At 59.0% G+C, this 115,343-nt stretch carries 89 protein-coding genes, 1 tRNA gene and 1 pseudogene; 50 read left to right on the plus strand and 41 right to left on the minus strand.

Annotation, left to right across the window (positions count from 1 at the left end; all coding sequences use genetic code 11):
- The first annotated feature begins 48 nt into the window (after positions 1 to 48).
- Positions 49 to 125, plus strand: a tRNA-Met gene (locus QZ869_RS11410).
- Between the two features lie 200 nt (positions 126 to 325).
- Here the strand turns inward: QZ869_RS11410 and QZ869_RS21790 are convergent.
- Positions 326 to 535 carry a helix-turn-helix transcriptional regulator gene (locus QZ869_RS21790; protein WP_367115330.1) on the minus strand — a complete coding sequence of 70 codons (210 nt, stop codon included), beginning with the start codon at positions 533 to 535 and terminating at the stop codon, positions 326 to 328.
- Positions 507 to 689 carry a hypothetical protein gene (locus QZ869_RS11415; RefSeq protein ID WP_296104665.1) on the minus strand — a complete coding sequence of 61 codons (183 nt, stop codon included), beginning with the start codon at positions 687 to 689 and terminating at the stop codon, positions 507 to 509. The genes QZ869_RS21790 and QZ869_RS11415 overlap by 29 nt, the downstream gene beginning before the upstream one ends.
- 1,017 nt (positions 690 to 1,706) lie before the next feature.
- Between QZ869_RS11415 and QZ869_RS11420 the strand changes: the two genes are divergently transcribed.
- Both QZ869_RS11420 and QZ869_RS11425 read left to right on the plus strand, forming a co-directional pair.
- Positions 1,707 to 2,015: a DUF6634 family protein gene (locus QZ869_RS11420; RefSeq protein ID WP_296104668.1), complete on the plus strand. Its 309-nt coding sequence runs from the start codon at positions 1,707 to 1,709 to the stop codon at positions 2,013 to 2,015.
- The gene (locus QZ869_RS11425) at positions 2,012 to 3,877 is read left to right on the plus strand and encodes an AAA family ATPase (RefSeq protein ID WP_296104670.1); all 1,866 of its coding nucleotides are present in this window, start codon (positions 2,012 to 2,014) and stop codon (positions 3,875 to 3,877) included. The genes QZ869_RS11420 and QZ869_RS11425 overlap by 4 nt, the downstream gene beginning before the upstream one ends.
- Positions 3,878 to 3,892: 15 nt before the next feature.
- Here the strand turns inward: QZ869_RS11425 and QZ869_RS11430 are convergent, their stop codons facing one another.
- On the minus strand, positions 3,893 to 4,261 hold the full coding sequence (locus QZ869_RS11430) for a hypothetical protein (RefSeq protein ID WP_296104671.1): 369 nt from the start codon (positions 4,259 to 4,261) through the stop codon (positions 3,893 to 3,895).
- A 214-nt stretch (positions 4,262 to 4,475) separates the two neighbouring features.
- Here QZ869_RS11430 and QZ869_RS11435 point away from each other — a divergent pair, with 214 nt between their 5' ends.
- From QZ869_RS11435 to QZ869_RS11450, 4 genes are all read left to right on the plus strand, one after another.
- A complete protein-coding gene (locus QZ869_RS11435) occupies positions 4,476 to 5,003 on the plus strand; it encodes a hypothetical protein (RefSeq protein WP_296104673.1) in 528 nt (175 codons plus the stop codon).
- A gap of 581 nt (positions 5,004 to 5,584) precedes the next feature.
- Entirely contained in the window at positions 5,585 to 7,216 is a 1,632-nt protein-coding gene (locus tag QZ869_RS11440) for a Hachiman antiphage defense system protein HamA (protein ID WP_296104674.1), read from the plus strand.
- Position 7,217: 1 nt separating this feature from the next.
- On the plus strand, positions 7,218 to 9,383 hold the full coding sequence (locus QZ869_RS11445) for a DEAD/DEAH box helicase (RefSeq protein ID WP_296104675.1): 2,166 nt from the start codon (positions 7,218 to 7,220) through the stop codon (positions 9,381 to 9,383).
- 626 nt (positions 9,384 to 10,009) lie between these two features.
- Positions 10,010 to 10,189, plus strand: a complete 180-nt coding sequence (locus QZ869_RS11450) for a hypothetical protein (RefSeq protein WP_296104678.1) — start codon at positions 10,010 to 10,012, stop codon at positions 10,187 to 10,189.
- A gap of 118 nt (positions 10,190 to 10,307) precedes the next feature.
- Here the strand turns inward: QZ869_RS11450 and QZ869_RS11455 are convergent, their stop codons facing one another.
- From QZ869_RS11455 to QZ869_RS11485, 7 genes are all read right to left on the minus strand, one after another.
- A complete protein-coding gene (locus QZ869_RS11455; protein WP_296104681.1) occupies positions 10,308 to 11,171 on the minus strand; it encodes a putative phage abortive infection protein in 864 nt (287 codons plus the stop codon).
- A 632-nt stretch (positions 11,172 to 11,803) separates the two neighbouring features.
- Positions 11,804 to 12,886 (minus strand): DUF262 domain-containing protein, encoded by a 1,083-nt coding sequence (locus tag QZ869_RS11460; RefSeq protein WP_296104683.1) that lies wholly within the window; start codon positions 12,884 to 12,886, stop codon positions 11,804 to 11,806.
- Positions 12,883 to 13,629: an FRG domain-containing protein gene (locus QZ869_RS11465; RefSeq protein WP_296104685.1), complete on the minus strand. Its 747-nt coding sequence runs from the start codon at positions 13,627 to 13,629 to the stop codon at positions 12,883 to 12,885. The genes QZ869_RS11460 and QZ869_RS11465 overlap by 4 nt, the downstream gene beginning before the upstream one ends.
- A 119-nt stretch (positions 13,630 to 13,748) precedes the next feature.
- Positions 13,749 to 15,815, minus strand: coding sequence for an AIPR family protein (locus QZ869_RS11470; protein ID WP_296104688.1), 2,067 nt, complete (start codon positions 15,813 to 15,815; stop codon positions 13,749 to 13,751).
- Entirely contained in the window at positions 15,808 to 16,803 is a 996-nt protein-coding gene (locus QZ869_RS11475) for a PD-(D/E)XK motif protein (RefSeq protein ID WP_296104691.1), read from the minus strand. The genes QZ869_RS11470 and QZ869_RS11475 overlap by 8 nt, the downstream gene beginning before the upstream one ends.
- On the minus strand, positions 16,803 to 19,544 hold the full coding sequence (locus QZ869_RS11480; protein WP_296104692.1) for a Z1 domain-containing protein: 2,742 nt from the start codon (positions 19,542 to 19,544) through the stop codon (positions 16,803 to 16,805). Before QZ869_RS11480 ends, QZ869_RS11475 begins: the two co-directional genes overlap by 1 nt.
- Positions 19,541 to 21,061, minus strand: a complete 1,521-nt coding sequence (locus QZ869_RS11485) for an ATP-binding protein (protein ID WP_296104694.1) — start codon at positions 21,059 to 21,061, stop codon at positions 19,541 to 19,543. Before QZ869_RS11485 ends, QZ869_RS11480 begins: the two co-directional genes overlap by 4 nt.
- A 326-nt stretch (positions 21,062 to 21,387) precedes the next feature.
- On the opposite strand from QZ869_RS11485, the gene QZ869_RS11490 reads away from it, so the two are divergent.
- The 4 genes from QZ869_RS11490 to QZ869_RS11505 all read left to right on the plus strand — a co-directional run bounded on the left by QZ869_RS11490 (position 21,388) and on the right by QZ869_RS11505 (position 24,365).
- Positions 21,388 to 22,914: a DNA cytosine methyltransferase gene (locus QZ869_RS11490; RefSeq protein WP_296104697.1), complete on the plus strand. Its 1,527-nt coding sequence runs from the start codon at positions 21,388 to 21,390 to the stop codon at positions 22,912 to 22,914.
- Entirely contained in the window at positions 22,914 to 23,495 is a 582-nt protein-coding gene (locus QZ869_RS11495) for a hypothetical protein (protein ID WP_296104700.1), read from the plus strand. The genes QZ869_RS11490 and QZ869_RS11495 overlap by 1 nt, the downstream gene beginning before the upstream one ends.
- A complete protein-coding gene (locus QZ869_RS11500; RefSeq protein ID WP_296104702.1) occupies positions 23,485 to 23,964 on the plus strand; it encodes a very short patch repair endonuclease in 480 nt (159 codons plus the stop codon). Before QZ869_RS11495 ends, QZ869_RS11500 begins: the two co-directional genes overlap by 11 nt.
- A 158-nt stretch (positions 23,965 to 24,122) precedes the next feature.
- Positions 24,123 to 24,365 carry a helix-turn-helix domain-containing protein gene (locus QZ869_RS11505; protein WP_296104705.1) on the plus strand — a complete coding sequence of 81 codons (243 nt, stop codon included), beginning with the start codon at positions 24,123 to 24,125 and terminating at the stop codon, positions 24,363 to 24,365.
- 62 nt (positions 24,366 to 24,427) lie between these two features.
- On the opposite strand, the gene QZ869_RS11510 is transcribed toward QZ869_RS11505, so the two are convergent.
- The 10 genes from QZ869_RS11510 to QZ869_RS11555 form a co-directional block, all read right to left on the minus strand.
- Positions 24,428 to 25,429 carry a hypothetical protein gene (locus QZ869_RS11510; RefSeq protein WP_296104706.1) on the minus strand — a complete coding sequence of 334 codons (1,002 nt, stop codon included), beginning with the start codon at positions 25,427 to 25,429 and terminating at the stop codon, positions 24,428 to 24,430.
- Positions 25,430 to 25,619: 190 nt separating this feature from the next.
- Positions 25,620 to 26,903: a hypothetical protein gene (locus tag QZ869_RS11515; RefSeq protein WP_296104709.1), complete on the minus strand. Its 1,284-nt coding sequence runs from the start codon at positions 26,901 to 26,903 to the stop codon at positions 25,620 to 25,622.
- A gap of 59 nt (positions 26,904 to 26,962) precedes the next feature.
- Complete coding sequence (locus QZ869_RS11520; protein ID WP_296104711.1) at positions 26,963 to 27,649, minus strand: hypothetical protein; 687 nt, start codon at positions 27,647 to 27,649, stop codon at positions 26,963 to 26,965.
- Between the two features lie 92 nt (positions 27,650 to 27,741).
- Positions 27,742 to 28,341 (minus strand): hypothetical protein, encoded by a 600-nt coding sequence (locus QZ869_RS11525; protein WP_296104714.1) that lies wholly within the window; start codon positions 28,339 to 28,341, stop codon positions 27,742 to 27,744.
- 307 nt (positions 28,342 to 28,648) lie between these two features.
- A complete protein-coding gene (locus QZ869_RS11530) occupies positions 28,649 to 29,980 on the minus strand; it encodes a tyrosine-type recombinase/integrase (protein WP_296104718.1) in 1,332 nt (443 codons plus the stop codon).
- Positions 29,981 to 30,203: 223 nt separating this feature from the next.
- Positions 30,204 to 31,061, minus strand: a complete 858-nt coding sequence (locus QZ869_RS11535; protein WP_296104720.1) for a zinc ribbon domain-containing protein — start codon at positions 31,059 to 31,061, stop codon at positions 30,204 to 30,206.
- Positions 31,051 to 31,860 carry a recombinase family protein gene (locus tag QZ869_RS11540; protein WP_296104722.1) on the minus strand — a complete coding sequence of 270 codons (810 nt, stop codon included), beginning with the start codon at positions 31,858 to 31,860 and terminating at the stop codon, positions 31,051 to 31,053. Before QZ869_RS11540 ends, QZ869_RS11535 begins: the two co-directional genes overlap by 11 nt.
- Before the next feature lie 16 nt (positions 31,861 to 31,876).
- Entirely contained in the window at positions 31,877 to 32,101 is a 225-nt protein-coding gene (locus QZ869_RS11545) for a hypothetical protein (RefSeq protein ID WP_296104725.1), read from the minus strand.
- A gap of 245 nt (positions 32,102 to 32,346) precedes the next feature.
- On the minus strand, positions 32,347 to 32,742 hold the full coding sequence (locus QZ869_RS11550; protein WP_296104727.1) for a hypothetical protein: 396 nt from the start codon (positions 32,740 to 32,742) through the stop codon (positions 32,347 to 32,349).
- A 179-nt stretch (positions 32,743 to 32,921) separates the two neighbouring features.
- Positions 32,922 to 34,151 carry an AAA family ATPase gene (locus QZ869_RS11555; protein WP_296104730.1) on the minus strand — a complete coding sequence of 410 codons (1,230 nt, stop codon included), beginning with the start codon at positions 34,149 to 34,151 and terminating at the stop codon, positions 32,922 to 32,924.
- A 325-nt stretch (positions 34,152 to 34,476) separates the two neighbouring features.
- Here QZ869_RS11555 and QZ869_RS11560 point away from each other — a divergent pair, with 325 nt between their 5' ends.
- From QZ869_RS11560 to QZ869_RS11600, 9 genes and pseudogenes are all read left to right on the plus strand, one after another.
- Positions 34,477 to 35,670 carry a DUF932 domain-containing protein gene (locus QZ869_RS11560; protein WP_296104734.1) on the plus strand — a complete coding sequence of 398 codons (1,194 nt, stop codon included), beginning with the start codon at positions 34,477 to 34,479 and terminating at the stop codon, positions 35,668 to 35,670.
- 127 nt (positions 35,671 to 35,797) lie between these two features.
- A complete protein-coding gene (locus QZ869_RS11565; protein ID WP_296104736.1) occupies positions 35,798 to 36,391 on the plus strand; it encodes a ComF family protein in 594 nt (197 codons plus the stop codon).
- A complete protein-coding gene (locus QZ869_RS11570; RefSeq protein ID WP_296104738.1) occupies positions 36,388 to 37,272 on the plus strand; it encodes an addiction module antidote protein in 885 nt (294 codons plus the stop codon). Before QZ869_RS11565 ends, QZ869_RS11570 begins: the two co-directional genes overlap by 4 nt.
- A gap of 81 nt (positions 37,273 to 37,353) precedes the next feature.
- On the plus strand, positions 37,354 to 39,495 hold the full coding sequence (locus QZ869_RS11575; protein WP_296104740.1) for a ParB/RepB/Spo0J family partition protein: 2,142 nt from the start codon (positions 37,354 to 37,356) through the stop codon (positions 39,493 to 39,495).
- Between the two features lie 133 nt (positions 39,496 to 39,628).
- On the plus strand, positions 39,629 to 39,883 hold the full coding sequence (locus QZ869_RS11580) for a DUF6117 family protein (protein WP_296104743.1): 255 nt from the start codon (positions 39,629 to 39,631) through the stop codon (positions 39,881 to 39,883).
- A 223-nt stretch (positions 39,884 to 40,106) separates the two neighbouring features.
- Positions 40,107 to 44,242, plus strand: a pseudogene (locus tag QZ869_RS11585) (strawberry notch-like NTP hydrolase domain-containing protein); the annotation flags it as partial.
- On the plus strand, positions 44,242 to 45,309 hold the full coding sequence (locus tag QZ869_RS11590) for a toprim domain-containing protein (protein ID WP_296104746.1): 1,068 nt from the start codon (positions 44,242 to 44,244) through the stop codon (positions 45,307 to 45,309). The pseudogene QZ869_RS11585 and the gene QZ869_RS11590, both read left to right, overlap by 1 nt.
- 280 nt (positions 45,310 to 45,589) lie before the next feature.
- Positions 45,590 to 46,516, plus strand: coding sequence for a DUF2493 domain-containing protein (locus QZ869_RS11595; protein ID WP_296104749.1), 927 nt, complete (start codon positions 45,590 to 45,592; stop codon positions 46,514 to 46,516).
- Positions 46,517 to 46,562: 46 nt separating this feature from the next.
- Positions 46,563 to 47,657, plus strand: a complete 1,095-nt coding sequence (locus QZ869_RS11600; RefSeq protein WP_296104752.1) for a DUF3800 domain-containing protein — start codon at positions 46,563 to 46,565, stop codon at positions 47,655 to 47,657.
- A 98-nt stretch (positions 47,658 to 47,755) separates the two neighbouring features.
- On the opposite strand, the gene QZ869_RS11605 is transcribed toward QZ869_RS11600, so the two are convergent.
- A complete protein-coding gene (locus QZ869_RS11605; RefSeq protein ID WP_296104755.1) occupies positions 47,756 to 48,859 on the minus strand; it encodes a DUF3883 domain-containing protein in 1,104 nt (367 codons plus the stop codon).
- Positions 48,860 to 49,485: 626 nt separating this feature from the next.
- Here QZ869_RS11605 and QZ869_RS11610 point away from each other — a divergent pair.
- The 8 genes from QZ869_RS11610 to QZ869_RS11645 all read left to right on the plus strand — a co-directional run bounded on the left by QZ869_RS11610 (position 49,486) and on the right by QZ869_RS11645 (position 55,832).
- The gene (locus QZ869_RS11610) at positions 49,486 to 49,653 is read left to right on the plus strand and encodes a hypothetical protein (RefSeq protein ID WP_296104758.1); all 168 of its coding nucleotides are present in this window, start codon (positions 49,486 to 49,488) and stop codon (positions 49,651 to 49,653) included.
- A gap of 137 nt (positions 49,654 to 49,790) precedes the next feature.
- Positions 49,791 to 50,630 (plus strand): conjugal transfer protein TrbF, encoded by an 840-nt coding sequence (gene trbF / locus QZ869_RS11615; protein ID WP_296104759.1) that lies wholly within the window; start codon positions 49,791 to 49,793, stop codon positions 50,628 to 50,630.
- On the plus strand, positions 50,627 to 51,655 hold the full coding sequence (trbG, locus tag QZ869_RS11620) for a P-type conjugative transfer protein TrbG (RefSeq protein ID WP_296104762.1): 1,029 nt from the start codon (positions 50,627 to 50,629) through the stop codon (positions 51,653 to 51,655). The genes trbF and trbG overlap by 4 nt, the downstream gene beginning before the upstream one ends.
- Complete coding sequence (locus tag QZ869_RS11625; protein ID WP_296104764.1) at positions 51,652 to 52,902, plus strand: TrbI/VirB10 family protein; 1,251 nt, start codon at positions 51,652 to 51,654, stop codon at positions 52,900 to 52,902. Before trbG ends, QZ869_RS11625 begins: the two co-directional genes overlap by 4 nt.
- Entirely contained in the window at positions 52,899 to 53,147 is a 249-nt protein-coding gene (locus QZ869_RS11630) for a DUF2274 domain-containing protein (protein WP_296104768.1), read from the plus strand. The genes QZ869_RS11625 and QZ869_RS11630 overlap by 4 nt, the downstream gene beginning before the upstream one ends.
- Positions 53,144 to 53,698 carry a hypothetical protein gene (locus QZ869_RS11635; protein WP_296104770.1) on the plus strand — a complete coding sequence of 185 codons (555 nt, stop codon included), beginning with the start codon at positions 53,144 to 53,146 and terminating at the stop codon, positions 53,696 to 53,698. The genes QZ869_RS11630 and QZ869_RS11635 overlap by 4 nt, the downstream gene beginning before the upstream one ends.
- Positions 53,695 to 54,627 carry a CsgG/HfaB family protein gene (locus tag QZ869_RS11640; RefSeq protein WP_296104773.1) on the plus strand — a complete coding sequence of 311 codons (933 nt, stop codon included), beginning with the start codon at positions 53,695 to 53,697 and terminating at the stop codon, positions 54,625 to 54,627. Before QZ869_RS11635 ends, QZ869_RS11640 begins: the two co-directional genes overlap by 4 nt.
- A 74-nt stretch (positions 54,628 to 54,701) precedes the next feature.
- Complete coding sequence (locus tag QZ869_RS11645) at positions 54,702 to 55,832, plus strand: hypothetical protein (protein ID WP_296104776.1); 1,131 nt, start codon at positions 54,702 to 54,704, stop codon at positions 55,830 to 55,832.
- Between the two features lie 154 nt (positions 55,833 to 55,986).
- Here the strand turns inward: QZ869_RS11645 and QZ869_RS11650 are convergent, their stop codons facing one another.
- A complete protein-coding gene (locus QZ869_RS11650) occupies positions 55,987 to 57,300 on the minus strand; it encodes a DUF5623 domain-containing protein (RefSeq protein WP_296104778.1) in 1,314 nt (437 codons plus the stop codon).
- 457 nt (positions 57,301 to 57,757) lie between these two features.
- Here QZ869_RS11650 and QZ869_RS11655 point away from each other — a divergent pair, with 457 nt between their 5' ends.
- The 3 genes from QZ869_RS11655 to QZ869_RS11665 are packed head-to-tail and all read left to right on the plus strand — an operon-like array spanning position 57,758 to position 63,214.
- Positions 57,758 to 58,510 carry an ImuA family protein gene (locus QZ869_RS11655; RefSeq protein WP_296104781.1) on the plus strand — a complete coding sequence of 251 codons (753 nt, stop codon included), beginning with the start codon at positions 57,758 to 57,760 and terminating at the stop codon, positions 58,508 to 58,510.
- The gene (locus QZ869_RS11660; RefSeq protein WP_296104784.1) at positions 58,425 to 59,945 is read left to right on the plus strand and encodes a DNA polymerase Y family protein; all 1,521 of its coding nucleotides are present in this window, start codon (positions 58,425 to 58,427) and stop codon (positions 59,943 to 59,945) included. Before QZ869_RS11655 ends, QZ869_RS11660 begins: the two co-directional genes overlap by 86 nt.
- Complete coding sequence (locus QZ869_RS11665) at positions 59,942 to 63,214, plus strand: error-prone DNA polymerase (RefSeq protein WP_296104786.1); 3,273 nt, start codon at positions 59,942 to 59,944, stop codon at positions 63,212 to 63,214. Before QZ869_RS11660 ends, QZ869_RS11665 begins: the two co-directional genes overlap by 4 nt.
- 402 nt (positions 63,215 to 63,616) lie before the next feature.
- On the opposite strand, the gene QZ869_RS11670 is transcribed toward QZ869_RS11665, so the two are convergent.
- From QZ869_RS11670 to QZ869_RS11690, 5 genes are all read right to left on the minus strand, one after another.
- Positions 63,617 to 68,158: a hypothetical protein gene (locus QZ869_RS11670; RefSeq protein ID WP_296104789.1), complete on the minus strand. Its 4,542-nt coding sequence runs from the start codon at positions 68,156 to 68,158 to the stop codon at positions 63,617 to 63,619.
- A gap of 302 nt (positions 68,159 to 68,460) precedes the next feature.
- Positions 68,461 to 70,386 carry a DNA/RNA non-specific endonuclease gene (locus QZ869_RS11675; RefSeq protein WP_296104793.1) on the minus strand — a complete coding sequence of 642 codons (1,926 nt, stop codon included), beginning with the start codon at positions 70,384 to 70,386 and terminating at the stop codon, positions 68,461 to 68,463.
- Positions 70,373 to 73,435 (minus strand): ATP-binding protein, encoded by a 3,063-nt coding sequence (locus tag QZ869_RS11680; RefSeq protein ID WP_296104796.1) that lies wholly within the window; start codon positions 73,433 to 73,435, stop codon positions 70,373 to 70,375. Before QZ869_RS11680 ends, QZ869_RS11675 begins: the two co-directional genes overlap by 14 nt.
- Positions 73,428 to 75,191, minus strand: a complete 1,764-nt coding sequence (locus tag QZ869_RS11685) for a serine protease (protein WP_296104799.1) — start codon at positions 75,189 to 75,191, stop codon at positions 73,428 to 73,430. The genes QZ869_RS11680 and QZ869_RS11685 overlap by 8 nt, the downstream gene beginning before the upstream one ends.
- 166 nt (positions 75,192 to 75,357) lie before the next feature.
- Positions 75,358 to 75,540: a hypothetical protein gene (locus QZ869_RS11690; protein ID WP_296104801.1), complete on the minus strand. Its 183-nt coding sequence runs from the start codon at positions 75,538 to 75,540 to the stop codon at positions 75,358 to 75,360.
- Positions 75,541 to 76,086: 546 nt separating this feature from the next.
- Between QZ869_RS11690 and QZ869_RS11695 the strand changes: the two genes are divergently transcribed.
- The 3 genes from QZ869_RS11695 to QZ869_RS11705 all read left to right on the plus strand — a co-directional run bounded on the left by QZ869_RS11695 (position 76,087) and on the right by QZ869_RS11705 (position 80,296).
- Positions 76,087 to 76,518, plus strand: coding sequence for an AAA family ATPase (locus tag QZ869_RS11695; RefSeq protein ID WP_296104804.1), 432 nt, complete (start codon positions 76,087 to 76,089; stop codon positions 76,516 to 76,518).
- A 102-nt stretch (positions 76,519 to 76,620) separates the two neighbouring features.
- Complete coding sequence (locus QZ869_RS11700) at positions 76,621 to 78,390, plus strand: ATP-dependent endonuclease (protein WP_296104807.1); 1,770 nt, start codon at positions 76,621 to 76,623, stop codon at positions 78,388 to 78,390.
- Positions 78,380 to 80,296, plus strand: coding sequence for a UvrD-helicase domain-containing protein (locus QZ869_RS11705; RefSeq protein WP_296105061.1), 1,917 nt, complete (start codon positions 78,380 to 78,382; stop codon positions 80,294 to 80,296). Before QZ869_RS11700 ends, QZ869_RS11705 begins: the two co-directional genes overlap by 11 nt.
- Before the next feature lie 653 nt (positions 80,297 to 80,949).
- Here the strand turns inward: QZ869_RS11705 and QZ869_RS11710 are convergent.
- Both QZ869_RS11710 and QZ869_RS11715 read right to left on the minus strand, forming a co-directional pair.
- Positions 80,950 to 81,090 carry a hypothetical protein gene (locus tag QZ869_RS11710; protein WP_296104810.1) on the minus strand — a complete coding sequence of 47 codons (141 nt, stop codon included), beginning with the start codon at positions 81,088 to 81,090 and terminating at the stop codon, positions 80,950 to 80,952.
- 503 nt (positions 81,091 to 81,593) lie between these two features.
- Complete coding sequence (locus QZ869_RS11715; protein WP_296104814.1) at positions 81,594 to 82,487, minus strand: LysR family transcriptional regulator; 894 nt, start codon at positions 82,485 to 82,487, stop codon at positions 81,594 to 81,596.
- 120 nt (positions 82,488 to 82,607) lie between these two features.
- On the opposite strand from QZ869_RS11715, the gene QZ869_RS11720 reads away from it, so the two are divergent.
- Together QZ869_RS11720 and QZ869_RS11725 are read left to right on the plus strand one after the other, a co-directional pair.
- A complete protein-coding gene (locus QZ869_RS11720) occupies positions 82,608 to 83,219 on the plus strand; it encodes a glutathione S-transferase family protein (RefSeq protein WP_296104817.1) in 612 nt (203 codons plus the stop codon).
- Between the two features lie 55 nt (positions 83,220 to 83,274).
- Entirely contained in the window at positions 83,275 to 85,329 is a 2,055-nt protein-coding gene (locus tag QZ869_RS11725; protein WP_296104819.1) for a pyridoxamine 5'-phosphate oxidase family protein, read from the plus strand.
- Between the two features lie 67 nt (positions 85,330 to 85,396).
- Here QZ869_RS11725 and QZ869_RS11730 read toward each other — a convergent pair whose 3' ends face one another.
- Together QZ869_RS11730 and QZ869_RS11735 are read right to left on the minus strand one after the other, a co-directional pair.
- A complete protein-coding gene (locus QZ869_RS11730; protein WP_296104821.1) occupies positions 85,397 to 86,272 on the minus strand; it encodes an alpha/beta hydrolase in 876 nt (291 codons plus the stop codon).
- A 117-nt stretch (positions 86,273 to 86,389) separates the two neighbouring features.
- Entirely contained in the window at positions 86,390 to 87,073 is a 684-nt protein-coding gene (locus QZ869_RS11735) for a TetR/AcrR family transcriptional regulator (RefSeq protein ID WP_296104822.1), read from the minus strand.
- Here QZ869_RS11735 and QZ869_RS11740 point away from each other — a divergent pair.
- Both QZ869_RS11740 and QZ869_RS11745 read left to right on the plus strand, forming a co-directional pair.
- Positions 87,063 to 87,506, plus strand: coding sequence for a nuclear transport factor 2 family protein (locus QZ869_RS11740; protein WP_296104825.1), 444 nt, complete (start codon positions 87,063 to 87,065; stop codon positions 87,504 to 87,506). The genes QZ869_RS11735 and QZ869_RS11740 overlap by 11 nt on opposite strands.
- The gene (locus QZ869_RS11745) at positions 87,506 to 88,354 is read left to right on the plus strand and encodes an NmrA family NAD(P)-binding protein (RefSeq protein WP_296104827.1); all 849 of its coding nucleotides are present in this window, start codon (positions 87,506 to 87,508) and stop codon (positions 88,352 to 88,354) included. The genes QZ869_RS11740 and QZ869_RS11745 overlap by 1 nt, the downstream gene beginning before the upstream one ends.
- A gap of 416 nt (positions 88,355 to 88,770) precedes the next feature.
- Here QZ869_RS11745 and QZ869_RS11750 read toward each other — a convergent pair whose 3' ends face one another.
- The gene (locus tag QZ869_RS11750; RefSeq protein WP_296104829.1) at positions 88,771 to 89,211 is read right to left on the minus strand and encodes an RbsD/FucU domain-containing protein; all 441 of its coding nucleotides are present in this window, start codon (positions 89,209 to 89,211) and stop codon (positions 88,771 to 88,773) included.
- 357 nt (positions 89,212 to 89,568) lie between these two features.
- Here QZ869_RS11750 and QZ869_RS11755 point away from each other — a divergent pair, with 357 nt between their 5' ends.
- The 11 genes from QZ869_RS11755 to QZ869_RS11805 all read left to right on the plus strand — a co-directional run bounded on the left by QZ869_RS11755 (position 89,569) and on the right by QZ869_RS11805 (position 102,105).
- Positions 89,569 to 90,630, plus strand: a complete 1,062-nt coding sequence (locus QZ869_RS11755; protein WP_296019073.1) for an ABC transporter ATP-binding protein — start codon at positions 89,569 to 89,571, stop codon at positions 90,628 to 90,630.
- Between the two features lie 59 nt (positions 90,631 to 90,689).
- Positions 90,690 to 92,351, plus strand: coding sequence for an extracellular solute-binding protein (locus QZ869_RS11760; protein WP_296104831.1), 1,662 nt, complete (start codon positions 90,690 to 90,692; stop codon positions 92,349 to 92,351).
- A 100-nt stretch (positions 92,352 to 92,451) separates the two neighbouring features.
- On the plus strand, positions 92,452 to 93,567 hold the full coding sequence (locus tag QZ869_RS11765; protein WP_296104835.1) for a carbohydrate ABC transporter permease: 1,116 nt from the start codon (positions 92,452 to 92,454) through the stop codon (positions 93,565 to 93,567).
- Positions 93,568 to 93,635: 68 nt separating this feature from the next.
- The gene (locus QZ869_RS11770; protein ID WP_363315109.1) at positions 93,636 to 94,496 is read left to right on the plus strand and encodes a carbohydrate ABC transporter permease; all 861 of its coding nucleotides are present in this window, start codon (positions 93,636 to 93,638) and stop codon (positions 94,494 to 94,496) included.
- An 8-nt stretch (positions 94,497 to 94,504) separates the two neighbouring features.
- The gene (rbsK, locus tag QZ869_RS11775) at positions 94,505 to 95,425 is read left to right on the plus strand and encodes a ribokinase (protein WP_296104839.1); all 921 of its coding nucleotides are present in this window, start codon (positions 94,505 to 94,507) and stop codon (positions 95,423 to 95,425) included.
- Between the two features lie 229 nt (positions 95,426 to 95,654).
- Entirely contained in the window at positions 95,655 to 96,626 is a 972-nt protein-coding gene (locus QZ869_RS11780; RefSeq protein ID WP_296019075.1) for a TIM barrel protein, read from the plus strand.
- Between the two features lie 77 nt (positions 96,627 to 96,703).
- Entirely contained in the window at positions 96,704 to 97,768 is a 1,065-nt protein-coding gene (locus QZ869_RS11785) for a substrate-binding domain-containing protein (RefSeq protein ID WP_296104842.1), read from the plus strand.
- 60 nt (positions 97,769 to 97,828) lie between these two features.
- On the plus strand, positions 97,829 to 99,355 hold the full coding sequence (locus tag QZ869_RS11790) for a sugar ABC transporter ATP-binding protein (RefSeq protein ID WP_296105063.1): 1,527 nt from the start codon (positions 97,829 to 97,831) through the stop codon (positions 99,353 to 99,355).
- A 16-nt stretch (positions 99,356 to 99,371) separates the two neighbouring features.
- The gene (locus QZ869_RS11795) at positions 99,372 to 100,349 is read left to right on the plus strand and encodes an ABC transporter permease (protein WP_296104845.1); all 978 of its coding nucleotides are present in this window, start codon (positions 99,372 to 99,374) and stop codon (positions 100,347 to 100,349) included.
- Entirely contained in the window at positions 100,346 to 101,221 is an 876-nt protein-coding gene (locus tag QZ869_RS11800) for a MurR/RpiR family transcriptional regulator (RefSeq protein WP_153312678.1), read from the plus strand. The genes QZ869_RS11795 and QZ869_RS11800 overlap by 4 nt, the downstream gene beginning before the upstream one ends.
- Positions 101,218 to 102,105 carry a ribokinase gene (locus QZ869_RS11805; RefSeq protein ID WP_296104849.1) on the plus strand — a complete coding sequence of 296 codons (888 nt, stop codon included), beginning with the start codon at positions 101,218 to 101,220 and terminating at the stop codon, positions 102,103 to 102,105. Before QZ869_RS11800 ends, QZ869_RS11805 begins: the two co-directional genes overlap by 4 nt.
- A 127-nt stretch (positions 102,106 to 102,232) precedes the next feature.
- Here the strand turns inward: QZ869_RS11805 and QZ869_RS11810 are convergent, their stop codons facing one another.
- The 3 genes from QZ869_RS11810 to QZ869_RS11820 all read right to left on the minus strand — a co-directional run bounded on the left by QZ869_RS11810 (position 102,233) and on the right by QZ869_RS11820 (position 106,857).
- A complete protein-coding gene (locus QZ869_RS11810; protein WP_296104851.1) occupies positions 102,233 to 104,113 on the minus strand; it encodes a diguanylate cyclase in 1,881 nt (626 codons plus the stop codon).
- A gap of 307 nt (positions 104,114 to 104,420) precedes the next feature.
- Positions 104,421 to 105,386, minus strand: a complete 966-nt coding sequence (gene corA, locus QZ869_RS11815; protein WP_296038871.1) for a magnesium/cobalt transporter CorA — start codon at positions 105,384 to 105,386, stop codon at positions 104,421 to 104,423.
- A gap of 388 nt (positions 105,387 to 105,774) precedes the next feature.
- Entirely contained in the window at positions 105,775 to 106,857 is a 1,083-nt protein-coding gene (locus QZ869_RS11820) for a hypothetical protein (protein ID WP_296105065.1), read from the minus strand.
- A 1,108-nt stretch (positions 106,858 to 107,965) separates the two neighbouring features.
- On the opposite strand from QZ869_RS11820, the gene QZ869_RS11825 reads away from it, so the two are divergent.
- Positions 107,966 to 108,979, plus strand: a complete 1,014-nt coding sequence (locus QZ869_RS11825) for a GlxA family transcriptional regulator (protein ID WP_296104854.1) — start codon at positions 107,966 to 107,968, stop codon at positions 108,977 to 108,979.
- A gap of 284 nt (positions 108,980 to 109,263) precedes the next feature.
- Here the strand turns inward: QZ869_RS11825 and QZ869_RS11830 are convergent, their stop codons facing one another.
- The 6 genes from QZ869_RS11830 to QZ869_RS11855 form a co-directional block, all read right to left on the minus strand.
- The gene (locus QZ869_RS11830; RefSeq protein ID WP_296019066.1) at positions 109,264 to 110,130 is read right to left on the minus strand and encodes a sugar phosphate isomerase/epimerase family protein; all 867 of its coding nucleotides are present in this window, start codon (positions 110,128 to 110,130) and stop codon (positions 109,264 to 109,266) included.
- A gap of 81 nt (positions 110,131 to 110,211) precedes the next feature.
- Positions 110,212 to 110,868: a nucleoside triphosphate hydrolase gene (locus QZ869_RS11835; protein WP_296104858.1), complete on the minus strand. Its 657-nt coding sequence runs from the start codon at positions 110,866 to 110,868 to the stop codon at positions 110,212 to 110,214.
- A 45-nt stretch (positions 110,869 to 110,913) separates the two neighbouring features.
- Positions 110,914 to 111,771: a sugar phosphate isomerase/epimerase gene (locus QZ869_RS11840; RefSeq protein ID WP_296104861.1), complete on the minus strand. Its 858-nt coding sequence runs from the start codon at positions 111,769 to 111,771 to the stop codon at positions 110,914 to 110,916.
- A 1-nt stretch (position 111,772) separates the two neighbouring features.
- A complete protein-coding gene (locus QZ869_RS11845) occupies positions 111,773 to 112,768 on the minus strand; it encodes an ABC transporter permease (RefSeq protein ID WP_274101193.1) in 996 nt (331 codons plus the stop codon).
- Positions 112,765 to 113,778 carry an ABC transporter permease gene (locus QZ869_RS11850; protein WP_296038881.1) on the minus strand — a complete coding sequence of 338 codons (1,014 nt, stop codon included), beginning with the start codon at positions 113,776 to 113,778 and terminating at the stop codon, positions 112,765 to 112,767. Before QZ869_RS11850 ends, QZ869_RS11845 begins: the two co-directional genes overlap by 4 nt.
- Positions 113,771 to 115,261, minus strand: a complete 1,491-nt coding sequence (locus QZ869_RS11855; RefSeq protein WP_296104864.1) for a sugar ABC transporter ATP-binding protein — start codon at positions 115,259 to 115,261, stop codon at positions 113,771 to 113,773. The genes QZ869_RS11850 and QZ869_RS11855 overlap by 8 nt, the downstream gene beginning before the upstream one ends.
- Between the last annotated feature and the right edge of the window lie 82 nt (positions 115,262 to 115,343).

Here is a 115,343-nt window from a genome sequence, read left to right on the forward strand (position 1 = left end):
CAAAACCAACCGGAAGAACGTCTTCCAGCCCACCACATTACCAGTTAACGCGGGGTGGAGCAGCCCGGTAGCTCGTCAGGCTCATAACCTGAAGGCCGCAGGTTCAAATCCTGCCCCCGCAACCAAACTTTCCAAACACTTAATACGTTCTCGGCCGTGGAAGACGCTACGTCGCCTTCCACGTGGCAGCCGATTGGGCAGCATTTTGGGCAGCGCGCGTGGATCTCAGGCCTCGCGCGTGCGGGAGGCCCATTGGCCTCCCGCATCGTAAACGCGTCCGTGCCGTCTGCACGGCCTGCCCCTGTCACAGCGACCAACGGCGATCTCAAAGCCGGTCCATCCAATCCTGGACCTCCTGCGTACGCCAGATTAGCTTCCCTCCAGGCAGTCTCCGCGGTTCCGGAAAGATCTTCCTGGCAAGGTAGCGGTAGACGGTCCGCCGCGACAGCGTCGTCAGCCGGCAAACATCTCTGAAGGTGGAGAATGCCGCAGATCCCGGCGTGGAGTTAGCAGTCGTTGTCATTAGCGCCTCCATTCGTGCAGGGAAGCCATTGCTCGATCTCGTGAGTCCACCCGTAGACGATGCGACCGTAACGGAGAGAGGCCTGTGTGAGCTCGATCCGCTGCAGCCCCTCTGCCGATGGCTTCGGCAGGTTGCGGATTTCTGCTAAGTTAGAAAGACATGCCATGCGCAAATCCCTTGGTTTTGAGTTAGCTGGGGTACGTCCTATGCCCGAGGCAAAGCTCCGCAGTCGGCCCCTTGGCATTGCCGGTTCCGTCTCCGATGAGCAGCATCGATGCATGCCGAACTTATTGCACAAAAACTGTGAAATGTCGAGTCGATCGGCATATTTTCTCTTGACAATGGCGTATGCGGGCTAATTGTTGACAAAAAGCCGTTCTATGTAGAAAAAAATATCACATCGCGAATCCATTCCTCGGCGGCCCAGCCGCTTCGTCCGTACGTTGCGTCCACGGCTCAGCGCGCATGCGAGCAAAAGATGTTGACAGTTCCAGCGACGTAACATATTGTTCGTATAGTGAGCGTGGTGATCACGTACGCATCATAATGTCACTGTAATCGTCTCTAAAGCTTTTCACGCCGAGGGAAAAGCGGAAACTTTTTATCACAGCGGAAGCTGTCGAGTCCTTTTGGCGGACGCCGTGCAAATGCACGCGAAATCGAGCGCCGGATGGCGTGCGCAGGACCGCAAAACGGGGCAGATATGCCGTTCGCATACAGGGCATCCAACGGTTGAATCCTGGCGCGTCCCGTGCGGTCGGCTAGGATCCCTTTGTCACAGGAGAAACCTTCCTTGCTGAGCAATCCTCACCCGTCACGCGCCTGCGTGAATGATCGAATCCACGGGAGGCACGTGTTGTCCTCGGCTGATACTGAGTCCGCCATAGGATGTTCGTCGCCGCCCGCAAGGATCAAGGCTCCCCTTACCTGCCTCAGTAGACGCTCCTCACTTTACTCGTATTCGGACCGCTCGCGACCCAGTAGGCCGGCGGGAGCTATCTGGATACCCACTTCGGCGACTCAGGGGGCAAATGACGGTTGTGCGCCGCGTGCCACAGTCGGACTGCGGGGGCAGTCAAGGACCCGATAAGCGTGGCGTCTGAAGGCCCGTCGCCTCTCTCTGAAGCCGAGGGGCCCACGAAGCTTCCTTCGCCGAAGTCTAAACCTTGGAGCGCAGCGAATCATGCAACCGACTCTTGCTCGTCGAATATCCACCCTAAAAAAGCTCGTGGCAGATTTAGAGCGGCTGCAGGCTGGGAGCATCACCGCACCTGACCTCATCTCCGTTCCGGTGCTGAACGACTGGCTGCACACGTTCACCATCGTAAGCTGCCTCAAGGGGTCGATCGAGGGGCACCCGCGCTATCCGGACGGCCACGAGGTTCACACGAGCGAGTTCATCACCCTGCTCGTGGACGACGGTGAATCTTTTGCTCGCACAGCAGATTCCTGGTACAGGCTCGGCTGGGATCGTAAGGCCGACGCGCGATGAAGCATCGGATCGCGGCAGGCGCCTTCAAGGAGCTTCGGAGAAGGCCGGGCGTTATGCTCAGCTACTTTGTCCTTCGACGAAGCCTTCGCGGTACGGTGCAATTTCGTGGCGATGTGCCCGGCATTCTTGTCGTGATCGTGGACAAGGGTTGGGTTAGCCGGTTTCACCGCGCAGGAGAACTTCTTCTTTCTGGACAGCGCCAGGCGTTTTTCAATGCCGAAACTTCCCGGCATCAAGTCGTCAGCATCGAGACGGGTTCCAAAAAGAATGTAGAGCTCGACATCCTCCGGTACTCGGCTCAGACGATCGTGGTCACCGACAGTTTCGACGTGCTTCCCGATAAGGTGAGGATTGCGGCGGACGAGATTCTATATGTCGACAATCCAACGCCTCGACAGATCAACGCGGTACGGAAACTGACTGGCAGGAAGATGATCGCCAACGAAACGGCGAGGCTGCTTGCCAATCAGAACTGGGACATGATCGACGCTCTGCTCTGTCGGGATTCTCTCGACCGGTCGATGCTGGATGCGCCCTCCTCAAGCTCATCGTCCCTAGTACCCCGCCTGGGCGAACTGCCAGGATTCGGGGCGGTGCGATCTTGGGCGTCGGACCTTTCTCGGGATCTGGCAGCTTGGAAGAGGGGAGAACTTGAGTGGTTCAATATCGACCGCGCCGCACTGCTGATTGGTCCGCCCGGCGTAGGAAAGACGATGTGCGCCGGAGCGCTGGCTGCGGAGCTGGACCTTCAGTTCATCGCGACTTCGGCCGGCCAGTGGCAGTCGGCCGGCGGCGGGTACCTCGGCGACATGTTGAAGGCGATGCGCCTCGACTTCGAGAAGGCTTCGAAAACGCGCGGCGGGGCTCTGCTTTTTATCGATGAACTGGACTCAATCGGGAACCGTGCCCATCCGAGCCAGCATGCGTACTATGAAACTCAGGTCGTAAACACGTTTCTCGAGCTCACGAGCCGCGTGGTGCCTGGCGTCGTTCTGCTAGCGGCCACCAACCGTATCGACGACATCGAGCCGGCGATCCTTCGATCGGGTCGCTTCGAGCGTCACATTTCGATCGACTTGCCGACGCCGCAGGAGCGGGCCGATATCCTATCCTACCACCTCAAAGGATTCGACGCTGGCCGTCTCAGACGCTGGACCGATCAACTTCCTGACTTTACTCCGGCTGATCTCGAAAGGATCGGTCGCGCGATCAAGCGCTCCGCGCGTGCGGTCGGGCGGGACGTCGACGACCGCGACGTCGAAGCGGGCATGCCATCGAGGACCCATTTGTCCGAAGCAGAGCTTCGCCGGCTCGCCCTTCACGAATGCGGGCACGCCGTGACTGCTCTCGATTGCGATTTCATCAGGGCGGTAACCATCGAACTTTTCGACGCCGCCATCGAAGACCGAGGCCTACAGTCAGGTGGGCATGCGAAATACGACATGAGGGATTCCGTTGTCCTGACCGAGGAAATCCTTCGGGCACAGATTCGGATAGCTCTGGCAGGTCTCGCCGCCGAAGAGCTCGAACTAGGCACCAAAAGCACAGGAGCCGGCGGCGGCGAGGGCTCGGATCTTCAAACCGCAACGAACACGGCGGCGCTGATGGTCGCTTCGTGGGGCATGGGTAAGGTTCCGCGCCTGTACGCGGAGAGGAAGGTTGTCGAGCGTAACTTTCGGCCCGTCGGTGCGATCTCGAACGAGATTGACGCCATCCTAGTGGCGGAGTGGGACAACGTCAAAGCGCTGCTTCAGCAAGAGCGCGGAAAATTGCTGGAGTTGACGTCCGAGTTGCTGGAAAGAAGAAGGATCACCATCGACGAGCGGGGCAGGTCGGTTCAACGTGGCGAGCAGACCGCGTAATCGCCGTCGCCACCATCATTCACGGCTCCACGTTTCGTCGAGCGTCGCTCTCCCGTTCACCAAGTCGAAACCTTTCTCGAACGCATCCTCGACTGCGTTCCGATAAAGGGCGTCCGAACTCAGTCGCCTCCGAAGTTCTTTCTTTACGTTGTCACGCAGCCTGTACGACGGCCAGCCGACAATGCGTTCCTGCGCCCTCGCGCTCACGGGACCGCAGCAGCAGTCGTCGAACGAACCGATGGTGAGTATGTCGATCAGCGAGCCTAATCGAATCCTTGGGAGCGAGCGTGCTAGTCCAAGCTCCTCTATCAGGTCGGCCCTTCGCTCGCAGACTTCATGAAGGGCGGCAAGCGTGCCGGGATGAAATCGTTTTGCTGCGTTCATGTGGTTTCCTCGTGTGTCGGTTCTCGATGGTCCGAGAACCCGATGGAGGCGTCAATCCGCGACCGCGAAAATCGGCGGTAAATCTGAGAGCGGCGGAGGCGAATCCTGGCAACCACTTCACCTAAACCCGCATCGGCGAAATCTTCGCAAAGTCGATTGACGCCCGGTTCTTGCGGCGCCACGCTGTCTACAGAAATCACCAGGAGACAAGGTTTTGATCCTCTACCACTTCACATCTGCCGCCCATCTTCACGGAATCTCCAAATTTGGCCTGACAGTAGGCGACGTGGTCACCGACATTGGCGCCTTCAGGGGGAAGGTCGGCGTCTGGCTGACGACATCGGAGACTCCTGAGGGCCATGGACTGGAAGGCTGCAGGGTCGACAAGTCCGAGTTCAGGCTGACTGTCGACGTTCCGGAGAACAAGCTGCTTCGAAAATGGAGCGAGTGGGCGCGAGAAAATCTCTCGCCCCGCACGAGGCTTCTGCTCGACACAGGTGATGTCGATCGCTCCGAAGATTTCTTCGTCTACTTCGGTTGGCTGCCCGCAGAACGCATCTTGGAAGTCACCTCGACAAAGACCGGAAAAAAGGAGACTGACTGGGGGCGTGAGCGGCCGGACAGCCATCTTGTGCCAGGGGTTCCGTTCGGAAAGCGATACGAGTGGCAGAAGCGCACCTTTCGTAACGTACACGAGGTGCTGACTCTGATGACAGCACATCCTTCCGGCTTGGCTAACTGACATGAGTATGATCACTTGCTCGGTAAATGTCCCAAAACTGGAGCGTTTGATGGAAGTCGCCGCCGCCAGAAGCTCAGCTTGGCTCGGTGGACGTCGGCGGGCTTGTAGGCGGGATCACGGAGCTGATCGGGCGTGAGGTAGTGATCAAAACGCAGCTCGCGCCGAAGCTGCTCAACATGCGGACGGACTCAAATCAGCTTGAAAGCCGCTCCTCACTCGCGTTTTCACGCCCACGATGCCGTGCAGGATGGCGGGAAAATCACTATTGCCGCCGAGCCCAGGTCTATTTTAACAGGGCGGCGCACTGCACTTGTTGCCGGCGAGTATGTGCGTCTTTCGGTCCGAAATCAGGGCAAGGGATGACCGCGGGGCTGTGGCTGCCGGTCGGCAGGGACGCCGACGCGCCGATTGTTCCAGATACAACGATGTGGAATGCCCCTTCACTCCGCCGCTCGAGCGGTGGAGCGATGATGGCGGCGCTAATGCTTCGCAGCGACCGCTCGCGCTGAAGGAGCCGGTTGTGCGCCTCGCAATTTTCGCTAGAGTATTTGGGTCGAAAAGTTGCATTATAAGATTCGCAAATGCCTCTTCCCCCGTTGATCGGGCCCAACGCTTCGGATGCTGGCGGCGTAGCAGGGCGCCGGGGCTTTCGATTCCAGGACCATGTCGCAGCCCGGTTTTTACTCCAGCTTCTGCATGCGGAAAATCTCGCGCAGGTGGAGTGCGAAACTGGAGACGATATCGCCCTGCGTTGGGACGATGGCACCCATCGGAGCAATGAGTACGTTCAGGTCAAGACGACCGACAGTGACAGCAAATGGTCGCTTGGAGAAATCTGCCAGCGAACGCCGGCCGGCGCGGCGGGCACGTCGTTAGTCGAACGCTCGCTCGGATCGGAAGCCTTTCCTGGCCCCTCGATGTTCCGATTCATCAGCGTTCGTGAGATTCGGCATGAACTCGCTCCCCTCAAAATATCACGGGAAAAGCGCTTCGACAGCAATGAGGCACACGCCCTTGGAGGGCTCGCGCCAAGGATTGCCAAGCGGCTTGCAGGTGCCGTCTCGCCTCAAGGCACGACCGTGGATGAGTGGGTTCACCGTACGCTATGGGAGACGGTCGGCGGGGGAATACAAGCCCTCCGGCTCGAAAACGTAAATGCGTTGCTCCGTCTAGCTGAGGCTGACGGCGAGTGTCTGCTAGTTTCGGCTGCAGCGCAGATCTATGACGAACTCGTCGGTATGGCCGCGGCTGCAGGTGACGCCTCACGAGCGCTGAACCCCACGGCCAAGGTCATCACCAAAAGCGACATAAGTTCCTGGTGGAAGGAAAAGGTGGTGTCCATCAGGCAGCGGAACCAGTCATTCGTGAAGGTGTACCAGTTCGCTACGCCTAGCTTTTTCACCGAGCTGCATCGTATCAACGAGGAGGTGCCGGCCCACTCGATGGCTTCCTACGATGCCGAGTTCGACGGTGGCGCTTGGAGGAAGGACGACCTCTGCGAATACCTCATCGACTGGCTTCCAGAGGTCTCGCTCTCTGCGCGGGTCCTTGCGCAGACTCCCAGGCTGGAGACAAGGAGACAGATCCACAGGGCACTTGAATCTTTCGACAGAAGCCGCTTAGACGAAGAGGCGCTCCTCGCTCAATTGCTCCTGCACGCTATTCTTCGGCACTACAAAGAGAGCGAGCCGCTTACATGCAAGATCTTCAGCGTGAGTGGGAGCCACGCAGACGAAATGAACGCTCACATCGTTTCCAATCCGTCCGGCGATGAGCTTTGGCTCGGTCAGTCCCATATTACTGCTACCCGAGATTTCGCGAGTGTCATCAGCGCGGTCGTGACCGCACTCGGGACGACGCTCGATCGGAGTTTTCTTAAGAAAGAGCGAGAAATTATCTTTCAGTTCCGCGAGCCTCAACACCTTAGGCCCACCAACATCGATCGCATATTTGAACGGCACTCGAAGATCGACGACCTGATAAAGGTTTTAAACTTGCCGGTCCTCGTGGCCTACGACAGCGTTGTGCTGGCTGAGGGGTTCGCCGACGACTACGTGGCGCGGCTTCAAGCTGAAGTGGAGGATAAATACCGCTTGATCAAGGGCCAGTTTTCGGAGGCCTTGAACAAGGTGCGAATCCATGTCTTCCTCGTGCCGGTGCAGGGCGCAGCCACGCTGTTGGAGGAGTTCAAGGTGCGGCTGAGGAGGGTCTGATTTGAACAGGGACGAGTTACGCGAGAGGCTACGAGGGGACTTCGACGGCGAAGAAGCGGGAAAGCTTCTCTCGGCGATAAGCAGGCTGGTGAATGCCCGCGCGACCCACGACGACGGACGGGAACTCGTTATTCGGTGCCTGGACAGGCGCGAGAGGTTTCCAAACGGGCTCTCCCATGTTCTCGATGGACTGGTGCGGTCTGTCGGCCTGCTACCTTATGTGATCGACAGGCGTGCCCAAAGTCTGGAGGACCAGCTTCTCCTCGAGGCTCATCGCATGCCCATCGGCGGTGACAAGAGGGTGTTCCACACGCTTCAGCTCCAAATCTTTAGAGAACTGGTAGCTGGCCGCAATGTGGTGCTCAGCGCCACCACCAGCGTGGGTAAAAGCGCGATCGTCGACGCCGTCATCGCTACCGGAAAGCATCATCATCTAGTTATCATCGTTCCTACGATCGCGCTCATAGATGAAACGCGACGTCGCATAGCCCTCCAGTTCGGCGATCAATACGATGTTGTCACGCATCCGACGCAAACTACGTCGCCCGAACGCGAGACGATCTTCATCCTGACGCAGGAAAGAGCTCTATCACGGACCGATCTAGGCCAGGTCACGTTCTTCGTCATTGATGAATTCTATAAGCTAGACCTACGAGGTGACGACGACAACGAGCGGTCTGTGGATCTCAACCTCTGTTTTCACAAGCTCGCTTCGACGGGCGCGCAGTTCTACCTCATTGGCCCGCATGTGGACGGCGTCGCCGGTCTAGCGTCTTCGTACGAGTATCTTTTTGTGCCCTCGCTGTTTTCGACAGTCGCACTCGACATCGTGCAGTATCGCCTGCCGAGACACGGCGGACAGCGAGAGGAAAAGCTCGTCGAGCTTTGCACGGATCTCCGTTCGCCCACGATCGTCTATTGCCAGTCGCCGCATAGCGCCCAGACAGCCGCGAACGTGCTTCTCGACGCCGCGATTTATAAGCCTACCGCCGAACTGGACGCCGCCGTCGAATGGTTGATGTTCGAATATCCGACGGACTGGATCGTCACTACCGCCTTAAAACACGGCATAGGGATACATCACGGCAATATCCCACGGGCACTGCAGCAGTACGTTCTCCGCGCCTTCGAGAACGGACTTCTCAACGTGCTGATCTGCACATCGACGATGATCGAAGGTGTCAACACCGTTGCCGAGAACGTCATTCTTTTCGACAAGAGGTTAAATACCTCGTCCATCGATCACTTCACATTCCGCAACATCGCTGGGCGGGCTGGCAGAATGAGGCGCTACTTCGTCGGCAAGGTCTTCGTGTTGGAGGAGCCTCCGCCTGAGGACCGGTTTACCGTCGACATCGCGGTCGGAACGCAGCGCCCGGACGCGCCGATGTCGCTTTTGCTGGATCTGGACGACAAGGATTTGACGGAGGTCTCTCTTGAGCGGGTCAGGGAAGTACGAGAAGCCAGCCCGCTCTCTCCAGAAACGTTGAGGCTCAATCGTCACGTTCCGATCGAACGTCAGGAAGCCCTCTATAGGCTCATCACGCGTGACCTGCACCTCTACCACGACATGCTCGGCTGGTCGGGCATGCCACGGCCAGAGCAGCTCCTCGGGGTCTGCGAATTCATATTCAACTACTTCGACACAAACACGCTAAAGGGATATGGCATCTTCTCGGGCATGGCTCTGAAAGCCGAACTGAATAGAATCCAAATGTCGCGGCGGTATCGCGAAGTTGTCGATAACTTCGTTTCACACCGCCGCGCCGAGGCGACGATAAGCGACGGGGTCGAACTCGCTCTCCGCTTTATGAGAAAGTACGTTTCCTACACCTTCCCCAGGCACCTCATGGCGATCTCACACATACAGGCCGACGTTTTTGCAAAAGCAGGGCTGAAGCCAGGCAACTACGGACTTTTCGCCGGCATGTGCGAGAACCTCTTCCTGCCAGCGGGACTGTACGCGCTGGATGAATACGGCGTCGCCCCAGAAACTGCCCGAAAGTTCGGGTCCGGCGATTTCACCACGCTTGATGCCGCGCTGGACTACATTGCGGGGCCCGACCTGCAGACCGCTCAACTTCTCGAGTTCGAGCGCGATATGCTCGAAGAAATACGGTCATCGATGAGGCGCAGGCGCCGTGGCCCCGAGTTGATCGGCGAATGAGCCACGCGGCGAAGGCCATTGAAGGCTACGATCTCACAGTTCTGTGGGAGGAGGTCCAGGTGCTTCGTCATCGCGTCCTTGAAGCATGGGAGCGATCTGCGGCAGAAGTCGAAGTTGGAAACGTTAAGAAGATCGCGAAAAGACTGCGACGTGGACGCCTAGTCGTCAAATGTCCAGGTCACGCCGGACGCTTCGATATAAAATCCGGCGTGCCCCCGTGGCACTCAAGACGTGCCCGACGAAGGTCGACAACGGCGTCGCGCTGATCGATCTCGGATACTGATCCCGTTGTGAGAGGCTTCCACAACTTGTAGAGCTATGGTGCGCATTCATAGGGCGAGCACCTCGCAGGTTGTCTCTGGCACTGGCGGCGATCTACGGACTGGATGAAATCGCATCCGCGGTCACGCATGCGGAACGCGAGGGCAAGCTTATTCTTCGGATGGAGTAGGAGCGCGCGCCGTCTCGTGAGAGGGGCGGCCGCGTTGACGACGCCACTATATAAATCATGTGTAGGGCGGCCATCTAATCCAAAGGGTCCGTGTTTTCATCCTGTTCACCGAGTCGCGAAGGCGGCCGCACTGACGGTGAATGGGGGGTGAACTTGAGAACAAGATCCCGTCGTTATGGGCGGCAGCGACGGCATAAGATATGGTACCGCGAAGCTGAACGTCGCCGAGGGTGCGAAGGTCGTCGCCAGCGGCCGCAAGCGCGGGGCTGGTGAGGCTGCCGCGCGCGAGATCTGCGCCGGCTTCATACAGGTCGACCTCTCGAAGATAGAAGAACTAAGGAGACCTCAGTCATGAGGCCGGGTGGTTCATTCATTTTGTCTGATGTCGCGTTCCCGGATGTTGTTATCGATCGACATCCTGCCGTCGCCAGTGGCACACACTGCTAGCAGTGGGCTGCAGCCTCCCGCTTCACTCAAGCAAACTTAGGCTCTCCTATGTCCAACGGATCGCTATCCAATAGGTCATCGGCAGAGACCTGATCCCTGGCTAGGAACGCTTCGGGTGGATAGAGCAATTCGAGCGTCGAACGCACGAGGCCTGTCGGATAGTACTTGAGTAGCCGGAACTCAATTACAAGGGCATCGAAGTCCTTGGCATGCGCCATAAGCCCGTTGAAGCCCGCTAACCCCACCTCGAACGATGTGAGATGCCCGCGCAGCAGGTTCGCGTATCTGCGCTTCTCCTCGAAAGTGAGGGTCGTGTCCTGCCGAAGGCGCCAAAGGATCGTATAGAGCAACCGGAAATAAGGGCCAAAGGTGGATTCGTAGGGCCGGTGAACCTTAACCACGTAAAGCTCCGCCACCTTTCTGCGATCTTGCCTCGCTTCCCGCTCCAGGGCTCCCAGCCAGTATCGGAACTCGGACATTGCTGCGCGAAATGCCGCCGCGCCCTGTAGCGCTTTGCTCTTAGACGTCGTGGATTTATACATTCTGTACTCGTCGCTCTGGCGGAAGCGGACTTCAGACCGGGCGGCCCGCAACATTCCAAGAAGCTCAAAGTATGTCGTCTCGAATCTTTGCTTGTGAAAGTCGATCTGTTGTCGCCTGATGACTGCCGCTTGCTGGACAAAAGTCGCCACTACCACGGCAAAGCCCACCGCCCCGGTCAGTGCACTGTACGGTCCGAAAGTGTCGCCCCATGCGGCGGCATCCTGAATCGTAGCTCCCGTGTCCATCGACCAAAAAGCTACGTCGATCGAAATCCAACCCCAGACGAGCCAGAAGCCGAACAAAATGACCGACGCCACAATGGCGACGACTATGGTCAGCTTCGTCATGAAAATCTCCAGGAGGCACCGTGCACGATTCGATCATTGTCAACAGTTCGCTGCGAGGGAAGGGGATCCGATCGCGAGGCGGCCGTCGTCAACAGAAACTTTACCCGAACCCGTCTCGGGCGAATGCGGCGCCGACCGGACGAAGACGCTAAAAGCAAGATTGCCTCCAGAGGTTGGCAGGGAGCTATGCCCGGCGCGGAAGATCCGGACGACTAGCTTTCGTCGCACCGGAGCGCTGTGAAAGACCATCCAATTGTTGGCGACGTATTTTTAATCGTCGACAAAAGGCGAACTATCGGATTCTCTCTTGGCGATTTCCCCGGCCGACATTGGAAATCATATTCGCACTAAGGGCTTGCCAGGGAGGTTGTTGACGTAAGCCGGGAGGACTGGTGCGCTTCCGCGGGCGTTAGCCGTCAGGCCGTCGCCCGAATGAAAGAGAGGAGAGCAACGTGATGACCGCTAGATCGAGAACGTGCGGACCGCCCTTAAAGCCAGCGACGTAGTTTTTTATGGACAGAACCGAACGGCGAGGACCGGCGGTGGCGATGTCAAGGGCACCCCCGACGACGTCTAATCCTGGAGGAGAACTGGCAGCCGAAAGCTGCTATCTGGGCTCGCGGAAACTTTGCTCAGATTTTCTCGGTTTTCACGTTAAGAAACTCGCTCAGTATACGGACGCGTTCCTTGATGCTGGAGGCATCGTTGGTGCCTTGTTGATTTAGGCGATCGAACTCCAGCAAATCGAACGACGCGCGTTCATAGTTTTTTGTGGCTGCCTCTCGGTTTTCCGTAAGCTTCTTTCGAAAATTCAGCAGTCTCCGGCGTGTTACCTTGCTCTGCTCACCGTTCCTGATCGCCGCACGAAAGATAAGATAATAGACGACTAAGATGCCCTGTGCGAGGAGCAATTCATCTCCATTTGTGAACTCGGACACCATTTGGTCGAGCACCTGCCTCACATTGGTCTTCAGTTGCTGAACCCGACGTTTCGAGCCGCTGCGGTACTTGCGCGCGAGGCCGTCCAGATAGACTTTCTTTGTATCAATGATCTGCTTCGAGGTCGTGAGGCTTTCCTCGATTAAAAGAAATCGCGCCGATGCCTCTCGATGCTGAAACCGACTATTCTTGAACTTCACCTTCTTTGCGAAGAAAGGGTGCTGCGAGGTTTCGGCAATAGCCTTAACCAGATCTCCGCCGATGGCGTTGCGTTTTTCGGCAGCGTTGAGCGGAACGGCTTCATTCAATCGCGAGAACATATCTTCGATCAAGTCGATGTCGTCGCCCTCGATGGAGACGGTCACGATAGGGAGTACGAACGAGTCGAACTTCACCCGAATTTTCGGATACAGCTTCGCGATATCCTCATAACTTAGACCGCTCAAGTCGACATGAGCATCACGCTGATACTCAAAGTCCTCGCCCAGGGTGAATTCGCCGTCCATGAATCCCCATATCGCCTCGAGGCGTTGCCGGCCGTCGATAACCGAAAACCGAAAGCCGGTTTCCGCTACCTCTTCCGGGTTTAAGGCGTGGAAATATATCTTGGGGAGATCGTAGTCGTTCAAGATCGAATCGATCAGTAGCCGGCGCTTCTCGGGCGTCCAGACGCCGCCCATACGTTGGTAGTCTGGGCTCATGTTGATTTCTGAACGCTCGGAATAGAGCAACATAATCGTGCTGTTCTTAAGTACAGACGTTTCAACATAGCTCATTGCATCATTTCCTTGAGGATCGCGCCGATACTTGCCAGTTCTGGGAACAAGCTGAATCGTGTCATGCCCAGAAGTTTCAACTCGCTGGCAAGTTTCTCGCGTGCGGCGCTCGGTATCATATATTTGGCAACATGAGTGCTGTCGCCGACATCCTCAATCGCGATTTTTTTGTTATGGTGGATTGTGAACGTGCCCATCTGCGCCTGGATACGCGCGTTGTTTCGGGTGGCAATTGTTGCCACGGGGAACAGCTCGATGCGCGTGTTCTGACGCAAGCTCTCAAGAGTGTAGGCCTGCAGTTCGACATCATCGAACGACGGGATGTACTGGCCTTCCACCTTGTCGACGATATTTGCGTTCTGATTGAGCACGGTTGGCCAGAGGCACCACAACGTCGCATCAACGTTCGGTCGAGTTGCCCAATCCTCAACCGCGAAATACATTGAAATCAGGGGGCTCTCACTCCAATCCAAAAGGCGAGTCGGCACCCCGTAATGCTGCATCAGAAACGTCCAGTCGAACTGTGACGCGGGGCGACGATCGGCCAACATCGCGGCACTCTGTCGAAACCGATTAAGCAAAGTTGTCTCCGACGTATCCGACGTCGAACGCATGAATCCGGGCAGTAGCTTCCAGGTTGCGTCGGCGTGTCCTCGGAACCAGATCGTCCCTGGTTGCGCATCGCGATCCTCGCGTATGGCGGCCAGGAAATCGGACACGCTCCCGATCTGCCTTTCGATCATTCCTATCCCCTCACACTTGCAAGCAGACCGCCGAACCAGTTCAAAAGACCCGCCCGTGGCCGAACATAACATCACCGCTATCGGCGCTTATCCAGGGCCGCCGCAATTACCAAAAAAACCTACCGCTGCGCCTCGTCGAAAAGGCCTGCCGCGCGCACTTTCGCAATGCTCTCCAGCCCGTGCTTAGCCTGCTTGATTGACGGACGCCGGCTCCAGTCTCCGGCTGCATAATTAGCTAACGTCATACAGATGCCCGCTAACTTGAAATGCAGGATGCCGCTACGCTGGCCGAGTTCGGCGGTGCTTACCCAAATCGCAGAGGGGACACGCATACACTCTTCGATGCGCTCATAGTCAGCCACATTAAGTTCAGCCCTAGGCTTATGTGCGCCCGCTCCTCTCGCGGGATCAGCCGCATTGGCCAGTTCCCCAGGCAGAGGATCTGTCAGCATCGGCAGGCGATGGCGAACTGCGTTCCAGCAGTCTTCTTTCTTGAACCATTCCGTCGGGTTGCGCGCGCCAACCAGCCCGCGCAGCGCTTCATCGATCTGCGGCGCCCAGTTTTCGATCAATGCTTCAAGTTCGGGCGATAGGGACTGCCGCCGCCAGATCAGGTCAAAATCGATCCTTCCGCCCGTGCGCTCGCCCAATGCGGCCACCAGATAAGCCGTTATGTTCGCGCCATATGCGGGAAATTTCATCGCGCGCGTGAGCCGTTCGGTCGTCCGGTAAACGATCGTAAGCGCAACAAGCCGGCGGAACCACGCGGCGTCCGGCGCCGGAGCGGTCTCATCTTTGCGGCGTTGCATGAACGCCTGAAAGTTCTTCTGACCGCCTAAAGCAACCCGCCAGGGATGGCCGTCCCATGCGGAGAGATAGCGCGCTAAGTCAAGCTTACTCAACCGGCGAGACTTCGGTGTCTGCTCCCGGAACGCTCGCTGTTCGGTCGAACGGTATGAGGCCTTGTGTTCGGCCGCCAGCCAGGAACCCCGCGCTCGCTCATAGAACCAGCGGCCACGCCCGGATTCGAGCCAAGCGTTGTTAGCGAGTGTCTCGATCTCGCGATGGAACGGATCATTGGCTGAGAAATCGGCCTGCTGGACAGTGTTTTGCCGATTAGCTGCCCGTGAGATCGACGAGACGATCCCTTCGAGATCGCCCTCGGTAACATGGATAATCTTGACCGGGACCTCTACCAGATCAAGTCCGACGCCTTCCTTGCGTCGTGCACGATGTAGCGAGGCGACCGTCTGACCACCGTTGACGATTTGTAGGCCACGGAGCCCGGTCAAGAAGATGCCGCCGTTATCACTCTCTAGCCGCACCTCATCTGCGGTAGCCACCACGCCATTGTTGTAGGCAAGGAACATCTCAGGTCGGTCGACCAATGTCCGGCGGAGTTCGGCGTTGACCGATTTTCTCCCCGACAGTCCAAGAAAAGCCCGAACATTCAGTTCTAGCAGGTGTGTGCCGTAACGGTCATAGATACGTGATAGTGCCTCGCCAGGGAACGCAGCCAGATACGCCTCATAGTGACCGGCTCCCGAGGCCACCGGCAAACACGCTATGCGGCGTCCCGCCAGTGCCACTAGGTCGACGTCGATGTCCGCCCGTGTCTGGTTCTCCCCCAGTACGCGATGCAGGCGCACTATGTCGTAGAGTTGAAGCTCAACAGCCTTGCCATGGCTGTCGATGGTCGGCGGCAAAGCACCACTGGCAATACTGTCAGTCAACACGACGATACGGAAGTGATCAATACGTTCGCCAAGCGCAGCGACATTCCGGGCTAGGTCGCCTGCCTCAGTGTTCGACGGCTCTATTCGGTCGGCTAGTCCGCCGATACAGGCCGCCACGTACGTACCCGCACGCTCCGCCGTCTTCAGCAACTCGGCGGCCGGCAAGCGACGGGGCGGCACATCGCCAGAATAATTTGTCGCGAAAAGGGTCAGTTGTCCGGCTTCCTCATCGATAGCATAGCCACTGATGCGGAACGGCAAACGGCCAACCCGACCCTCCTGCGCCAGATCGAAAGCCGCTTCAAAATGTCCGATTTCCTCGAGCTCGTCGATTATTGTCCGCGTGAACAGAGCCTCGGTCGAGGGCAGGCCAACCGCCGGGTCGTCACGAGCCTCCTCGATTTCAGCCGCCAGAGTGCGGGCAAATTCCGCAGTTGCATCCTCAACCATCAGGCCTACCCCCAAGCCGGTTCATTACATCGTTACCATCCGCAATGAAGCCAGCCAGCGCGTGCACCTCGATCTGATAGTTGGCGTCGGCGATACCCGCGGGGACACGCGACCGGCTGAGGCATGGGAAACTCGTGCCCACGATGTAGTGTTCGCTGCCGGAAAAACTGACAGCGATTCTGTGATCGCGAACGGTGCCTGGTTCAAGACCGCGCCGCAGCAGTGCATTGGCAAAAAGTCTGCGCCCGCGATCTGTTGCAAACTGTGCTTCGATCCGTTCGGCTAGCTCGGCCAATGTGAGACCGTCTACTTGCTCTACCAAACGGATGTGAGCGACGTGCAACGATGCTAGTCCGCTGTTGTCTAACTGGTCGAGCGTCGAGACATGGAGTCGTCGCGCCGATCCGAGCGAGGTCTTGACTTCCAGCGCGTGGCCCCGATTCTCGAAGTCGTGTAGGCCATCGTCGGGCGATTTCCAGAAGCTGAGCGCGTTCGGAAAACGAGCAAGCAATTGTTCGAGGACCAGCAATTCTCCAATCAGCCCGATGATTTCCTGGCGGCTAAGACCGCGGGCCTGATCGCGCAAGAATGCTCGCCAAGCGGCCAGACGTGCGAATAGCTCGGGCAGGAGGTTACTCTCACCATCCTTCTCGCTCCGGACCAGCGTCCGCACCACGTCGCCGCAGACCTCCGCAAACAGATCACGGCTCGACGGCTCTTCGAGCGAAAGCACGAGGAGGCCGCCACCCGGATCTGCTGCCCGCGAAAGCCGAAGGCCGGCGGTCTCGAATAAGGTCAGGTCTTCGGAAAGTCCCCGCGGCCGCGCAATCAGGCATGGCGCGCCGTCAGTCTCCCGTAGGGCGACGCTCAGCTCGATACCGTCGGGTTTCGCGAGCCGACGACTGCGGAATAGCCGGTCACCAGAGGACACCGTCGCCAGGGCAGCCCATGCGGCAAGCAGTTCACTAGGCCCCGTCCCGTCATCCATCATGGAGTGCCACGCTGTTGTACGGAATTTTCCAAACGCCACTCGGCCGCCGCAGTCGGCGAACGAGGGAAGCTCACAACAACGCCATACAGAGGCGTGCCCGCTTCCAACTCAGCATTGGCGGGGTCTACCGGATAAAGCAGCAGTAGGCCAGAGCGCGGATCATCCCCACGCACGACTCTTATCTGCGCACCCGAAGGACGGTCCGTCGGCGGCTCACCTTTCACTTCCAGGATCCGGTTTGTCTCCTCGAGCGCGCGGAAATACTGACCGTCGGAAAGGTCGATTGCCTCATCAAGTGGGCTGAGTATCGACTTCGTGATGAAACGGGTGTCAGTTCTGGCGATTGAGGAGCGCCTCACCGAGCGCAGGCTATGTCCGCCAACTGAAACTGGTGCGCCAGTTCCAGCGGGCACGAAGATGGTCCAGTTGGTTAACTCGCCGCGGGCGAGCTGCGTCGAGATGTACGCGCTCATTCGGCGCCCATCAACGTCGGTACTTTCGGAAGGGAATGCCACCGAGCCTAGCAGGGCAGCAATCTTGTGTCCGACCACGCCGCGCCATAGAAGTCCGGAAGCGTTACCGCGACCGCCTGGGCGAGGCGGATCAACCTGCGGCGTGCCAAGCTCTTGCAACAGGCTATCGATTGCCGCAGCATTGAGCGTCACGTTGTCGGTGTCTCGGAATTGCACGGTCTGGATCTTACCCTCGCCGCCATAACTCACTGGCCGCTCGACCGCGTAGCGGCGCTTATTCGCGGCAGTAACGGTCATCACGCTGTGGGTCGCGATGCTAAACCCATAGTCCTTCGGCCGAGCGAGCGTGATCTTCATATGCGCAAGCTGCGCACGAAGGTCCTCGTTGACAGTAGCCAAATGGCGGAACCAAGCTTCCATGTCAGGCGTCGTGTAAAGGCGGCATAGATCGGCATAACCGCGGCGGTAGCCGAACCAGCGGCCCATCTGCAGCAGGCTATCATATTGCCTTGAGATACGCAGAAAATAGCTCGTCGATAGCCCCTCCAGAGTCAGGCCTCTGGACAGTTTATCGCCACCAATCACGATCACCGACAAGCTCTGACCAGCCGCCTCGGCGGCATCGTAGTCGATCCCGGTTCGACTGCGGCCGTTGGCCACAGCCACCTGAATCCGATCGATTTCGTCAGGTAGCCTTGCCACGACGTCGGTCCAGTTGACGCGACGGATGGCACGGCCGAACACGGTAGGCGCAATCGCCACACTCGTTGGCTCGAAGTCATCGACCCACAGTTTCTCGAGCCCAATCAGCTCGACCGAGTCTCCTGCGGCGACAGCGTTGCGGATCACCCTCAACTCCGCCTCTACTTGCGCGTGCACGATGTCATGAACATCCTGAAAGCGCGAGACGTGAACCAGCATTGTCCGATGGGCGTTAACCTGACCGCGTGCGGCGCGCGCTGCGCAGGCGATGATAAAACTGCGCATCGCTCGTGCAAGACTGGGTGGCACACGCGGCTGGCCTTGCCAGACTGGACGGAGTGTCTTGTCATGCGGATCTGGTATCCAGGCTTCTGCGGTCTGATCAAGATGTCGGGTGACTGGTAGACCGCCTGAATCCGCGTCGTCATCACGGCCGAAGACTGCAAGCGGTCCGAAATAGTCGTCTGGAGCGGACAACGAAAGAATGAACGTCGAGGGAAACAGGTCGGGGCCGTAATCCTCGGCTGTCCGCTCGTCGTGGATCATGATGTTGGCAAACGGAGTGGCGGTGTACCCGACATACACGCTGCGGCTAAACGAGCTAAGGAGCTTTCGGATTTCGCCGTTGATCCGCTTGGGATCATAGTCCTCGTCAAAAGTGCCGTCGGGGAGGAAGCCTTGGTCGCCAGTGTCGGGCGACGCTTGATCGGCTTCGTCATCTATCACCAGCAGAGGTGCCTCGCGCGAGGGCGCGGGGAGGCGTGCTATCCAGCGATTAAGGTTCTTCAATACTCCGCCATTCTTCTTTATCACGAAGATGAACGGACGTTCGCCAGGTGCGAAGTTAGAGTTTTGCGCAACTGTTCGGTTGAAGTCACCGTTCAGCTCCGAGGTCGTGAGGCTGTCCACGAGCATAACCGGTCCCGGCAGCATGCCAACCCCGATCGGGCGACGCCCGCCGCTGCCGTTTACCCCTGCCGTATCGAACCCAAGAAAATCCTGATCGAGGCGCAACTGAGTCTGGCGACGCAGGACATTGTGCATACCAGCCAACACGATGATCACCCGGTACCCGACGTCGGCGGCACGATTGATCACGCCGGCGTAGTGAGCCGTTTTGCCCGACTGAACGTTGCCGACAACGAGGCCGCGCCAATCCCACGGTCCCGGTCGTTGCGGATCTTCAATGAGTTCGATGACTTCGGAGGTGCTTTCTTCGAGCACTTCCAAGGCACGCGGCGCCCAGTTGTCCTCGGCAAGCTTTTGTAGGTAACGCTTCAGGTAGTTTCCAGGGCGCCGCTTCTCCCCAATATACCATGGCGTCGGCAACTGATCATTCTGGAGTCGGATCGAAGGTCCTTGGGCCACGACGAATAACGCTTGCAGATCTTGGGTTGCCGCCTCAATTTCTTCGGCACCAACTGCTTGCCCTGTGGTAAGCGTGACGAGTTGCGCGGACGCGGCGACAACCGCACGGATCTCATCTACACTGAGAGTGCGGTCCCCCGCCTTGGGTCCAAGAGCAACGCGGGCGGTATTAGCAAGCTGTGTGACAGGATTCATTGATCACTTTTCCCCAGAAGCTCTAGCACCGCCGATCGCAGCGCGCGTGAGGTAACGCCCAGCGAACGCAGTACCGAATCAAGACGGTCCTCAGTGTTAGCCGAACTGTTTATCATGCCGATCAGACTGGCAAGGGGTGCCGCCAGCGCAGCGATTTCAGGGGCCGTCGGGTCTGGCGGCTCAACCCCGCCATGTTCGGCGACATCGAGCCAGATCCGCTCGACGGGGACCGTTAGTTCGAGTGCAGAGAGCATTCCTTCGAGAAGAACGGTGTTCTCCCCGAGCAGCTTGGCGACAGCAGCGACTGCGGGATGATCGCGGCGCACGCGATAACGCGGCACGCTCTTGCCGGCGCGCGTTTCCCACGGCCAAACTTCACTCTGGTCCACAGAGCGCTTACGCGAAACCGCTGGTCCGGTGCCGCGCCAAGCAAAGATTTCGCGAGCTCGTTTGCGGGCATCAGTGCCTATACCGGCCAGCCGCGTACGCGCCCAGGTAGGAGGTCGCGCCAGCGACTTGCGGATGTCAATCCTCCATGCCTCGTCCATACTGATCGGCAGATCGAGCGCGATGCGGGCTAGTCGGCTTGACTCTTCGCGAGTCCATGAACGCGAGCCGCCGAGGCCCAGCCAGCCACCGGGCGAGACCAGCCGGTCGCTGCGATAGACATAAAAGCCCTGACGCTCGACCCAGCCGCCCGGACCACCAGCTTCTTCCCACTCGCGCTCGTTCGCGAAGCGGTCACGGTGCGGAAGAATGTATGCTCGCGCGGCAATCCGGCCATCAGGACCGCGAATGACATCCCGCGGCAGGGCTATAGTCGCATCGTGGCGCCGGCAGAATGGATCCCAGGCGCTAAGCGCGAGCCCGTTGACGCTGATTGTGAGCCGTCGTGCCTCGCCGCCAAGGAAGCGGTGAAAAGTCATCGAAAGATGGGCGCGGATGCTGGCGATACGGTCGTTGAACGAATCGCGGTCCAGTTCCCACAGGCCGCCAAGCCGATCCATTCTGTTCCAACTCACCAGGGTGCCATCGCCAGCCGTTTCAAATGCTGTAGCAAGTTCGCCCGAAGGCGACATGTCCGGCGCGTCGGCGTGCCAACCGTCACCAACTCGGTCCACATCCCAGGCGAGCCGGGAGACGATTCCGTTACGGCGCGAAGTGACGGTGAGTTCGCGACATTGGGAGAGTGACGCGGTCTTAAGCCCCAGGCCGAACCGTCCCAGATCATCAACATTGCGCTCGGCATCTGGGCCTTCGCCGCCGAAGCGCATAGCCTCGATCAATCGGTCGAATCCCATGCCGACGCCGTCATCGGCGATTTCTACGAGCGGATCGCCATCGCGCCAATCGAGCCGGATGTCGACCTTGCGGGATCCTGCCGCGAGCGAATTGTCGATCAGGTCGGCAAGCGCAGTCTCTGGCGAGTAGCCAAGCCCCCGTAGAGAACGCAGTAGTGCACGTGGGGATGGACTTATTTCAAAATGTCGCAGCGAAAGTCTCCGGTGGCTGGGCATCAATTCTGCGACTATTACTGGCGCGCCGACGCCGACCGTATGGTCGAAGACGGCGGGACAGAATTACGCCTCTGGCAAAGGTAAATGTGATGTAAAGTGGTGCACTCTGGTGTAGACTGGTGCGACGTTAACAGGAGTCTGCCCATCTTGGCCACTGGAAAAACCGTTCGAAGCACTGTGCTTTTGCCCGAGCGCATTCACCGTCAAGTACAGGCCGTCGCGGCAGCCAACGACGTTTCCTGCGCCTGGGTCATCCGGCAGGCAGTGCTCCACTATCTGTCGACACGGAGCGGTCAGTCTGAACTTCCGCTCGGGACTGATCGGGCATGAGTGCCGAGCCGAAGGTGATCCGGCAGAAGATCCAGCGGTTACGTGCTGGCGCCAAAGCCCGCGTTCTTGACCTTTTTTCGGGGTGCGGCGGCATATCTCTCGGCTTTCAAGCGGCCGGCTACGAGATCGTAGCCGCTATTGAGAGTGATCCTGATGCCGCGCGCTCGCATGGACTGAATTTTCATGGCGGCGAAGACCGGCATAGTATTGCGCGCGACATAACGTCTACCTCGCCTGACGACCTCGCGAAGGCGCTCGAATTGGGACCCGCCTCGGCAGCTTTCGATGTCATTGTCGGCGGCCCCCCTTGCCAAGCCTTCGCCAGGGTCGGTCGCTCAAAACTTCGCGAGATCGCAGAACATCCCGAAGCATTCCGCCATGATCCCCGCGCGCGGCTTTACATCGAGTACCTGAACTACGTGGAGGCATGTGCACCTCTCGCGGTAGTCATCGAAAACGTCCCTGACATGCTCAATCATGGCGGCCATAATCTTGCCGCCGAAATAAGTGAGATCCTTGCAGGCAAGGGCTATGTCGTGCGCTACACGCTTCTAAACGCGGCATTCTACGGCGTGCCGCAGATGCGCGAGCGGATGATCCTGGTTGCGATCCGGAGAGAGCTAGCGAACGATGTCGACTTTCCTGCTCCGTCCCATTGGATAGACCTGCCGTCCGGCTATCAGGGTTCGCGAGCAGTCGCGCTGAAATTGGCTACAAGCGCCGACCTGCTCGTGTCATCGACGGGCGGCGGCGCTTATAAGGCCGCGCCGGAGCCGGATGAGGGTCTTCCTCCCGCGATCACTACCGAACAAGCGATCGGCGATCTCCCCGACATTCTCGCCCGCGAACTGCTTGTGACTGGGGATCTGCGCCGAGGCACCCGCCGGCTCGATGTCAGCTTACCGTATGGCGGGCTCAACCGACAGAACGAATATGTCAAGGCGATGCGCTGCTGGAAAGGCTTCGAGGGCGTCTCACATGTCCGGGACCATGTGATCCGGTATTTGCCTCGCGACTACCGCATCTTCGCCGGACTTCAACCGGGCGACCAGTATCCCGAGGCGCACCGCTACGCGCTCGAGCTATTTCAGGCGGAGCTCAGACGGCTCGAAGCCACCGGACAATGGCTTGCAGAAGACAGCGAAGAATGGAAGGCGATTAAAGCGAAGTTCGTGCCCCCCTATGATGTTAACAAATTCCCGAACAAATGGCGCAAGATGGAGGCTTCTGCTCCGGCTCGCACCCTGCTCGCCCACCTTGGCAAGGATGGGTACAGCCATATCCATTATGACAGCAGGCAAGCAAGACCGATCTCAGTGCGCGAGGCAGCGCGGTTGCAATCATTCCCAGATGGCTTCCGCTTTGCGGGCACAATGAATCCGGCATTTCGTCAAATCGGCAATGCCGTGCCGCCGCTGCTCGCGAAGGCGGTCGCGACAGCGCTCCGCGGGCAGCTCTTCGGGGAGGACGTGGATACAAATGCCGATGCCGGCGAGCTTCGGGCGGTCGAGGCCGGCCGCTAATGGCGCAGCGAGAGGAGATCATCGTCGTCCGCTCTCTAGCCGAATCTGATCTCGGTATCTTCTCGATGCACCGCCTTAGTGCAAAGAGCAAGCAGCGTGCAATTGCGCTAACAACACCGGTGGCGCAACGGCTGCTGAGCAAGCGCTTGTTTACAATCGGTACGGCCGATCTCGACCTCATCTGTGTTTATGGTGGCTATGGCAGTCGCGAGATCCGAAAGATCGGCAAGGTGGGCAAGAATTGGAGGCTTGGAGGCCGGAAAATCACTGCCAGCGCCTGTGCGTTCTTGGACAGCAAGGACTTTGTATTGCTACGCTCGGTCGCCGGCAATGACGGTAATGCGCCAGTGCTAATGACATTTATTGGCCGCCAGCGAGAGCGCCTGCTTCATGCTGGCATCGTGGCGAGTCTTGGAGATAGTTTTCGAGACAGTGTCGCAGTCGTGGCGATGGGCACGGAAACCTTCACGGCTTTAGGCGCTGCATTCCCGCCAGTTCCGGCTGACCTCGCGGTCCGCCTGCTGATGGCCGATGACGGCGCCGCTCTTGAAGATCAGGTGGTCGGAAGCGATGGCCGATAGGCTAACTCCGGACCAGCGGCGGCTCAACATGCGCCGGGTGCGTTCGGTAAACACGCGCCCGGAGCTAATCCTGCGGTCGCTGCTGCACCGCGACGGATTCCGGTTCCGACTGCACCGCCGTGATTTGCCAGGTCGCCCAGACATCGTACTACCCCGCTTTCAAACAGCGATCTTCGTTCATGGGTGTTTCTGGCACGGACATGGCTGCTCGCTTTTTCGTATGCCAACGACCCGTACTGAATTCTGGTCTGCCAAGATCGACGGTAATCGTCGGCGGGACGCGTTTGCAGTTGCCAGCCTTAGTGAGATCGGGTGGCGCAGCCTTTGGGTATGGGAGTGCGCGCTACGGGGAAAATACCGGCAGTCCGCCAAGGAGTTGAGCGAACGAGTGAAGGCATTCGTCAGCGGCGATACCGGCTTTGCGGAGATTACGGAGAATGTAACCGGACATGATGGCGAGCACGATTGAACAGCAGATCACATTGGCTTGAAGGATTCGAACGACTGACGCGCGTCTGATCGAGGCGCGCCGAAGGTGCGCCGAATCCTTCGCAGCGAATCCTTTAATTGTTGACAACGGCGCGTATTTTTCCCCTTGTCGAATCCATGGATTCGATGAGCGAAATCATGTTTGCGCTGAGGGCCGCCAGAGCCCTCGTTGGCCTAAGCCAGGAGGACTTGGCCGCTCTTGCGGGCGTCAGCCGTCAGGTCGTCGCCCGAATGGAAAGAGCCGAGAGCAACGTGATGGCCGACTCGATCGAGAAGGTGCGGACCGCCCTGGAGGCCAGCGGCGTAGTTTTCCTGGACGGTACGGAACGACGAGGACCGGCGGTGGCTATGTCACGCATCGGTCCAGGCAGCGCCGGGTAGGCGACGAGGGAGTGTTGACGAACCTGCGACGGCGAGCGCGCATCTTCGTACTCAACGAGCAGTCAGAGTTTCCATCGAAGGCCTGCGTCGTCTAACGCGGCGAAACCATCGGCGTATTGGTCCAATGCGGCTCTGATTTCTTCCACACGGTAAGGCGTAATGTTCGGCGCTTGCGTTCCAAACGCGACACTGATCATCTGCTCATCCATGCCCTGTTCGATTAGAAACGCCTTCAAAGTGCGCCTAAGATCCCAGAAGTGCAGTCTCCGGACTGGCGTGGAAGGTGCCGCCTCCTGCACGACTTGGTCGATCAAAAGGTCTATCGAAGCCTTGAAGCCGCGGAAGCGGTCGAACTGCCGTCCACCGACGCCGAACACGTAGTCGTCCTCGCGAACGTCAGGCACGCTGGAGCGCAGGCCGGTCAGGACTCGGCACATGGCGACCGTGACAAGAAAGATTTTTGGAGGTTCCCAGCACCTTGGGCTCGTCCAACTGCCGCCCTCCAGATCCAGCTCGGACCAACGCATCCTCGCAAGGTCGCGTGGTTGGCATCCGGACAGCAGAGCGCACTTGGCGAGGGCGCGCTCGCGCGCGAGTGGGAGCCGATCGGACGCGCTAGCGTAGACCGACAGTTCCGCCTTCGTCAGGATGTCGCGCGGCTTGGCGACGAGGCCCAGGCTCGCGTCTGTCATGTTCGCCATCGGATTGCCGCCCGCAGGCGTGAAGCTTTTTTCGCGGATCGCCCAGTCGAACATGCTTCGGAGCCGTCGTTTGCATTGCCGCGCGAGAAAGGTGGTATGGCCGACGCGGATGGCAGCGATGAGCTCGGCGATGTCACGCTCGGCTATGTCCTCCAGCACTCTGTCCAGAAAATCGTTCACGCGAGTGTCGAGAACGCTGAGCTCTATCCTTCGACGCAGGTGTACATGATTTTTGGAAGTGAACTCGGACTTTCTGGCCATGGACTTTCTGAAGCACTCTGCGAACGTCATCACAGAATGCCCCGCCGCGACGTCTTTTTCGTTGAAATACTGGGCGCGCGCACGAGCCTGCGCGACCTGCATGGCGGGGAAGTCGCCGAGCGTCCTCACCCTCCCTCTGCCGAAGACGGATAGATATACGAAGGTCTTGCGATCCGCGCGCACGAAAAGCCGGAGACTGGCGACGAGGAGATCAGAATAGACCTTCATGTGGCGAGTCTTCTCGGAGAACCCAACGCTGCCGACGAATACGTCGCAGAAGTCAACGCGGGTGTCATTCATGTTCGTAGCTCCTCCATTCGACGTCGCGTCCGGCGGCCAGGGCAGCTAGGTTTCCGGCGTGCTTGTCCAGCGCATTCTTGATTTCATTCACGTGGAACGGCGAGCCGAGTAGGAAGTCGAAACGGGTCCTGACCTCGGTGGCAGCATCGACGGCTCCGCTGCAGAGCCCGCCTGCATGTAGCAGCGCCTTGACGGAATGGCGCAGGTCAATCGCGCTCCAGGCCAAAGGCGGCGTGCTACCGCCCTCGCCGTGGTCCTGGCGTTCGATCTCGGAGTTGATCGCCGACGTCAGTTTTCTGAAGATCTTGGATTGGCTCGCTTTAGTGCCGAAGACGAGATCGTCTGCGGCTGCGGCAGTGCTCGCGCGAAGCTCTTCGAGGAGCGACCATACCGTGTCGGAAAGGATGAAATCGTAATATGCCCGGTAGCCGCCGACCGTTCGATACAGAGTTGCCCAGCGCCACTTCGCGAGACTTTTGCCCGGCAGCCCGGTCAGGACAAGTACTTTGGCCAGAGCCCGGTCCTGCGGGGATAGTCGGTCCGCCGCGTGGAGATACAATCTCAGGCGCGCCGCATCGAACCACTGCAGCGAAATCTCCATCTGCACGAGTTCTTCGCCGAGCGCGGCAACGGGATCACGCTCGAGTCCGAATACGCCATGATACGATGGGTTTGCGGCGAGTGCGAACGTCGCTTTGACGATAGACAAGCACCGTCGGGCGAGGCCAGATCCATACACCTCGCGGATCCGTCTCACAAACGCGGACACTTCGTCGCTGCCCACTTCGCCGACCGGTTTCTGGGTCCAGCGGCGATCGAAAAAGAAATGGCGGTCCGCACCCTCATAGCCTCGGCCCAGGATAGTCTCGCGGAGCACCCGCTTGTCGGGCATGAAATCGTTCTGTTGCTCCTCTAAGTGACTCGCCAGATAGGCTTCGGCGCACAAAGCGAACGTCCAGACGCGTTGATCGATACTGGTCGTCGAAACAGGGCTGACCCTTTCCGCACGTTCGGGTATTAGGGCGAGATAAACCGCCAGTGCGCGTGCCTCTTCCGTGCTCCGCGATGGGAAGTTGCCGAGATGCGTGGGCCCGCTCGCTCTGGGGCGGCCTGCTTTCACAACAAACTGAAAAGACTTCAGACCAGAGGCTACTACTAGCCGAAGTCCCTCGCAGGTGCGGTCGGAATAAACTTCGAGTTCGCCGGGTTCCGAGACGTACTTCAGTTTTTCGATCACGTCGTCCGAGAAATCTAATGAAAGTGACTGCATCCACATGGCGGTTTCCTTTCTGGGTTAGGGCGGCACACGGCGCGCCGGGTTCGGTCGAAGAGGTCCTAGGACCGATGCACGCCGGCCGGACGAACGGTCCGCTTGTTCGAGACGTAGCGCTTTCGGGACCGGGGGGGCGAAAGGTTGCTGAACGGATTGCCGACGATTCCGAGTAGGCCCTGGTCGGATCCCGAAGCCCAACCGAACATCGCCCGCAGCTTCGACAGGGCGGCTCTGGCCACGCGCCTGCCGTGTCGGCGTGTCAGTCTGGTGATCAGGCGGCGGGCGTCGCTCTTGGTAATGTCCGAGGCCTGCTTTGCGACGATCGTATTGACGTCATGATCAAGGAGGTGTGTCCGGAAGAAGCGCTGATCCGAGGCGGCGCGCTTATTATGTTTCCTCAGCGGCAGCGTTTCCAGGTAGGCTTCCGCGACCTCCTCGAATGTCAGGGGCGTTACGGCAGCAACCTTTGTCGTCGTGGCCTGCCCCTCCATTGCTCTCGCGACAAGGACGTCGATATGCCGCGCCACTGTCTTCGCCCGCTGTGTCGATATCTCGGGAAAAAATCCGACCTCGACCCTGAGCTGAACCCTCCGGTCGGCAAGGCGCGGCTGGTGCACGAACAGTTTCCGGCTGTCGGATACGACGAGCTTCAATCCATCGATCATCGGGCCGCCGAAGATCTCGATGCTTCCCCTTGTCGTATACGGCAGCTTCCGTACGACTTCGTCCGTCAGATTCAAGGCACGCATGCTTTTTCCCTTTCGTCGGTGTTCTGCCGTCACATGACGGACTCATGTCTTGGTGAAATTTGGAGTCTGAGAAAATTGCTGCCGTGTCATGGCTACGGGAAGCCCGCTTCCCGATAGGTGGCGGAAAGCGTGATCGCGAACTCCTCCAGGCTCAACACAACGCTCGAGAGCTGTTGACGACCGCTCCCCTCAAGCAAGAAGTGTCTTTGCCACGGCACCGTGTGGAACGGCGAATAGGCGGCCACCTTAAGACGGCCGGTGGGTCGCAACTGGCTCTGCTGCCAAGTGATCCCCACGATCTTGTCGGCACGCTTTCGCTTCGTGGCCGCCAGCGGAAGGAACCGGCCATTTCCCGCGTACTGCACCTCGGCGCGCTCATGGATCTCCATGAAGGCAAGTCCGATCGCAACGCCCCCGACTACGGCGATGGTCGGCCATAGCGGCGCCCATGGCAACGAGGGCGGATCGCCTCCCGACCTTTCGCGGCAGTCTATTTTCGGCCTGATGAATCCCTGCCGCGCCGCTACGCTCACCTGGTGCCCTCGATCTTCCAATGCCAGGAAGAGCGCATTGGCGGCGGCGATGCCCTCGTCAAGCGCGTCCGGCGAGACTGTCAGATCGATGGCGGCGCCAGACCGCGTCCAGAGCATAGTCGTCCCTCTTGCGGGGCGGGCGGCTCCGAAAAGTCTCACCGCGTGCACCGCCAGCGGATGCATCCCCGACGCCCTCGACGTCGCCCACGTCTTCCGGTGCCGGTCGAACGACCAGATCGGCGGCGTGCCCTGGCCCTTCCTCGACCAGATCACTAGATGGCCGGGCTTGGGGGCTGGTAGGGGGACGGGCGGGCTTGCGTGCCCGATGGGCTTTTTCAGCCACCACCCGCGCGGAGGGCGGGGAACGTCGAGAGCGACGCAGACGCGTGCCAGGTATACGTCGGACACGCCGAGATGCTTTGCCGCATCTCTCGCGGTCCTCGTCCAGACCAGAGCGTGCAGTTCCTCACGCGTCACCTTCATGGCCGACCTCCTTCGAACGCCGTCCGGCCCGTTCCCAATGTTCGAGGTCCGCGACCGTAGCCGTCCCTTCAAGAATTTTGAGGAGCATCTTCGACCATCTGTTGAACGCCTCTCGGAGCTCCACTCGGTACTCGAAGTGATTGTAGATGCGGTCCAGCCCGACCTTGCTGTGACCGATGGCCGCCTCGGCGACCTCCTTTCGCGCGAAGCCGGAGAAGTGGGACCGCAGAGTCCGCCGGACGTCGTGCCATACCCAGTGCCGCAGTTCCTTGCCGGGCGCGATCTTGGCGAACTGGGCAAGAAACTCCTGGTTGAATCGAGCCTTCTCCCGGACGAAGTTCGAGATCGGACGCTGGCCTTCGGAAAGGCTGAAGACGTAGTCCCCGTGGTTCGGAGACTGTCGCGCCTTCAACCCATGAAGCAGTTGTACGACGGAGTCGGACAAGGTTACGTGGTGGTCGTCGTCCGGCTTTCCGGTTCCGCCCGGAATGACCCACAGATACATGTCGAGGTCTATGTCGGACCACCGCATCCTGGCGACGTCGCTCCGTCTCTGACCGGTTTCGATCAGAAACCGCTGGAACGGGCCCCAGGGATATGGCGTCGCCTCGCTGGCGAGCAGATACGCTCGAAGCTCGAGATGGAGGAAATGGCGCGTGCGACTCTTCTTCGTGAGCTTCATCAATCTGGTGGTGAGATGCTCGACCGGGTTGGTTTCCAAACCTATCGCCCGGCGGCGGTCTGGCAGCATCGTCCAGTTGAAGAACGTGCGTATGATCGAGAGGGCCTTGTGGGCCTGGGCCTCGGCGCCCTTGGCCCGTATCGCCCCGACAAGGCCGCTGACGTGAAAGTCTCTGACCTGTGAGATTGGCAGTCCCATCCAGTCGTTGGTCTCGGGGTTTATGATGTTCGCGTGTATGAACGCCTCCTCCTTGGCGGCGCCGCGGTTCTTGCTTCGCGTCGGCAGGTAGGCGATGTAGTCCCGCATGACGGATTCGAACGTGCTTCGCTCTTTCAGGAGTTCTTCGGATCGTCTCCTCTCCCGTTCTTCGATCGGGTCGGACCCTTGCTCGATCAGCTTATTCCAGGCGCCGGCGATCTGGCGGGCCTCATCGGTGCTCATCGTCTTGAAGCTTCCAATCGTCTGGCGGGTTGAAAAGGACGAGTTGCCGAAGCGGCTGATCAGCACGAACGTCTTCTTCTTCGCGCCGACCCGGACGGCGAAGTTGGGGATGTCGGCGTCGGCGACGACGTAGCGCTTCTTCGTGTAAGGAAGTGCGGACACGAAGGAATCTCTCAGATACTCTTTTCTCATCGGTTGTGCTCCCTTGCGCGGGCTGAAATTGGACAGCAAACTGGGCAGCTACGGGGTGTTGGAGCCGTTTCCCAGCGTGTGGCAAAGGAAAGCTCACATTTCCAGGAATGTAAAGAAAACAATTACTTAGGCACAGAATGACTTGCTGTGGCACGGAAGGGCAGAGCCTGCGATAGCGTGGTTCGAGACTTGCCAAACAGAGGGTCGGAGGTTTGATACTCTCTCATAACCTGAAGGCCGCAGGTTCAAATCCTGCCCCCGCAACCATCTTTACTTGCGACCCCGTAGCCAACGCTGCGGGGTTTTGTTTTTGCGCCGAAAGCGTAAGGATTCCAGCGAGATCGCCGCGAACGTCGATCTCGATCCTGCCATCCGCTGGCGTCAGGATGATGTCCTCGACCAGCGTCCGCAGAACGTCCGCCGCCTCGACCCGCTGTTCTTCTGAATCGTCCTGTAGCGTCTCGTAGAGCTGCTGGACGCGGTGACGGTATTGCCTAGCCATCGCCGGGTGCAGAACCGGAGGCGGCTCGTCGGCACCGGCCAGGAAGTTCTTCAGTTCGAGTTTGCGCGCCTTCAGTTTACCGCCCCGCTCCGTGACAGTGTCGAGCGAGATCGCTTCCTTCAGATACAGGTCCATGAGGCGCTGCTCCTCGCGGTCGATCCTGCCGATCTCGGCCTCGGCCGCATCGATGTTGGCGCGCGCTTCCATCCGGAGGCGGTTCATCTCCTGCGTATAGGCGTCGCAGAACTCGGCGAAGATCGTCGGATCAAGCATGCGGGTGCGCAGTGCGTCGAGCACGCGGCTCTCCAGCTCGTCCCGGCGGATGTTGACGCGATTGTCGCAGGTGCCTTTGTTACGAGCCGTCGAGCACCCGATCAGCGTTGCCGAGATCGCTGAATAGCCTCCGCCACAGCAGGCGCACTTGGTCAGCCCCGAAAAGAGATATTTGGGGCGTCGGCGCGTGTTGACGAGTGCGACGCTGGGTTCGCCCTTGTCGTCTCGATCAATCGTGTTTCTGGCCTGACGCGCCTTCACCGCCTGCCACAGCTCGTCCTCTATGATGCGTAGCTCAGATGCCACCTGGATGACCCATTCCGACTCCGGGTTCGGCCGTGCCTGGCGCTTGCCCCGTGTCGGGGTCCTTCACGAAGCGTTGGCGGTTCCACACCAGCTTGCCGACATACATCTCATTGTTGAGGATGCCGGTGCCCCGCTTCGGGTTGCCGTTGATCGTGCTGAACCCCCAATCACCCCCGGAAGGGGAGGGGACGCCTTCCTTGTTGAGCGCGAAGGCGATGGTCTTGGCAGACTTGCCCGCAGCATAGTCCCGAAAGATCCGCCGCACCACATTGGCTTGGACCTCGTTGATCGTGCGATCACCGCGGATGGGTTCGCCATTGCCGTCGAACTTTTTCACTACGTCATAGCCGTAGGAATTGCCGCCGCCCGATTTCCCCGCCTCTACGCGGCCGCGCTGGCCGCGGCGCGTCTTGTCCGCAAGGTCCTGCAAGAACAGCGCGTTCATCGTGCCTTTCAGCCCGACGTGCAGATGTGAGACCTCACCCTCCGACAGCGTGACGATCTTCACGTCGGAATAGCTCATGCGCTTATAGAGGCCAGCAATGTCCTGCTGATCGCGCGACAGGCGGTCCATGGCCTCTGCAAGCACGATCTGAAACCGGCCGCGCGTGGCGTCGCCGATCAGCGCCTGGATGCCAGGACGGAGAAGCGATGCACCGGAGATAGCATGGTCGGTATATTCCTCGATAATCTGCCAGCCTTGCCTCTCGGCGTGTGCGCGGCAGATGCGGAGCTGATCGGCGATCGAGGCGTCACGCTGGTTGTCAGAGGAATAGCGCGCGTAGATGGCGACTTTCATGAAACGTCTCCCACCGTCAGGAGCCGTTCGAGCCCCGCTTGGAAATAATATTGGTCTGCGCCGCAAAGGCCTCGCGCGCCATTTGCCTGCCAAGCAGACGGGCAAGCTGGATGAGCCGAGGGTCGGGATTGCCGCGCGACGTAAAGGTCAGTTCCGGCACATCGACGAGCATTGCTTCGAGCAGCTCTTCGCGCTCGCCTTGCGTTATTCTCGTCTGTCTCTTGTCCGCGTCTGGGCTCATGCCCGCCAGAATTTACTTTATGGACGTGGTAAGCAACTGAACGTGTGAGAGAGTTGCCGGCGATGTGCGGGCCGGTCTGGCGCAGGATGGCGAATGGCAGAGCGCGGTAGCGGTCCATGGAGAATGGAATATACCGCCCTTTGGTGGCTTCATCCAGCGATGTTCCTGCTCCGTCTCTCATTGAAAGCTCTCCGTCTGGCTTTGGCGACGCTGCACGTTGGAGGATCGAAGGTCACGACACCATTTTACCCACGATCGATAATCAGACCGATGCACCGTAGCAGGGCGGTCAAATCGGGCTCCACGCCTGCCGCACGAAGCACCGCGGCCAAATCGATGCGCTTTGCGAGGTTGGCGCGCGTCATGGGCTTCTCGTACCCCGCCCATTCCTTTTGCAACGCCTTTACCGCTCCTGGCGTGTCAGGCGGGCGGTGCGCCGCCTTGCCTTCCAAATGGCGAAGCAGCACGGCCTCAAAACAAGGCCGTTGCCACAGAATTACGATGGCCTTGTCAGCCGCGAGTTTGCGCGCGCGCTCGGCCCGGTGCGGGTCACGTTCGGCCTGGTCGAAATCGAGCAACGCGAAGCGCTCTCGCGGCGCGCTGCGTTTCTTTTCGAGTTGCTTCAGTCGCAACACCGCCATTTCGACTCTCGAAAGCGGATCGCCTGTTCCCGGCCCTAGCTCGTCAATATGTAGATGTACGGGTACATCGGCATCGCGTAGCAAGTCTTGCAGGAAACCCGCGTAGCTCACCTCGGACGCGCCTTCGCAACCGACATAGACCGGACGGCGCTGCGGGATGAATGAAGGGCGACGGCGGCTCATCCGAGATGTGGAACCCCGCCGTAGGCACCGCTGAGATATTTGCGGTAGTGATTTTCGTCCCGACGGACCTTCACGTCCATCAGGCTGTAGCAATGGCTACGACCCTTCCTGTCCTTCTCGCAGATTACGATTTCCTCTTTATTCAGATCGTCGAGCAGCGAGGCCGAGTGGCAGGACAGCCAGAGTTGAGCATTCAGCTTGTTGCGCCCCGATACCGCGTAGAACCAGCGCACCATCTCCGGCAGCATGTTCGGATGGATAGCAGTGTCCATCTCGTCGATCATGGCGATGCCGCCGGTGTCGAGCGCCGACATGAGGAAGGGAAACATTTTTATGAAGGCCCGCGTGCCATGACTTTCCATCAGCCACGGCATTTCCACCGCAAGGCCGGCGTGCTTGAACAGGAGCAGCGGGCCATTGTCGGTATTCTGAAAGCGCATTCCTTCTACGCCGACGTCGATACGGCTCAGCTCGTCCTGCAGTCGGTGAACGACGTTAGGCTGGTTCTTCAGGTAGTCGATCACCTCGCGGTCGACAAAGGAGTGCACCGGCTCAATCTGGAAGAAAGCCTTGCGTGCCGCGTCTACCACGATTTGCGCAACTGGGTGCTGGAACTTCGCAAACGATGACAGGACCGTATGATTGCCGACGAGCGTCTTCGTGAGATGCTGGAAGCCCGAAAGGCTGAAGGTCTTGGAGTCCTTGACCCTGCCCTCGGCATCACGCTCATAGACGCGCTGCCATTTGCCTTGGCCGTTTGGCTTCTGGCGGAGTGCCTCGGAAGCGATCCGCGTTGCGACGCCTCCCCTCATCTCGATTTCCAGTTCGTAGCGATAGGTGCCTTGTTCGACCTTTTCGCCATTCATGGCGCGCTGGAAGATCTCTGGCGTCAGGTTCATGATGCCGCCCAACTCAATCGCAAACCTGGTTGGACGATCGGCCGATTCTTCGTCGTTGAAACGCTCAAGGCCAGCAAATCCCGGCACCGTGCGCATCACGCTGTCACGGATCATCGTTACGACGAATTCAAGCGCGCGCAGCATCGTCGTCTTCCCCGACGCGTTCGCACCGTAAATGGCGACAACCTTCGGCGCGCGCGCGTCTGCTCCCTCGAAAATCGGTGCATACCGACCTTCGGGGTCAGGCACTTTTCCATCCACCTTCAGGTCAAGTGTCTGCAAATCGCGGATGGAGAAGAAATTTTCGACCTCTAGCTTGTAGAGCATGGCGCACCTCAATTCACACCATAATGACATATTCAACGACATTTCGTCAATATCTCATTTTGAGCGTCGCTACTCGATCTCTTCTGTTGGGCTGCCGCTACCTCTAAAGGTGGGTCGCGAAGTCTGGTCACTCCCGCGCGAGAAGAGCCCAGCTGCATGTAGGTGATGAAAGCCTCCGGCTACCCAGACACCGCCGCAGTCCATCCCACCTCATGTCTCGCAGGAAGGTCCCCGAAGCGTTGTGAGAGTGAGAGGGCGGAAAGCCATTCCGTGACGGTTTGAGGATCGGGAGAGAGGCTCCCGGCGTCCGTCATGGAGATGTCCCATGAACATGCAGGTACTCGAAGCCCGCCGTGACGCCAGCGTCGGTTACAAGGTCGATGTGAACCGCGGCCAGTGCGTCGGTCGCGTATCATCCGAATGGTTCTCGCGTCCCAATGACGAGCGGTTCCTGTCGCTTGGCGAGCTGGCCGATGCGGTGCGCGGCCGCGCCGAGCGCAGCCGAACCCGCGTCGTCGAAAGCGCGCTGATCCATGTCGAGGCAAGCCGGTCTAATCCCGAACGTTTGTCGCTGATGCTTCCAGGCGCCGAAGCCCCCGTTGCCCCGACGCATTGGAGCTTCGGTCAACTTGCCGCCCAGGTCGGTGCGCCCGCTGCTTATCTCCGCAACCTTCCGGCCGCACTGGCCGGGATCAATCTGCAATATGGCCTGACCTCGAACCGGGCTGAACAGATCAAGACGCTGGAGACCGATGACGGCCGTGTCGAACTGCGCGCCGTCACCGGCCCGGATTATGGTCGCATCTATGACTACGAACTGGTCGAGGCGGTCCAGCGCATTGCGGGCAACGGCACGGGCGATACCCGCTGGAAGGTGCCCGGCGTGCTCGACTGGTCGACGGGGATCTACAACCCGCGCGTCGATATCACCAAGGATACGACGACTCTCTACGCCAGCGATCGCGATGTGTTTCTGTTTCTCGTCGACGATCTGAACCCGATCGAGGCTGGCAGGCTGCCCGATGGCTCGCCCGATTTGTTCTTCCGCGGCTTCTACTGCTGGAACAGTGAGGTGGGCGCGAAGACGCTCGGCATGGCGAGCTTCTTTCTGCGCGCCGTGTGCCAGAATCGTAATCTCTGGGGCGTCGAGGATTTCGAGGAGATCAGCATCCGCCACAGCAAATACGCCGCTTCGCGCTTCGCCCATGAGGCCGCACCGGCGCTGCTGAACTTCGCCAATTCGTCTCCGGCCCCGTTCGTCAACGGCATCAAGGCCGCGCGCCAGCGGATCGTTGCTCGCACCGACGAGGACCGATCCGACTTCCTCCGGCGCCGTGGTTTCTCCAAGGCCGAAACCGGCAGGATCATCGACACGGTACTGGCCGAGGAAGGCAGGCCGCCGGAATCGATCTTCGATTTCGTGCAAGGCATTACCGCCGTCGCGCGCAACAAGCCGCACCAGGACGCCCGCCTTGACATGGAGGCCAAGGCCAAGAAGCTGCTCGACCGCGCGGCATGATTTTCACCAAAACCGGCGGTACGGATTTCCGTGCCTCCGGCTTTGCTCCCTTATGATTGTCAGATGAGCTGCCCCACCTTGCTTGACTGTAGCCCATGGGTTACAGTGCGTGGATTGGAGGGCGCTTATGGCCGTCGTGAAGATCAATCCCTTAGCTATAACCGGGCGCTGGAAATCGGGCGTCGCCATGGATCTTCACACGATCAGCAGCACGCCGATCGGCTATAACGAATTTGGCTATATGCAATTCGATACGGTCCGGCCCGAGATTGCGGAACTCCTCTTTCGCCTGAAGAACAGAGCCGATCGCTCGGCCGCGGGTCCCATCATCGAAACCGTCGCGGCCTTTCTCAGCCATCACCGCGACAAGTTCGATTCGATCGTGCCTGTTCCACCTTCGCACCAGCGAGCGGTTCAGCCGGTCATCATCATGGCGGAGGGCATCGGGAAGGCATTGGGCATTCCTGTTCTATCCTGCATCACCACGACGCGGCCGACTGGTCAGCTCAAGAACATCACTGACCCTGACGAGCGAAAAGAACACGTCCAGGGACTGTACGCCGTTAATGCTGCGCAGACCCGCGGCCGCAAGATTCTGCTTTTCGACGACCTATTCCGCTCCGGCACCACCATGAATGCGATTACCGACGTCCTCCTTGGCTCGGGCGAGGCGCAGGTGGTGCGGGCGCTTACCATCACCAAGACACGGAGCAACCAATGAACACCATCTTCATCGGCGGCTCGCGGCACGTTTCCCGTTTACCGGCAGAGGTGAAGAAGCGCCTCGATAATGTGATCGCCAGCCATCATCAGGTCATCGTCGGAGATGCGAACGGGGCCGACAAGGCCGTTCAGAAGCATTTCGCCGATGCCAGCTATGCCAAAGTTACCGTCTTCTGTTCGGGGGATACGCCCCGTAACAATCTCGGTTCTTGGAACACGCATCGGGTCGATGTCCCGAAGGGAACAAAAGGCTTTCAGTTCTATGCCGCCAAGGATCGCGAGATGGCGCGTGAGGCTGATTTCGGCCTGATGATCTGGGACGGTAAAAGCCCTGGCACCGTGCTGAATGTGCTGCGCCTGATCCAAGCCGGTAAGATTTCAGTGCTGTTCAATGTGCCGGATAAGGCAGCGGTCAACGTCAAGACCGTCGAACAGTATCGCGACTTCCTACAGCGTTGCGACCCAGCCTTTCGGGGCGATCTCCGCGAACGGGCGACATCGCAGGAGTGGTCGTTGATTGAAACCGATCCGCAACCCAGCTTGCTCAACCATGAACCCGGCATTGCCAGTAATGCGGCGGTCGCCACGGAAACACCTCCTGCTCCCCCAACGGATGAATCGGTTCAGACTCTAAACGCCGCGTTGGCGTCCGGTGACGCGACCCGGATCATGAACATCGTGGGAGAAATTGCCCGGGATCGGGGCATGAGCAAGGTCGCCCGCGATACTGGCCTTGCACGGGAGAGCCTCTACCGGTCTCTCGATGCGGGTGGGAACCCCGAGTTCGTGACGGTTATCAAGGTTTTGTCTTCGTTGGGGGTGCGACTGGAAGCCAAGCCCCGCGATCCGTCCGCGCAGCTTCAGATCGCAGGTGGGTAGAGGAAGAGGGCGGCGCTTCGCTTCGTGACGGGTTGGAGGTCGAGAGAAAGTCTCCCGGCCGCCCGTCGCGGAGTAAAGATCATGGCAAGTGCCGTTCAGAAGATCACCCTGTCGTCGTCGCGCGACATCCCTTTCAACAAGCTGGTGCTGAGCCAGTCGAACGTCCGGCGTATTAAGGCCGGGGTCTCGATCGAGGACCTGGCCGAGTCCATCGCCCGACGTGGTCTCATCCAGTCGCTGCACGTCCGGGCGGTGCTGGATGCCGAGGGCATTGAGACCGGCATGTTCGAGGTGCCGGCCGGCGGCCGCCGCTTCCGCGCGCTCGAACTGCTGGTGGAGAGCAAGCGTCTGAACAAGACCTCGACCGTCCCGTGCGTCGTCAGCGACGCGGCAAGTGGCATCCTGATGAAGGAAATCTCCTTCGCCGAGAATGACGAGCGCATTCCCCCACATCCCCTCGACCAGTTTCGCGCCTTCCAGGCGATGCGCGACAAGGGAATGAGCGAGGAAGCCATCGCTGCCGCCTTTCTGATCGACGTCAATGTCGTGAAGCAGCGCCTCAAGCTGGCATCGGTCTCACCGGTGCTGCTGGATGCCTTCGCCGAGGACGGCATGGAGCTGAAGCAGCTCATGGCCTTCACCGTCTCGCAGGATCATACCCGCCAGGAACAAGTCTGGGAGGCCGTCCGCAATAGCTGGCAGAACGAGCCGTGGCATATCCGGCGCGCGCTGACCGAGAAGACCGTGCATGCCGCCGACAAGCGCGCCGTCTTTATCGGCGCCGAAACCTATGAGGCTGCCGGTGGCGTTATCCTGCGTGACCTGTTCGAGAGCGACAATGGCGGCTGGCTTCAGGATGTCGGCCTGCTCGACCGGCTGGTAGCCGAAAAGCTGAAGACCGTCGCGGACGAGATCGCGAATGAGGGGTGGAAGTGGGTCGATGCGGCGGTCGAAATCCCCTACGGCATCACCCACGGTCTGCGTCGGGTCACGCGCGACGTTCTTGACATGAGCGACGAGGAACGCGCGACCCGCGACGCGCTGGAGGCTGAACTCGACGCCCTCGTCGCCGAGTATCAGGGCGGAGACGACCTGCCGGATGCGGTCGATCAACGCCTCGGCGAGATCGAGACGGCGATCGAGCAACTCGACGATCGCCCGGTCATCTATGACCCGGCGGAGATAGCCATTGCCGGCGTCTTCGTCACGATCGACGCGAACGGCGCACTCAAGATCGATCGCGGCTATGTCCGACCCGAGGACGAGTTGCCGGTAGAAGCGGCAGGCGACGGTGAAGTGGCGGATGAAGACGTCGAGCCCGACACCGGCGAGATTCGTGAGCCCGCCATCCAGCGTGCCGTCATCACCCTCGGCGGCCAACGTGAGACAGTAGATGAGGACGACGACGACGGCATCAAGCCGCTGCCCGACCGCCTCCTCAGCGAACTGACCGCGCACCGCACGCTGGCGCTGCGCGATGCCGTCGCCAGCCATCCGCACGTCGCCATGACGGCGCTGCTGCACAAGCTTGTCGCGGATACCTTCCTGCACCGCTCGGCAACGGGCGCGCTCGAGGCCAGTGTCCGGCGGGTCCACCTCCCGGTGCAGGTCGACGATCTGAATGACAGCGCATCGGGGAAGTCCATCGATGACCGGCACGAGCGCTGGGGCGATCATGTCCCGGCTGATGAAGACGCGCTCTGGGATTGGCTGAGCACGCTCGACAATGAAAGCCGCATGGAACTGCTCGCCCATTGCGTCAGCTTCGGGATCAATGCGCTCTACGAGCGGCCCAATCCCTATAGCGGCTCTGGCGTCAGCGCGCATGGGCTTGAGGTTCGCATGGCGCAGGCCGAGCGGCTGGCACGCGCCACCGGCCTCGACATGGTGGCCGTCGGTTGGCGACCGACCGTCGGCAACTATCTCGGCCGCGTCACCAAGGCGCGCATCCTCGAGGCGGTGCGTGAGGGCGCGGGCGAGCGGGCGGCCCAGCTCATTGACCATATGAAGAAGGGGGACATGGCCAAGGAGGCGGAGCGCCTGCTGGCCGATAGCGGATGGTTGCCCGAAGCGCTGCGCCCGGCCGATGCTGACGGCGGGGCGGTCGGCGATCATGCCGGTCAGGATACCGACGACGCGGCACTCCCTGCCTTCCTGTCCGACGATGGGGAGGACGAGGAGTCGATTGAGGAGGACGAGCAAGCCCTGCTGGCCGCTGAATGACCACGCCCGGCGGGGAGCACTTCAGTCATCCCCGCCGGCGTCATTCCTTTCCGTCATCCTTAGCCCAGCCCAAGTTACAGCGATTGCGTGGCGACGCCGCGCAGGCCGGGCTCTCTCGTTTCAGGAGACTGTGATGAGCATCCCCGATTACGCCCGTACCAACTTCCAGACGCTGCTGCGCGCGGCCGCCAACGGCAATCTGGCCCTCATGGAATGCCTCGACGCTGCAGGCCACGTTCCTCGCTACGTCATCTGCGCTGTTGGCCGCGACAGCGGCGACTATGTCTTTGTCCCGTTCGGTCACCTGGCGGACGGCAATCCCTACGACGCCTATTTGCCGCCTGATCCTGCCGATCCTGGCGGCTTCATCCGGCCTGACGGCCGGTAGAACAGATCATTGACCAAGAAAGCGCCCACCTCACGGTCGGGCGCTTTTGTCATGTCAGAACAGTCAGAGGGAGAGGGGGGCCGGGACGGGATTGAGTCCGGGCGGTCGAGAGAGAGCGTCGCGCGGGCTTTGTTCCTCCCGCTCTCCCGAGGTCTGATCCCATGAACATGCTGTCCCCCGTGACTGCCGCGTCGGCCGCGCCGCGCTCGCTTGCCCTCTCAACGGGGCCTGGGACTGGAAGACGGCTTATGAGGCGTGCGAAGTCGCCACCGTCCTGTTCCTGCGCAAATACGGAAAGGCGCTCTTCGGCAAATCCGCGTCCCCGGCTGCACGGTTGTCCCTGCTGACGAAGATCGCCGGCCTCTTGCCCACCCACAGCCGGCGCTCCGAGGAGTCTCAGGCGCTCCAGCAATTCTCGACGCCGCTGCCGCTCGGCCTTGTGGCGCTCACCGCCGCGGGGATCACGCCGGATGACCGCGTGCTCGAACCCTCGGCTGGCACTGGCCTCATGGCCATCCTCGCGCAGACGGCAGGCAGGTCGCTCATCCTCAACGAGTTTGCCGATACCCGCGCCGAGCTTCTCGCATCCCTCTTTCCGGCTATTGCCGTAACCCGGTTCGACGCCGCGCAGATCAACGACCATCTGGCGGCTTTGGCTATCCCGTCCGTCGTGCTGATGAACCCGCCGTTCTCCGCCATGGCGCATGTCGCCGGTCGCGTGCAGGATGCGGGCTTCCGTCATATCGCTTCGGCGCTGAACCGGCTCGCCCCCGGCGGGCGTCTTGTCGCCATCACCGGCGCCAATGTCGGCCCGGACCTACCGGACTGGCGCGATGCCTTCGTCGCCTTGCAGGCGCGCGGCCGCGTCGTCGTCTCCGCTGCGATCGCCGGTTCGGTCTATTACAAGCACGGGACCAGCTTTCCGACGCGGCTGACCGTCATCGACAAGCTGCCCGCCGATGATCCGACCGCGTTCCCGACCTCGCCGGGCTTGGCGCCGGATGCTGCCACGCTGCTCGGTTGGATCGAGACGCAGGTTCCGCCGCGTCTGTCGGTAACGCTGCCCGCCGAGGTTCGACCGGTGCCCACGGCTACGAAGTCCGTGCGCAGTTATCTGGCCCATCCGGCGGCCTCGCGTCCGACGACTGCCGCCGCTGCCGATCCCGACGGCATCGAACTCGCTTATGAGACGGTGGACTGGTCCGCACCGGAAAACGGGCAACTCACAGAAGCGATTTATGAAGAATACGGATTGCAGTCGATCCGTATTCCCGGTTCTGAGAAGCATCCCACCAAGCTGGTCCAGTCGGTCGCGATGGCGTCGGTCGCGCCACCCAAGCCTAGCTATCGTCCAACGCTCCCCGCCAACATCCGCGGGCTGCTCTCGGACGCTCAGCTTGAGACCGTCATCTATGCCGGCGAGGCGCATTCGGATTTCCTCGCCGGGTCATGGACGGTCAATCCTACGTTCGATCTCGTCCAGGCCGCTCCCGCCGACGCTCCGAACGCGGTTCGCTTCCGCCGCGGCTTCATGCTCGGCGACGGTACGGGGGCGGGCAAGGGCCGCCAGTCGGCTGGCATCATCCTCGACAACTGGCTGCAAGGGCGGCGCAAGGCGGTCTGGGTGTCGAAGTCCGACAAACTGATCGAGGATGCGCAGCGCGACTGGTCGGCGCTCGGCATGGAACGCCTGCTGGTCACGCCACTGTCGCGCTTTCCGCAAGGCAAGCCGATCGCACTGACCGAAGGCGTCCTATTCGCGACCTATGCCACGCTACGCTCCGACGAGCGCGGTGAGAAGGTTTCCCGAGTACGCCAGATCGTCGATTGGTTGGGCTCCGATTTCGACGGAGTGATCATTTTCGACGAGAGCCATGCCATGCAAAATGCCGCTGGCGGCAAGGGTGAACGCGGCGACGTCGCCGCCTCGCAGCAGGGACGCGCCGGGCTTCGCCTGCAACATGCCCTGCCCAACGCGCGCATCGTCTACGTCTCCGCGACCGGCGCAACGACCGTCCACAATCTCGCCTATGCCCAGCGCCTCGGCCTCTGGGGCGGCGAGGATTTCCCCTTTGCGACCCGCGCCGAGTTTGTCGAGGCGATCGAGGACGGCGGCGTTGCGGCGATGGAGGTTCTGGCGCGCGATCTGCGTGCGCTCGGTCTCTATACCGCCCGTTCGCTCTCCTATGACGGTGTGGAGTACGAGCTGGTCGAGCACCCGCTTACCGAGGAACAGCGCCGTATCTACGATGCCTATGCGGGTGCGTTCGCGATCATCCATAATCATCTCGACGCGGCGATGCAGGCCGCCAACATCACGGGTAGCGACGGGACGTTGAACCGGCAGGCCAAGTCCGCCGCACGCTCCGCCTTCGAAAGCGCCAAGCAGCGCTTCTTCGGCCATCTCCTGACCAGCATGAAGACGCCGACGTTGATCCGTTCGATCGAGGCGGATTTGGAAGCAGGCCATGCCGCCGTGGTGCAGATCGTCTCGACCGGCGAGGCGTTGATGGAACGCAGGCTGGCCGAGATCCCGACCGAGGAATGGAAAGACATCCGCGTCGACATCACGCCGCGTGAATATGTCCTCGATTACCTCGCTCACTCCTTCCCGGTGCAGCTCTACGAGCCGTTCACCGATACCGAGGGCAATCTGTCGTCGCGGCCTGTCTATCGTGACGGCCAGCCGGTCGAAAGCCGCGAGGCGATCGCCAGACGCGACGAGCTGATCGAGCATCTGGCGTCACTTCCCCCGGTCCCCGGCGCGCTCGACCAGATCGTCCAGCGCTTCGGCGCCGAGATGGTCGCTGAGGTGACGGGCCGGTCACGGCGCATCGTCCGCAAGGGCGACCGCTTCGCCGTGGAGAACCGCGCGCCCTCGGCCAATCTCGCCGAGACCGCCGCCTTCATGGATGACCTCAAGCGCATCCTCATCTTCTCCGACGCCGGCGGCACGGGCCGCAGCTATCACGCGGAACTGTCGGCGAAGAACCAGCGGCTGCGCGTCCATTATCTCCTCGAACCGGGCTGGAAGGCCGATGCCGCCATCCAGGGGCTCGGCCGCACCAACCGCACCAACCAAGCGCAGCCGCCGCTCTTCCGGCCGATCGCGACCGACGTGAAGGCCGAAAAGCGGTTCCTCAGCACCATCGCCAGGCGGCTCGATACGCTGGGCGCGATCACACGCGGCCAGCGCCAGACTGGCGGTCAGGGCCTGTCCGGCCCGAGGACAATCTGGAATCGCCTTACGCCCGCGACGCGCTGCGCCAGCTCTACCTCCTGATCGCGCGGGGCAAGATCGAGGGATGCTCGCTGGATCGCTTCGAGTCCGCCACCGGCCTCAAGCTGATGGACAAGAACGGCATTAAGGACGATTTGCCGCCAATCACCACCTTCCTCAACCGCCTGCTGGCGCTGACCATCGAATTGCAGGGCATTCTCTTCACCGCCTTCGAGCAATTGCTCGACGCCAAGGTGCAGGGGGCGATTGCCAGCGGCGTCTATGATGTCGGGCTGGAGACTCTGACGGCGGAGAGCTTCGTCGTCACCGACCGCAAGGTGATCTACTCCCACCCGGGGACCGGCGCGGAGACCCGTCTGCTGACCATCACCGAGAAGCGCCGCAACCGGCCGATGACGCTGGCGGACGCGCTGGCCCATGCCGATAGCGACGGCGGCAGGCTGATGGTCAACGCCAAGTCGGGCCGCGCGGCCGTACGCGTGCCAGCACCCTCGCTGATGCTCGACGATGGCGAGATCGAGCGCCGCGTCCGGCTGATCCGGCCGATGGAGCATGTCCACGCTTCGTTGAAGATGATGGCCGACAGCCATTGGGAGGAGACCGACCGCGAGACCTTCGCTTCCGTCTGGAACCGCGAATGCGCCGAAGTGCCGGCGTTCGAGCAGGCGACGCTGCACATGGTCGCCGGGCTGCTCCTGCCGGTGTGGAAGCGCCTGCCCAACGAGTCGACGCGGGTCTATCGGCTGCAGACGGATGACGGCGAGCGCATCATCGGCCGCCGCGTCTCTCCGGCCTGGGCCGCGAACGCCACCTCGACCGGCACGGCGCCCCTTTCCGCCGAGGACGCGCATCGGGCATTGCTCGACGGCCGTACCATCCTCGACCTCGCTGACGGTCTCCAGCTTCGCCGCGTCCGCGTCATGGGCGCCAACCGGATCGAGCTGACCGGCTTTACCGATGCGATGCGCGAGCGCCTGCGCGCCTACGGCCTGTTCACCGAGATCATCTCGTGGAAACTGCGCTTCTTCGTGCCCGTCGATGCGAATGGCATGGCGGTGCTCGAAAAGCTCCTCGCCACCTACGCCATCGCGCGCATCGCCGAACGGGAGGCCGCATGATGGCCCGTTACGATGCTTCCGATCTGGCGCAACGTCTCGGCCGGCAGGCCGAGGCGGTGTGCCGCGAATATCTGTCGAACGGCCGCCGCCAAGGCCACTACTGGCAGGTCGGCGATGTCCGCAACACGCCCGGCCGCTCGATGTATGTCCGGCTCAAGGACAGCCCCAAGGGACCGGCGGGCAAGTGGACCGATGCCCAGAGCGGCGAGCATGGTGATCTGCTCGACGTGATCCGCGAGAGCCTCGGCCTGATCGACTTCACCGATGTCGCCGAGGAGGCGCGTCGGTTCCTCAGCCTGCCGCATCCAGAACCGGAGCCAACACCGAAGCGGTACGCCAGCACACCAGTGCCGTCAGGGTCGGCCGAGGCGGCACGGCGGCTCGTCGCCATAGCGCAGCCGATCGGAGGCACGCTCGTGGAAACGTATCTGCACGGACGCGGCATTACGGATTTGCGCGGAACCGGAAACCTGCATTTTCATCCGCGCTGTTTTTATCGGCCCGACGATCATGGCCCCACCGAGCAATGGCCGGCGATGATCGCTGCCGTCACCGATCTTTGCGGCAGGATCACCGGCGCGCATCGGACCTGGCTTGCGCCCGACGGCTGCGGCAAAGCGCCGATCGACACGCAGCGCAAGGCCATGGGTGATCTCCTCAGCCATGCAGTCCGCTTCGGCATCCCCGGCGATGTGCTGGCGGCGGGCGAGGGGATCGAGACCATCCTGTCGGCACGGCAGGCGATCCCAGGGATGGCAATGGCGGCAGGGCTGTCCGCCGCCCATCTCGCAGCCATCCTGTTCCCCGAGACGCTGCGACGGCTCTATATCGTCCGCGACAATGATCCGGCGGGCAATGGCGCGCGAAAGAGCCTGGTCGAACGGGCAGACGCGGCCGGGATCGAGGCGATCGTGCTCACACCGAGGCTCAAGGACTTCAACGAGGATCTCCGTCACTTCGGCACGGACGCGCTCCGCGCCATGCTGCGGGTCCAGCTCGCCCCCCAGGATGTTGCCCGCTTCATGGCTCTGGTGGCAACGGCGAAAGAGAGGACAATGGCGGGGTGATCGTCATGCCCGCCCGGATGCTCCAGCGCCTGGAGAGGACCGCGCCTTGGCCTTCGAGAGGGCGATCGGCCCATAGTCGGGCCGGGCAGGCAATGGCTGCGCCCAGCTATTTTCCGGCGGCGGCGAAGCCGCCTTTCCATCGCGAGGCAAAATAGCCGGGCTTCGCCATCCTCCGCTTTCGCTTCGGCCCGGCGCATGGCGCCGGGTGCAGGCCCGTCCCGCCCATGGGCTTCGTCGCCATGAAGGCCGCGACGGTCGCGGTCCACCGACGGAGCATCCCATGAGCGACCACGACGATTTCGAACCCCACCACGAATCCTCGCCCACCGACCATATCCTCCAGGAACTTCAGCTTTACGGCCATCGTCCCTTCGCGGACGAACTCGACCCGCGCCCCCTCCCGGAAGGCAACCGCGTCGCCGGCGCCATCGCCGACATCTTCGATGCCCTGATTTCCACGCTCGAAGACACCCGCCTCGAACCGGACCTCGACGATCTGCTGTGGTCGACGGTCAATCTCTTCCACCGCGCCACCGACCGCATCGAACGCGAGTTGGACGACAATGAGCAGGGCCAGTGCCGCCTTCAGCGCGAACAGGACGGCAGCGAGGTGAAGTCGGTCGAACTCGAGCGCCTGACCGCCGAGGGCCAGACATTGCTGGAACGCCGCGACGCCTTCGAACTGATGCGCGACCAGGCCGCCGAACATTATCACCGCCAGACCGGCTCAAGCTGGCGTCCGCGCACCGGCTCGATGGTCAACCACCGCAATCTGACTGCGGCGATGATCGACAGTCGCGATTTCCTCGCCGCCAAACGTCGTGCCGAGACCGAGGTGATGCTGCCATCAGGGCCGAAGGTCGCCTTCTCCGGGGGCGACGTCGTCGACCACAAGCCGATCTGGGCCAAGCTCGATCAGATTCACGCCAAGCACCCCGACATGGTGCTGCTGCATGGCGGTTCGCCCAAGGGCGCCGAGAAGGTCGCCGCCCGCTGGGCCGACCACCGGAAAGTACCGCAGGTCGCCTTCAAGCCCGACTGGACGAAACACGCCAAGGCCGCCCCGTTCAAACGCAACGACGCCATGCTGAACGTCCTGCCGATCGGCGTCATCATCTTCCCCGGTACGGGCATTCAGGACAACCTCGCCGACAAGGCCCGCAAGCTCGGTATCCCCGTCTATCGGTTCGGGAACGGCGGCGCGTGAGCGCCGCCGCATTTCCTTTTTGCACATTATGCAGCATGTTCACGCGATGATCAGCGAATACTTTTTGGATGAAAGCGGTAACACTGGCGACCTTGTTCGATCGGGCGACCGCTTCGACTTTGGAAAACAGGAGGTATTTGCACTCGCCTGTCTGGGGGTAGGCAATCTCGATGCTCTGAGCGCTGAACTCGCACGCCTCAAAAAAAAATACCGGATCTCTGCGCCGGAGCTGAAATCAAACTTCGTCCGCGATAAGCCGGGCTTCGTTTTGGAGTTGGCAGACTTCATCGAGGAAATGGGCTGGCCATTTCTTGCCGAGGTGGTCGACAAGCGTTTCATGTTGGCAGCAAACATCGTCAATGCGGTTGTGCTTCCCCCCTTCGGGCCCGCCAGTGTGTCCCGAAGGGCGTTTTGGGTACGCAACATCATGGCTGAGCATATCCATGCCAATGCGGCATCCACAATCTTTGAGAGGTTCATCGCGGCCTGCACCGCGCCGTCGGCAAGCAGCATCCCTGCGGTCTTCAACGCAGTATTCGACTGGATTCCAGAGGAACCAGACAACGACGTTGCCTTTGCCATTCGGGAATCCGTAATGCACAGCAGCGAGGAGTTCGAAGAAATGGGGCGGGACGCCCCGACGACCTGGCGCAGGTTCCTGCCATCACCCGACACGGGAAAACGCGGCCAATCTGTCTGGATGTTGCCAAATCTCACATCGTTCACAAATATCTACGCGCGCCTCAATCACTTGCATCGTAGCAAAATCAACGGGATTAGGCTGTTCCACGATCAACAAGATCATTTTGATGACATACTCAATGATGCCAAACATATGGTTGAGGGGATTGGCGGCGGACGCTCAACGCCAGATGTGCAGTTTGCCGATTATCATTTTAGGGAGCATGCTAGCCTAGTATTCACGGCCTCGCATGAATCGCCAGGGATTCAGGCCGCTGACGTATTGGCCGGCTTCCTGATGCGTTATACCAAGCAGGCGCTATATGAAGGGACGGTTTCCAAAGGGGAACAGGCAGCGTTTACACGTATTTTGGAGCTTTCCGAGCCGAGTGAAGGGCGCGGGATCAACTTCGTGTTGAACGCTACCGACCTGCGATCAATGGGCGTTCTTCCGGCCTGACATCCCGTCATTGCGAAGATGACGCAGGTGATGGACGAAACTGCAATTATGATTGGCCCGCGATGTCTTCGCGGTCGGCGGATTTTCGGAGTCTGATCTCATGCGCCAACTTTGCCAGCGAGCCTTGCCTGTGCCGCCTCGCGCGGTAACAATTCGAGTATCTGGTCATTTTCGATATTCCGCCACGCAGGTTTCACGCCACGAGCTTTCTGCACGGCCGTTGGCGCGACGTACCAAAAATGATGGAGTCTCGCGCCGATGCCTTCATTCAGCACATCTGTGACGATACAAATTCGATAGCTGCCATCGCCGAACTTGCCCCGTTCCTCCAGTCGTATCTTGTCAAATTCGTTGAATGTGAAATCAGCGGTGACGTGTCTGCCCGACCGCCCCTTTACTTCGATACACAAAGTGACATCGCCTTTCCGGGCACACAGATCGTATCCCAGATTCTTCAGCGAAACGTCATCGACTTGGAAGTTTAACCCCTGAAAATGGCGGGTTACGAAACCCATGGCTTCGTCCTCGATCTCTTTTCGGCGTTCAGGGTCAGGTTGATGTCGTCCGCGCTTCGAGCTGTGCTTGCCTCGAACCACCTCCTCCAGCGACAGGGCTTCGCCCGTCTCGATAAAACGACGGACGCGATCTGCGATCTCCGGGCCCACCACCTTTTGCGACATGGGGAAGTAGACGGGGCTTTGACCTGGTATGCCTTTCTTGCCCTTTTTGCGTGGCGGTATCCATAAAACGCGCTCTTCGGGCGCGAGCAGCGTACAATGCTGCTCCGCTGCCTCGACCTGGTAGGACAGCGGGCGCCTTTCATGTGGAGCGGGCGGCACGAATGTGCGGGCTTTTCGCAAAGCACCAGTGGGATTCTGTCGGTCGCGGTGGACGGTCGCATGACGATACCAGCCCACGACGAGTCTGCCACGCCGGGGAGAGGGGTCGGGGGCTGTCCAGACAACGAGAACGTCATCGATAGAAGGGCTATCCAGCGAAGTACCAAGCTTCTCGATATGAATGGAATGATCGAGAACTTCGACATGACCGTAGCATCGGCCCGCTACCGGCTGAAAATTGAAGACTTCGCCGCCCCAACCGTTTTCTGCTGCCCACTTGAATCCGCCCGGATAGAATCCATCCAGTGTTCCGCGATAGGTGTTAAGGTAAATGCCGTGCAGAAAGATGATGCGTTCGCGCATGAGAGAGAAGGCCCCGTTAATTCCGACATAGCTGCCTCGGTAAGAGATTAGCTAGTGAACGTGCTGATTGAAATACTCCTGCCATTCGCGTCGATTGAATTGCATCGAGATTGGACGCATAGGTTTCGATTAAGCGGACATCGCGATCGACGGGTTGTCAGCCGTACCAGTCGTGTCAAAGCTGGCGAGGCGTTGCCCCATGGGCCGCGCTTTCGGCTGCGCCGGAACCACGCCTGCGCCGTGTTTCCGCCATTCGGCTTCAATCGCTAACGCTGGCAGCAACGAACTGGCACGTCGCGATCCGTCTCTACCTCCTTCTCGCCGATACGTGCGGGGCGATAGACGTCAGTATATTTGCCTTGCGAAAGCACCAGACGACGAAGGCGCGGCTATATTTGGGATACGCTATCTCCGGTTTCCTCCGAGAGCAGGCCGACCCCCCGCTTCATCAGCGCCATTCCTTGGTCCGGCCGAGGGCCTGACGCCATCAACCCATAAAGGGTCGGACTACGCATGCGCGTGCCGCCGCTCCGGCTGCGCCTCCACGGTGATTGCGGCCCACGGCCGGACACTTCGGGCGCCTGTCAGCGGGGGATGGTCCTCCGCTCGGAACAGGAGCCGGATCGATGTCCTTCAACGACGCTCACGCCTTCGCCTTCAGCCTCGCCACCACCCTCATGACCGTTATCGTCATCTTCCGGGCTGGCGACGGCACGCTGTCGGTGACACCGGCCGCCGAATATGACGGCGAGAGCGCCGCCATCGTCGATGAGATCGACCCTTTCGCCCCGTGAGGGGCGAAGATCGCAGCCGAGGCGAAAGCCCTGCGGGTCTCCGCTCCCGGCATAGCTTTTGTTCTGCTATCGTTCCGATCGCGCCGCGGTGGTGGTGGAGGCGCGACTGTCACAGTCTTTCTATCGGAGACACCACCATGTTCCTCATGTTCATGCTATCCATCGCTGCCATCGGCTTTTTCTGCTGGCTGCTTTTCACGCTCGCTGTCTTCGCGCTGCCGTTCTTCGCCGGCGTCAGCGCGGCGAGCTGGGCCTATCACACAGGCGCCGGCTGGCTTGGCGCGATCCTCGTCGGCATCGTGGCTGCGGCGCTGACGCTCGGCTTCGGCCAAGTGCTGCTTGCGATCGTCCGCCCGCTGTGGGCCAAGCTCGCGATCGCGACCGTCTTCGTCGCACCCGCCGTCATCGCCGGGTATCATGCCGTTCATGGCATCGTGAAGCACACCATGCCGTCGGAAACCTGGCAGATCGTGTTTTCGACGATCGGTGCCGTTGCGATCGGCATCACGGCGTTTCTGCGCGTGGCGGGCATGGCGGCCACCGACCTTAGGACTGCCGACTACCGGCCGAGCGATGCCCAGATCGCCTTCTATCTCGCGCGCTTCATCGAGCAGGTCCGCTCGATCCCGGCCGACCCGATCATTGTGCGCCAGAACTGGCTGCGCGCCTATGACTTCACCACGCAAGCCGGAGCGGTCGCGCTCAGCGACTATGCCCGCACCAACGACCCATTCGCCAAGGTCGGTAAGCAACAGGTCGCCGTCGAGGTCTCCTCGGTCATCCGCGCCTCGCCATCGAGCTTCCGCGTCGCCTGGACCGAGCGCCGCTATCAGGACGGCTCGCTCGCCTCGACCGAACGGTGGTCCGCCATCCTGACCATCGCAATCCAGACCCCGCGGGACGCCGACGCGCTCAGGAAGAATCCGCTCGGGATTTTCGTCAAAGCCATCAACTGGTCGAAGGAGCTATCGCAATGACGCCGACCTTCCGCAAAACCGGAGAGCCAGCCTTCCGCTTCGCTGCTTTCCCATTCTTCCTCTTTTCCGCCTCGGCGCTCGCTGGCTGCGCGGGGCACACTCCACCGCCCGAGATCTCCTACGATGACGCCGCACCCGCCGTCATCGCCGCCGATCCACCCAAACCCGTGCAGGTGGTCGAGCTGCCCAAACCCTTGCCGCTTCCCGGCCAGTTGAAGCCGGTCGGCAAGGACGTGAAGGGCCAGCCGGAGATCGCCGACCCGAGGGCGCGGATCAATCAGGCCAATGCCGCCGCGCGCATGCAGCCGGTCAGGAACGGCTTCATCAATGCGATGCAGCTCTACCCCTTCGTCGATGGCGCCCTCTATCAGGTCTATGCCGCGCCGGGGCAGATCACCGACATCGGTCTCCAGCCCGGCGAGCAGCTCGTCGGCTCCGGCCCGGTCGCAGCCGGCGACACCGTGCGTTGGATCATCGGCGATACCGAGAGCGGCACGGGTGCGGGCAGGGTCGTCCATATCCTCGTCAAACCGACGCGTCCCGATCTGACGACCAATCTCGTCATCAACACCGATCGGCGCACCTATCACCTCGAACTGCGCTCGACGCTCTCGACCTACATGGCGTCGGTCTCCTGGCAATATCCGCAGGACCAGCTCATTGCGCTGCGCAGGCAGAACCAGCAGGCGGAAGCGGCCCAGCCGGTTTCCAGCGGCATCGATCTGGCCAAGGTCAACTTCCGTTATCAGGTGACGGGCGACCGCGCTCCGTGGCGCCCCTTGCGAGCCTTCGACGACGGCCGCCAGGTGTTCATCGAGTTTCCCCGCGGCATTGGCCAGGGCGAGATGCCACCGCTCTTCGTCGTCGGGCCGCAAGGCTCGACCTCCGAGCTGGTGAACTACCGCGTACGCGGCAACTACATGATCGTCGACCGGTTGTTTGCCGCCGCCGAACTCCGCTTCGGCGCCGACAAGCACCAGAAGCGCGTGCGCATCGCCCGCACGGACGGGAGGCCGGCATCATGAGCACGGTCGATCCCGATAAGGAAGGGGCGGAGGTAAGAGCATCGCACCCTGCCGGGACGTCGGAAGACGACGCCCGGCCACTGACTGGCGAGCCGGTCGCGCCGATGCGGCTGCGTCCCGAGCCGCCGCGCGTCACGCGCCTGTCACGCCGCGTCATCGTCGGGCTGGGCGCGGCGTCGAGCGTCTTCGTCTGCGGCACGCTCTATTACGCCCTTCAGCTCCGGCAGGACGGCCCGCGGCAGGAACTCTACGATACCGACGGCCGCAATACGCCGGACGGGCTGAACGCTCTTCCGAAGGATTATACCGGACCGAAGCTTGGGCCTCCGCTACCTGGCGATCTCGGGCGGCCGCTCCTCGATGCGCAGAATCGCGGCCAGCCGGTCACGGCGCCCGCGATCACCACCCCCATGGCTGCTGGCCCCAGCCCGGAAGAACAGCGCCGCTTACAGGAGCTGGAAGCGGCGCGGCTCGCCAAGCTCTTCGCGCAGACCGAGACACGTTCCGCGGATGCAGCGGCGCAGCCGAATGCGACGACCACCCCGCCGACCGATCTAGCCAGCCTTGGCCTCGCGCCCCAGCCTGCGACGCCCTCGGCGCAACAGCGCCAGCAAGCCTTTCTCGACGCCACGCCCGACAAGCGCACCGTCTCCCCCGATCGCGTCGCTGCACCCGCCTCGGCGAACGTGCTGCAGGCGGGCGCGGTGATCGCCGCGGCCCTCATCACCGGCATCCGCTCCGATCTGCCGGGGCAGATCACCGCCCAGGTCACCGAGAATGTCTATGACAGCCCGACCGGGCGCATCCTGCTGGTGCCGCAGGGCACACGCGTCGTTGGTCAGTATGACAATGGTGTCGGCTTCGGCCAGCGCCGCGTCCTGCTCGTCTGGAATCGGCTGATCTTCCCCAACGGCCGCTCCATCGTCCTCGAACGCCAGCCTGGCGCCGATGCCGAGGGCTATGCGGGCCTCGAGGATGGCGTCGATCATCACTGGTGGGATCTCGCCAAGGCTGCCGGCCTCTCGACGCTGCTCAGCATCGGTTCGCAGGCCGGTTCTTCGGGAGAGGAAAGCGATATCGCCCGCGCCATTCGCCAGGGTGCCTCCGATGGTGTCGCCCAGGTGGGGCGGCAGGTGGTCGGCCGTCAGCTCGACATTGCCCCGACGCTCACCATCCGCCCTGGCTTCCCCGTCCGCGTGCTGGTCACGCGCGATCTCGTCCTCGAACCTTACGGAGCCGCGCCATGAGCAAGCTCAAGCTCGGCCCGATCGTCGACGACAAGCCGGTCAAGGTCACGCTGGAACTGCCCGCCAGCCTACATCGCGATCTGACCGTTTACGCCGAGATCCTCGCCCGCGAGGCGGGACAGCCTGCTGCCGATCCGGTCCGCCTGGTCGGCCCTATGCTCGAACGCTTCATCGCCACCGATCGCGGCTTTGCCAAAGCGCGCCGCGGTTTCGATCCCAACGCCTCTCGAAAGACCGACCAATGACCCGACCCTCGTTCACGGGAGGCCGCGGTTTCGTTGCGGCCATCCTGATCCTTCCGCTCCTGAACGCGGCACCCGCCCAGGCCAACAACTACGGCGAAAGCTATGGCTGGCAGTTCAAGACGTCCGGCGATCGCGCAAATCAGGCGTTCGTTCTCGACCTGATGGAGAAACGCCGCGGCGGTTTCTACCAGGCACCCAGCTACACCACGAATATCGCCCGCCAGTATAATTGCGGCGTCACCGCCACCTCGGTCGGCAACGACGGCACGCAGAGCGCCGTCGCCAATTCGCCGTCGGTCAGCGGCCCCACGGCGCTCGCTAACGGCAATGACGCCGACACGGTCCTGAACGGTGGCGGACGGCAAGGCGGCAACCGCGCGGTAAGCTGGCTGTCGAACAGTGGCATGATCTCTGCCGGCGTGACCGGTTCGGCGGAAGCCTCCGTGACGGGGAGCCCCCGTCAGGCGCTCAACTCCACTCAGACCAACAGCGGGTCACAGAGCGCCAGCGTCTCGGGTTCGAGCGCGTGCAGTTTCGGAGGTGACCGATGATCCGTGTCGCCCGGGTCAGCATCGTCTCATGGCTGGCCATCTCGCTGACCGCCTGTGCCTCGATCCACACGGAGAAGCTCGCAGCGGGCGAAGCCGCTCAACCGGTCGGCCCGCCGGTTCGTGACAACCGCACGCCCATGGACCCGGTTTTTGCCTGCTATCGCGCTGCACAACCTGCGAAGGGGAGGGCGCCCCTCGTTGGTGTCGGCGAGGTCCGAGACTATACGGGCAAGTTCTCCAATCTGGAGGGCAATGCCGTCACCCAAGGCGGCGCGCTGATGGTGACATCGGCGCTCGGCAAGCTCGGCGACCGCATCCGTCTTGCCGAACGCTTCGACCCGACGGTCGCCGAACGCGAACTCGTGTGGATGGACAAGCGCCAGCTCGGCGATGGCGAGCAACACAGCGTTCCCGGTCAGCCGGGCGGGCCCGTGAAGTGGTTGCCATATTTTGGCGGGTCCTTGATTGGCTCGGATTATTTCATCGTCGGCGGCATCACCGAGGTCAATTACGACATCCATTCGGGCGGCGCCGAGTTCGCGATCAACGGCATCGGTCCGAAGGCACGGGTGTTCACCCAGTCCGTCGCCGTCGATCTGCGCATCGTCGACACACGCTCCTTGATCGTCGTGAAGACCGTCAGCCTGACCAAGCAATATACCGGCTATGAGACCGGGGCAGGGACCTTCCGCTTCTTCGGCTCGAACCTCTTCGACATCAATATCGGTGCCAAGGGCCAGGAGCCGCTCCAGCTCGGCATCCGCACCACCCTCGAAGAGGCGACGCTGCGCCTGATCGGCAGCGTGCTCAAAGCCGATCCGGAAGCGTGCCTCGCATCGAGGCCGCCAGCGCTGCGACCTCGCCCGGCTACCGGCCGGATGGCCGCCGTCAGCCCAGATCGTCGCGAGTCCGATGGATCGCTGCCCTGAGCCGCGACCGCCTTCGCCTCCGCCTCCCATTCCCCAACGGCCCAATTCCGGGCCACATCACGAAGGAGACTATGATGCCCCACCTCCATCCCCGCTTTGCCAGCGGCCTTCTCGCCGGGACCGCCGCTGTGATGCTCGCCAGCCTGATCGGTGGCACTGCCGGTGCGACCGACCTGGAAGGGCGACAGACCGTGAGCAATAACCAGAAGCTCGAACAGGCATGGACCTCCGACGGGCAACCGATACCGATGGCCGCTGCTGCCCATGGGCTTTATACTGTTCAGACCGGCAGCAACGCGACCGGGGATTCGATGCTGACGCTCGATCGCAACAGCCAATCCGCCGAGATCGCTGGCAACGTCGCTGCCAATATGCTGAACGCGAAAGGCTCACATGGCGACGGTGGCGACTATTATGAGCCAGCGCCTTTTGCCGTCCTCGACAACTATCAAAGTGGGGACGATATCGTCACGGCTACATCTGGCATGACCGTTTCCGTTCCTAGCCAGATCGGGGCATCGAGTGTAACTCTGTCGAACAACGCCAACACGGCGTTCGCGCGCATGAACGATGCGTCGAACACCTTGTCCGTCGATGCCGTCGATCTATCCGGCGATGTGGTTCTGAACAGCTGGCAGCATTCCACTGGCAAGGTCTTCGCCAATGCCGACAGCAGCATGTCTGTCGGCAACTCCGACGCTTACGTACAGAATGCGCGTCTGGACGTGCGGAGCAACAGTGCCGCCTCGGAAGCCAATGGCAACCGCGCCCTGAACGCCTTGTCGGTGTCTTCCGTGACCGGCTCTGGCGGCCGGCCATTGCTCGACAACCGCCAGAGCAATACGGCGGTCGTCGATGCGGTGACCAACGCAGCGTTCATCGTCGATGGCAGCGGTGCCATGCAGTCGGCGATCGGCATCGAGGGCAATAGCGCCTCGTCGATCGCGAGAGGCAACGCCGCACTCAATCGCGCTGTCGTTGACGGTATGTCCACGGCCCTGGTCAGCAACGCCCAGGTCAATCGTGGTCCCGTCTCCGCGACCGTCAACGGGCTGTTCGGCGCGGCCATGGCCAGCGACGTCAGCGGCGCCATGGGGTCGGTTTCCGGCAACGGCCTTGCCGCTACCGCGACCGGCAACCAAGCGGTCAACATGCTTACCGCGACGGGTAGCTTTGGTTCCGGGTCGTCCGAAGCGCCGCGCTAAGAACGGGCTCGACGTGGCCGGTGCTTCGTTACCGGCCACGTCGTAGGAAGTCGCCATGCCAGCCCCCGGCATGGCGGCTTTCTTTGTCAGGGAGTGCCATAACTGGCGACGATACGGCCGCCAATGACGTTAAAGCGACTGCCGCAATAAACGCTCATTTCCTCGCTGTCTTCATCTTACTCACGAGTGAGATCGACATATCGATCTTGTGGATTTGCTGACGAAGTGGTGCGCAGTTAGGGTAGGCTTCTTGAAGTCTATGCTTCAATTCCCCGAGCATATCGACAATACCAGAACTTGATTTTGCTCTCTCGAACGCTGGTGCGTCGTCATCTACTTCGTGATAATAGACATCGAAAAATTCGGGTCCCTCCAACTGACCGCGACCGATTTCGATAGACATCCAGTCTTCCAGGGTCGAACGAACAGAGTTCATCCTCCGATAAACGCCGTAGGGGCGGTGAGCCGACCGAAGGATCGATTTGATGATGCGACCGGCTTGGATATGGCCATCGACAGGCATCGCCGCGGCAGGCCGACGTCGATTTTCACCCATATTATAGCTGTAGGGGAGCGTTGTCTTTGTCGGCATGGGATAGATCATACCGCGGCAGCGCGCACGCTTTTGGTCCAACGGTGTCGTTGCCATTGGGCTGATGAACGTTTCCCATGACGGCGCTGATTCCCCGGTCCAGTCCTCTTCGAGGAATGGGGATGGCATCGCGTTGATCTTTGCTACCAACGCGTCAATGTCATAGCCGGTGCGGCCATCGGTAGCCACGTAGAGGTCGCAGCGGCTCGGGTAATACATGCCTTCCCATTGAGTCTTAACAACCCGCCAGTCTGTACGATCGGACCAGTCAGCACGCTTGGCTTCGTCCGGCACACCGCTGTAAGGTTCATCGATTAAAATGAACTGGCCACTTACTGGATCTACCCAATCGGTCGTATGATCGCTGTCCGGAAGCTGGTCATCGGCCTGGCCGTTCGGATATGCCTTGCGAAAATCGCGCGACGGACGAAGACCTGTCCGCTCCATGAAGCGAAGTGAACGCTCAGCCGTCGAAAGGCGTTCGCGTGCAAAGGATTGGGAGCCTGCAATAGCGTCGCAGACAAAATGGTCAGGGGCAACCATCCGAAGGTTTCCAAAGCCACGCAAATCTTTAAGCATGGATTTGTCGCAGATGTCGAGAATCGGTTTTTCCAGCAAGATCGTCAGCGTTTCGCGTCCAACCTCAAAGCGTTTGTCTTTGTCGCACCAGTAAATTGTCAATAAGACGTAAGGCTTTTTTGCTCTTGATCCATTGCTTGGAAGGGTGCGCAACGCATTCTTGAAGTTTGTGCAATTCGCAGCTTTTGCGGCAATCTCAAGCGCTTGGGAATACTTGATGCCTTCCTGCTTGCGATACTGGGCGGCGAGGCTCTTGACGCCTTCGATTGTCGTGGGACGAATATCACCAATCAACATAGCGGTTCTCCTGGCTTGTAAGTAAAGCGTCACTCGCCAACCGCCTTTCAAGCCGGATCGCTGTTGAAAGGTATTGATAATTTCATCGTAGCAGCGCTGCCAGCAGCTTCGGAACGGCGAGTGCCATGCTCATGCCAAGAGCAGCATCAATATATGCGAAAGAACGATTCCTTTCAACGGCGACTCACATCGAATATCTTTCCGGCCTGAGCTGGGGAGCTCGCTTCATATTATGGTGCATGCACCGGGATGCGCGCCGTGGAAAAAGCTTGCCGCTCAAGATATCACCCGAAATCGAGACGATCTCGCGCGCTGCCAAATTGTTCAACGGCTCGCCCGTGACGCTCGCACCACCGCCGGTAAGTCCCAGGCTAAGTCAATGTCTTGCGGTTGACTCCCTGTTGAGAATAGAACAAAAAGGGAACGTTAGCGAAGAATAATAAAGGAGCCAAGACCGTTGCGGCACGAAACCCCCATTGATGATCTGCGTGCCGCGATCAGCCGCATTGAGGGAAGGGCGGCCCGTAGCAAGACCGTGCTGCCATTTGGAATCGAGCTGATGGACCGCCGGCTCCCCGGTGGCGGGCTTGCGCTGGGCGCACTCCATGAAGTGGCGGGCGGCGGTAATGGTGCGCTTGACGGCGCGGCCAGTGCTCTCTTTGCTGCTGGAGTATCCGCGCGCACCAAGGGCAAGGTGCTGTGGTGCGTAACGACGCCTGACCTCTTCGCACCCGCGGTGGCGCAAGCAGGGCTTGGCGCGGACCGGGTCATTTATGTCGAGGCCGGGGATGACAAGACGGTGCTCGCCTGCATGGAGGAGGCATTGCGTCATGGCGCGCTCGGCGCCGTGGTCGGCGAGGTCGCGAAATTGTCTATGACCGCCTCGCGCCGTCTCCAACTCGCGGCAGAGGGAACTGGCTCGATCGGCATCGCGCTCCGTCGCTGGCGCCGGCAGGCGGAAGCGATGGATTTCGGCCAGCCGACGGCGGCCATGACACGGTGGCGCGTCTCCGTCCTGCCATCCAGCCCGCTTCCGGTGCCTGGCGTCGGACGTGCGCGCTGGCTTGTTGAACTCATCCGCGCTCGGGCGGGTGAAAGTGCGGATTTCGAATTGGAGGCTTGCGATGCCGCGGGTCGTCTCGCTGTACCTGCCGAGCTGGTCCACCGACCGGCTGCGGCGGAAGGCTGGCGACGCGGCGCCTCCGGTTGAGGCGCCGCTCGTCCTGATTACACGGGAGCGGAGCAGACGGGTGGTGTGGGCGGCGGATGCCGCGGCACTGGCTGTCGGCATCCGCGTGGGCATGCAGGCGACCAAGGCCCAGGTCCTCGTTCCCGGCCTCATCATGATGGACGCCGATCCGGTCGCCGATTCCGACGGCTTGGACCGGCTGGCATTCTGGATGTTGCGCTTCGCGCCCGTGGTCGCGGCCGATGCACCTGATGGTATCGTGCTTGAGACTACGGGGGCCGATCACCTCCATGGCGGCGAAGAGGCGATGCTGGAGGGACTGATCGGTCGACTGGCCATGTCGGGGATCACCGCCCGCGCAGCGATCGCCGATACCTGGGCGGCTGCCCATGCGCTCGCACGCTATCACGCGACGTCGATCGTCATTGCATCCCCCGAACACGATGCGTCTGTTGCGGCCGGGCTGCCGCTGGAAGCCTTACGGATCATGCCGGCCGTGGCGGAGGGCCTGCGCAAACTCGGCTTTCGGACCATTGGCGATCTCCTCGACCAGCCGCGCGCGCCGCTGACCTTACGCTTCGGTCGTGACCTCGCCCGCCGGATCGAGCAGATGCAGGGAACGCTGGCGGAGCCTATCGAGCCCGTCCGTCCGGCCGATGTCATCGAAGTCCGTCGGGCCTTCGCCGAGCCGATCGGCGCGGCAGAGACGATCGCGCGCTATATCGGCAAGCTGGTCATCCAACTCTGCGCGCTGCTGGAGGAGCATGGCCTGGGTGCTCGGCGTCTTGACCTCATCTGTCAGCGTGTCGATAGCCGTGCTCAAGCGGTGCGCGTGGGCATGGCAGCACCCGTCCGCGATACGAAGCGGCTGACCCGGCTGCTGTGCGACAAGATCGAAACCATCTCGCCAGGCTTCGGCATTGAGGTGATGACGCTCGCAGCGACCGTCGTCGAACCGCTGGAGCACAAGCAGTCGATCAGTTCGCTGATTGAAGAGAGCACGCCCGACATCACCGGCTTGATCGACGTGCTGATGAACCGGGTAGGGGAGCGCGCCATCTATCGCCTCGCCCCGGTCGCCACCGATGTGCCCGAGCGGTCGGTCATGCGCGTTGCTGCCATGGCGCCGGAGAGCGGTGCCGGTTGGCCAGGACACTGGCCACGGCCCTCGCGCCTGTTGTCCCGGCCCGAGCCGGTGGAAACGGTGGCGCTGCTTCCCGATCATCCTCCCGCCTCTTTCACCTGGCGCGGCATTCGCCGGCGCGTGAAGCGTGCCGACGGGCCGGAACGGGTCTTCGGCGAATGGTGGCTGCGCGATGCCGAGATGGTCGCCGTGCGCGATTATTTTCAATGTGAGGACGAGGCCGGGGAGCGTTACTGGCTCTACCGGGCTGGTGACGGAGAGCATGCCGAGACGGGCTCCCATCGCTGGTTCCTGCATGGGGTGTTCGGATGAGCGCGCCCGCCTATGCCGAGCTTCAGGTCACGTCGCATTTCTCGTTTCTGCGCGGTGCATCGTCGGCGGAGGAACTGTTTGCCGAAGCCGCGAGACTCGGCATTGAGGCGCTGGCAATCGTCGACCGCAACAGTCTAGCGGGGATCGTTCGCGCCCACGAAGCCGCCAAGGCCGTCGGCATCCGTTTGGTGATCGGCTGTCGTCTCGATCTCGTCGATGGCACCAGCGTTCTCGTCTATCCGACGGACCGGCCCGCTTATGCGCGCCTCTGTCGTCTGCTGACCCTGGGCAAGGGCAGGGCCGGAAAGGGAAACTGCCGTCTCGAATGGGCCGATCTCGTGGCGCATGGAGGGGGCATCATCGTTGTGCTCGTCCCGGACCTGGCCGATGATGAGACCGCTCTTCGTCTTCGCCGTCTCCGCGAGGGGTTTGGCGATCGCAGCTATATGGCGCTGACGCTTCGTCGCCGCCCCAACGACCAGCTCCGTCTCCACAATCTCTCCAACCTCGCCGCTCAGATGCGAGTGGCGACGGTGGTGACGAACGACGTGCTGTTTCACGAGCCGGGCAGGCGGATCTTGCAGGATGTCGTTACCTGCATCCGTCATACCGTCACCATCGATGAACTCGGCGATCGGCGGGAGCGTCATGCCGACCGCTATCTGAAACCGCCGGAAGAGATGCACCGGCTGTTCGCGCGCTATCCGCACGCGCTCGCCGCCACGCGGGAGATCGTCCGGCGCTGCCGTTTCTCGCTCGATGAACTGGCCTATCAATATCCCGAGGAGCGCGACGATCCCCGGCTCACGCCGCAGGAAACGCTGGCGCAGTTGACCTGGGAGGGGGCTGCCCAGCGCTATCCCGAAGGTCTTCCCGACAGTGTGAAGGCGACGCTCGACCATGAACTGGCGCTGATCGAGAAGCTGGAATATGCCCCCTATTTCTTGACCGTCCATTCGATCGTCCGGTTCGCGCGCTCACGCGATATTCTCTGTCAGGAGAGGGGATCGGCGGCCAATTCCGCCGTCTGCTATGTGCTGGGGATCACCAGCATCGATCCAGGCAGTAACGACCTTCTGTTCGAGCGCTTCGTCAGCGAGGAGCGGCGCGAGCCCCCGGATATCGATGTGGATTTCGAGCATGAGCGGCGCGAGATCGTCATGCAGTGGGTGTTCGAGACCTATGGCCGCGATCATGCCGCCCTGTGCTCCACCGTCATCCGCTACCGCGCCAAGGGCGCGCTGCGCGATGTCGGCAAAGCGCTCGGGCTGCCGGAGGACCTGATCGGCACCCTGTCGTCGCAGCTTTGGTCATGGTCGGAGGAGGGCGTCGAGCAGAAGCATGTCCAGGAGCTCAACCTCAATTTGGCGGATAGACGTCTGAGGCTGACGCTCGACCTGGCCCGTCAGCTCATGGGCGCGCCGCGGCATATGTCCCAGCACCCTGGCGGCTTCGTGCTGACCCATGATCGGCTCGACGACCTGGTGCCGATCGAGCCCGCGGCAATGGCCGACCGCCAAGTGATCGAATGGGACAAGGACGACATCGACTCCTTGAAATTCATGAAGGTCGATCTGCTGGCGCTGGGCATGCTGACCTGCATGAAGAAGGGGCTCGATCTCCTGGCCGACCATAAGGGCATCGCTCTCGATCTTGCGACCATCCCGGCCGAGGACCCCCGCACCTATGCGATGATCCGCAAGGCCGACACGCTCGGCACGTTTCAGATCGAGAGTCGGGCACAGATGTCGATGCTCCCGCGGCTGAAGCCCAGGACTTATTACGATCTCGTCGTGCAGGTTGCGATCGTGCGACCGGGTCCGATCCAAGGGGACATGGTTCATCCCTATCTCCGCCGGCGTGAAGGGCTGGAGGAGGTACATTACCCCAAGCCGAAACTGGAGAAGGTTCTAGGCAAGACCTTAGGCGTGCCCCTGTTCCAGGAACAGGCGATGCGCGTCGCCATCGAATGTGCAGGCTTCACCCCCGGCGAAGCGGATATGCTGCGCAAATCCATGGCGACCTTCAAGTTCACCGGCGGCGTCTCGAAGTTTAAGGACAAGCTGGTCGCCGGGATGGTTGCCAACGGATACGAACCGGATTTTGCCGAACGCACGTTCAAACAGCTCGAAGGGTTCGGCTCCTATGGCTTTCCCGAATCCCATGCCGCTTCCTTCGCGTTGATCGCCTATGCCTCGGCCTGGCTCAAATGCTGGCACCCGGATGTGTTCTGCGCCGCGTTGCTCAACAGCCAGCCAATGGGGTTCTATGCGCCTGCCCAGATCGTCCGCGACGCCCGCGATCATGGAGTCGAGGTTCGACCGATCTGCGCCAATGCCTCGCGATGGGACTGCACGTTGGAGCCGACGCAGGACGAGGCGCGCTTTGCCGTGCGGCTGGGCCTGCGCATGGTCAAAGGCCTGTCCAATGCCCATGCCGCGCGGCTCGTCGCAGTACGGGCAGGGGGCGCGTTCACCTCGATCGACGATCTCTGGCAGCGGGCCGGTGTCCCCGTCGTGGCCCTCACCCAGATCGCGGAGGCCGACGGCTTCCACCCCTGTTTCCGGCTTGCGCGCCGCGAGGCGCTCTGGGCGCTGAAGGGATTGCGGGACGAACCCCTGCCGCTCTTCGCGGCGGCATCAGCGCGAGAAGCCCGGACGGTCCATGAACTTGCCGAGCCGGATGTCGCGCTCCGTCCGCTGACGGCCGGCGGCGAGGTGGTCGAAGACTATCGCCATTCGGGCCTATCCTTGCGCGACCATCCCGTGACCTTTTTGCGGGCAGATCTCCGCAGACGGAGGATCGTCACCTGTCGCGAAGCGATGGAAGCCCGCGACGGACGATGGGTGGAGGCAGCAGGTCTGGTGCTGGTGCGGCAGCGCCCTGGCTCCGCCAAGGGAGTGATGTTCATCACAATGGAAGACGAGAGCGGCATCGCCAATCTCGTGGTCTGGCCGAAGATCTTCGAGGCCAATCGCCGGACCATTCTCTCGGCCGGAATGATCGCCGTGCGTGGCCGTGTGCAGCGGGAAGGGGAGGTCGTTCATCTGGTCGCCCAGCGCCTGACCGATCTTTCCGCGGAACTGGCCAGCGTCGGCGAACGCGGCGGTGCGTTTCCCTTGCCTCATGGGCGCGGCGACGAGTTCCATCACGGCTCGCCGGCACCAGATCCTCGTAGCGAGCCGCCAAAGGGGCTCGGGACGAGGGACATTTATATCCGGGACCTGCACCTTGACACGATCAAGGTGAAGACAAGGGATTTTCGGTAACTTCGAGAGGGGCACAACTCTTCTAGGAGACTTCTCCAAGAAGCCATCCCGGCAAAGATGATTGATTGGCGTGCCTCCACGTTCTCATAGGTCAATGCAAGAGCAATCGGCAAGCGATCGAGTAACTCGTGATGGCCGAAGCTGGGGCATTCCTGCCGTTCCGGGAGGATATTCGAACGGCTGCTACTGTCAGAAGCCGACATTCAGCAGATCCCTCATCGGCATCGCAGGTCGGAAGAAAATGGGCCGGTAGTGGAAAGGCCGCTCTCGTCTCCGTAAGCGCGATAGCGGCCATGGAGCAGCTAACTTGTAGTCGGCTTCTCTATGGCTCGAAGCTCGCTGTCTGCCTTACGCCCTGACAGAGTAAAAATCACACTGGCTGTTTGCGAATTGATCAGCCCGTCAGACGACTTCCAGCTTTTGAATTTCCATAAGCCCTCGCTCCACCAAGCGGTCGATTAGATCGAGCGATCTGGTTCGCCTTTGGGGATGCTCAATATTTGACGCATAGAGCTTAAGCACCATTTCACCTATCTGGTGCAACTCATAGGCCCGCGGGTCTCGGTCTCCTTCTGTACGTACTTTGAGCGTTTCTTCCAGTAACTTAAGCACCAACTCGTCGAGTCCGGACGGAGCATGCTCGAGCCGATGTAGGAAATAGGTTCGGTCGGTCTCAAAGTATCTGGATGCAACGTAGGCTTTGAACAGCTCGGAATGTGCGGCGATGTCCGAGGTCTTCATCCGGCGAAAACAGTCGGCTGCTTCGTGCCGCACGATCTTGTCCTCATCGTCAAACAGCCGGATCAGCCAGTCGGTACATGTCGTACCAAAGCGCGCGCATTCGAAATTGGCGGCGGCCACGGCTGCGGCTGCCGAGCGGTATTCCGCATTCGTACCTATCAGATTCTCGGCGAGCGAGAGCCACTCCGGATCATCAAGGCATCGCTGGAAAACAGCCAGGGCGGCAAATCCACGCGCAAGCGGGTCGTCGTTGATTAGATAAAGATTGATAAGTTGCGCGAAGCCAGCAAGATCAAGATCGGCGATCCAGCCTACGATCTGCTGGCCATTGTTGGTGTAAAACGCTTCGGGGCAGACGCGCGCGGTGCGCAGTACCCAGTCGACGCCTTTTTTGCCTTCATGCTTGAGAGCGCTCATCAGCAGGCCCCCTAGTGCTGATTGAACATGCGCCGCAGCTGGCGCGCCGATGATTGAGTCGATCGCCGGCCGATAATTCTCGAAAGTCTCTTTCGACTCCCAGCACAAGCTGCCGAGCATCTCGAGCGCCGAACCGCGCGCCGAGTTGATCGCCTTTCCGTTGAGATCACCACCGAGGGTGAAGGCACGTTTCCAGTCAGGCTCTTTCTCGCGCACGCCGTGCTTGATATCACCAACGCCCGTGCTGTCATCGTCACCGGTGGCAACCCCCAGCAGCAGTGCCTCGGCACGCGGACCAAGCGGCCCCACGCTTGCCCGGATCATCCAGATTAACGAACGGTTGTCCGGTCTTGCCGCCTGATTCGTATCAATGGTCTCCAGCACCTGCTCGATCAAGTCAGTATCAGGCTTGGCCTCGGCGATCCCAGTAGTGATCCCCCATGCGAAATCCTGATGCGTTCCGTTAGGGAAGCGCTCGAGCAATTTGAGAAAGCGCTCGGGCGCCTCTTTGGCTCGCTCCCTAAGTTCTCGCGATAACTCCATCGCCCCGCCACGCAATCCGTCCTCACCCCAGGATCGCTGTTCGTGAGGGGCGCTAAACCTAGCGATCGCTTTTAGCCATGCAGCATCGTTCATAAACTTCGTGCGCTCACCATCGATCGGCGAGCGGACCATCCCACCGCGAATACCGTCGGGCTGCTCAGGCTTTTGGCCCGCGAACTTACGGTTCAGCTCGGCGAGCCGCTTCGCAGCACGCGGCGATAGTTGATCCGCCCTGATCTGCAGCAGCACCGACCATTGGCGTTTCCCCGAGTCATTTAGGCAGTAGGTCGCATATCTCTTGGTCTTAGGCTGAGAGCGAGGCTTGCCCAACTCGTTAGCTTCCCGTGCAAGTGCGCGCCGGGCGTATTCGATCTCAGGTTGGAGGCCGAGAATTACCGCTTCCGCGCAGTCGCGTTCCCTTTTCGTCAGCCAAGGCATCACTGCGGAAATCGCACGGCCAGCCGAGTGCGCGTCAGCACCGTACCAGCCCGCCTTGAACAGTCCAGGATTGCTGAACTGCTCGACCAGCAGGTCACGCAGCGCTTCAGGGTTCGCTGCGACAGTCTCAAGCATTAAGTGCAGGCTGGTGATATAGGCCTCGGGCTCCATCGCACGAAGTAACCGCATCGCCGCTTGCGGGGCGTCACGCGCGACCTCCGCCAGCGCCGCCCGCACGACGTCGAGAAGATCGACAGAGCGCACATCGGTTCGGTCCCAACGCCGCCAATCCCAGATGCTATCAGTGGCGGGCCGGTCCTCGCCTTCAACCGAACGTCCCATCGCCAAGTGCATGAACGGCAGTAGATGTTCGAGGAAGGCTAGCGGCTCGGCTTTGGCGAGTTCGCTCAGCCAATGCATTGACTTTCCGCCATCCTCGTAGCGTTGCTTGAACGGATGACCTTCGGGATTGAGGCGAAACCAGCGCCCTAACTGTGCGCCAAAAATCCTTGCGGCCTCCTGCGGAGCGAGTTTTATCCAAGATCCGTAATAATTGTCCCAGTCATTGTCTCCACTTTCCCAGTCCTCGGGCACCGCGCGATCGAGCGCGGCGATCAGGCTATCGGCGAGCGGTTGCGGATCGGCCTTGGGTTCAATGAAACGCAGGGTTCCGAAAACATCGCGCAGACGATCGGGCCGGCGTTCGAGAAAACCGTTTATCAGCTTTGAAACCTCGTTCGGCGCGAGTGACGCGACCGAGCGCAGGAAGCCCAGCGCCCAGTTGAGATCGTCGCCTTCGCTTTCAAGCCAACCATCGAGCAAGCGCTGGGCGTGCAGCAGATCGAACCAGGGCCTGCGCCCGAAAATCACGTTGCCGGCCTTAATCGGCAATCCGTCGCGCTCGGCATAAAGCCCCACCATCTCCCATTCCGCGAGCGTCGGGTCAGGGATTGTCGCCAGCCAGCGCACAATCGTCTCGCGAATATGCGGACGCACGCGCGCATCGCTTAGAATCGCACCTAGATCGGCAAGATAGGAGGCCCGCTCGAGCTCGCGCTCGAAAGCGAGGATCTGGCGCGTCTGGGTACGGCGGAACAGGGTCTGCTCACTTGCTAGCAGAAAGTCGATCAGCGGCTTACGCTCTCGCACGAAAGCGCGCGCATGAAGATAGTCGAACAAGGTTTCATGAATAAATCCGACCCGCTGGCCGCGCACAACGATCAGTCCTGCGCGCTGGAGGATATCGATCGCATTCGCATAAGCATCGAGCGTGGCCACCGGGGCTACGAGTTCCTGTCGGTCGCTCATCCCCGCAGCGAGCGCGGTCAAGGGCGCATAGATGCTCCAGCCGGGCCGGAAATCGCGCTGGATTTCCTGGTCGCGCGCCAAGAGCAGGCGGCTATACAGCTCGGAGAGATGCTCAACGCGGCGCAGGTCGCTAATCCCACTTTGCGCGAGTGCTGCGGCGAGCGTCAGGCCGATCGGCAGCGCGAGCAGAGCCATCAGTCGCGCATTGTCCGCGTCGTGCAGAATGCCAAGCCGCGAGAGTACCGGATCAATTTCGACGCGTTCGAACGGCCCTACGTCCACCCGCACATTACCTTTGGTCTCAGCTATCTCGCGATACGCCTGATCGTTTTCGAGGTCGAAGGTGCGGCACGCGAAGACCAGTTGCACGCGGGGATAGAGGGCGGCCTTACGAACTAGTTCGAGTACGACACGGCGCAGCTCTGCAATTCGTCCCGAGACTTCGCTGACCGCGTCGGCCTGATCGACGATCAGCACCGCGCGCTTGTTGGCGGCGAGCTGTTCGAGGATCACCACCGGATTGTCTGCGGTGCCGACGGTCTGCGCGCCCAGTTCGTCGAGCGTTGATACGGCGCCAGCTTGGTCGACTCGGAATGCGAGATGCAACGTGCCATCGCTGCGCAACCGATCAATCACATCGGCAATGATCGCCGACTTACCAATGCCCGCGGTGCCCGCGACGAGCACGACGCCCGCGGCAGCCTGCAGCCCGCCAAGCACGTCGCGCACGGCGGTGCGCTCGATCCGGTAGAGGCCAGCGCCGAGCGGCGGATAAGAGCCGACATAGCTCGACGTCGCGTCGCGGATACGTCCAGGCAGTGCACGATCGAGCTCATATTGCTTGGTCTCGATCCCTGCGCTGCGGACAAAGGCAATGACGTCGTCATAGCCAAGCGGCCGGTTAAAGTTGCGCTCCTCCTCAAGCCAAGCGCGAAACTGTGCCGCGATGGTATTTGAATCACCCCTGAACCAGTAGGTGAGGCGCGACCGCAGGATGTCGGCGAGGTCGGGCTCGGACAAAGTGCGGAATTCGGTCTGCCCGAGGAAGCGGAACGCATCAGCGGCCTGGCCCCCTATCCGCTCTTTCAACAGGCACCAATACTGCGTTTCAGTTTTCGATAGGCTAGCCTCGAACGCCTCGAGGCTGTGCGTTGCGGGCAGCTTGTCCTGAAGTAGCTTCAGCTGCGGCGAGGGATCGCTCGATATGAACAGGCAACGCGCGCCATCAACGCCGGCCTTGGCGCGGAACGCCGTCAACACGCCCGCAGCGTCGAGACTGGCGATCGACCAAGTACCAGAAGCGGTCTGCCGTTTGCACTGGTGCCATTCTGTGCCGCTCGCCCGCGTGATCGAGAATTCGAATCCTTGTTCGTCATCGCCGAGCGCCTCGACCGTGACCGCCTGGATCGAACCGTCCAAAAGCCCGAGCAACTGGTGTGTCAGCCAGCGCGCTTCGAAACGGTTCCCAACCTTATCGGCAATTCCACCTCTATGCACTCACGCGATCCTCGAACTTATAAACCTCGACATATGAAACGAACATAGAGCGAACATAGCACCTAGGCGAGATCATTCTGGTCTAAGATGTCTGCTTCCGGAAAATGCCCGAAGCCGCGAATATGTGCTATCGCGGTATCAGGGTCAGGTGCGAAAAGAACGACCGCCAAATCCTGTCGAGCACGCGTGCAACAAACGTAGAAAAGCCGTCTCGTGCGACCACAGACGGACCGGGTGTTGTCGCGCATGAGCGTATATGAATGCCTTAGGCAATGTTTCGCACGCAGGTAAGGTCAGGCGTTTTAAAGAAGAATTTCGTCGAAGCTCTCCAATGGGAGATAAAGCGGTACGCCTGACGGCTCCGCACCCTCATCTGGTCGGACAAAAGGATCGGCCGCGATATATGCAGAGAAGTCAGCGCCCAGTGCTTCGGCAAGGTCGGAAATTGCGATCTGGAACGTGCGGTACTCGCCGATCACCAATCCTTCGACAGCTTCGGTGGGCTTCCTCTTCTCAAGTAGATCGCGGATCAGCTGCCCTTGACTCAGCAAATAGGCTGTCGCGCGGAGAGCCTTGCGTTCCGCGTCGAGCGTCGCCACGAGCTTCCAAAATTCGAGCGGAACGTGCGCGCCATCGATCTCTGGATCATCTGGGCCGATGACTGGGCCGGTGAATACACACGCTTTGAACCCTCCCGTACGCGTGCTGTCGAGAATATAATTCTCGAGGCCTTGCCAAAGCTGTTTGCCCTGGTTGAGGCGGGAGTGCTGGGGAGCTGCGTTCACATAGTGAAACGTGTCGTCGTTGGCGAGTTGCGCCTCTGATGGAGTTCCCCAATTGGGGTCCTCGCGGCGGACCATATGACCACGGTCGATTTCAAGATCGGCGTAATTGCCAGCGCGAAGCTGATCTTTTTCATCCAGGCGTCCATCAGTGAACCATTGATCCGCTTCTCGCTTGATCCGAACCGAGTGCTCGCCATCAATGTTCACTGCTGTCATTAACGGTAGCTTGTAGCGGCTCGCATATTTTACCCCGAAATGTGTATACCGTAGCTCGAATGGCTCGTCTGGAGCGTCGCTAGGTGCGGTGAGTGCATGCTGTAGATCTGTCGGCAAGCCGGGCCATGGAGTTGGAGCATGGTCTCCGAGGAATAATTGGTCGAACCCCTTTCGGTCTTTGAAGAAGCTTGCTGGATGTGCACCATCCTTACGCTCTGTTGGCGGGGTACCCACTGCGACGAGTGTGCGCCCACCGCGTAACAACGCCTTGAGGGTTGTCACCCCGACCGCGCTGTTCTCCTTTCCGTAAAGACCCGCAAAATGGAGGCCGACGACCTGACGGTTCTCTAGGGAGATCAGGGGAGAACCGGAATTGCCCCCCAGGCTGGTGCAGTCGTGAGACAGTGTCGAATTGTCGGCGAGGGGGCTAAGTATGAAGCCGGGGGCGAACCGCTTTACGTCATAGAGGTCGCGGAAATAGCGCGCCTGCGCACTGGCATCGTTACGAGAATCATAAGCTGGATAGCCGATGAGAGCGACTGGATCATGGCGCTTCGCCTCGCTCTCGGCAAGGTTGAATGGAGTCGCGAGAAAGGGCGGCTTTACGATTCGCAGCAACGCAATATCGGCGTCTAGCTCGTCCGCAAGATATTCGATACTTTCGATAGGGAGTGTGTGTTGTCTGTCATCCTCAACACTGGTGACTTCCTCGCCGAAATCGATCGCCATCCCGTATTTGGCACCGCTTCGCGAGCGCATGAAGATCGGCTTTCCGCTCACACTTCTACGTGCAACGAGGGACGCGACATGACGATTGGTCACAACGATGAGGTCGTCGCCGCGCTGCTCGATGACCCAACCGGTTCCGCCCCAAGCCATGGAAAAATTAACGAACTCGATCCGGCCGACCGAGGGTAGCCAAGCCTCGGCAGCTTTGATCTGGCCAGGAGTTTCTAGTGGAAATTCGTCCAAAGGCTCGAGTTCTATCCGGCCGTCCCGGATCAAAAGTGGCGGTCGACCGGTTGTCTGGATAATGGCTTCCAATGCCGATAGCGGCACTGCGGATTCAAGGGAGGCGGAACCCGTGGCAATACCTTCAATCGTCTCCGGGGGGAGACTGTCCAAGATTGACTGACCAACGGCTCTTTTGGCAAGCCTTTCAGCAATTCTCTTGCGTATCTCCGGTGTCAATCTGCGCCGCAGTGCTTCTTGATCAATCGTGGACATAATAGCCTCGCCAAATTGGACCGTGACATATGAGAACTGCTAGTGAAGGGATGAACGCCGAGGGCAAGCGGCGCCTGTAAAGAATTGCGGCAACTTCAAACGGATCATGGGCTTGTTGGGCGGCCTTCATCGCAGCGGGATTCCGCTGAATGACGCGGTCGACCAACTCTTTGCCGCTGCCTAAATGTGGCACCCACGCATGGCATTGATCAAATGCAGTCCGAATGGGATCGGAGCTTTCGAGGATGGCCTTTGTTCGCCCCAAAAGGGTCTCATCGAGGGGCATACGGCGTCCCCACAGGCGCGGGGGGTGACCGAAACTCCACTGACCTGCCACGGTACGACGCCAGCGCTCAGCGGAGCGGGCTATAGTCCGCAGGTTTGCATTGCGGGTCACGAAGGCGAGGGCATCAGCCCACTCTGCAAACAGGCCCAGGTCCGCTATTGTGCCTAGTGGATCACCGTCGCGCCAAAGCTGCGGGGCGGGTTCCATCACGCGGGTCAACGTCAACGGGCTGTCTTGGCTCGTCGCAAGAGAAACCGACGCCTGCTCGGCATGAGACAGTATGCCTTGTTCTACTTCTCCGAGCGCAGCGACAAACCCCACATAGGGGGTCAGAGTTGAGATCAATTGCGCTTCTGTCCAATCCGGCATCGGATAGCGGAGATAGACACCTTGGCCACCGATACGCTCACGCCCATAGCCAACCGCTCCGTGCCATGCACCGGAATCTCCCGTGCCCATCCAACGTGCAAGAGCTGCCTCTAAAACGTCATAGGACGTTTCTGAATGAAGTCCCTCGATTGGCGGCTCGCGCGTCGATGCCATGAAAGCCATCGCGCCGCTCTGCCCAAGCATAGCGTCAAAAGCACGGCTATCGACCTTGGACCACGCGTGCTCGTCATCGAGCAAGCTCCTGCCCTTGCCCATTTCAAACCGCATTTCGACCCGCGCAGCAGCCTGAACCGGTGGAAGGTTGACGAGATCCGAGTCGTCATACCCCAGCTTGTCGCGCTCTCGCATTAGCCAATAGGCATCGGACCATCGGCCAGCCCGCCACCAAAGAGCCCTAACGGTGTCCGCAAGCGGGCTCACCGGGTCGATAGGTGCGTCGGCGAGAAAGTGATCAGTTAAGCCAAGGCCTTCGTGCCATTCGCGGCTGGCGATGATCCGCTCAAGTTCGTTGATCAGTTCGCGATCATCGAGACCGCCGCCCGTGGCTGCCGTAAAGCTCGCCACACTTTTACCCGCGGCTTGGCGCACAGCGATCTGCGCACGTTCGGGCAGTTCAGCGACCATATCGCTATCAAAGTACTGAGCGATTTCAGCGGGTATTGCCGGGCGGACCGCTACCCTGCGACTTTGTTGCAGGCGATGATAGAGAGCATCAATCTGGCTAGCAGGGTCGGTGCGTTGGCCGAACCACCGCGAGGCCGCCTTGTCGATGCGATAGCAGACCTTCTCACTTTCCTGATACAGGAGAGGAAGCAGCACCGCGCGCATGTCACGGCGATGACGGACAAAATCGGGATCGCCGGGGTCGGGTTCCACGAGCCAATGCTGACGTGCTAGCGCGGAGAATAATTCCTCTCCCTCAGTGTCGGTAAGATTTGGAAGATCTACCGCTGGGCCTATCACCGTTACAAGCAGCTCGGCACTGATCCGTCGAACAATCAGGCCGGGATCCGCGAGCCTGCGTAGGGTGTCATCCTCAATCCTCGAAAGGAGGATGCGGTACAACATCGCGGCCGCAAGCTCGGGGTGGAGGGATTTATCTGGCAGGCTCTCCGCGCCGTGATTACGAACGATCGAAGTAGCAAGGCGCAACGCTAGAGGATTGCCCTTGGTGCATTTGCAGATTGCCTCGCGCTGATTGCGTGGTATGTGGTGAGCATCGAGGAATTGATCGATAGCGAATTGATCCAACCCATCCAGGTGGATGGCGCTATCTGATGTTGAGATACCGAAGACCTGCTCAGGGGATGACCGTCCGGCGATCAAAATTGAAAAGTCAACGTTGCTCTCGGCCTTTAGGCGATCAAGCCAGTCAATGAGTTGATCCACACGATGGCGCCCGCGAGCGGCCAGCGCCTCGAGCGTGTCGATGACGATCAGCAGCGGGCGCTTTTGGCTATCGAGCGTCAAGCCGATCGTCCTCGCCAAGCGATTCGGAAAGCTACCCTGCCCACCACGCCGCGAACGTTGCATTGCGTCGCCATCGCTGGCGGCTAGAAGCCGCTCTTCATCAAGGACTACTCCGGCATCGCCAACACGATCGACCAACTGACGTGCGACTTCCATGGTTAGCGTGCGCGGGTTATTGGCGTCGAGTCCGCTGCGATCAAAGTCTAACCGCACGATCAACGTTTGCCGTTGGGCAACGTCGCGAGAAATTACTTCCTCGAGGAGTGCCGACTTCCCAATACCGGGCAGGCCCCATATCCAGATCGGTCGCACCGAGCGCGTTTGGTTCTTTCGCTGAATGCGCTTGAGTATGTAAGCGATCTCTCGCGTACGACCATAAAATCCACGTTCTTGCAGCCTGTCTCGCCTGATCTTTCGGACCAGGTTGAGCATTTTGGTGCGCGCGACTGCCAGAACATCAAGGTCTGACAGGACGGCTTTGGCCCGGTCGAGCGCGGTCGCCACGCGCGAGACCAACTCGATATCTTCTGTTTCGTTCAACAGTTGGCGCAGCGATTCTGGCCTGAATTGATCCGTTCGCTCTATTGCACTCAGGAGGTCGCGTGTCGCTTCGTCAATCGGGCCAGTGCGGCGTCGCTCAATTGCAGCGGGCAAGGTGCCGGAATTTTTGAGATTGCGCAGGACGTCTTCACGCTTTGCACCGAGCATGAGCCACTCGGTAGTCTGGTTAGGATTGGTGTCACATGCAAGTGACAGAGCAGATGCGGCGGCCGTCGCGACCCCAACCGATTTAACGCCGATGCGTCGGATCGCCTCGGCGGGATCGAACGGTCCCGACAGGGCGGCATATTCGAGCAAAGCACTGAGCTCGAGCGAATTGCTGGCCTGTAATCGTTCAGCCATTTTCGTCTCCCGAGAACATTGCCTCGATAATTGGCTTCAAGGCCGCCGCAACTATTCTTGCCTGCCAGATTGCATAGCGCCCGTTCACATCGTTGAGCCCGCCAAGGCTTCCTGCGACAAACGCGTCTCGCTGATCCGGTATCATTTCTTTGCCGGCGGCCTTGGACGCAAGCCTCAGCAACTCTTCCACATCAGCGCGCCGAAAATCTGTTAGATAATCGGTCATAAAGCCCACTGGGCCGTCCGGCGGAATGAGGCCCGAACCATACTCGAACCCTGGCAGCGGCGCAGCTTCATATCCGGCGATCGCCAACCTAAGTCGCTTATTCAGCAGTGCGCGCTCAACAAAACCTTCTAGGCAGGCGCGCTGCTCATCATCGAAACCGATCTCAGGTTCCGGATCAATGAATAACCATAATTGCACGTTCGCACGTTCGGCTGCCCTATCCGCTAGATCTGCCGCTCGCTTGCCGCGGTCTGCGCCAACAGCTTCGGGCGCACTTTCGCCGGGAGCGACGCCAGCCCTTACGTCCAGGTCGTCTACCGCGAGACCAAGATCGCGGATACGGCGTATGATTTCGGCACCAAAGTCGCTGGCATGATCATTGATTGTTATCCGGCAGAGCCGTTGATCTGATACACGGGCAACCAGCCCGGCCAAAATTTGATAGGAAAAACCAATCCCCGAGCCATCTGCCCGAGCATCGCTCCGTTTCACACGAATTCCTCGAACCGGTCCCGGTGCAAGCGCAGCGGCATAAGCCTGGAAAAAATCCCGGCGGCCAATGACGAGATCTGCTTTCGCCGTTCCATCGATGGACCACATTTCCGGTGGGGCGATGTCTGCGGCGATCCGTGTCTTAGCCATTGTCAGGAAGCGGCCAATAGGAACGTAGCGGCCCCGCTCGTTGTTCGGGCGCCTTCCCTGGTGAACGCCGATCAGCTTCGCCGTTGTATCAAAACAACCTCCGCCCGATGAGCCGCTTTGGGTCAATATGGTATGGCCGATCCGACTTGTGAGGAGCGGAATTTTTTCCGATGCGCCGAACCCAATCCCGACATCGGCCCCTGCGGGATAATGAACAAGAAAAAGCGGCGTCTTTGGGTAATAATTTGGAGGAGCATCTACCAGTGAAGCGAATCCGAGCTGTGCTCCTGCTGGAGACTCGAGTTGGAGCAATGCAACATCATGGAAATCGATGACGGCATTGTCATTCGCTGGTAGGAACTGTTCGAATTCGCACTTTGAACACGGCGAATTGTCCGCGATCATTGCCCGTAGTCGTCGTCCGTCCGAAAGCTGAACCGAAATGGAGGGATATGGGCCGGTTGGGGCATAATCCAGCGCAGGACCAATGACGTGCCACGCCGTAAGCACCGTGCTTGGCCCGATAAGAACACCCGAGCCTGAAAAGAAACCATCGCGATAAATTTGGCAGCGGAAGCCAGAAGCCTGATCGGCGAACCGTTTAGTGGTTTCGATGGACATATGCGTGGTGTCGATCGGCGGCTCCCCGAGATCGATCGGAACGTTGCGCGCGTGGAGCGCGGTGGCAAATGCTGGCAGGAGTTCACTAGACTTCAGCATAGAAACCCAGAACTGGCCTTGCGGATGACCTAGGGCAGCAGCTGCTGCCCTTAGGCCCGCAGGTGTGAGCAGAAGACCGTCGGCCCCTAATTGGCATGCTTCCAGTGCGTCCGCGGCTTCAGCCGGGAAGTCGCGCACGGCGGCTTCGATATCTTCCTCAGTCCACATTCGGGCTGCCGCGACCAATGTATCGCAGGCCGACGCCTGCTCGGCGCTCTATCATGTTTACGTAAACCCCCGCCTGCCAACATTATGAACGATATTGGATAATATATGACCGATTGGAAAAGAAAAGCCGAATCGGATGTTTTGCACTTGCGATCACCGACGTTCTTCATGCCGTTACTTCATTCCGGCATGTATTCGCCGCGCCATAGGACCACCAGGCCGCGACGCCCGCCCAGACACCCGAAAAGAAGTGCAGACTGTCGTCATCTAGGTCGAGCTTGAACAGCTCGAACAGATTGCCATCCGCATCGAGAAATTGCGGGATATGGCCGACCGGAACCACCAGCATGAAACTAACACAGTAGACGGCACCGAGATAGTACGTACCCAGTTCATCACCGACGCTTTCCGCATGCTGTTTCTACACTCCCAATACTCTATGAGCGGCCTCGCCAAAAGGGCGCATGCTACGCGCGCCGGCTATGCCTTGGTGTGCTGATAGTGGTCTTGGAAGAGCGGCCGTGTGGTAGGGAAAGGAGTCCAAGTTTACTCATCGTGCCTCGCCGATTAATAGTCATGCCGTGGCTCTGTATAGTAATTCAAGATAAAGTCCTATCAGGGTTAAGGCGTTCCCATAGATCCGACCTGCGATGCTAATGAACAACTCCATTAAGAAACATCGGTCGAAGATCGGGCGATTCAGATGGCAAGCGTTCTTCCCGCTCTGCTCCACACCTCTGTGGCTAGAGCGATTACAAGAATGTACCTAAAGCATTTTGCCTTGGACCGGAGGCCGAAGCACTGAGGGGCGAAGGAGAGTCATACCCAATTTGTCCCAGATAACATTTTATGTAAATTAGCTGGTGTTGATGGAACCGTTCCGGGGGGTGATGGAATGCGAATCAAATTCGTCGAGATATCCAATTTTCGCAAGTTGAAGTTGACGCACATCGATTTTGACAAAAAGACGACGATATTTGTAGGCGCTAACAACAGCGGCAAGACCTCTGCAATGGTCGCGCTACGCCTCTTTCTCCTCTCGCCAGCGCGTCTGGCGCTGCGTGATGTGACGATCGCCAACTGGACCAAGATTGATCAGCTGGGAGATGAGTGGGAGGCCGATGCCGACCCGTCGGTCGACTTAAACCTACTCCTCCCTTCACTCGACATCTGGCTCGACGTTCCGCTCAGGGAAATCCAGCATGTCGTCCATATCCTGCCGACGTTGGATTGGTCCGGCGGCTTACTCGGAGTGCGGCTAGCCTATCGCGTCAAAGATTTCGAAAAATTAAAGGTCGAATACCTCGCGCACCGCAGCGCCGCTTGAGATGCATCAATTACCGGCCCGAACGGCGAAGCCTTCAAACTCGCAGTTTGGCCGCGTAGCCTGACTGATTTCTTAGAGCGACGGTTACGGGCCCATCTTGATGTGTCAGCCTACCCGCTCGATCCAGCCGCCGTCACGCTGCCAAGCAAAAACGGTCGCGCGATGCCGCAGACCCTACCCGCGAATGCGCTTGCTTTCGACAATCCGCCTTTCAAGAACCTGATCAAAATCGATGAAATTGCGGCGCAGCGCGATTTCGCCGATGCTGGAGGTAGTGATGGCGGCGACGATAAGGGCGAGGCAACCACCCGCCGGTTCAAGCGGCGTCTGTCAGACCAGCTGCGTTCCTATTACGACCGCCACCTAGATCCTTCAAAAACGCCTTCTGACAAGGATTACGAAGCGCTTGGCGCGATCCAAGCTGCTGAACGCAGTTTCGATGCACGCCTCGAAGCGGGCTTCTCCGCGGCCTTCGAGGAACTCGAGGATTTGGGTTACCCAGGCATGAGCAATCCCAAACTCAAAATCTCGACTCTTCTTCGAGCGACGGATGGGTTAAAGCATAGCTCGTCAGTGCAGTATCAGGTGGCGGACCCGTCGGGTGACGGCACCAAGACGCTCAAGCTCCCAGAAGACTATTCCGGCCTCGGATATCAGAACCTCATCGCGATGGTGTTCATGCTGATGGGGTTCCGCGACGAATGGATGCGCGTCGAGAAAGCGGGTGTGCTCGAAGGCGCCGATGTTTCGCATGAGATTGAGCCTTTACATCTCGTCCTTGTTGAAGAGCCCGAGGCTCATCTTCATGCGCAGGTACAGCAGGTTTTTATCAACAAGGCCTATCAACTTCTCAGGAAGCATTGTGACTTGGGCGACGGAGAAGGCTATTGCACCCAGCTGGTCGTCAGCACGCATTCGAGTCACGTCGCGCATGAAGCGGATTTTGCGAACCTGCGCTACTTCCGGCGTCGGCCCGCGGCTAGCAAGGGAGAGACGCCGACGACCACCGTCGCCAACCTCTCCCACATTTTTGGTGATGGCGACGAGACGAAGCGCTTTGTGAAGCGGTACCTCAAGGCCACGCATTGCGATCTATTCTTCGCCGATGGGATCATATTCGTCGAAGGCCAGGCCGAGCGCATTCTCGTGCCGCACTTTATCCGCCATCACTTCCCTGAACTGTCGCGCCGCTATATAACGCTGCTCGAGTTGGGCGGCAGCCACGTCCACAATTTCCGCGATTTGGTCGATGCGCTTGGAATCGCGACCTTGATCATTGGCGACCTCGACGCGACAGTGGCGACGAAGATAACCGACAAGAATGGTAAAGAAACGACGCGCTGGAAATCGGCGCGCCCCGAGCAAGGCAAAGCGCAGCAAACCGCCAACTCGGTGCTCAAGGAGTGGCATCCCCAGAAGAAGCTGATCGACGAATTGGTTGCGCTGCCAGACAAAGGTCACACATCGACAGCGGGCGGCGACTATGAACTCTATGTCGCCTATCAAAAGCCAGTTAAAGTAGAAGGTGCGGCGGAGGACGACGCCCTTGTCATTCCTCGGACCTTCGAGGACGCACTTATTCTAGAAAATCTCTTTGCAGTGACGAAGGTCGAAGGCTCGGTCACCTCGGCCAAAATTCGTGCCATCGTAGCAGAGAGTCTATCAGGAGACGATCTTGAAGATGAACTGTTCGACTTGCTCAAGACAGCAGAAAAGGCGGCGTTCGCACTCGATTGTCTAATGCTTAAAGATCCTAAAGCTTTGAAGCCGCCGACATATATCGCGGCTGGTCTCAAATGGTTCGAAGCTGCGGTCGGTAAGGATATATTTCAAAGCGAGATTGAGGCGGGGCAAACCAATGATGAGGATTGAAACCGCACCGCCAGACTTTGACGACAACGCAGACGCGCAGATCCAGCAGTGCCTGAATCCCGCCGCTCCTAAGAGCTTCTTCCTCTATGCCGGTGCGGGCTCGGGAAAGACGCGCTCGTTGAAGAGCGCGCTCGATGGGTTTCGCAAAGCTCACGGCGCGGCGTTCCGCCGCTTGGGTAAGAAGATCGCAGTAATCACCTACACCAATGCAGCAGCTGACGAGATCGCCGAACGTGTAGGACAGGATTCTCTTTTTCCGATCTCGACGATCCACAGCTTTTGCTGGCGACATATTGAAACCTATCACGCCGATATCCAGGCGTGGTTACTCAAAACGCTTCCAGCGGACCTCGCCGATTTGCATGAGAGGCAGGCGAAGGGACGAGCCGGCACAAAGGCGGCGCTTGACCGCGAGCGCGCCATCGCTTCGACGACCCGCCGCATCGAATGGCTCAGTGTACCCCGGCGTTTCAGCTACAATCCCAACGGCGACAATTTCGGCCAAGACTCGCTGTCTCATTCCGAGGTGCTGAAAATCACCGCAGCGTTCATCGAGACCAAGCCGTCTATGCAGGCGGTTCTCGTTAACAAATACCCGTTCCTGCTCATCGATGAGAGCCAGGATACGAACAAAGCGCTGCTCGAAGCCTTATTTGCCCTCGCGGATAGGAACGAGGGCAAGTTCGGCATGGGTCTTTTTGGCGACACAATGCAGCGCATTTTTCTTGATGGTCATCCCGAGCTAGACCGCCTGGTGCCCGACGGTTGGGCTCACCCGGTTAAGCGGCTGAACCATCGTTCGCCCCAACGCGTGATCGCGCTCGGCAACGTCCTGCGGGCGCCGATCGATCGGCAGTATCAAGTTGCCCGTGACGACAGTGACGTTGGCGTTGTCCGGCTCTTCGTCGCGTCCAGCGCTACCCTGGACAAGCCGGGGTTCGAGAAACGGGTCCGCGATCGTATGGCAGAGCTTTGTGGCGATACCGCATGGCAAGAGGAAGCTGAGGTCAAAACACTCACGCTCGAACATCACATGGCGGCATCGCGCCGCGGCTTCCTAGAAATGTTCCAGGCACTCGATCAGGACTCGCGCCTTTCGACAGGCCTCCGGACCGGGGACATTGCAGGCCTAAGGCTGTTTACGGAGCGCGTTGCCCCACTTGTCGCAGCCGCGCGTGCGAAGGATGCCTTCGCTGTCATGGCGCACCTGCGTGCGACTTCGCCGCTGCTCAAGCGCGCGGCTATCGTCCAGACTACGACCCCGGACGATCCTCTGCGGCCCATACGTGCAGGGGTGGAAGCCCTGCTCGCTCTCAATCCTGGAAGCCCGACAACCACCTTCCTCGCCGTGCTCGAATGTGTGGCCAAGTACCAACTGTTTGAGATTCCAGCCTCACTGCGGCCTTTTGTGCATGATGATCACGGTCCAGAGAAAACAAGTGCCGAAGCGATCATCGACGAAGAGAAATTGGAACCTGACGACGAAACGGTAGAGGCGTCTCCTGCAAGTCTCGAAGCATGGCGTGCTTTTTTGGAGACACCTTTTCGCCAGATCCTCCCCTTCGCCGAATACGTCAGTGACCGTGGGCCATTCGGAACCCACCAAGGTGTCAAAGGGCTTGAGTTTGAGCGCGTCCTGGTAATTCTCGATGATAGCGACGCGCGAGGTTTTCTCTTCTCCTATGAAAAACTATTCGAAGCCAAGCCGCTGTCGGATGCGGACCGAAAGCATCTTGCCGATGCCTCCGATGGTGGGATCAATCGAACCCGGCGCCTTCTGTACGTCACCTGCACTCGTGCGAAGAAAAGCTTAGCGCTCATTGCCTATACTCAGGATCCAGATGCTGTCGTTGCAGCAGTACTCCGCAACAAGTGGTTCTATTCCGATGAGATCGAGCGACTTTGACCCAGCTGCATGAACGTAAGCCAAAATGGCCCATCGTGGCTGCAGCAGCTAACGCAGCATGATGTTTCTGCGCCGCAACAATTGCGGTGATTGATCCTGCCGACTCACGCAGCGCTACGAAATAGTCCGATATGACCTTCGGTTTCCACCAATTTCTTAACCGAAAGGAGGAGGTCGGTGTGCTGCAAGTTATGATGAAAGCAGGTCCCCGCAACCATCTTTACTTGCTCGGGCCGCAAGTGATGATCAAATCCTGCCCCCGCAACCAAATAATGCAATATGCAAAAGCCCCGCGGTCTCCGTGGGGCTTTTTTGCGCTTACAGGGCAGGGCATTTCTTCACGCATCCCCCCGCGGTGCGCTCGTCGGAAGGACTATCGAGCGGCATCTTTAACTCGATATGCGGGCACAGGTCGTTCGTTTAAGCACCAGAGTTGGTGCCGGAGAGGTTGGTGTAGAACGTCTGCGGGCGAACTCCATTGAATGCTTCCCCCGCAGTTCTTGTGAGACTTCAAGCCACGCTTCTTGGTCGGCTGTGTGGCCGTGGATGGTCAGTTCCGCCGATTTGCCGTCCGCGGATGGCGCGAGCGCTCCTTTCAGCACCAACTGTCGGGCGATTGATATGCAGTTTTCCTCGACACCAGGCTCCCGCGCTCACAGGGTGGTCTTGACGGCGGAGATCGCACCTTTGGGCACTCCGGCATTGAGGGGCGGGGTCGCGGCGTAGCGGGTGTTGAGGGCGCTGCCGGCCAACTGGCTCATCAGTGACAGGCGTCTTTGCTTCAGAACGTTCAACAATCTCATTGAGCGAGGGAATGACGGCATGCTCGGCCATAATGAGTTACGCAATCTTTCGCGCTCGCCCATGGCACCAACTGTCAAGGGCGTTGAAGCCAATGCTTAGATGGTTGCGAATCCGGGAACATGCCGAAACTCGGAGCCAAACATCTTTCCAAACAGCAGCCGCCCAATCGAAGATGCGAAAATATTCGATGCACCTCCCAACGCCTTGCATAGCTGTCGGGTCCGATAGTGCGTGAGCTATTGAGACCCGTCCGCTGATGTAATGCATCACGTTGCCCGGGAGGACATTTTCCTGATGTCACGGCTGATGACGGCTTCGATGTTCGAAAAAATCATTCGGAAATATAATTTCTACGGGAGAAGTGCAGTCGCTTAGGGGCGCCGACGTCCGGACATCAAAAAATACATATATTTCAGTGGTGTTGAGGCTGTTTTGGGTTGGAACTTCATGTTGGTCCAATGTAACCCCAAAACCTTTTGCGTGTGGCAAAAGCCTATCTCAATAGTTCCCTTAGTCGCGGCGTTGCGAAGTCGAGAAATGTCCTGAGTTTCAGTGGCATCAGGCCCTTCGATATGTGGAGGAGATGTACCGGCGACGCCTTCGGTTCGAACGTCTCCAACAGCGGCACCAGCAGGCCGGCATCAACGGCCCACTTTGCCTGATAGGCCATGACGCGTGTTATTCCGAGACCGGCGGCTGCGGCATCGACCGCTGCTTCTGCCGTGTTGACGGAAAGGCGCGTTCGGATTGGCACTTCGATTTCCTTTGCCCCGTCGCGGAACGTCCATAACCGCGTTGAGAGTACTCCGCTGAAGGCAATGCAATCGTGGTTCTTGAGGTCGTCAGGATGCAACGGGCGGGAGTGCCGCTTGAGATAATCGGGATTGGCGTAGGTCGTCGTGCGGATCGAACCCAGACGGATCGCAATCAGGCTGCTGTCTGAAAGTTCGCTGATGCGCAGAGCAACATCGATATGATCGTCAGCAAGGCTGATCATTCGGTCACTCATCGTCAGATGAATGTTGATCTCCGGAAACGCTTTCAGGAAATCCGTGATGATTGGCAATACATGCAGGCGGCCGAAGACAATCGGCGCCGTCATGGCAAGGTCTCCCTTTGGCGCGGCGTATTCTCCGGCGGCGCGACGTTCAGCTTCGTCTACCCGCTCGAGAATCTCACGTGCCGCAGCGACATAGTTCTCGCCGGCCTCAGTGAGTATGATCCGACGGCTGGTGCGAGTGAAAAGCCGAACACCGAGATGGGCCTCCAGCTCGGTGAGCTTGCGGCTGACCGTCGGTAGTGGCGAATGCATGGCGCGCGACGCGGCTGAAATGCTGCCATGTTCCACCACAGACAAAAGAACTGCCATGGCATCGAGACGATCCATACATAAATTCCAAAAAACGAGAGGGTGCCTACGGAATTGGCAGCCTACTACAAAAATATGGATACCACTAATTCTCTCCCATCACCGGATGAAGCTGTCCGGGTCGAAAGGGAGCCAGCCATGAAACTCTACCATTTTCCTCTATCGGGCCATGCGCACCGCGCTCGCCTCTTCCTGTCCCTGCTCAACGTAAATGCCGAGATTATCGACCTCGACCTGGCAAATGGCGAGCACAAGACGCCTGAATTCCTGAAGCTCAACCCGTTTGGTCAGGTGCCGGTGCTGCAAGATGGGGATGTCGTCGTCAATGATTCCAATGCAATCCTCGTCTATGTTGCCACGAAGCTTGGCCGCGAGGATTGGTTGCCGGAAGACCTCGTCTCTGTTGCGAAGATCCAGAAGTGGCTTTCCGTCGCGGCCGGAGAAATTGCCTATGGTCCGTGTGCTGCCCGCCTGATCACGGTTTTCGGGGCAGACTTCCGGGCCGATGAGGTGATCGCACGCGCCCACCGGATTCTTGGCCTGATTGATGCGGAGCTTGAAAATCACACCTTCATCATCGGTAACAAACCGACCATCGCGGATGTCGCCCTCTACAGCTACATCGCAGGTGCTCCGGAAGGTAACGTCGATCTGACACCGCATCCGCAGGTTCGCCAGTGGATGGCGCGGATCGAGGCTTTGCCCGGTTTCATCGCTCTTCCAAAAACGCCCGTCGGCCTTGCAGCCTAATGTGACACGCAGCCGGGGCAGTGGTCTCGGCTGCCGCTTCTCATAGGAGATTTCAGTGCCTGCTGAAGAATTCTCATCCCCGTCACCATGGCATGCAGGAGAGTTGCAGTTACAGCGGCACGCTGGCGTGGTTGACCAGATGGATGCCATCGGACGCAAGGTCTTGCGCCCATTCCTACTTGATCAACATCGTGAATTTTACGGGCTGCTGCCCTTCATTGTTATCGGCTCTGTCGATGGAGACGGTAAGCCATGGGCGACGATCCGGAGTGGAAGACCGGGCTTTCTGCATTCGACGGATCCGCTGACCTTGGATATCCATGCTGTCGATGATCCCGATGATCCGGCAGAAAGCGGAATGAAGGATGGAGACGCGATCGGTTTGGTCGGCGTCGATCTTATCACCCGCCGGCGCAATCGTTTGAACGGTACGGTTGTTCGCAGCGGCAGTGACCGCTTTTCCGTGGCCGTCGAGCAGAGCTTCGGCAATTGCCCGCGCTACATCCAAAACCGGCAATTCAGCTTTGCGCGCGATCCGGCGAAGCCTAAGCGTTCCGAAGCACTGGTTTCAGATCGGCTCGATGTCTATGCGCGCGGCATCATCGAGTCTGCCGACACATTCTTCGTTGCATCTTATTTGGATCGCGACACTGAAGGACGGCAGGTGGATGTCTCCCATCGGGGTGGCCGGCCCGGTTTCGTTCGCATCGATGCCGATGGTGGCCTGACCGTGCCGGATTTCAATGGAAACCTGTTCTTCAATACGCTCGGCAATTTCCGCATCAATCCTCGCGCCGGACTTCTGTTCGTTGATCATGAGACGGGTGACATGCTTCAGATCACCGGCGGCGCCGAAATCATATTGGCTTCACCTGAAATTGCCGCCTTTGACGGCGCAGAACGCCTTTGGCGCGTCATGCCGCAGAGGGTGGTGCTGCGCAAAGATGCGTTGCCGCTGCGATGGAGCTTTCTTGAAGATGGCATGTCGCCAAGCAGCCTTATGACCGGAGAATGGAGGCAGGCCGAAAGCCGCTTGAAGATTTCTGCCCAGCCAAAGACATGGAGGCCTCTTCGAGTGGAACGGGTCGTACAGGAAAGCTCAACAATCCGTTCGCTTCATCTTGTGCCGATCAATGATGAGGCCCTTGTTCCGCACCTTGCAGGTCAGCATCTGCCGATTCGTATAGGAGACGGGGACGACACGCTTCGTAGGAGCTATACTATATCCAGCGCTCCATCGAATGGCTTCTACAGGCTGAGCATCAAGCGTGAGGGTCGGGCCTCCACGCTCCTGCACGCGATGCGAGGAGGCGACGAGATCGAGGCACTGTCGCCAACCGGAACCTTCACAATCGACGCGATGGAACGTAACCGACCGGCCGTTTTCCTCGCGGCGGGCATCGGCGTCACGCCCGTGCTGTCTATGCTGCACCATCTTGTCCACACCGGCGACAGAACGCGCTATCGCCGGCCAGTATGGTTGTTCCGCTCGTCACGCATTTCTGCCGAAAGAGCGTTTGATCGCGAGATCGGGGAACTGGTCGCGCATAGCGAGGGCACGGTTCGGGATATTAAGGTCCTGGGAACGCCCAATATCGATGACAAGGGCCTTTTCGATGCAGCCGGTCGCATCGACATGGCGCTGTTAAAGGCACATTTGCCATTCGGCGACTATGATTTCTACATCTGCGGACCGACATCTTTCATGCAGTCAATGTATGACGGGTTGCGCCAACTGGATGTCGCAGACAATCGAATCCATGCCGATGCGTTCGGCCTATCGGGCTTGAAGCGTGATGGCGGCGTCCACCCATCGGCACTGCCACGCAAGCCCACAGCTCAAGCGCCCACTCGCGTCGTCTTCACGCAAACGGGAAAAGAAGCCATCTGGAGGCCGGGCGAAGGCTCCTTGCTAGAGCTCGCGGAGCAGTGCGGCCTCAGCCCACTCTACGGCTGTCGGGCTGGCAGTTGCGGCGATTGCCGAACGAAGATAGTCAAAGGCGACGTCAGTTACCAATCAGAGCCCAGTTATGCCGTAGCAGATGGCGAGGCACTGATTTGCTGTTCGGTGCCTGCACAAATGGACGAGGATTTGCGGCTGGATATGTGAGGCGCGCGCGTTCAGCACCAAACCAGATACGTGCAGCATCATCGGGTCCAACGAACGTCATCACGGGTCAGCAGCCGAGAAAGATTGCCAGTTCCCTTGCAACCGTTTCCGGGTCCTCACGTTGCGGAAAATGCCCGACGTTCTGGAGGGTAATACGCTGAAATGGCCCGGAGAACTTTTCGTGAAGATGTTCCGATAGCTCAGGCGGGTTCACACCGTCTTCCAGACCTTGGAAATAGAGGGTTGGCAAGGAAAGCGATTTTGTTTCCTTGATCCGGTCTTCCAGCCAATGGCTGGCCGGATCGACCTCAGCCTCACCCCATCTGGCTTGATAGCTGTGCAGGGTGACGTTTACCCAATCTCGATTGTCAAAGGATTTCGAGACAGCATTGAATGTGCTTTCGTCGAACCAGCCTTCCGGGCCCCAGTTATCCCACTGAATGCGCGCAAACCCGTGCGGGTCGGAGGCAACTCCTTCTGCTCCGCGCTTTGTTGCCATGAACCAGTGATACCAGTATCTCTGCGCCTGCTTAAAGGACGGCGTTTTTAGACCACCCATCCGTGGAAGCGATGACAGCAGCGCAATTTTGTCGACGCGCTGAGGCCAGCCAACAGCCAATCCTTCGGCAACGCCCGCTCCCCAGTCATGGCCAACGACAGAGAAGGTTTCGATCCCCAGACTATCCATCAAAGCGATCGCATCCATGGCGAGGATGCCGCTATTGGCTGTTCTCAAGGCGTCTTTATTGCGGAATATGCTGCTGCCGAACCCGCGCAGATAAGGTGCTATCAACCGCAGACCGCGACCAACGAGCCTCTCTGAGACACTTTCCCACGTCGAAGCGTCGTCAGGCCAACCGTGCAATAGTAAAACCGGCCTGCCGTGTTTGTCACCGCTTTCGATGAAACCAATCCGCAAGTTGTCAGTATCGACATGGGGCATGAGGAAATCCTTGTTTTTCCGGTAACATCGCACGACCAGAGCTGTTTCCGATGCTCTATTTCTTATCCGTGCAGCAGTCCGACGTCAGCAGTGGTGTCGCTTTTCACAGTTTCAACGTCATAGGAGCTTGATGGCAGCGTTCAGCGCTTTTGCTTGTCGTTCGATTTGAGCTCTGCTGATCTTGCGCTTCGTCACGATGATGCGCCAATAGAGAGCCGATGGAATCATATCGAGCGCCATTTCCACGTCTACGTTCGCATTGAGTTCGCGGCGCGCGATCGCCCGCTCAATCAATGCAGTTCCGGCAGTTCTTCTGCTCGCAGCAAGCCTCGTCAAAGCGATCGCGAGTTCGCTTTCGCGAGCTGCTTCCGCATAAAGATCTGGTAAAATCCTGCGCACGAGACGATGGCGGAGTGCCCGCCGCATCATCAGCAGGTAAGCTTCAAGCTCTTCGAGCAAGCTTCCTCTTTCCGACACGTCGGTGAGCTTCAGGCCAAGATCATCGATTGCCTCTGATGCCAGTGCAAGCTTCGATGGCCAACGGCGATAGATCGCAGCTTTGCCCGCGCCCGCTCGCGTTGCGACCCGCTCAAGACTAATTCCTCCGTAGCCATAAGCGGCCCAATCTTCAAAAAAAGCTTGTATCAAAGCATGCGTCAGATCCGTGCGCATGACCGCAGCGCCGCTCGGGTGGCGCCCACTTTTTTCGTCGGTACTCTTGCGTTCCATCGAAACTGCTCCATATCTAGTAACGGAACGATAGCGTTCCATCCAAAAGGAGTAAAGTGCAATGCCAAGCAATGACGACGTATTTCCGAGCCTATCAGCTCTACTTCGGCAGGCTCTGGGCGATTTGATTTCCCGCGAGGCAACATCTTTCCTCGACATGTGCGATGAAAATATCGTTTTCGAATTTCCGTATGCACCAGAAGGATTCACTCAGCGTCTCATGGGTAAATCAGCACTCGCCGCCTATCTTCCAACTGTTGCCGATTTACTGACGATTGAATCGATGAACCTCAATCGAGTCATCATTGGAACTGGTTTCGAAACGGCCACGATCGAATTTGACTGCGGCGGATATTCGAACGACACGGGTGCGCGTTACGATCAAACCTATGTGTCGGTGGTCGATTTGAAGAACGGTCTGATCACGCGTTACCGTGATTACTGGAACCCACTTGTTCTTCTCTCAGCAACAAAATCTTCACCCGCAATGGCGGAGACTCAGTGATGAAGACAGACAAAACAAAAACAATCCTAGTCACAGGCGGTACTGGAACAACAGGACGTTTGGTTGCCGAAGGGCTGAGGAAAGCCTGCATTTTGCCGAGGATAGCGACGCGTAAACCGTCTGGCGAAAACGACATTCTGTTTGACTGGCAGCAGCCAGAAAGTGCGCGCCGCGCTTTCGATGGGGTTTATGCCATGTACATTGTTGCTCCGACAAGTACGAGTGATCATGGGACGGTTGTTCCTCCCATCCTCGATATTGCGCTCTCATCCGGTGTGCAGCGCTTCGTTCTCCTTAGCGCATCATCGCTGGAGGCTGGTGGGCCTATGATGGGGCAAATACATGCATATCTTGCAGCCAGCGCGCCGGAATGGACTGTCTTGCGTCCGACTTGGTTCTTGCAGAACTTTTCGCAACCGCAACATCAACAAACGATCAGACAAGAGAATGCGATCTACTCGGCGACTGGATCTGGCCGCGTTGGTTTCATTGACGCAAACGACATTGCAAGAGCGGCTGTCAGCGCCTTGCTTGAAGATAAATCCTGGAACCGTGATTTTATCCTTACCGGCCCTGAAACCCTTTCCTACGCACAAATTGCGTCCAAGCTCAGTAGTATTCTTGATCGCCCCATTCGATATGTGAAGCTCAGCGTTGAACAACTGGCCGAGCGACATCGCGCTGGTGGCTTGGATAGGGACTATGCGGAACTCCTTGCTTCTATGGACAAGTGGATCGAGGAGGGGCACGAAGACCGCCTTACCGATGGGGTGTTGACCCTGACGCAACAAGCGCCGACACCTGCAGATGCTTTTATACGATCCAACATCAAGAGCTGGCTGTCTTGATCTCCTCACTTTGAGGCGGTCGTTGTCGACCATTTGCCAAAAACAAAGCCCAGCGCAAAAAGGTGAAGACACGAAGAATGGCGACGTCCGCTCTCGCCCTTCGATCTTCAGCGGTGGACAGTCCTTATTGCTGGCGTCCAAATATTTCCGTCGGAACAGATGCTTAATCTGCTGCCGACGGCTCGGATCCCTTTAGACGTTAAGTACGGTTCTTAATTTGGGGCTCAAGCTCATCTTCGACGACATTTATTATCGGGCATATGGTTGTTGTTGCGCACCAAAATATTAAGGGGCGAGATAGCTGATCTTTAGCGCGGGACCGAATTCCGTGTTCGTTGCAATCGGATACAAAGCCTTGCTGGTTGATCCACGAAAAGCAAAATCAAGTCCCAACGGTTTTGCCCGCTTGCCAGAAATTACACGACACCTTTACTGAAAATGAAGCAGCCATATGGACCCGGATCAGAGGTGCGCACGATGGCGAATGAGGCTTTCGCTTCATCGTAGAAAGCGAAACGCTCCAGCGCTTCAATTCTCACAGGTCGCCCCTCCGCATTGTCGACAACTGACTGCATCACCGCGAAAATTGGAACTTGCCCGTCTGGGTCTCCAACGACCTGCATCCGTTTCACCGGAGACTCGACGAATGTGTCGAGCGGGAAAAGCTTCAGGATGGCTTGCGCCGCATGCTCAAGGCCACAGCCGGAAACATCTATCAGATGCCCATACGTCGTTTGATGTGCGATGGTTTGTGCAGGATGATTGATATCGCATAAGACCAGCTGATCGCCATGGCCCATGAGCATCAGGGCATGGATCAGCTCAGCGTTAATTATAGGGTCAATCCCTTTGAGCACTGCTTTCTCCTCCCAGAAACTGCAGAGTTATTCTTCACGAAATACAACATATTTGTAATGTACGCAATCAGCCGGTGGCTAAAATGACACGAGTGGCGGTGCAGAAATAAAGCATGGAACGTGCGCTTGCGCCAGAATATAACTTCTTGAGACCAGTTTTTGCCGTAGCCATGAAAATCGAAAAAAATTAGTGACAGCATAATTTACAAAAATATTTATATGTGTGAAGTTCACGGAACGGATGTGTCCTCCCAAGGATAGCATATCGATGGCAGGTACGGCTGCAGGCTGTACTCGCCCATTGGCTGGGAGGCGCAGAGTCGCGGGGAGTGCGACGCCGGTGGAGGAGAACAGCTATTGGCATCGATGAACATCGTCAATGTCGGGAAAGCCTATGGAAGCCTGACAGTGATCCATGGCGTTACCGTTGAAATACCTGACGGCGAATTCGTCGTTCTGGTGGGCCCGTCCGGCTGCGGAAAATCGACCCTCCTGCGGATGGTCGCTGGGCTTGAGCCGATCACTTTTGGGGATATCCAGATCGACGGAAAAGTGGTCAACGACCTGCCTCCGAAGGATCGCGATATTGCCATGGTGTTTCAGAGCTATGCGCTCTATCCGCACAAGACAGTCGCGGAGAACATGGGCTTTGCGCTAAAAATGCGTGGAGAGGCCAAGGCGAATATCGATTCCCGCGTCCGTACGGCGGCAGAGATACTAGATCTTACACCTTATCTGGCCCGTTACCCCCGCCAGCTTTCCGGTGGCCAGCGCCAGCGTGTGGCCATGGGGCGAGCGATTGTTCGCGATCCCAAAGTTTTTCTCTTCGATGAGCCATTATCCAACCTCGATGCCAAGCTGCGCGTGCAGATGCGGGCTGAAATCAAGGAATTGCAGCGACGTTTGGCAACGACCATGATCTATGTGACGCATGATCAAGTGGAGGCCATGACTATGGCCGACCGTATCGTCGTGCTGAGAGACGGGCGCGTGGAACAAATCGGTTCGCCGCTGACGCTTTATGATAAGCCCGCAAATACCTTCGTTGCCGGTTTCATAGGTTCTCCATCCATGAACCTCATCAAAGGCCATATTCGCAATGCCGCTGAACCCTATTTCGAAACGGATGATGGCATTCGCTTGCCCCTATCAAGCGCGCCTGCCGGCTCTGATGGAAGGTCTGCCTTTTATGGTATCCGGCCAGAGCATTTCACGCTTGGCGGAACTGTCAGCGCGCAGGTGACGGTAGTGGAATCGACTGGCTCGGAAACGCAAGTCTTTGCCAAGCTTGGTCAGCAGAAGATCATCGGCGTGTTTCGCGAGCGCGTTGAAGAGCCCGCGGGCGGCACGATTGCAATGACGCCGAATGTTGCGCTGGTCCATCTTTTCGATGGGGAAAGCGGATTGAGGCTGGAGTGAATCTGGTCGTCGCCGTCAGGAGAAAAGCGACGATAGCAAATCAACGGGAGGAGAACCGCATGAAAGTCAGTGATTTCGAGAGAATGATGGCTATCGGCCTGAGCCGCCGTGCCATCTTGAAGACCGGTGCAAGCCTGGGTGCCGCGGCAGCTGCGAGCAGTGTGATGGGTCCGTTTGGAGCAGCTTATGCGCAGGACGCATCCTTGCGCAGTCAGATATTGCAGGTGCCGGGCGTCGGCAAGGGGTCTCCAACTGATGCTGACTGGCAGAAGGTCGGCGAAATGTGTCTGGAGGCGACGAAGAAAAACGTCAAACAGGGCGAATTTGCCGGTGTCGAGCTTTCCTTCATGGGCCTCAACAACCAGAACCTTCACAATGTTCTGTTTCGCGGCTTTCTGAAGCCTTGGGAAGAATACACAGGTGCCAAGATTACCTGGATCGATCTGGCGCAGGCGGATTATAATCCGCGTCTGCAACAGGCCATCGCTACTGGCACAGTCGATTTCGACATCCTCGAGATGGGTGCGCCGTTCGAGGGTGATGTTTGCGGCAAGGGGCTGGCCTCCGAGATGCCGGATTGGGTCAAGGCCCAGATCGATATGGACGACTATGTCGATTACTTGAAAGCGCCCGTAGGCACATGGGATGGCAAGACCTACCGCGTGTCTGTCGATGGCGACTGCCACAACTTCAATTATCGCACCGATTACTTCACCGATGCTGATCTTGCCAAAGCCTGGAAGGACGAGGGCCACGAGGGCGAGTGGGGCGTGCCGAAAACATGGCAGAAGGTGCAGGAAGTCACCAAATTCCTCAAGGGCAAGACCGTCGCTGGCGGTGATGCTCTTGGCTATCTCGATGCGCCAAAGGCCTGGGGTGGTTTCGGCTTCTACTTCCTCGGCAGCCGTGCGACGGCATATGCCAAGCATCCGGATGACAAGGCTTGGCTGTTCGATGCTGACACGATGAAACCACGCATTAACAATCCTGCCTGGGTTCGTGCCATTCAGGACGTTATCGATGCTCTGCCATCTGAAGCGGGCGACCAGCTAAATGCCGACCCCGGCACCACGGCCTTCCAGCAGTTTCTTGCTGGAACAGGCTCGATGGTCTCCTGGTGGGGTGATGTCGGTGCTGCCGCACGCACCAGCGATAGTTCTGTTGTGGGCGACACCATTGGTTTCGATATCCTGCCGGGTTCTGATGATGTCTATAATTCGAAAACCGGCAAATGGGAGAAGTTGGCGAGCGGTCCGAACCACGCCCCGAACATGGCCTATCTCGGGTGGGGCGTTTACGTCATGTCGCGGGTCGACAGCGATGAGAAAAAGAAAAAGGCGGCCTGGAGCGCGGCAGCCCATCTGGGTGGCAAGGACATCGCGCTTTGGACGGCGGCCTATCCATCCGGCTTCCAGTGCTATCGCAAGAGCCAGTTCGACATCAAGGAATGGGTGACGGCGGGTTATGACGAGGCGTTCATCTCGAACTACCTCGCCTCGCAGTCCAACTCCTACAATCACCCCAACGCTGCCATCGAGCCGCGTATTCCCGGTATCTTCCAATATTACAGCATCGCGGAAGATGAGCTTGCCAAGGTGTTTGCCGGACAGGCCAGCGCTCAGGCCGGAGCGGACGCCATCGCTGCGGCGTGGGAAAAGCTGACGGATCAGCTCGGGCGCGACAAGCAGATTGCACTTTACAAGGCCTCGCTCGGGGCATGATGCGTGGTGCAAATCTTTAGTTTGCAATTGCTCAGGCGGTTGGTTTTGCCGCCTGAGTCGCCAAGTCTTCCGTTCGGCTTACCAGCCCAGAGGTCTGCTCATGTCGCATACGATCACGCAAACCATCAGCCCTGTGCAGCGGACCGTCGTTCCACCAAGCTCCGCGCGGCGTGGAAAGCTGTTGCTCATGGCCGCGACGGTGCTGCTCTTTGGCGCCCTTCTTGCGCAGATAGCTGACGCAGCCGGCATCACGACGTTTGGTTTCGTCAGCTGGCAACCATTGCTGTTTGCCTACATCATATGGGCTGCAGCGCTTTGCGCGGCGCAAGTCATGATCCGCGGGGAGGCGGGGCAGCGCGCAGCTTTCGTTTTGCCAGCCGTTCTCTTCACTGTGGCCATGGTGGTTTTTCCCACGGTCTTCGGCCTCTATATCGCTTTTACCGACTGGAATCTGAGCGCTGTGGCGGGCCGCCGTTTCAACGGGCTTGATAATCTGAGAACACTGTTTGCAGATCGCTACTTCTGGAACGCGCTGCTGAACATGGTCTATTATGTTCTGTCGGTTCTGGTGCAATATACCATCGCCTTCGGGCTCGCATTGTTGCTGAACGCGGAGATCAAAGCGCGTAAATTCTTTCGTGTCGCGTTCCTGCTGCCGTTGATGTTGAGCCCCGTTGCCGTGAGCTGGATGATCGGCAAATCGTTGATGGAGTATCGTTTCGGCCCAGCGGCGACGCTTGCGCGCCACCTCGGTTGGGACAATCCGGCATTCTTCTCGACGCCATGGTTGGCGCGGACTTCGATCATGGCCATGGATGCCTGGGTCTCCATCCCCTTCATGATGATCCTGCTGCTTGCGGGGCTTCAGGCCTTGCCCTCCGAAATCAAGGAAGCGGCGAAGGTGGATGGAGCGTCCGGTTGGCAGAGCTTCAAGGAAATCACCTTTCCGCTGATGCTGCCTGTGAGCATAACGGTCATCATTCTTCGTATCATTTTTCAGCTGAAGCTGGCCGATATCGTTATCAACGTAACTGCAGGTGGACCGGGCGGAGCGACCGATACCGTTTCCAGCTTCATCTTCCGTGAATACAGAGACCGCTCCAATGTCGGCTACGGCACCATGCTTGCGGAATTCTATCTCGTCATCATCATCATTTTCGTCGCGCTCATCCTGAAAGGGGCGAGCCGCTGGATGCAACGGGACAATCGAGGCTGAAGCCCATGGCAGCACATGTTGAAACATCCAACCCACGATTAAGCTTTTGGTCCCGCCGACCGCAGTTCATGACCAGCAGTCTGCTGATCTATGCGGCTTTGGTGTTCTGGGCTTTCGTGTCGCTATTTCCAATATACTGGACCATCACAACGTCCTTCAAGACGGCAGTCAATGTGACGCAAGGGCATCTCATTCCTTTCGTTGACTTTACGCCGGATTGGAAAGGCTGGCGCTCACTGGGTCTTTCTCCCGATACGATCTTCGCGCAATCGACGGTTCGTGACGAATTTATTCGCCGCTTTCTTAACAGTATCGTAGCCTCGGCCGGCGCATCGTTTCTGGCGGTATTGATCGGCTCGCTGGCGGCCTACGGCCTCAGCCGCTTTTCCTACAAATTTCTCTGGATGAAGAATAAGGATATTTCCTTCTTCTTCTTGTCTCAACTCATACTGCCGCCTGTCGTTTTGGCGATGCCATTTCTGGTTCTCTACAAACATCTGATGCTGCTCGACACGCTGGTCGGCCTTATCCTCGTCTATACGCTGATGGTGCTGCCCATCGTTATATGGATCATGCGCGATCAGTTCGACACGATACCTGTCGAACTTGAGCAGGCAGCACTGGTGGATGGTTGTTCGATCTGGGGTGCATTTCTGCGCATCGTTTTGCCCATCGCCTTGCCCGGCATGGTTGCGGCCTTCATCCTTTCGGTAATTCTGTGCTGGAACGAGTATTTCTTCGCCGCGCTGCTAACGAGCTCGAACGCCAAGACCCTACCGGTGATGGTGGCCAGCCAAACAGGGTCACAGGGCATCAACTGGTGGTCGATGGCGGCGATTGCTACGGCGGCCATAATGCCGCTCGTTCTCGTCGGTATCTTCCTTGAGCGCTATATCGTGAAAGGCCTCACCGCAGGCGCCGTAAAATGAGGTCTGGAATGAAGTCAGGCGTTTCCATTCTCGGTATTTTCGTTGCTGATACCGCCTATCTTGCGCCCCGCATGCCTGCTGTGGGCGAAACCATTACTGGCAGCGGCTTTGCAGTCGGTCCGGGCGGCAAAGGTTCCAACCAGGCCGTTGCCGCGGCGCGTGCCGGTGCGCAGGTGTCTTTCATTTCCAAGATTGGCCGCGACACATTTGGCGATCTGGCCCTGAAGACATATGAAGAGGCCGGCGTGACGGCAAAGCTGACGGTTATGGACGATCAGCCGACCGGTGCCGCTTTCATCTACGTCAACGACAGCACCGGCGACAATGCCATTATCGTTTATGCGGGAGCAGCAGGAACGATCGGTGTTGGCGATGTGGAAGCGGCACGCGACACAATTGCGCAATCCAACGTTTTCGTCACCCAGCTAGAACAGCCTGTGGAGGCCGCGCGGCATGCCTTGGAAATTGCGCGCAACGCCAGTGTCACAACGATTTTCAACCCCGCACCAGCGGAGGCCTTCCCGGAGGACGTCTACCGCCTTTGTGACTTCATTATTCCGAACGAGACGGAAGCTGCCGCGCTTGTCGGCTTTCCAATCGATACGATTGATGATGCCAAGCGCGCTGGTGAAATTTTTCTGTCTCGCGGCGTTGGCGCGGCCATCATCACGCTTGGCGCGCGGGGCGTGTTGTTTCATGCGCCGGGCCAATCCGTTCATGTGCCTGCCGTCTCCTGCGGTCCGGCCATCGATACGACCGGCGCGGGGGATGCATTCGTGGGTGGATTTGCGGCTTCCCTTTCGCGTGGTGCAGAGCCGCTCTGGGCGGTGCGGCTCGGTTGCGCGACCGCCGGTATTGCCGTGACCCGGCGTGGGACGGCCCCAGCAATGCCGATGCTTGCCGAAATCGAAGCAGTGATGGCGCGCTGACGCATCAGATTTGGCCGCGCACCCCGCGGCCTTTCTTATCATGTCGGGCCACCATAGTTGCAAAAAGCTTCGCGGCTGATTTCGCGCGTCCTGACGCACGAATTAACGTCAAAAAACGCGACCTCCGACACGAATTGATGCTATGCACAACATATATAGCTTTACAAAATAGAATTAATTTGTGAAGTTGCGTCAACAGCGACTGAAGTGAGCAAGACCAGTGACCCAATTGAAATTCGCCACCCGACTGAATTCCTTCGCCTCGAAGCCTGCTGCCGAGTGGCCTGATATTTCCGGCAAGCCGACTATGTTGCAGATGGCAAAGCGTGCTGCGAAGGTAGATGGTTTGACGGATCTAGATCTGAATTATCCCGACCATGTTGCGGATGATCCAGCGCTTCTTGCGCGCCAGATAGGCGATCTGGGGCTTGCGATTAATGGCTTTGCCATGCGCTACTATACCAATCCGGCGTTCAAGATCGGTGCCTTCACCAACCCGGATGCAGCTGTGCGCCGGGAAGCGATCGATCTCACGAAGAAGGGTATCGACGCTGCGCGTGCCGCTGGCAGTAACCTGATGACGTTGTGGCTGGGGCAGGATGGCTTCGATTACGCCTTCCAGGCTGACTACCACACTCTGTGGCAACACGAGATCGATGGGATTCGTGAAGTTTGCGCTCATGATCCGGATTGCCTCATCAGCATCGAATACAAGCCCAACGAGCCTCGTTCCTACAGCCTTATGCCAGATTGCGCGACCACGCTGCTGGCCATCAAGGATGTTGACATGCCCAACCTGGGTGTGACGCTCGACTTTGCTCACGTGCTTTATGCCGACGAGCAGCCTGCTTTCGCTGCAGCCCTGATTGCCCGCTACAGCCGCGTTCTCGGCGTTCACCTCAATGACGGTTACGCCAAGCGTGACGACGGCCTGATGGTGGGAGCCGTGCATACCCAGCAGACGATCGAGCTTCTGCGCCAGATCCGCAAGGACGGTTATGATGGTGCGATCTATTTCGATACCTTCCCTGACATGACCGGCCTCGACCCGGTTCACGAATGCGAAGTCAACATTCAGACCGTCAAGCGGATGCTGAAAGTGGTGGATCGTATCGAGCAGGACAATCGCCTGTCCGGTGCCGTTGAACGTCAGGATGCCGTTTCCGCGCAGGCCGTCATTCAGGAACTGATGCTCGGCTGATCTGCACACGAAAATCCAAAACCTCGTCACAACGCATGCCGAAGGCGTGCGGACACATTCCATCTGGGAGGAAACCGATGAAGACCTTTTTGAAGACAACACTCGCTGCCGGGCTTGCCGCCAGCTTCCTGTTCAGCGCAGCCTTTGCGCAGGAACTTGCGCCGCTGAATTCCGATACGGAAAAGGATCGCATGGACTGGTCCCAGTTGGAAGCCAAGCTCGGGCCTTTCCCGAAACTACCTGAGGGCACCAAGGCAGGTGCGGTGTCCAAGACGCTGACCAATGAATATTGGCGCTCGCTGGGTCTGGGATATGAAGCTTTCGGCAAGAAGGTCGGCGTTCCCGTCGCCTATCAGGCCGCGCAGAGCGAAGGCGACCAACTGGGTCAGCTCACCATTGCCGAAGGCATGATCACGCAAGGCTACAACGTTTTGCTCGTTTCGCCGCAGACGGATGCCAATCTCCAGCCGGTTATCGAGCAGGCCAAGGCCGCCAATATTCCTGTCGTCAACGTCAACGATGCCGTCATTCCGCAGGCTGAACATTATGTTGGCAACGTCCAGCGTGACAACGGTGTGCGCGTGGCCAAATGGTTTATCGAGAACCGTCCGCAGGGCGGCAAGGTTGCCATTGTCGAAGGTCAGGCCGGTGTTTACGCTGCCGTGCAGCGCACGGACGGTTTCAAATCCACAATTGCGAAAAACGACAAGTTCCAGGTCGTTGCCAGCGTTCCCGGCAACTGGGATCGCCAGACATCTTATGATGCTGCCACCAACATCCTCAACCAGCATCCTGATCTGATTGGTTTCTACGCCAACAACGACGGCATGGCGCTTGGCATCGTTGAAGCTGTCAAGGCTGCGGGTCTTGCTGGCAAGGTCGCAGTCTTCGGCACGGATGGCATTTCCGATGCCTATGCCTCCATCAAGGCGGGTGAACTGACGGGTACCGTTGACAGCTTCCCAGTTCTGACCGGCGAAGTTGCGCTTGAGACAGCGCTTCGTCTGGTGGCCGGACAGAAACTGCCCCGCGTTGTTTCCACGCCGCAGGCTCTCATCACCAAAGACAATCTTAGCCGCTATCAGGGCCAGGGCATCGATGTGCGCGCCGTGCTGATGGAAGACGCCAAGACTGCCAAGTGATCAATGCTCAAGGAGATGCCGACCAAACCCGGCATCTCCATCCAGCCTGAGAGGTGGAACATGACGCCACGACTGAGATTCGAGACGATTTCCAAGAGCTTTCCCGGCGTCAACGCGCTGACGGACGTTTCATTTGACGTCGCTCCCGGCGAAATCCATGGACTTCTCGGTGAAAACGGCGCCGGCAAATCCACGCTTTTGCGTATTCTGTCGGGCGTGTTCCGCCCGACATCAGGCACCGTCTTCGTTGATGGGGAGGCTGTCGCCTTCAAGAAGCCGATGGATGCGCGTGCCGCCGGCATCGCTATGATACACCAGGAACTTCAGCAGGTGCCGCACCTGAGTGTTGCCCAGAATATGTTTCTCGGACATTCGCTGACGCATATGGGCGGCATGTTCGTGTCCCGCCGCGAACAGGAAGCCCGCGCAGCCGAAGCTCTTGCGAAGATCGACAAAACAATCGACCCCTCGGCACCAATATCGTCGCTGAAGGTCGCTCAGCGCCAGATCGTTGAAATTGGTCGCGCGCTTCTCGACAAGGCGAAGGTCATCGCCATGGACGAGCCGACATCGAGCCTGACCCCGAGCGAGTTCGATCGTCTGGCCGAGGTCATCGCCAGCCTGTCGCAAAGCGGCGTTTCTATTATTTATGTGTCGCACAAGATGGATGAGGTCTTCCGCATCTGCCAGCGCTCCAGCATTATGCGCGATGGCAAGTTGGTGGACATTGTCGATCTTGCCAAGGTTTCGGAAACCGACGTGATCGCGAAGATGGTCGGTCGCGAATTGATGCAGGAAGAGCATAATTCCTTCGTCAAGGATACCGTCAAGCTAGAGGCTAGAAACCTCTCTTCGGCCACAAGAATTCGCGATGTGTCCTTCACCTTGCGTAAGGGCGAAGTTCTCGGCATTGCCGGGCTAGTCGGCTCTGGCCGCACGGAGCTTTTGCGTCTGCTGGCGGGTGTAGACCGCCTGAGCGCAGGATCGATCAGCATCGACGGCAAGGAGCAGAGCTTCGCCAACCCGCGCGACGCGATCGCTGCCGGTATCGGGCTGGTGCCGGAAGAGCGCAAGCGTGAGGGCATCATTCCCTTGCGTCCCGTATCCAGCAATATGGCGCTGGCCTCCCTCAGTCGTTTTTCGTCCGGCGGTATGATCAACAATGCCAAGCTTCGCACGACCGCGAAGGATTTGCTGAAGCGTGTCAATCTTCGACCCTTCCAGTTGGATCGCCCGATCCGCTTGTTCAGCGGTGGCAATCAGCAAAAGGCGATTATCGCGCGCTGGCTGGCGGCCAAGTCGCAAATCCTGCTGTTTGATGAACCGACCCGCGGGATCGATGTCGGCGCCAAGTCGGAAATCTATCATCTGATCGAAGACCTCGCCCGCGAGGGGCGTTCCATCATCGTCGTCTCTTCCGAACTCCCGGAAGTCATCCGTCTGTCTGATCGTGTACTGGTGATGCGCGAGGGGCGGATCGCCGCGACCATTGAACGTGATCAACTAAGCGAAAGCGCGATTGTCGCGCATGCCATTCCAGGGGCGAATGCCGATGCGGATGAGGCGCGCGTTGCGCGACCCGTGTGAACCTACAGGACAAGTCATGACCAGCACTTCCAATGCTCCCGCAACCTCCGCTCCGGCTTTCCGCCGCTTCTCGTTTTCTCTGCGCGATGCGGGAACGCTGATCGGCCTCATCGTCATCATGGCGGTGTTTGCCGCACTGGTTCCGGGCTTCATTTCCGAGAGAAACCTCGTCAACATTCTCCAGCAGTCCAGCATCAATGCCTGCCTGGCGCTTGGAATGACGCTCGTCATCATCTCCGGTGGCATCGACCTCTCGGTTGGCCCAACGGCTGCGATCTCGGCGGTTATCACCGCCAGCCTGCTCGTCGCGGGCACACCGATACCGTTGGCGATCCTCGCGGGCCTCGGCGTGGGCTTGCTTTGCGGCTTTATCAACGGCGCGCTCGTTGCCTATGTCGGCCTGCAACCCTTTATCGTCACACTCGGCACGCTCAGTACCTACCGCGCCATCGCCCTGATCTACACGGGCGGCAATCCCGTTCTCGGTATTCCCGCAGGGTTCCGCTCCCTGTTTAACGGTACTCTCTTCGGCATTCCAACCCCTATTTTGATCGTCGCTGTCGTGGCTATTGTTGCATGGATTCTGCTCAAGAAGACGCCGATTGGCGAATATCTGATGGCAGTTGGCGGCAATGAAGAGGCGGCTTATGTCGCCGGTGTTCCCATCGCGCGCACCAAAATCACGGCCTATGTGATTTCCGGTGTCTTGGCTTCACTTGCCTCGCTCATCCTCATCGGTCGCCTTGGCGCAGCTGAACCCATTCTTGGCAATCTGTGGGAGCTGGATGCCATCGCGGCAGCGGCTATCGGTGGCGCATCGCTTATGGGCGGCAAGGGCAGCATTCTCGGTACTATTCTGGGGGCGATCATCTTGGGGGCAATGCGCAATGGTTTGACGTTGATGAATGTTCAGGCCTTCTATCAACTGCTCGCCACTGGTCTTATAATCCTCGTTGCCATGATGATTGATCGTGCGACAAGGGGAAGAGAATGAATTCCGAAAGCTTCGACACTAAGGCCGTCGGCCCACGCATCCGCATGATGATGCCATTGCTGACGCCACTCGAAGCGAAGGTTGTCGATACCGTGTTCGCCATGCGTGATTTCAGCGACGATACGTCGCTGAAACAGATTGCAGACGATGCCGGTGTTTCTGAAGCGATGGTGGTCAAGATCACCAAGAAGCTGGGCTTTGCCGGTTATCGTGATTTTCGCACGGCAGTCAGCCAGTATAACCGCCAGCCGACCGCGGAAATGCATCAGGAACTTTCTGTAGATGATACGTCCATGGAGATTGTGCAGAAGGTTTTCCGCACTTCCATCAATGCACTGGAGGAAACACTTTCCATTTTGGATATGGTTGCCTTCGATAAGGCCGCCGACCTTATACACAGTGCAAAGCATAGAGACTTTTACGGTGTGGGCGGTTCGGCGCAGATCGCACGGGACGTCGCGCATAAATTTCTGCGTATTGGCGTGCGTGCCAGCGTGGTTGACGACGTGCACATGATGCTGATGTCGGCAGCCCTGTTGTCTGAGGGCGATATCGCCGTTGGCTTTTCTCATTCTGGCAACACGACGGCGATTATCGAAGGACTTCAAGTCGCCAAGCGAAATGGCGCGAAAACCATCGCAGTCACCAACTACAACTCATCTGCCTTGGCGCAAGCCGCAGATGTCGTCCTCTGTTCTACAGCGCAGGGCTCTCCACTGATGGGCGAAAATGCAGCTGCCCGAATTGCACAGTTGAATATCCTCGATGCCGTGTTCATGGCGGTTGCGCAACGCGACTACCAATCGGCTGAACGAAATCTTGACCGGACCATGTCTGCCGTCAAATCCAAACGGAAAGATAAACCTTCATGACATCCTTGCCTCTCGTCACCGTTTTCGGCAGTCTGCACTACGATATTGCCGTCATGGGGCCATCACGGCCACGGAAAGGCGAGACGGTGACCGGAACGTCATGGCATCCCAAAAGCGGCGGCAAGGGCGGCAATCAGGCAGTTTCGGCAGCCCGCACAGGCGTGGCCACTTCGATGATTGGAGCCGTCGCTGATGATGATTTCGGGCATTTCCTGCTTGTCAATCTGAAACGCAAAGGTGTCGATCATCGCTTCGTTCGGCGCGACGCCTCCCGATCAACGGGAATGAGTGTTGCAATCTTTGACGAGGAGGGCGATTACGGTGCCGTTATTGTCTCGGGTAGCAATCTAACCCTCGGTGAAGCCGATGTAACTGCGGCACATGAACTGCTGTCCAGGACGACGCTGCTCGTCCTTCAGAACGAAATTCCTGATGCGGCCAATGTCGTTGGTGCAAGGGCCGTTAAGCAGGCCGGTGGCCGTGTTCTGATCAATGCTGCCCCCGCCAGAGCTCTCTCCATCGACATTCAGCCGCTCATCGATATACTCGTCGTGAACGCTATCGAGGCAGAAATGCTGGCGGGTGTTCCTGTAGTTGAGACACTCGAAGGCGCTTTGGAGGCTGCACGAAAGCTGGCGAAAATCTACCCAGAAGTAGTCGTCACTGCTGGTGGTTCAGGCGTCGCCTATGTCAGTCAAGATGGGAACGAAATTGCCATCGAAGCTGTGAAGGTGGATGTCGAAAGCACACATGGTGCAGGCGATGAATTCATAGGTGTTCTGGCCGCAAAAATTGCATCAGGTGAAACTATGAACGACGCTCTTCACAGTGCAAATGCCGCCGCGGCAACGCTTGTCGCTACCCCTGAATCCCAAAGAGTTTAGGCGAGTCCATAGCCGGCTTAGACAACGCGTTTCATACCGATGACGACCATGTTGAGATAAGAATAAAGATGAGTGGTTAGCAAGGAAACGCTAGATAATCGAGCAGTCGCGGCTCAAAACTCACCGTTCAAATGCTGGATCGCATATGTTCCGGTTTGTTGTTCTCCTCGTCGTCTTGCGACCGGTTGCGGCCGGCGGCCTTGGCCGCATAAAGCGCGCGGTCTGCCTGAGTGATTAAGTCGTTTTCGGAAAGAGCTTGCGAGGGCAGTGCCGTCGCATGGCCGGAGGAGACGGTCACATGGCCCCAGGGTAAATTTCCAGCATGCTCGATTTTCAGCGCCGCGATCGCCTTGCGAATGTTCTCGGCAATCTTCATTGTTTCTTCCGCATCCGTGTTTGGCAGAAGAACAACCAACTCCTCGCCGCCATAACGGGCCGCGAGGCCACCGGTCCCGATGAGCTGAGGAGGGATGACGGCAGCCACATCGCGTAGTGCACAATCGCCTGCCAGATGTCCATAGGTATCGTTGTAGGCCTTGAAGCGGTCGAGATCGAGCAGGATAAGCGAAACCGACTGCTGATTTGCGCGTGCTGCTGCCAGCGTGCTGCTCAGCTGGGTATTGAAGTAACGCTTGTTGAACAGGCGCGTCAGTTCGTCCGTCGTTGCCAGTGCGTTCAGTTCCTGCTTCATCATCTGCTGACGGGTGACATCGCGGGTAATAACGACAATACCGTCCGGCTCGTTGTTATCATCGCTTCGAAAGCAGGAGATGACGCTCTCCAGCCAGATCATGGTTCCATCCATGCGCTGGTGTCGATAAAGAATACATTCCGTTGATGATCCCGATTGCACCTTGGCCAGAGCGTCTTGCCAGGCGGACTTCGTCTGGTCATCCCTGTCATCCAGTACGCTGGTGCCGATCACGCTTTCTGTATCTCTTTCGAATATTCTCGCTGCAGCGGGCGATACATATTGCCGGACGCCCGCCAAGGAGATCTTTTCAATGACGTCGGGTGAAGCATTGGCAATAAGGCGGAATTCCGCTTCTCGGGCGGCGACTTTCTGATCCCCGATCTCCCTGAGTTCGATCTGCCTGATCCACCTTATGGCCATGGCGGTGCCGATCAAATAGGCGAGAATGATGCTAAGCCAGGGATATTTCGACTGCTTAAGCCAGTCGTCAAAGATCGATGCCTTGGTTTGCGTGGCGATCGCTGTCACGCCCGTGTCCGTGCTACGATAGAACCCGCTGATGCGCTTTGTGCCATCGAAACGCGAGACATATTCGTAATTGCCGCGCAGCTTCTTCATGATCTGATCACGATAAAGCGTGCTGTCAGCAACATTTGCACCCATCGCCTTTAGATCTATCGGCAGGCGAAGCAGAATGGCGCCGTCCTTGCGCAGCAGGGCAAAGGCATTCTCCTCGTTCACCTCGAAGGTTTCAATGAAGCGGGAGAAATGATCCATGTCGATGGTTGCGATCATAATGCCGGCCAAGCTTCCGTCGGGATTGTCAATCCGCTGGCTTATCGGCAGGAACCAGCGGCCATTTGTCTGGCTTTGAGACGGAAGGCCGAAACGCGGTTGCGTCGACGCATTCGATTTGTGGAACAGAAAATATTCGCGGTCGGACAGATCCATGCCTGCGGAATTCGCAGCAAACGTCGACCCGATCAGACGGCCTTGCGCATCGGCATAGGCAAGGCTTCGCAACAATGGGGATGTCTTGACCACGCGCAACATCTCCTCAAGCAGATGTTGCATTTTGGCTTCGTCGCCCAGCGCATCTCTAGCATGAGCGGAAAGGTTGTTCAGAGGCTGCTGAGCGAGCGCCAGTATGTCGTCGGTATGAAGCGCCATGGCGCGCGCCGTTTCCATCTGGCGGGTGTTTGCGCTTTGCAGCAGCCGCTGCCAGTTGGTGTACTCGGCCCAGATGCCAAGACAGGCAAACACGGCCCCGACGGCAAGAACGACGGCGAGACGGAGGCGGGACCTTTTCTTCATACTTTGGGAAGACATGCAATCTAGCTGTTGAGGTTCAGATTCGCTAATCTTCTGCCAAATAAATGAAATAAATTCTAATCTTCATTCGAATGTGCGAAAGACTTAATGCCCGGATTGGTGGAAATATAACGGCGTGAACCAGACCTTAACGACGCGGCAGGGTGCCCGCTTAATTTTTTTGAACTGCACCCATTTCGGCAGGACAGGCTGGCACAACCAAAAGGCTCGAGCACAGACTTGACGTCGATCTCAGCGCAAAATTAGGGTCTTTAGTAAGTGCGCATCTCGTCGGAATTGGGTCTGCGGATTACACCCAGCCTGCTTTCTTGAAACGGTAATAAAGAATGGCGCATAGAACCACAATGACCGCTATCACGACGTAATATCCGTACTCGGTCTTCAGCTCAGGCATGTTTTCGAAGTTCATCCCATATATGCCAGCGATAGCGGTTGGTACCGCCAGGATCGCCGCCCACGCAGCAAGCTGTCGAGTGATCGCGCCTTGTCGTTGTTGCTCGAGAAGATTTGCGGCTTCGAACACGGATGTGACGATGTCGCGCAGGCCGATCACCATGTTTTCCACGCGGCGGACATGATCATGAACATCCCTGAAGAACGGCCGTGCATTATTGTCGACGCAGGGCAGTTCAAGATGGGCGAGTTTGCTGGCGACTTCCGCCATTGGGCCGATCACCCTCTGAAACTTGATGACCTGCCTGCGCATCCGGAAAATCCTGCGAATCTGCTCCGGTTCGAGGAAGGAAATGAGGACGTGCTTTTCGATCTCAAGCACCCGGTCTTCGATCGTTTCGACGAGTGGCAAATAACCATCGACGATGAAATCGAGAATGCCGTGGAGAACATAATCGGGACCGTGGGAGAGAAGCTGCGGTGCCTGCTCGAGTTGCTCACGTAGTTTCTGGTGGGATCGTGCCGATCCGTGCCGGACTGTTATGACGTGCTGTTGGCCGACAAAGATACAGGTCTCACCATAGATGATCTTGTCGTTCTCCAAGTGTGCGGTCTTGGCGACGACGAATAGCTGATCTCCATAAATGTCGACTTTGGGCACCTGCCGTCCATTGAGCGCGTCTTCGACCGCAAGGGAATGAAGCCCGAACATTGCCTTGAGGTGCGCCATTTCTTCGACCGTCGGATCGGTCAGTCCGATCCACACAAAGTCGCCCGCGGTGGTTTCGAAGGGTTGCGAAGTGAGTGCGACCGCGTCGGCGCGCTTACCGTTGCGGTAGAGATAGGATGCGACGACTGTCATCTGAATCCGTTGAAGCTGCTAGATCGAGAGGTGGGATAGATAAAGTGATCGAGGACTTGATAAGTGCAAAGCCGACGGGGAGGTAGGGCTTAACGATCGTCGGACGAGTAAGCAATCGGCACTAGTCGAGTTTGCAAGCGTCGAGATGATCAGCCCCGCATTCGACGTTTTCGCTTCTCGACGGTGTACGGCTGGTTTCTCAAGCGTCTAGATGCATTCTCCTTACGACCTCACATGCATGTGGTGGAACAGTTTTACATACATGGCAAGCGCTGTCATCAAAGGTAATAGCTACGCTCTAAAAACAAGAAGGCCGGGGCGAACCGCACCGGCCTTCCGGCTGTTTCTCAGCAAAGAGGCCCTCTTCGAAGAGCCTCACTGCGTTTAGTTACTTACGATACGCAAGGCCGCCCCACACGCGACCTTCGTCGCGGTGACGTCCGCCGTGCACGCCGCCGATATAAGCAGCAACTGCCGCCACAAGTGACGAAGCTGCCAGGAGGAATGCTGTGAGGATGCCTGTGATTCGAGCCTTTTCTGCCGCGTCTGCCGCTGCTGTCTTAGCGTCCTCGGCCGCCTTCACAGCTTGTGCCTTAAGTTCTTCGAGCTTCTTTTGTGCCGCATCAACCTTTTGCTGTGCTGCCGTACGCACAGCCTGCACACGCTCGACCGTTTGATTCACCCGCGTCTGTGCGTCAGCTTGCGGGATACCGGTGCGAGCAACAATCTGGTTGGCCAACCACGCCTTATCACCATCCGATATTTCGCCCGTGGAAAGCAGATTGCTCAGGATCCCGCCAGCTTGACGCTGAAAGTCAGCAGCGTTCGGATCGGTCCCAGGAGCAGGCGTGTCAGTTCGCAGCATTGTATCGATGAAATAGTCGATTGGGTTCGTCTTAAGTCCCTGTGGCAGAGACTGTTCGATGCTTGGAGCGGCAGCTTGTCCCGCGCCCTGAGCAACACCACCTAGGGCATTACCAGCGCCAGATACGACGCCGCCCGCCAACTGACCTACACCTTGCGCTGCGCCGCCCACGGCAGAGCCGGTTGCCTCAACCGCTGTCTGTGCGACACTGCCGACTGCCTTAGCGCCGCCCGAAATGACGCCGAGCGCCAGAAATGCTGAAACGACGGTGCCAATGCCCCACACAACAAGGCCATTCACACCGTCTCGGGTAGTCCGTTCATCGCGTAATGTGGTATCCGAAACTGGGCGTCGCATGCGCCCCGCAATGTAACCGCCGAGCATGTAAGACGCGACCATCGAGACCACCACGAACAAGCCGGTGATGATGAGCCATGTTGTACTGATGTCTCCGCCGTTGTCGGCCGAGATTGCATTCAATCCCAATCCTCCGGCGAAAGCCGTGAATACCGCCATCGTACCTGACGCGATAGCAGTTCCAGCAAAAATCGCTGGCCAGTCGACGTAGCTGCGATTTGGGTTCTCAACCAATTCAGATCCTACCATCAACGTAACCCCAACAGAGAGAGAACAAACAGGACAACTACGACTAGTCCCACCAAGTAAATGATCGAGTTCATGAGGGTCTCCTCTAAAGAAATCAGTCCCAAGTGTGCAGCTGATCTGAAGCTTATTATCGCCTCCTGCACGCAAAGAGCGGCGCAGCCTGACCGACTGCGTTTTAGCGAAACATAAACACTTCAAACGAGACATCGTTCCGCCTACAAATGACCAGATATTTCATTGCTTCACCGAGCACACAAACAGCGCCAGTTCACGCCCGACCGGTTGATCGCGCAGTTTCAGCGCGGAGCGCTCTCGGTTCCATAATTTGGCCTATCTCGCAAACATCCGGTTTTGGGCACCGTTGGAGCTAATTTGCGCAAGTCTCTGTGCAATCACCCCGCAAGCAAGGACTAGATCCGCTTAAGAAGCCCGTCGCTAACCGCCGCGGAGTCTCTGAGTTTACGGAGGATCAATTGCTTTTGGGGGCGCGCGTCGTCGGGAGGAGACATCATCAGCGGAAAATGCAAATCCACGGGGGATGGCATGATAACGGCGGAGTCTTGTCGTGGCGTCTCAATGACGCTCATTCCTGAACGACGTCATTCACCAAAAATACGATAGCATCTCCGGGCAGCAGTAAGTCGTTGGGGAAATATAAAAATCCAATGTCGCATCGCGGGCTTTACTTCCAACCTCACACCTGATTGCGCACACTCCCGACGACAAACATCAAATTCTCAATCCGCAAAGTCCACAGAACATTAGCCTCGGGACAGCGCTGCCACCTTTTAAAAGCGTGACCTCGGTGTCGTTGAACACACATGGCGTGTCGGAATCCAAAACGTTTAGGTAAGCCTCACGTGGTCTCCTGTCTGCACACTTCCCTCGGAGGTGAGGCTTGACGTCAAACAGGGTTTCAGGAACAAAAGTCTTATAGTAACGAAATCGGAAAGCGTCACTCGGGACACAGCGATATAGATACTTTCCGGAAATTTTCCGAGCGTGGGTGGTGGGCTCGTATGCTGGATTCAACTCGTTCCTTCATCAACGCAAGGACCCGCTTGCGTGCGGTTTTCAGATCGCGTGACAGGATGTTGGAGTATCGGGTATGAAACATCTCCGGAACCGTCAGGACAGCACGCCCAGCAAGCGATTAAAGGTTGGATTTGTTCTTTCGAAGTCCTTTACGCTATCGCCATTCGCGTTGTTCATCGATACGCTTCGGCTTGCAAGTGACGAGACAGACCATTCCGGACGCGTCTTTGCCGACTGGCATGTTCTCGGCAGCACGCGACATTTGATTACGTCAAGCTGCGGTGTTCAGATCGCGCCGACGAGTGACTTCATCGATCCCGTCAATTTCGATTACATCGTTGTCGTGGGTGGGCTCCTGAGCGTGCCGGAACCGGTCGATTACACGACCATGACGTTCCTCAAAAATGCCGCTGCGAAGGGCGTAAGGATGATCGGCGTCTGCACCGGATCATTCATTCTTGCTGAAGCCGGCCTGCTTGATGGTCATGAGGTTTGTGTCAGTTGGCTTCACTACCAGGCGTTTCAGGAGCGTTTTCCGCATCTCGTTGTGCGTCCCGATCGCCTGTTTCATCTCGAAGGGCGAAGGGGGTCTTGTGCGGGCGGCAGCAGTTCGGCGGATTTGGCGAACGTCATCGTGGAGCGCCATATCGGTCGGGACGCGGCCCGCAATGCGCTTGAGGTTCTCCAGATGGAGAGGGTGAGGAGCTCCAGTGCACCGCAATCGCGCCAGCCGCTCAGGATGCAAGTCAAGGAACCACGTGTTCTCGCTGCCCTGATCACGATGGAGCAGCATCTGTCGGGCGACATCACCACAGAACGGCTTGCAAAGTCGGTAGGCCTCTGCCGTAGACAGCTGGAGCGTTTGTTCGAAACGACGATCGGTATGCCGCCTGCGGCAGCTTACAGGCAGCTTCGCCTCGAGCGTGCGTTCGAGTTGTTGACGAAAACAGACCGCGAAGTTACCGAAGTTGCCTTCGACGTGGGTTACGTGAACCCCTCGCACTTCACCAAGTCCTTCAAGCTGGCTTTTGGTGAAACGCCGTCGAGCGCCAGATCCAAGAGGTTGGCTGAAGGCACATCTCAATAGAACATTGATCTTTTTCCGACACGATTGCGGCTCTATCGCATTGCTATCCGGATAGTGCTTCACCCGATCAATCGTACCAGGTAGAAGGAACGAGCGGCGTCACCGCCCGGTCTCGATCCTAGCCATCGAACGGCGAAACGATCTAACGATAGCGCGCAAGGCTAAGGGAGTCGTTCGGCACAAAATGCGCGGAGAAGCCGCTTGACCACTCTGCTTGTCGTGTCTTCGAAATAGGGCCTTAATCGATCACGATAAAGGCCCTATCTCACAGACATCGTGCGAACTCAGCCCAGAACGAAGCGAGAGAATGCAAGCGAGTTTTTCGCATCCTCATCCATCTTCGCAGCATCAGCGCCGCCCGTCAGATCGCGCCAGACCTTGATATCGGAGCCGATCGTGCCGCCGGTTTTGACGAAGGGTTCCATGACGACTGCGCCGGTATAGTTGATTTCCCGTAGCGCTGCGCCAATCTCATGCCATGGCATTCTACCCTTGCCCGGTACACGGCGGTTGCTCTCACCGGTGTGAAAATGACCGAGAAGAGGGCCTGCAGTGCGAATTGCATCGCCAAAGCTGTCTTCCTCGATGTTCATGTGGAACGTGTCGAGCATGACTTTGACGTTGGACTTGCCAACATCCTTCACGAATGCAACGCCTTCGGCAGCCGTGTTGAGAACGTGGTTCTCGAAGCGGTTCAAAACTTCGATACACAGATTGATGCCGAGATCGTTGGCGAAATCCGCAATGCCGTGAATACCTTCCACGCCACGTGCACGGTCGCCTTCTTTGTCCACCGGCTGCGAATAGTCGATCGGCCAATAGGAATGCAGCGCGCCACCGATCGTGTGAATATCGAGCTTGGCGACGTTGCTCAGCGTCTTCTCGAAGAACGCCTTGCCTGCCTCCCGCACAGCCTTATCGGGCGAGGACAGGTTCTTCGACTTGGATGGACCGATACCTGCCGTCAGAATGATGCCGTTGTCGCGGGCGCTTTGCTTGATGGTCGCGAGTTCGGCATCGCTATAGTCATTGATATGATGAGCGGCAACTTCGATCACGTCGAAGCCGAGCTTGGCGACCTTCTCTACATAAGGGCCGAACTTGGCGCTCCACTCATGTTCCCAGTAGGAGTAATAGATTCCGTGTTTCATAGCAGGCTCTCGCTGTTGTCGTTTGATGTCTGTCTTGATTGCAAAAGTGGTGTTAGGGGCCGAGCAGGATGCGGCAGCGTTTCACTCTCTCCCTGGATTCTTCAGCCTGAGATCGGGCTCGGCGGCGGTTTTCATGATGAAAATTCCGTTTGGCAGATCGTTTTCCTCGACCTTGCGATCGATTTCGGCCTCATCGAGACCGAAACCGCGCCAACGCGCCCGTAGCCGCTCACGCAGGTCATCCTCCTCGACATCGACGAAGACCGTGAAATCAAAGATCGGTTTCAGCCTGTCCCACGGAGATTGCTTCGCTAGCAGATAGTTGCCCTCGCAGACGATGATTTCCACCGATTGCGGAATGAGCCGGCCGCCGGCGCGCGCGATCTCGATGGACCGATCAAAGACAGGAACGGCGATAACGTCGTCTTCGTTGGCCTTAAGGCGCTCCAGCATGTGCCGCAGGCCGTGAACGTCGAAGGTATCGATCGCACCCTTGAAGGCGCGTCTACCCATAGCCTCCAGAACTGCGTCGTCGTAGTGATAGCCGTCCATGGGAAATAGCGCTGCAGCGATACCGCTTTCGCTGATAATATGGTCCACGACACGTTCGGCGATGGTGGATTTGCCCGATCCCGGCGCACCGGCAATCGCGATCATGAGCCTTTGCCGCTGATTGTCGGAGAAACGTTTCATGGCTAGGCTGGCGATTTCACGGGCGTTGTCTTCAATGATAGTCAAGGCTTTGGCTCGCATGATGATTTTAAAGAGGGTTTTCTCGGGCCGTTAGCGGCTGGCAAAGAGGCCGTATTGAGCGGCCTTGTCGCGTAGGAACGGAATTCCCTTGTCAAGTACGTCCTCTGCACTGGGGGCGACCGCTCGCCAGGTGGAGGTTGGGCCTGCCATGAAATCAGGCAACCCGCCGAAGCTTTCCAGAACTAGAAGTCCGTCGAAATCAATGGCCGCAAGCGCACCGAAAAGTTCGTCCCAGGCGATGTTGCCAAAACCGGGAGTGCCGCGGTCGCTTTCCGACATGTGCATGTATTTCAGGTGATCCCGCGCAGCGACAATTCCGCTCGCCAGACCCTTTTCCTCTAGGTTCATGTGGAACGTGTCGAGATGGACGAAGACGTTCTCCATGCCGATGCGCTCGACGAGATCAACCACTTGTTGCGCGGTATTGAGGAGATGGTTTTCGTAGCGATTGACCGCTTCGATACCAAACTGCAGGCCGAGCGATTTTGCGTGTTTTGCGACGGCACCCAAGGCACGGGTCAGATTGTCATATTCGCCGGGCGTCGGTGCAAAGCCCGTACGTTCGGTCGTTCCACCGAAGGTGACGCCGGTGAGTGCTTCGGCACCGATCTCTGCAGCCTTGTCGAGAGCAGCCGTCAGGTGATCGATTGCCGCGTCAGGGCGAGCCGAGGCCCAGGCATGTTCCGGCAAAACCAGCGAACATGTTGCCCGCAGCTCATGCTTGTCGAGAAGCGCGCGGCTATGGGCTGCATCGACCGAGGAAATGTCGAAAAACGGTATTTCGATATAGTCCTGCTTGTAGTTCGCGGCTCCCGCAATGGCGCGTTCGGCGCTTGCGTGGTCCCATACGCTCGTCCACATCATTGCGTGAACACCAAATCCTTGCATCTTATGCTTTCCTTCTGCGCGATGTGGCGAATCTCGACGCCAACGTCCTTGCCGCCATGACGACGATCATCAACACGCCCCACAGCGCCGTGGCAAGATGCTGGTTCGCGCCCATGAGGTTTAGACCGGAGGACAGAAGCTGGAGAACGATCAGCGCAACGAAGACCGGCAGGACACGACCGAAGCCGCCGAATGGATTGATACCACCCAGAAATGCGGCGAGTACCGTGATCAGAAGGTAGGACTCGCCATGTCCGACACGCACGGAGTTGAAACGGGCCAGCATGATAAGACCTGCAATCGCGCACATCACACCCGACAGTGTGTAGACAAGGATCAGGATACGCCGGGTGTTAAGGCCTGAGTAGCGGGCGGATTCGATATTGGAACCGATCATCAAGAGCCCGAAGCCGAGCTTTGCCCTAGTCAGCAACACATGCCATAGCCCGACGCAAGCGATGAATATGATGAGCGGGATGGGCAGGCCGAGAACCGAACCGTGACCGATTGTGGACACGTAATCAGGAAAGCCGGAAATATCGCCGCCGCGCGTGAGGAATTCACCAAGCCCGCGCAGGAAGATCATCATCGATAGGGTGACGAGGATGGGATGCGCCCGCGTGTAGGCAATGGCCGCACCTGTGAGCGCGCCAGCGGCTGCGCCGGTGAGGAGCGCGGCAAGACACGCCAGAAGAAAGGCGCTCGGCGGTGCGTTTACCCCGCCGTGGGCCTGCAACACCCATGCTGCGGCAAGGCCCGAAAGGTTGGCGGCGAATGTGATCGACAGGTTAATCCCACCGGTCAAAAGCGGAAGCAGCATGGCGAGCGTCAGAAGGCCGAGTTCGGGAAGCTGGAAAGCCACTGAACCGAAGGTCCCAGCCGACAGAAAATTATCCGCCAGCGTTCCGAAGACGACCATGACAGCGACAAAGGCAACGAGGGGTCCCGCCATGTCCGCGCCGAACGTCGCGTTGAACTTTTGCGTGAAGGATGTCATCGGCGCGCGCTTCCCTGTTTTGAACTCTTCATGGCGGACGGCAGAAGTTTATCGAAGCGGGTCGAAGAGAGCGTGATGGCGATGAGAATGATGGCGCCGACGACCATCTTGAAGGCGAAGGGCGATACGCCCATCAGGTTGAGACCGTTCTGAGTTATTGAAACAAGCAGAACGCCAAGCACGCAGCCTATGACCGACCCCTTGCCGCCGCCAAGCCTGGCACCGCCGAGAACGGTTGCGGCGAGAACATCGAGCTCGCGGCCATAGAGCGCGTTTGGCACAACCTCCTGCGCGTAATGCGCCTGCATCAGTCCGGCAATTCCAGCCATGAGGCCGAGCCAACCAAACGAAAGATAATGCATCGCGCCGATGTTGATGCCGAAGCGTCGAGCGCCTTCCGGATTGTCTCCGAATGCGTAGAGCTGACGACCGATGGTGGTGCGCGAGATCATGAACCAGGTGGCGATGCAGCAGAGGATCATCACGACGACCGGCAGCGTCAATTCAATCCAGGACCCGTCGCTCATCTCGTGTTCGTAGAAGACGACACGGGTGGAAAGCCACTCCGGCAGATCGTAGATCGAGACCCCCTTGGTGAAGAACATCAGGAGACCGAAGAAGATGTTGAAGGTGGAGATCGTCGCGACGATGGAGATGATCTTCAGCCGCCAGACGAGAAACGCATTGATGACGCCAAGGCCGATACCGACACCACCGGCGATGATGAAGCCCTCTGCCCAGTTGCCACCGCCGAGCGCGGAAAGAGCAAGCACAGTCACATATTGGACGACGGACGCCGCGACGGCGAAGGAGATGTCGATGCCACCTGAAATCAAAACGACCAGCAGGCCGACGGCGAAGATGATGTTGACGGCGGAAACATTCAGCACGTCGAAAGCGTTCGAAACGGTCAAAAAGCGATCGGTCCCGATCGACAGGCCTGCGCAGAGCAGGATCGTCACGACGACCAGCGCGAATTCGGTAGTATTTCCCAGGATCAGCCTACGCATAGATGGCAGTCTCCAGTTCGGTCATAGACATGGCACGTGGATCGTAGGTCGCGTGGAAGCGTCCTTCGACCATGTGAACGATCCGGTCTGAATTGAAATAGACCTCCGGTGCTTCATCGGAGATCAGGATGATGGAGAGGCCTTGAGCCGCAAGCTTGCGAACAATCTCGAAAATACCGGCGCGCGCGCCGACATCGACGCCAACGGTCGGTGCATCGAGTATGAGGATTTTCGGGCCGATCGCCAGCCATTTGGCAATGGCGACACGTTGCTGGTTGCCGCCGGACAGCGTGCGGATCGGGTCTTCCGGCTGGCCGATCTTGACGCCGAGCGAGCCGATCCAGTTCTTGACGACCGTGGCTTTTTTCGACGGCGAAATCAGCCCTCCGACAAGCAATTTATCGAGTGAAGCCATGATGAGATTGTCGGCAATCGATTGCGGCTGGTTGAGCCCGAGTGACAGACGGTCTTCGGAGAGATAGGCAATACCTGCCCGAATGGCGTCGCGGTTCGAGCCGAACTTCACCGGTTTGCCTTCGAGCCGAATTTCACCGGCATGCGGACGATGCATTCCAAACAGCGTCAAAGCGAGTTCTGTGCGGCCGGCGCCAAGCAGACCAGTAATGCCGAGCGTTTCCCCCCGGCGCAGTTCGAAGGAAACATCTTCGAATTCGCCATGCCGCGTCAGTCCGCGAACTGAGAGTACAACAGGCTGATCGTCATGGTCGGTAGCGATGACGGCGCTATCGAAGAGGCGGCCAGTCATGAGTTCCGTGACGCGCGACTGCGTCATGCCCTCGACCGGATAGACGCCGACAAGCGAGCCGTCGCGCAGCACCGTGATCCGGTTCGATATTTCGAGCACTTCGGCCAGTCGATGGGAAACGAAAACGACGGCCACGCCCGACGCTGACAGATTGCGCACGATGTCGATCAGATAATCGGTTTCAGATTGCGTCAGCGAGGCTGTCGGCTCGTCCATGAAAACCAGACGCGCCTCACCGACCAGGGCACGCGCGATGGCGACGATCTGGCGCTGCGCAATGGGAAGTTCCTTGAGCGGACGATCCAAGTCGATCTCGACCCCGAGCCGGGCCAAGGCCTGTTCGGCGGCATTTCGGATTGCGGTCTTATCGACCAGCCCGAATTTGCCCTTCATGGCGTGCTGGAAGCCAATATTCTCGGCGACCGTCATTTCATCGAAAAGCGCCAGATCCTGCCAGATCACCTGAATGCCAAGAGACTGAGCAAGCGCCGGCGTCATGGCTGGGACTGCCCTGCCGTCGAACAGCAGTTCCGCGCCCGCTTCCGGTTTGTAGACGCCGGTGATGACTTTGATGAGCGTGCTCTTGCCGCAGCCGTTTTCGCCGGCCAGACAATGCACCTCGCCAGGATTGACCTCGAAAGCAACGCTCTTGAGCGCTCTAACGCCGCCGAAGGTTACGCTGATATTCTTCAAGGACAAGAGCGGTTTGTCGCTCATGGCGCAATTATCTCCCTTCGCCCGGCTGGAGCAGGGCGTTATTCATTTTCTTGTTTTTGTTGATGATACCGTCGCGTAAACG

The organism is uncultured Agrobacterium sp. (assembly GCF_913777885.1).
Classification (GTDB): Bacteria; Pseudomonadota; Alphaproteobacteria; order Rhizobiales; family Rhizobiaceae; genus Agrobacterium.

Excerpts from the sequence above, each read along its gene's own strand:
- QZ869_RS21790 (WP_367115330.1), bottom strand. The coding sequence starts at position 535 with ATGGAGGCGCTAATGACAACGACTGCTAACTCCACGCCGGGATCTGCG.
- QZ869_RS11415 (WP_296104665.1), bottom strand. The coding sequence starts at position 689 with ATGGCATGTCTTTCTAACTTAGCAGAAATCCGCAACCTGCCGAAGCCA.
- QZ869_RS11420 (WP_296104668.1), top strand. The coding sequence starts at position 1,707 with ATGCAACCGACTCTTGCTCGTCGAATATCCACCCTAAAAAAGCTCGTG.
- QZ869_RS11425 (WP_296104670.1), top strand. The coding sequence starts at position 2,012 with ATGAAGCATCGGATCGCGGCAGGCGCCTTCAAGGAGCTTCGGAGAAGG.
- QZ869_RS11430 (WP_296104671.1), bottom strand. The coding sequence starts at position 4,261 with ATGAACGCAGCAAAACGATTTCATCCCGGCACGCTTGCCGCCCTTCAT.
- QZ869_RS11440 (WP_296104674.1), top strand. The coding sequence starts at position 5,585 with ATGCCTCTTCCCCCGTTGATCGGGCCCAACGCTTCGGATGCTGGCGGC.
- QZ869_RS11450 (WP_296104678.1), top strand. The coding sequence starts at position 10,010 with ATGGGCGGCAGCGACGGCATAAGATATGGTACCGCGAAGCTGAACGTC.
- QZ869_RS11455 (WP_296104681.1), bottom strand. The coding sequence starts at position 11,171 with ATGACGAAGCTGACCATAGTCGTCGCCATTGTGGCGTCGGTCATTTTG.
- QZ869_RS11460 (WP_296104683.1), bottom strand. The coding sequence starts at position 12,886 with ATGAGCTATGTTGAAACGTCTGTACTTAAGAACAGCACGATTATGTTG.
- QZ869_RS11465 (WP_296104685.1), bottom strand. The coding sequence starts at position 13,629 with ATGATCGAAAGGCAGATCGGGAGCGTGTCCGATTTCCTGGCCGCCATA.
- QZ869_RS11470 (WP_296104688.1), bottom strand. The coding sequence starts at position 15,815 with ATGGTTGAGGATGCAACTGCGGAATTTGCCCGCACTCTGGCGGCTGAA.
- QZ869_RS11475 (WP_296104691.1), bottom strand. The coding sequence starts at position 16,803 with ATGGATGACGGGACGGGGCCTAGTGAACTGCTTGCCGCATGGGCTGCC.
- QZ869_RS11480 (WP_296104692.1), bottom strand. The coding sequence starts at position 19,544 with ATGAATCCTGTCACACAGCTTGCTAATACCGCCCGCGTTGCTCTTGGA.
- QZ869_RS11485 (WP_296104694.1), bottom strand. The coding sequence starts at position 21,061 with ATGCCCAGCCACCGGAGACTTTCGCTGCGACATTTTGAAATAAGTCCA.
- QZ869_RS11490 (WP_296104697.1), top strand. The coding sequence starts at position 21,388 with ATGAGTGCCGAGCCGAAGGTGATCCGGCAGAAGATCCAGCGGTTACGT.
- QZ869_RS11495 (WP_296104700.1), top strand. The coding sequence starts at position 22,914 with ATGGCGCAGCGAGAGGAGATCATCGTCGTCCGCTCTCTAGCCGAATCT.
- QZ869_RS11500 (WP_296104702.1), top strand. The coding sequence starts at position 23,485 with ATGGCCGATAGGCTAACTCCGGACCAGCGGCGGCTCAACATGCGCCGG.
- QZ869_RS11505 (WP_296104705.1), top strand. The coding sequence starts at position 24,123 with ATGTTTGCGCTGAGGGCCGCCAGAGCCCTCGTTGGCCTAAGCCAGGAG.
- QZ869_RS11510 (WP_296104706.1), bottom strand. The coding sequence starts at position 25,429 with ATGCAGGTCGCGCAGGCTCGTGCGCGCGCCCAGTATTTCAACGAAAAA.
- QZ869_RS11515 (WP_296104709.1), bottom strand. The coding sequence starts at position 26,903 with ATGTGGATGCAGTCACTTTCATTAGATTTCTCGGACGACGTGATCGAA.
- QZ869_RS11520 (WP_296104711.1), bottom strand. The coding sequence starts at position 27,649 with ATGCGTGCCTTGAATCTGACGGACGAAGTCGTACGGAAGCTGCCGTAT.
- QZ869_RS11530 (WP_296104718.1), bottom strand. The coding sequence starts at position 29,980 with ATGAGAAAAGAGTATCTGAGAGATTCCTTCGTGTCCGCACTTCCTTAC.
- QZ869_RS11540 (WP_296104722.1), bottom strand. The coding sequence starts at position 31,860 with ATGAAAGTCGCCATCTACGCGCGCTATTCCTCTGACAACCAGCGTGAC.
- QZ869_RS11545 (WP_296104725.1), bottom strand. The coding sequence starts at position 32,101 with ATGAGCCCAGACGCGGACAAGAGACAGACGAGAATAACGCAAGGCGAG.
- QZ869_RS11550 (WP_296104727.1), bottom strand. The coding sequence starts at position 32,742 with ATGGCGGTGTTGCGACTGAAGCAACTCGAAAAGAAACGCAGCGCGCCG.
- QZ869_RS11555 (WP_296104730.1), bottom strand. The coding sequence starts at position 34,151 with ATGCTCTACAAGCTAGAGGTCGAAAATTTCTTCTCCATCCGCGATTTG.
- QZ869_RS11560 (WP_296104734.1), top strand. The coding sequence starts at position 34,477 with ATGAACATGCAGGTACTCGAAGCCCGCCGTGACGCCAGCGTCGGTTAC.
- QZ869_RS11565 (WP_296104736.1), top strand. The coding sequence starts at position 35,798 with ATGGCCGTCGTGAAGATCAATCCCTTAGCTATAACCGGGCGCTGGAAA.
- QZ869_RS11570 (WP_296104738.1), top strand. The coding sequence starts at position 36,388 with ATGAACACCATCTTCATCGGCGGCTCGCGGCACGTTTCCCGTTTACCG.
- QZ869_RS11575 (WP_296104740.1), top strand. The coding sequence starts at position 37,354 with ATGGCAAGTGCCGTTCAGAAGATCACCCTGTCGTCGTCGCGCGACATC.
- QZ869_RS11580 (WP_296104743.1), top strand. The coding sequence starts at position 39,629 with ATGAGCATCCCCGATTACGCCCGTACCAACTTCCAGACGCTGCTGCGC.
- QZ869_RS11590 (WP_296104746.1), top strand. The coding sequence starts at position 44,242 with ATGGCCCGTTACGATGCTTCCGATCTGGCGCAACGTCTCGGCCGGCAG.
- QZ869_RS11595 (WP_296104749.1), top strand. The coding sequence starts at position 45,590 with ATGAGCGACCACGACGATTTCGAACCCCACCACGAATCCTCGCCCACC.
- QZ869_RS11600 (WP_296104752.1), top strand. The coding sequence starts at position 46,563 with ATGATCAGCGAATACTTTTTGGATGAAAGCGGTAACACTGGCGACCTT.
- QZ869_RS11605 (WP_296104755.1), bottom strand. The coding sequence starts at position 48,859 with ATGCGCGAACGCATCATCTTTCTGCACGGCATTTACCTTAACACCTAT.
- QZ869_RS11610 (WP_296104758.1), top strand. The coding sequence starts at position 49,486 with ATGTCCTTCAACGACGCTCACGCCTTCGCCTTCAGCCTCGCCACCACC.
- trbF (WP_296104759.1), top strand. The coding sequence starts at position 49,791 with ATGTTCCTCATGTTCATGCTATCCATCGCTGCCATCGGCTTTTTCTGC.
- trbG (WP_296104762.1), top strand. The coding sequence starts at position 50,627 with ATGACGCCGACCTTCCGCAAAACCGGAGAGCCAGCCTTCCGCTTCGCT.
- QZ869_RS11625 (WP_296104764.1), top strand. The coding sequence starts at position 51,652 with ATGAGCACGGTCGATCCCGATAAGGAAGGGGCGGAGGTAAGAGCATCG.
- QZ869_RS11630 (WP_296104768.1), top strand. The coding sequence starts at position 52,899 with ATGAGCAAGCTCAAGCTCGGCCCGATCGTCGACGACAAGCCGGTCAAG.
- QZ869_RS11635 (WP_296104770.1), top strand. The coding sequence starts at position 53,144 with ATGACCCGACCCTCGTTCACGGGAGGCCGCGGTTTCGTTGCGGCCATC.
- QZ869_RS11640 (WP_296104773.1), top strand. The coding sequence starts at position 53,695 with ATGATCCGTGTCGCCCGGGTCAGCATCGTCTCATGGCTGGCCATCTCG.
- QZ869_RS11645 (WP_296104776.1), top strand. The coding sequence starts at position 54,702 with ATGCCCCACCTCCATCCCCGCTTTGCCAGCGGCCTTCTCGCCGGGACC.
- QZ869_RS11650 (WP_296104778.1), bottom strand. The coding sequence starts at position 57,300 with ATGTTGATTGGTGATATTCGTCCCACGACAATCGAAGGCGTCAAGAGC.
- QZ869_RS11660 (WP_296104784.1), top strand. The coding sequence starts at position 58,425 with ATGCCGCGGGTCGTCTCGCTGTACCTGCCGAGCTGGTCCACCGACCGG.
- QZ869_RS11665 (WP_296104786.1), top strand. The coding sequence starts at position 59,942 with ATGAGCGCGCCCGCCTATGCCGAGCTTCAGGTCACGTCGCATTTCTCG.
- QZ869_RS11675 (WP_296104793.1), bottom strand. The coding sequence starts at position 70,386 with ATGTCCACGATTGATCAAGAAGCACTGCGGCGCAGATTGACACCGGAG.
- QZ869_RS11680 (WP_296104796.1), bottom strand. The coding sequence starts at position 73,435 with ATGGCTGAACGATTACAGGCCAGCAATTCGCTCGAGCTCAGTGCTTTG.
- QZ869_RS11685 (WP_296104799.1), bottom strand. The coding sequence starts at position 75,191 with ATGTGGACTGAGGAAGATATCGAAGCCGCCGTGCGCGACTTCCCGGCT.
- QZ869_RS11690 (WP_296104801.1), bottom strand. The coding sequence starts at position 75,540 with ATGCTGGTGGTTCCGGTCGGCCATATCCCGCAATTTCTCGATGCGGAT.
- QZ869_RS11695 (WP_296104804.1), top strand. The coding sequence starts at position 76,087 with ATGCGAATCAAATTCGTCGAGATATCCAATTTTCGCAAGTTGAAGTTG.
- QZ869_RS11705 (WP_296105061.1), top strand. The coding sequence starts at position 78,380 with ATGAGGATTGAAACCGCACCGCCAGACTTTGACGACAACGCAGACGCG.
- QZ869_RS11715 (WP_296104814.1), bottom strand. The coding sequence starts at position 82,487 with ATGGATCGTCTCGATGCCATGGCAGTTCTTTTGTCTGTGGTGGAACAT.
- QZ869_RS11720 (WP_296104817.1), top strand. The coding sequence starts at position 82,608 with ATGAAACTCTACCATTTTCCTCTATCGGGCCATGCGCACCGCGCTCGC.
- QZ869_RS11730 (WP_296104821.1), bottom strand. The coding sequence starts at position 86,272 with ATGCCCCATGTCGATACTGACAACTTGCGGATTGGTTTCATCGAAAGC.
- QZ869_RS11740 (WP_296104825.1), top strand. The coding sequence starts at position 87,063 with ATGCCAAGCAATGACGACGTATTTCCGAGCCTATCAGCTCTACTTCGG.
- QZ869_RS11745 (WP_296104827.1), top strand. The coding sequence starts at position 87,506 with ATGAAGACAGACAAAACAAAAACAATCCTAGTCACAGGCGGTACTGGA.
- QZ869_RS11760 (WP_296104831.1), top strand. The coding sequence starts at position 90,690 with ATGAAAGTCAGTGATTTCGAGAGAATGATGGCTATCGGCCTGAGCCGC.
- QZ869_RS11765 (WP_296104835.1), top strand. The coding sequence starts at position 92,452 with ATGTCGCATACGATCACGCAAACCATCAGCCCTGTGCAGCGGACCGTC.
- QZ869_RS11770 (WP_363315109.1), top strand. The coding sequence starts at position 93,636 with ATGACCAGCAGTCTGCTGATCTATGCGGCTTTGGTGTTCTGGGCTTTC.
- rbsK (WP_296104839.1), top strand. The coding sequence starts at position 94,505 with ATGAAGTCAGGCGTTTCCATTCTCGGTATTTTCGTTGCTGATACCGCC.
- QZ869_RS11785 (WP_296104842.1), top strand. The coding sequence starts at position 96,704 with ATGAAGACCTTTTTGAAGACAACACTCGCTGCCGGGCTTGCCGCCAGC.
- QZ869_RS11790 (WP_296105063.1), top strand. The coding sequence starts at position 97,829 with ATGACGCCACGACTGAGATTCGAGACGATTTCCAAGAGCTTTCCCGGC.
- QZ869_RS11795 (WP_296104845.1), top strand. The coding sequence starts at position 99,372 with ATGACCAGCACTTCCAATGCTCCCGCAACCTCCGCTCCGGCTTTCCGC.
- QZ869_RS11800 (WP_153312678.1), top strand. The coding sequence starts at position 100,346 with ATGAATTCCGAAAGCTTCGACACTAAGGCCGTCGGCCCACGCATCCGC.
- QZ869_RS11805 (WP_296104849.1), top strand. The coding sequence starts at position 101,218 with ATGACATCCTTGCCTCTCGTCACCGTTTTCGGCAGTCTGCACTACGAT.
- QZ869_RS11810 (WP_296104851.1), bottom strand. The coding sequence starts at position 104,113 with ATGAAGAAAAGGTCCCGCCTCCGTCTCGCCGTCGTTCTTGCCGTCGGG.
- corA (WP_296038871.1), bottom strand. The coding sequence starts at position 105,386 with ATGACAGTCGTCGCATCCTATCTCTACCGCAACGGTAAGCGCGCCGAC.
- QZ869_RS11820 (WP_296105065.1), bottom strand. The coding sequence starts at position 106,857 with ATGGTAGGATCTGAATTGGTTGAGAACCCAAATCGCAGCTACGTCGAC.
- QZ869_RS11825 (WP_296104854.1), top strand. The coding sequence starts at position 107,966 with ATGAAACATCTCCGGAACCGTCAGGACAGCACGCCCAGCAAGCGATTA.
- QZ869_RS11830 (WP_296019066.1), bottom strand. The coding sequence starts at position 110,130 with ATGAAACACGGAATCTATTACTCCTACTGGGAACATGAGTGGAGCGCC.
- QZ869_RS11840 (WP_296104861.1), bottom strand. The coding sequence starts at position 111,771 with ATGCAAGGATTTGGTGTTCACGCAATGATGTGGACGAGCGTATGGGAC.
- QZ869_RS11845 (WP_274101193.1), bottom strand. The coding sequence starts at position 112,768 with ATGACATCCTTCACGCAAAAGTTCAACGCGACGTTCGGCGCGGACATG.
- QZ869_RS11850 (WP_296038881.1), bottom strand. The coding sequence starts at position 113,778 with ATGCGTAGGCTGATCCTGGGAAATACTACCGAATTCGCGCTGGTCGTC.
- QZ869_RS11855 (WP_296104864.1), bottom strand. The coding sequence starts at position 115,261 with ATGAGCGACAAACCGCTCTTGTCCTTGAAGAATATCAGCGTAACCTTC.